104 protein-coding genes (2 of these 104 cut by a window edge) are annotated in these 114,236 nt (G+C 71.8%); 55 read left to right on the top strand and 49 right to left on the bottom strand.

Annotated elements, in window-relative coordinates:
* Positions 1-409 carry the 3' portion of a YihY/virulence factor BrkB family protein gene (locus AMK10_RS16110; protein ID WP_073748472.1) on the top strand. Its footprint begins 716 nt before the window's first position, so 409 of the gene's 1,125 nt are visible here — the last part of the coding sequence; its start codon lies off the left edge, out of view; the stop codon is at positions 407-409.
* A gap of 33 nt (positions 410-442) precedes the next feature.
* Here the strand turns inward: AMK10_RS16110 and AMK10_RS16115 are convergent, their stop codons facing one another.
* The 4 genes from AMK10_RS16115 to AMK10_RS16130 are packed head-to-tail and all read right to left on the bottom strand — an operon-like array spanning position 443 to position 7,120.
* Positions 443-3,976, bottom strand: coding sequence for an SAV_2336 N-terminal domain-related protein (locus AMK10_RS16115; RefSeq protein ID WP_079180720.1), 3,534 nt, complete (start codon positions 3,974-3,976; stop codon positions 443-445).
* Positions 3,966-4,964 carry an AAA family ATPase gene (locus AMK10_RS16120; protein ID WP_073748474.1) on the bottom strand — a complete coding sequence of 333 codons (999 nt, stop codon included), beginning with the start codon at positions 4,962-4,964 and terminating at the stop codon, positions 3,966-3,968. The genes AMK10_RS16115 and AMK10_RS16120 overlap by 11 nt, the downstream gene beginning before the upstream one ends.
* Before the next feature lie 24 nt (positions 4,965-4,988).
* Positions 4,989-6,755 carry a VMAP-C domain-containing protein gene (locus AMK10_RS16125; protein WP_073748475.1) on the bottom strand — a complete coding sequence of 589 codons (1,767 nt, stop codon included), beginning with the start codon at positions 6,753-6,755 and terminating at the stop codon, positions 4,989-4,991.
* Positions 6,755-7,120, bottom strand: coding sequence for a CU044_2847 family protein (locus AMK10_RS16130; RefSeq protein ID WP_073748476.1), 366 nt, complete (start codon positions 7,118-7,120; stop codon positions 6,755-6,757). Before AMK10_RS16130 ends, AMK10_RS16125 begins: the two co-directional genes overlap by 1 nt.
* Positions 7,121-7,324: 204 nt before the next feature.
* Between AMK10_RS16130 and AMK10_RS16135 the strand changes: the two genes are divergently transcribed.
* Positions 7,325-8,005, top strand: a complete 681-nt coding sequence (locus tag AMK10_RS16135) for a DUF5701 family protein (RefSeq protein ID WP_073748477.1) — start codon at positions 7,325-7,327, stop codon at positions 8,003-8,005.
* Between the two features lie 56 nt (positions 8,006-8,061).
* On the top strand, positions 8,062-8,823 hold the full coding sequence (locus AMK10_RS16140; RefSeq protein ID WP_073748478.1) for a helix-turn-helix domain-containing protein: 762 nt from the start codon (positions 8,062-8,064) through the stop codon (positions 8,821-8,823).
* On the opposite strand, the gene AMK10_RS16145 is transcribed toward AMK10_RS16140, so the two are convergent.
* The 4 genes from AMK10_RS16145 to AMK10_RS16160 form a co-directional block, all read right to left on the bottom strand.
* Positions 8,760-9,155, bottom strand: a complete 396-nt coding sequence (locus tag AMK10_RS16145) for a VOC family protein (RefSeq protein WP_073748479.1) — start codon at positions 9,153-9,155, stop codon at positions 8,760-8,762. The genes AMK10_RS16140 and AMK10_RS16145 overlap by 64 nt on opposite strands.
* Before the next feature lie 101 nt (positions 9,156-9,256).
* Entirely contained in the window at positions 9,257-10,783 is a 1,527-nt protein-coding gene (locus AMK10_RS16150) for a 3-hydroxyacyl-CoA dehydrogenase (RefSeq protein ID WP_073748480.1), read from the bottom strand.
* Between the two features lie 82 nt (positions 10,784-10,865).
* On the bottom strand, positions 10,866-11,642 hold the full coding sequence (locus tag AMK10_RS16155; RefSeq protein ID WP_073748481.1) for a CoA-transferase subunit beta: 777 nt from the start codon (positions 11,640-11,642) through the stop codon (positions 10,866-10,868).
* A gap of 26 nt (positions 11,643-11,668) precedes the next feature.
* On the bottom strand, positions 11,669-12,586 hold the full coding sequence (locus tag AMK10_RS16160; RefSeq protein WP_198959742.1) for a CoA transferase subunit A: 918 nt from the start codon (positions 12,584-12,586) through the stop codon (positions 11,669-11,671).
* A 155-nt stretch (positions 12,587-12,741) separates the two neighbouring features.
* On the opposite strand from AMK10_RS16160, the gene AMK10_RS16165 reads away from it, so the two are divergent.
* The 4 genes from AMK10_RS16165 to AMK10_RS16180 all read left to right on the top strand — a co-directional run bounded on the left by AMK10_RS16165 (position 12,742) and on the right by AMK10_RS16180 (position 16,932).
* Complete coding sequence (locus tag AMK10_RS16165) at positions 12,742-13,632, top strand: LysR family transcriptional regulator (RefSeq protein ID WP_073748483.1); 891 nt, start codon at positions 12,742-12,744, stop codon at positions 13,630-13,632.
* Positions 13,633-13,747: 115 nt separating this feature from the next.
* Entirely contained in the window at positions 13,748-14,974 is a 1,227-nt protein-coding gene (locus AMK10_RS16170; protein ID WP_073748484.1) for an acetyl-CoA C-acetyltransferase, read from the top strand.
* Between the two features lie 125 nt (positions 14,975-15,099).
* Entirely contained in the window at positions 15,100-16,443 is a 1,344-nt protein-coding gene (locus tag AMK10_RS16175; RefSeq protein ID WP_073748485.1) for an MFS transporter, read from the top strand.
* Between the two features lie 30 nt (positions 16,444-16,473).
* Positions 16,474-16,932: a MaoC family dehydratase gene (locus AMK10_RS16180; RefSeq protein WP_073748486.1), complete on the top strand. Its 459-nt coding sequence runs from the start codon at positions 16,474-16,476 to the stop codon at positions 16,930-16,932.
* Between the two features lie 72 nt (positions 16,933-17,004).
* Here AMK10_RS16180 and AMK10_RS16185 read toward each other — a convergent pair whose 3' ends face one another.
* From AMK10_RS16185 to AMK10_RS16200, 4 genes are all read right to left on the bottom strand, one after another.
* Positions 17,005-18,465, bottom strand: a complete 1,461-nt coding sequence (locus AMK10_RS16185; protein WP_073748487.1) for a sialate:H+ symport family MFS transporter — start codon at positions 18,463-18,465, stop codon at positions 17,005-17,007.
* Between the two features lie 68 nt (positions 18,466-18,533).
* On the bottom strand, positions 18,534-19,214 hold the full coding sequence (locus AMK10_RS16190) for an N-acetylmannosamine-6-phosphate 2-epimerase (protein ID WP_073748488.1): 681 nt from the start codon (positions 19,212-19,214) through the stop codon (positions 18,534-18,536).
* Positions 19,211-20,188 (bottom strand): ROK family protein, encoded by a 978-nt coding sequence (locus AMK10_RS16195; protein ID WP_073749293.1) that lies wholly within the window; start codon positions 20,186-20,188, stop codon positions 19,211-19,213. The genes AMK10_RS16190 and AMK10_RS16195 overlap by 4 nt, the downstream gene beginning before the upstream one ends.
* Positions 20,189-20,220: 32 nt before the next feature.
* Positions 20,221-21,180 (bottom strand): dihydrodipicolinate synthase family protein, encoded by a 960-nt coding sequence (locus tag AMK10_RS16200; RefSeq protein ID WP_073748489.1) that lies wholly within the window; start codon positions 21,178-21,180, stop codon positions 20,221-20,223.
* A 165-nt stretch (positions 21,181-21,345) separates the two neighbouring features.
* On the opposite strand from AMK10_RS16200, the gene AMK10_RS16205 reads away from it, so the two are divergent.
* A complete protein-coding gene (locus AMK10_RS16205; RefSeq protein WP_073748490.1) occupies positions 21,346-22,047 on the top strand; it encodes a FadR/GntR family transcriptional regulator in 702 nt (233 codons plus the stop codon).
* Here AMK10_RS16205 and AMK10_RS16210 read toward each other — a convergent pair.
* The 4 genes from AMK10_RS16210 to AMK10_RS16225 all read right to left on the bottom strand — a co-directional run bounded on the left by AMK10_RS16210 (position 22,029) and on the right by AMK10_RS16225 (position 26,706).
* The gene (locus AMK10_RS16210) at positions 22,029-23,207 is read right to left on the bottom strand and encodes an FAD-dependent monooxygenase (RefSeq protein WP_073748491.1); all 1,179 of its coding nucleotides are present in this window, start codon (positions 23,205-23,207) and stop codon (positions 22,029-22,031) included. The genes AMK10_RS16205 and AMK10_RS16210 overlap by 19 nt on opposite strands.
* Positions 23,208-23,317: 110 nt before the next feature.
* Positions 23,318-24,766: a sialidase family protein gene (locus tag AMK10_RS16215; protein ID WP_073748492.1), complete on the bottom strand. Its 1,449-nt coding sequence runs from the start codon at positions 24,764-24,766 to the stop codon at positions 23,318-23,320.
* Positions 24,767-24,837: 71 nt separating this feature from the next.
* The gene (locus tag AMK10_RS16220) at positions 24,838-25,815 is read right to left on the bottom strand and encodes an acetylxylan esterase (protein WP_073748493.1); all 978 of its coding nucleotides are present in this window, start codon (positions 25,813-25,815) and stop codon (positions 24,838-24,840) included.
* A 159-nt stretch (positions 25,816-25,974) separates the two neighbouring features.
* Positions 25,975-26,706, bottom strand: coding sequence for a FadR/GntR family transcriptional regulator (locus tag AMK10_RS16225; protein ID WP_073748494.1), 732 nt, complete (start codon positions 26,704-26,706; stop codon positions 25,975-25,977).
* A gap of 170 nt (positions 26,707-26,876) precedes the next feature.
* On the opposite strand from AMK10_RS16225, the gene AMK10_RS16230 reads away from it, so the two are divergent.
* The 5 genes from AMK10_RS16230 to AMK10_RS16250 all read left to right on the top strand — a co-directional run bounded on the left by AMK10_RS16230 (position 26,877) and on the right by AMK10_RS16250 (position 33,447).
* Complete coding sequence (locus AMK10_RS16230; protein WP_073748495.1) at positions 26,877-28,472, top strand: ABC transporter substrate-binding protein; 1,596 nt, start codon at positions 26,877-26,879, stop codon at positions 28,470-28,472.
* A 110-nt stretch (positions 28,473-28,582) separates the two neighbouring features.
* Positions 28,583-29,533, top strand: coding sequence for an ABC transporter permease (locus tag AMK10_RS16235; RefSeq protein WP_073748496.1), 951 nt, complete (start codon positions 28,583-28,585; stop codon positions 29,531-29,533).
* A gap of 1 nt (position 29,534) precedes the next feature.
* Positions 29,535-31,508 (top strand): dipeptide/oligopeptide/nickel ABC transporter permease/ATP-binding protein, encoded by a 1,974-nt coding sequence (locus AMK10_RS16240; RefSeq protein WP_073748497.1) that lies wholly within the window; start codon positions 29,535-29,537, stop codon positions 31,506-31,508.
* Entirely contained in the window at positions 31,505-32,515 is a 1,011-nt protein-coding gene (locus AMK10_RS16245) for an oligopeptide/dipeptide ABC transporter ATP-binding protein (protein WP_073748498.1), read from the top strand. Before AMK10_RS16240 ends, AMK10_RS16245 begins: the two co-directional genes overlap by 4 nt.
* Positions 32,512-33,447 (top strand): dihydrodipicolinate synthase family protein, encoded by a 936-nt coding sequence (locus AMK10_RS16250; protein WP_073748499.1) that lies wholly within the window; start codon positions 32,512-32,514, stop codon positions 33,445-33,447. The genes AMK10_RS16245 and AMK10_RS16250 overlap by 4 nt, the downstream gene beginning before the upstream one ends.
* A gap of 73 nt (positions 33,448-33,520) precedes the next feature.
* Here the strand turns inward: AMK10_RS16250 and AMK10_RS16255 are convergent, their stop codons facing one another.
* Positions 33,521-34,333 (bottom strand): chaplin, encoded by an 813-nt coding sequence (locus tag AMK10_RS16255; RefSeq protein ID WP_079180721.1) that lies wholly within the window; start codon positions 34,331-34,333, stop codon positions 33,521-33,523.
* A gap of 280 nt (positions 34,334-34,613) precedes the next feature.
* On the opposite strand from AMK10_RS16255, the gene AMK10_RS16260 reads away from it, so the two are divergent.
* From AMK10_RS16260 to AMK10_RS16285, 6 genes are all read left to right on the top strand, one after another.
* Positions 34,614-35,018 carry a rodlin gene (locus AMK10_RS16260; protein ID WP_073748501.1) on the top strand — a complete coding sequence of 135 codons (405 nt, stop codon included), beginning with the start codon at positions 34,614-34,616 and terminating at the stop codon, positions 35,016-35,018.
* 264 nt (positions 35,019-35,282) lie between these two features.
* On the top strand, positions 35,283-35,474 hold the full coding sequence (locus tag AMK10_RS16265; RefSeq protein ID WP_274535350.1) for a chaplin: 192 nt from the start codon (positions 35,283-35,285) through the stop codon (positions 35,472-35,474).
* Positions 35,475-35,647: 173 nt separating this feature from the next.
* Positions 35,648-35,947 carry a hypothetical protein gene (locus AMK10_RS16270; RefSeq protein WP_073748503.1) on the top strand — a complete coding sequence of 100 codons (300 nt, stop codon included), beginning with the start codon at positions 35,648-35,650 and terminating at the stop codon, positions 35,945-35,947.
* Between the two features lie 183 nt (positions 35,948-36,130).
* Entirely contained in the window at positions 36,131-36,541 is a 411-nt protein-coding gene (locus AMK10_RS16275; RefSeq protein ID WP_073748504.1) for a rodlin, read from the top strand.
* A 269-nt stretch (positions 36,542-36,810) separates the two neighbouring features.
* Positions 36,811-37,053, top strand: coding sequence for a hypothetical protein (locus AMK10_RS16280; RefSeq protein ID WP_073748505.1), 243 nt, complete (start codon positions 36,811-36,813; stop codon positions 37,051-37,053).
* A 138-nt stretch (positions 37,054-37,191) separates the two neighbouring features.
* Positions 37,192-37,599: a rodlin gene (locus AMK10_RS16285; protein WP_073748506.1), complete on the top strand. Its 408-nt coding sequence runs from the start codon at positions 37,192-37,194 to the stop codon at positions 37,597-37,599.
* A gap of 76 nt (positions 37,600-37,675) precedes the next feature.
* Here AMK10_RS16285 and AMK10_RS16290 read toward each other — a convergent pair whose 3' ends face one another.
* On the bottom strand, positions 37,676-38,173 hold the full coding sequence (locus AMK10_RS16290; protein ID WP_073748507.1) for a DUF5949 family protein: 498 nt from the start codon (positions 38,171-38,173) through the stop codon (positions 37,676-37,678).
* A gap of 316 nt (positions 38,174-38,489) precedes the next feature.
* Between AMK10_RS16290 and rsgA the strand changes: the two genes are divergently transcribed.
* Positions 38,490-39,653 carry a ribosome small subunit-dependent GTPase A gene (rsgA, locus tag AMK10_RS16295; protein ID WP_073748508.1) on the top strand — a complete coding sequence of 388 codons (1,164 nt, stop codon included), beginning with the start codon at positions 38,490-38,492 and terminating at the stop codon, positions 39,651-39,653.
* 55 nt (positions 39,654-39,708) lie between these two features.
* Here rsgA and AMK10_RS16300 read toward each other — a convergent pair whose 3' ends face one another.
* Complete coding sequence (locus AMK10_RS16300; RefSeq protein WP_073748509.1) at positions 39,709-40,191, bottom strand: DUF456 domain-containing protein; 483 nt, start codon at positions 40,189-40,191, stop codon at positions 39,709-39,711.
* A gap of 78 nt (positions 40,192-40,269) precedes the next feature.
* The gene (locus tag AMK10_RS16305; protein WP_073748510.1) at positions 40,270-41,256 is read right to left on the bottom strand and encodes a helix-turn-helix transcriptional regulator; all 987 of its coding nucleotides are present in this window, start codon (positions 41,254-41,256) and stop codon (positions 40,270-40,272) included.
* Between the two features lie 296 nt (positions 41,257-41,552).
* On the opposite strand from AMK10_RS16305, the gene AMK10_RS16310 reads away from it, so the two are divergent.
* Positions 41,553-42,983, top strand: coding sequence for a protein phosphatase 2C domain-containing protein (locus tag AMK10_RS16310; protein WP_073748511.1), 1,431 nt, complete (start codon positions 41,553-41,555; stop codon positions 42,981-42,983).
* Positions 42,984-43,044: 61 nt separating this feature from the next.
* Positions 43,045-44,787, top strand: a complete 1,743-nt coding sequence (locus tag AMK10_RS16315; RefSeq protein WP_073748512.1) for a pyruvate dehydrogenase — start codon at positions 43,045-43,047, stop codon at positions 44,785-44,787.
* Between the two features lie 49 nt (positions 44,788-44,836).
* Here AMK10_RS16315 and AMK10_RS16320 read toward each other — a convergent pair whose 3' ends face one another.
* Complete coding sequence (locus tag AMK10_RS16320; RefSeq protein WP_073748513.1) at positions 44,837-45,226, bottom strand: barstar family protein; 390 nt, start codon at positions 45,224-45,226, stop codon at positions 44,837-44,839.
* A gap of 97 nt (positions 45,227-45,323) precedes the next feature.
* The gene (locus AMK10_RS16325; protein WP_073748514.1) at positions 45,324-45,722 is read right to left on the bottom strand and encodes a ribonuclease domain-containing protein; all 399 of its coding nucleotides are present in this window, start codon (positions 45,720-45,722) and stop codon (positions 45,324-45,326) included.
* 252 nt (positions 45,723-45,974) lie between these two features.
* Between AMK10_RS16325 and AMK10_RS16330 the strand changes: the two genes are divergently transcribed.
* On the top strand, positions 45,975-46,385 hold the full coding sequence (locus tag AMK10_RS16330) for an ATP-binding protein (RefSeq protein WP_073748515.1): 411 nt from the start codon (positions 45,975-45,977) through the stop codon (positions 46,383-46,385).
* Positions 46,386-46,430: 45 nt separating this feature from the next.
* On the opposite strand, the gene AMK10_RS16335 is transcribed toward AMK10_RS16330, so the two are convergent.
* Together AMK10_RS16335 and AMK10_RS16340 are read right to left on the bottom strand one after the other, a co-directional pair.
* A complete protein-coding gene (locus AMK10_RS16335; RefSeq protein WP_073748516.1) occupies positions 46,431-47,516 on the bottom strand; it encodes a DUF2637 domain-containing protein in 1,086 nt (361 codons plus the stop codon).
* A gap of 204 nt (positions 47,517-47,720) precedes the next feature.
* Complete coding sequence (locus AMK10_RS16340; RefSeq protein WP_073748517.1) at positions 47,721-48,569, bottom strand: (2Fe-2S)-binding protein; 849 nt, start codon at positions 48,567-48,569, stop codon at positions 47,721-47,723.
* A 143-nt stretch (positions 48,570-48,712) separates the two neighbouring features.
* Here AMK10_RS16340 and AMK10_RS16345 point away from each other — a divergent pair, with 143 nt between their 5' ends.
* Entirely contained in the window at positions 48,713-49,459 is a 747-nt protein-coding gene (locus tag AMK10_RS16345) for a GntR family transcriptional regulator (RefSeq protein ID WP_073748518.1), read from the top strand.
* 24 nt (positions 49,460-49,483) lie between these two features.
* On the opposite strand, the gene AMK10_RS16350 is transcribed toward AMK10_RS16345, so the two are convergent.
* Together AMK10_RS16350 and AMK10_RS16355 are read right to left on the bottom strand one after the other, a co-directional pair.
* Entirely contained in the window at positions 49,484-50,269 is a 786-nt protein-coding gene (locus AMK10_RS16350) for a hypothetical protein (RefSeq protein ID WP_073748519.1), read from the bottom strand.
* Between the two features lie 192 nt (positions 50,270-50,461).
* Positions 50,462-52,195, bottom strand: a complete 1,734-nt coding sequence (locus tag AMK10_RS16355; protein ID WP_073748520.1) for a PucR family transcriptional regulator — start codon at positions 52,193-52,195, stop codon at positions 50,462-50,464.
* A gap of 294 nt (positions 52,196-52,489) precedes the next feature.
* Between AMK10_RS16355 and AMK10_RS16360 the strand changes: the two genes are divergently transcribed.
* From AMK10_RS16360 to AMK10_RS16385, 6 genes are all read left to right on the top strand, one after another.
* Positions 52,490-53,380, top strand: coding sequence for an FAD binding domain-containing protein (locus tag AMK10_RS16360; RefSeq protein ID WP_073748521.1), 891 nt, complete (start codon positions 52,490-52,492; stop codon positions 53,378-53,380).
* A 2-nt stretch (positions 53,381-53,382) separates the two neighbouring features.
* Entirely contained in the window at positions 53,383-53,979 is a 597-nt protein-coding gene (locus AMK10_RS16365; RefSeq protein ID WP_073748522.1) for a (2Fe-2S)-binding protein, read from the top strand.
* 2 nt (positions 53,980-53,981) lie between these two features.
* Positions 53,982-56,399, top strand: coding sequence for a xanthine dehydrogenase family protein molybdopterin-binding subunit (locus AMK10_RS16370; RefSeq protein WP_073748523.1), 2,418 nt, complete (start codon positions 53,982-53,984; stop codon positions 56,397-56,399).
* 209 nt (positions 56,400-56,608) lie between these two features.
* Entirely contained in the window at positions 56,609-58,066 is a 1,458-nt protein-coding gene (locus AMK10_RS16375) for an NCS2 family permease (protein WP_073748524.1), read from the top strand.
* A gap of 44 nt (positions 58,067-58,110) precedes the next feature.
* Entirely contained in the window at positions 58,111-59,250 is a 1,140-nt protein-coding gene (locus tag AMK10_RS16380; RefSeq protein WP_073748525.1) for an XdhC family protein, read from the top strand.
* Between the two features lie 207 nt (positions 59,251-59,457).
* Positions 59,458-63,111 (top strand): S8 family serine peptidase, encoded by a 3,654-nt coding sequence (locus AMK10_RS16385; RefSeq protein WP_073748526.1) that lies wholly within the window; start codon positions 59,458-59,460, stop codon positions 63,109-63,111.
* A 63-nt stretch (positions 63,112-63,174) separates the two neighbouring features.
* Here AMK10_RS16385 and AMK10_RS16390 read toward each other — a convergent pair whose 3' ends face one another.
* The 6 genes from AMK10_RS16390 to AMK10_RS16410 all read right to left on the bottom strand — a co-directional run bounded on the left by AMK10_RS16390 (position 63,175) and on the right by AMK10_RS16410 (position 68,389).
* Complete coding sequence (locus tag AMK10_RS16390; protein WP_073748527.1) at positions 63,175-64,014, bottom strand: DUF3626 domain-containing protein; 840 nt, start codon at positions 64,012-64,014, stop codon at positions 63,175-63,177.
* Between the two features lie 42 nt (positions 64,015-64,056).
* The gene (locus AMK10_RS37695; RefSeq protein ID WP_198959713.1) at positions 64,057-64,224 is read right to left on the bottom strand and encodes a hypothetical protein; all 168 of its coding nucleotides are present in this window, start codon (positions 64,222-64,224) and stop codon (positions 64,057-64,059) included.
* 227 nt (positions 64,225-64,451) lie between these two features.
* Positions 64,452-65,201, bottom strand: coding sequence for a hypothetical protein (locus tag AMK10_RS16395; protein WP_073749294.1), 750 nt, complete (start codon positions 65,199-65,201; stop codon positions 64,452-64,454).
* A 158-nt stretch (positions 65,202-65,359) separates the two neighbouring features.
* Positions 65,360-66,913 carry a peptidoglycan-binding protein gene (locus AMK10_RS16400; RefSeq protein ID WP_073748528.1) on the bottom strand — a complete coding sequence of 518 codons (1,554 nt, stop codon included), beginning with the start codon at positions 66,911-66,913 and terminating at the stop codon, positions 65,360-65,362.
* Between the two features lie 225 nt (positions 66,914-67,138).
* Entirely contained in the window at positions 67,139-67,870 is a 732-nt protein-coding gene (locus AMK10_RS16405; protein ID WP_073748529.1) for a nitroreductase family protein, read from the bottom strand.
* A gap of 75 nt (positions 67,871-67,945) precedes the next feature.
* Complete coding sequence (locus tag AMK10_RS16410; RefSeq protein ID WP_073748530.1) at positions 67,946-68,389, bottom strand: nitroreductase family deazaflavin-dependent oxidoreductase; 444 nt, start codon at positions 68,387-68,389, stop codon at positions 67,946-67,948.
* A 240-nt stretch (positions 68,390-68,629) separates the two neighbouring features.
* Here AMK10_RS16410 and AMK10_RS16415 point away from each other — a divergent pair, with 240 nt between their 5' ends.
* From AMK10_RS16415 to AMK10_RS16425, 3 genes are read left to right on the top strand one after another with little or no spacing between them, the layout of a single operon-like run.
* Complete coding sequence (locus AMK10_RS16415) at positions 68,630-68,863, top strand: acyl carrier protein (protein ID WP_073748531.1); 234 nt, start codon at positions 68,630-68,632, stop codon at positions 68,861-68,863.
* Positions 68,860-70,134, top strand: coding sequence for a beta-ketoacyl-[acyl-carrier-protein] synthase family protein (locus AMK10_RS16420; RefSeq protein WP_073748532.1), 1,275 nt, complete (start codon positions 68,860-68,862; stop codon positions 70,132-70,134). Before AMK10_RS16415 ends, AMK10_RS16420 begins: the two co-directional genes overlap by 4 nt.
* Before the next feature lie 17 nt (positions 70,135-70,151).
* Positions 70,152-71,090: an alpha/beta fold hydrolase gene (locus AMK10_RS16425; RefSeq protein ID WP_073748533.1), complete on the top strand. Its 939-nt coding sequence runs from the start codon at positions 70,152-70,154 to the stop codon at positions 71,088-71,090.
* Here the strand turns inward: AMK10_RS16425 and AMK10_RS16430 are convergent.
* Positions 70,981-72,972, bottom strand: coding sequence for a glycoside hydrolase family 127 protein (locus AMK10_RS16430; RefSeq protein ID WP_079180723.1), 1,992 nt, complete (start codon positions 72,970-72,972; stop codon positions 70,981-70,983). The genes AMK10_RS16425 and AMK10_RS16430 overlap by 110 nt on opposite strands.
* Positions 72,973-73,068: 96 nt before the next feature.
* Positions 73,069-75,483 (bottom strand): endonuclease/exonuclease/phosphatase family protein, encoded by a 2,415-nt coding sequence (locus tag AMK10_RS16435; protein ID WP_073748534.1) that lies wholly within the window; start codon positions 75,481-75,483, stop codon positions 73,069-73,071.
* A gap of 568 nt (positions 75,484-76,051) precedes the next feature.
* On the opposite strand from AMK10_RS16435, the gene AMK10_RS16440 reads away from it, so the two are divergent.
* The 7 genes from AMK10_RS16440 (at position 76,052) to AMK10_RS16470 (ending at position 83,346) form a co-directional block, all read left to right on the top strand.
* A complete protein-coding gene (locus AMK10_RS16440) occupies positions 76,052-77,305 on the top strand; it encodes an ROK family transcriptional regulator (protein WP_073748535.1) in 1,254 nt (417 codons plus the stop codon).
* A gap of 345 nt (positions 77,306-77,650) precedes the next feature.
* Positions 77,651-78,208: a flavin reductase family protein gene (locus AMK10_RS16445; RefSeq protein WP_073748536.1), complete on the top strand. Its 558-nt coding sequence runs from the start codon at positions 77,651-77,653 to the stop codon at positions 78,206-78,208.
* 13 nt (positions 78,209-78,221) lie between these two features.
* Complete coding sequence (locus AMK10_RS16450) at positions 78,222-79,286, top strand: ABC transporter substrate-binding protein (RefSeq protein WP_073748537.1); 1,065 nt, start codon at positions 78,222-78,224, stop codon at positions 79,284-79,286.
* A complete protein-coding gene (locus AMK10_RS16455) occupies positions 79,283-80,161 on the top strand; it encodes an ABC transporter permease (protein WP_073748538.1) in 879 nt (292 codons plus the stop codon). The genes AMK10_RS16450 and AMK10_RS16455 overlap by 4 nt, the downstream gene beginning before the upstream one ends.
* Entirely contained in the window at positions 80,137-80,883 is a 747-nt protein-coding gene (locus AMK10_RS16460) for an ABC transporter ATP-binding protein (RefSeq protein ID WP_073748539.1), read from the top strand. The genes AMK10_RS16455 and AMK10_RS16460 overlap by 25 nt, the downstream gene beginning before the upstream one ends.
* A 31-nt stretch (positions 80,884-80,914) precedes the next feature.
* Positions 80,915-82,312, top strand: coding sequence for an LLM class flavin-dependent oxidoreductase (locus AMK10_RS16465; protein ID WP_073748540.1), 1,398 nt, complete (start codon positions 80,915-80,917; stop codon positions 82,310-82,312).
* Positions 82,309-83,346 (top strand): aldo/keto reductase, encoded by a 1,038-nt coding sequence (locus AMK10_RS16470; RefSeq protein ID WP_073748541.1) that lies wholly within the window; start codon positions 82,309-82,311, stop codon positions 83,344-83,346. The genes AMK10_RS16465 and AMK10_RS16470 overlap by 4 nt, the downstream gene beginning before the upstream one ends.
* Before the next feature lie 4 nt (positions 83,347-83,350).
* On the opposite strand, the gene AMK10_RS16475 is transcribed toward AMK10_RS16470, so the two are convergent.
* Positions 83,351-83,752 (bottom strand): VOC family protein, encoded by a 402-nt coding sequence (locus tag AMK10_RS16475; protein WP_073748542.1) that lies wholly within the window; start codon positions 83,750-83,752, stop codon positions 83,351-83,353.
* A gap of 108 nt (positions 83,753-83,860) precedes the next feature.
* Between AMK10_RS16475 and AMK10_RS16480 the strand changes: the two genes are divergently transcribed.
* Together AMK10_RS16480 and AMK10_RS16485 are read left to right on the top strand one after the other, a co-directional pair.
* Positions 83,861-85,357, top strand: a complete 1,497-nt coding sequence (locus AMK10_RS16480) for an MFS transporter (RefSeq protein ID WP_073748543.1) — start codon at positions 83,861-83,863, stop codon at positions 85,355-85,357.
* Positions 85,354-86,385, top strand: coding sequence for a glutathione S-transferase family protein (locus AMK10_RS16485; protein ID WP_073748544.1), 1,032 nt, complete (start codon positions 85,354-85,356; stop codon positions 86,383-86,385). Before AMK10_RS16480 ends, AMK10_RS16485 begins: the two co-directional genes overlap by 4 nt.
* Positions 86,386-86,390: 5 nt before the next feature.
* Here AMK10_RS16485 and AMK10_RS16490 read toward each other — a convergent pair whose 3' ends face one another.
* A complete protein-coding gene (locus tag AMK10_RS16490; RefSeq protein WP_073749295.1) occupies positions 86,391-87,260 on the bottom strand; it encodes a DMT family transporter in 870 nt (289 codons plus the stop codon).
* Between the two features lie 106 nt (positions 87,261-87,366).
* On the opposite strand from AMK10_RS16490, the gene AMK10_RS16495 reads away from it, so the two are divergent.
* Entirely contained in the window at positions 87,367-88,485 is a 1,119-nt protein-coding gene (locus AMK10_RS16495; protein ID WP_073748545.1) for a winged helix DNA-binding domain-containing protein, read from the top strand.
* Between the two features lie 6 nt (positions 88,486-88,491).
* On the opposite strand, the gene AMK10_RS16500 is transcribed toward AMK10_RS16495, so the two are convergent.
* Positions 88,492-89,139: a LysE family translocator gene (locus tag AMK10_RS16500; protein WP_073748546.1), complete on the bottom strand. Its 648-nt coding sequence runs from the start codon at positions 89,137-89,139 to the stop codon at positions 88,492-88,494.
* 31 nt (positions 89,140-89,170) lie between these two features.
* The gene (locus tag AMK10_RS16505; RefSeq protein ID WP_073748547.1) at positions 89,171-90,016 is read right to left on the bottom strand and encodes a response regulator transcription factor; all 846 of its coding nucleotides are present in this window, start codon (positions 90,014-90,016) and stop codon (positions 89,171-89,173) included.
* A gap of 114 nt (positions 90,017-90,130) precedes the next feature.
* On the opposite strand from AMK10_RS16505, the gene AMK10_RS16510 reads away from it, so the two are divergent.
* Both AMK10_RS16510 and AMK10_RS16515 read left to right on the top strand, forming a co-directional pair.
* Positions 90,131-91,807: an AMP-binding protein gene (locus tag AMK10_RS16510; RefSeq protein WP_073748548.1), complete on the top strand. Its 1,677-nt coding sequence runs from the start codon at positions 90,131-90,133 to the stop codon at positions 91,805-91,807.
* Complete coding sequence (locus AMK10_RS16515; protein ID WP_073748549.1) at positions 91,804-93,411, top strand: AMP-binding protein; 1,608 nt, start codon at positions 91,804-91,806, stop codon at positions 93,409-93,411. Before AMK10_RS16510 ends, AMK10_RS16515 begins: the two co-directional genes overlap by 4 nt.
* 21 nt (positions 93,412-93,432) lie before the next feature.
* Here the strand turns inward: AMK10_RS16515 and AMK10_RS16520 are convergent, their stop codons facing one another.
* Entirely contained in the window at positions 93,433-93,654 is a 222-nt protein-coding gene (locus tag AMK10_RS16520; RefSeq protein WP_073748550.1) for a hypothetical protein, read from the bottom strand.
* Positions 93,655-93,735: 81 nt separating this feature from the next.
* Complete coding sequence (locus AMK10_RS16525; protein WP_073748551.1) at positions 93,736-94,455, bottom strand: hypothetical protein; 720 nt, start codon at positions 94,453-94,455, stop codon at positions 93,736-93,738.
* 291 nt (positions 94,456-94,746) lie between these two features.
* Here AMK10_RS16525 and gcl point away from each other — a divergent pair, with 291 nt between their 5' ends.
* Entirely contained in the window at positions 94,747-96,531 is a 1,785-nt protein-coding gene (gene gcl / locus AMK10_RS16530; RefSeq protein WP_073748552.1) for a glyoxylate carboligase, read from the top strand.
* A 62-nt stretch (positions 96,532-96,593) separates the two neighbouring features.
* Here gcl and AMK10_RS16535 read toward each other — a convergent pair whose 3' ends face one another.
* Positions 96,594-97,364, bottom strand: a complete 771-nt coding sequence (locus tag AMK10_RS16535) for a hypothetical protein (protein ID WP_143194959.1) — start codon at positions 97,362-97,364, stop codon at positions 96,594-96,596.
* A gap of 225 nt (positions 97,365-97,589) precedes the next feature.
* Here AMK10_RS16535 and AMK10_RS16540 point away from each other — a divergent pair, with 225 nt between their 5' ends.
* Entirely contained in the window at positions 97,590-98,018 is a 429-nt protein-coding gene (locus tag AMK10_RS16540; protein WP_073748554.1) for a DUF6083 domain-containing protein, read from the top strand.
* A 257-nt stretch (positions 98,019-98,275) separates the two neighbouring features.
* On the opposite strand, the gene AMK10_RS16545 is transcribed toward AMK10_RS16540, so the two are convergent.
* The 8 genes from AMK10_RS16545 to AMK10_RS16580 all read right to left on the bottom strand — a co-directional run bounded on the left by AMK10_RS16545 (position 98,276) and on the right by AMK10_RS16580 (position 108,049).
* Positions 98,276-99,733: a catalase gene (locus AMK10_RS16545; protein WP_073748555.1), complete on the bottom strand. Its 1,458-nt coding sequence runs from the start codon at positions 99,731-99,733 to the stop codon at positions 98,276-98,278.
* 182 nt (positions 99,734-99,915) lie between these two features.
* Positions 99,916-100,809, bottom strand: coding sequence for a 2-hydroxy-3-oxopropionate reductase (locus AMK10_RS16550; protein ID WP_073748556.1), 894 nt, complete (start codon positions 100,807-100,809; stop codon positions 99,916-99,918).
* Between the two features lie 43 nt (positions 100,810-100,852).
* Positions 100,853-101,692, bottom strand: a complete 840-nt coding sequence (locus AMK10_RS16555) for a TIM barrel protein (RefSeq protein WP_073748557.1) — start codon at positions 101,690-101,692, stop codon at positions 100,853-100,855.
* A 157-nt stretch (positions 101,693-101,849) separates the two neighbouring features.
* Positions 101,850-103,280 carry a cellulose binding domain-containing protein gene (locus AMK10_RS16560; protein WP_073748558.1) on the bottom strand — a complete coding sequence of 477 codons (1,431 nt, stop codon included), beginning with the start codon at positions 103,278-103,280 and terminating at the stop codon, positions 101,850-101,852.
* Between the two features lie 55 nt (positions 103,281-103,335).
* On the bottom strand, positions 103,336-104,874 hold the full coding sequence (locus AMK10_RS16565; RefSeq protein WP_073748559.1) for a beta-N-acetylhexosaminidase: 1,539 nt from the start codon (positions 104,872-104,874) through the stop codon (positions 103,336-103,338).
* A 65-nt stretch (positions 104,875-104,939) separates the two neighbouring features.
* Positions 104,940-105,779 (bottom strand): carbohydrate ABC transporter permease, encoded by an 840-nt coding sequence (locus tag AMK10_RS16570; protein WP_073748560.1) that lies wholly within the window; start codon positions 105,777-105,779, stop codon positions 104,940-104,942.
* On the bottom strand, positions 105,776-106,771 hold the full coding sequence (locus tag AMK10_RS16575) for a carbohydrate ABC transporter permease (RefSeq protein ID WP_073748561.1): 996 nt from the start codon (positions 106,769-106,771) through the stop codon (positions 105,776-105,778). Before AMK10_RS16575 ends, AMK10_RS16570 begins: the two co-directional genes overlap by 4 nt.
* Before the next feature lie 12 nt (positions 106,772-106,783).
* Positions 106,784-108,049, bottom strand: coding sequence for an extracellular solute-binding protein (locus tag AMK10_RS16580; protein WP_073748562.1), 1,266 nt, complete (start codon positions 108,047-108,049; stop codon positions 106,784-106,786).
* Positions 108,050-108,298: 249 nt separating this feature from the next.
* Between AMK10_RS16580 and AMK10_RS16585 the strand changes: the two genes are divergently transcribed.
* From AMK10_RS16585 to AMK10_RS16620, 8 genes are all read left to right on the top strand, one after another.
* Positions 108,299-109,138: a GntR family transcriptional regulator gene (locus AMK10_RS16585; RefSeq protein ID WP_073748563.1), complete on the top strand. Its 840-nt coding sequence runs from the start codon at positions 108,299-108,301 to the stop codon at positions 109,136-109,138.
* A 90-nt stretch (positions 109,139-109,228) separates the two neighbouring features.
* A complete protein-coding gene (locus AMK10_RS16590) occupies positions 109,229-109,480 on the top strand; it encodes a hypothetical protein (protein WP_073748564.1) in 252 nt (83 codons plus the stop codon).
* Positions 109,477-109,854 carry a helix-turn-helix domain-containing protein gene (locus AMK10_RS16595; RefSeq protein ID WP_073748565.1) on the top strand — a complete coding sequence of 126 codons (378 nt, stop codon included), beginning with the start codon at positions 109,477-109,479 and terminating at the stop codon, positions 109,852-109,854. The genes AMK10_RS16590 and AMK10_RS16595 overlap by 4 nt, the downstream gene beginning before the upstream one ends.
* A 153-nt stretch (positions 109,855-110,007) precedes the next feature.
* Positions 110,008-110,529 (top strand): 2-oxo-4-hydroxy-4-carboxy-5-ureidoimidazoline decarboxylase, encoded by a 522-nt coding sequence (uraD, locus tag AMK10_RS16600; RefSeq protein WP_073748566.1) that lies wholly within the window; start codon positions 110,008-110,010, stop codon positions 110,527-110,529.
* A 5-nt stretch (positions 110,530-110,534) separates the two neighbouring features.
* The gene (gene uraH / locus AMK10_RS16605) at positions 110,535-110,927 is read left to right on the top strand and encodes a hydroxyisourate hydrolase (protein WP_073749296.1); all 393 of its coding nucleotides are present in this window, start codon (positions 110,535-110,537) and stop codon (positions 110,925-110,927) included.
* A 6-nt stretch (positions 110,928-110,933) separates the two neighbouring features.
* Positions 110,934-111,857 carry a factor-independent urate hydroxylase gene (gene pucL / locus AMK10_RS16610; protein WP_073748567.1) on the top strand — a complete coding sequence of 308 codons (924 nt, stop codon included), beginning with the start codon at positions 110,934-110,936 and terminating at the stop codon, positions 111,855-111,857.
* Between the two features lie 64 nt (positions 111,858-111,921).
* Positions 111,922-113,322, top strand: coding sequence for a nucleobase:cation symporter-2 family protein (locus AMK10_RS16615; protein ID WP_073748568.1), 1,401 nt, complete (start codon positions 111,922-111,924; stop codon positions 113,320-113,322).
* Between the two features lie 45 nt (positions 113,323-113,367).
* Positions 113,368-114,236, top strand: partial view of an 8-oxoguanine deaminase gene (locus tag AMK10_RS16620; protein WP_073748569.1) — the 5' portion only. Its footprint extends 529 nt past the window's final position; the window shows 869 of its 1,398 coding nt (coding positions 1-869); the start codon lies at positions 113,368-113,370; its stop codon lies beyond the right edge, outside the window.

The following is a 114,236-nucleotide window of genomic DNA, read 5'->3' on the forward strand; positions in this document are numbered from 1 at the left end:
GCTCGTGGCGCTCGGCATGTGGGTGCTGGGGAGCTTCCTGCTGCGGATCTACCTCACGAGCACCGTCGAAGGCCCCACCATCTACGGCTCCTTGGCCGCCCCCATCGCCGTACTGCTATGGATAGGTATCTCTGCTTTCGCCGTACTCGTCGGTGCCGCCGTGAACGCGGCGATCGACCGCGTCTGGCCCTCGCTGGCCACGGCGGCGGCCCGCGCGGCCAGCGACCGGGTGAAGGCGGCGCAGGCCGCGGAACTGGTGGCCCGTACCCAGGCGGCGAACTGGGACGCCTACGCGGACGACGACGAGGAGGACGTCTCCATGCCCTCCGAATTCCCCGAGCGCTGGTCGCGCTTCCTGCCCCCGGACGACGTGAAGTCCCGCCTGCACGGGAACCGGGACGCGAAGTAGGACCGTTACCGCGCGGGGCGGCCGTCGGTGGGTTCAGTCCCGATCGGTGCCGCGTCCTTCGGGGAACAGCCTGCGCCACCACGGAGAGCGGGCAGCCGCGGGCGGCGTGGCCTCCGCGTCGGGCACGGCAATCGGCACCTGCGCGCCCAGAGGCTCTCGCGTCGCCAGCGTGATCGTGCGGTACCAGCCGGCCGCCCTGCTCCTCCCTTCCCTCGCCGGATCTGCTCCGAACGGTCTGAACCCCCTCTGCTGTCCGGGTGCCAGCTGCCGGTACTGGTCACGTGAGATGCCGACCGAGACCGTGACCACCCCCACGCCCACGGCCGGCGTGGCCATGGGCAGGGTCTCCCGCAGGTGCTTCGCCTCCCGCGGACTGCCTGTGGCGAAGAGCAGGATCTTCGCCAGGACCGGAGCGCCCGACACCGGCAGGAGTGCCGCGAGTCTGTGGGGAAAGGTCTCCGTAGCCCAGGTGACCAGGCCCGCCGTGCCGACGCCCGTCATGTGGAAGAGCTGTCCGGGGACCGCGGTCGCCTCGTCCGTCGGCACGCGGAGCTGCACCCCGACCAGCTGCCTGACCGCTCGGGACGCCTGTTGTTCGTCCGCTTCGGAACCGTCCACGAAGAGATACACGATCACCGGGGTGCTGTAGGAGGCGCTTGCCGACGCCTCGGCGACCCGGCGCGCGGTCGCCAGATCCTGCCGCCATTCCGAGAGCCTGCGCCGCTCCCCGGCCGCCCACGGGCCGGGCAGCCCACCCAGCGGGGTCTCGCCGAAGAGGGCCAGTGCCTCGTCGTACATCTCGACCGCCTCCGCGAAGTCGCCTGCGGCGTAGGCCACCTCGGCCCGCTGCACCAGACTCTCCGCCACGACCAGGTCGAGTTCGGAGCGGTCGATCTCCAGCCAGCAGGAACTGTTCGAGGACTGGATGTCGTGCCCCAGTGCCCTCAGGTGCATGGTGTACTCGTGCCCGGTCGATGCCTCGTCGTGTCCGACCGCCCGGCGCAGCTCGCTGAACGGGACGGGCCTGCCGCGGGCCAGCAGGAGGCAGGCCAGGACGAGGTCGCGCTCGGATGCCTCGGGCCTCGTCCGCCGACGGGGGCCGATCGTGGCCAGTGGTTCCGCCAGTACCCGGTAACGCCACACGAAGTCGGCGCTGTCGAGTCGGGAGAACTCGGCCGCGGCACGTTCGCACGCGTCCGCATCACCGCCGATCAGATCCATGATCAGCTGTTCCAGCACCGGGAATTTCACGGTTCCGATGCGCAGGCGGCCACGGGCCCCTTGGTCCGGAGGTGAGCCGGTCGCCAGCTCGTACAGCACCCTTCCGAGGCCCCGCAGATCGTCCAGCGGCTCACCCGGGCGCGAGCCCGTCGCGGCGGCCCCGTAGGGCCAGCGGAGCCCCGATTCGACCAGCAGCGGGTTGTCGTGCTTGGTCAGCACGACGTTCGACAGTTTCACCGACCCGTGCACCAGTCCGGCCCGGTGCAGACTCCGGAGCCCGTTCAGGAGCGCCTTGCCGAAGGCGACCAGGCGTCCCGGCTCGATACCGTCGGGGTGCTGCTCCGCCAGCCGGTCGAGAGCCGGGCCGTTCACCAGCTCCATGACCACGCCGCACCCGTCCCGGGTCTCGAAGGCGTCGTAGAGGCCGACCAGGTTCGGGCGGGAGATCTGCGCCAGCTCCTGGACGCGGCTGAGGAAGCCACTGGTGCTGGAGATCCTGATGAACTCGGCCACCCCGGGCTCGTACCGGAAGAACTTCAGTGCCACCACTCGCAGGAGCGAGTGGTCCATGGCCTGCCAGACCTCACCGGACCTGCCCGAGCCGATGAACCGTTCGAGTTCGTAGCGGCCCGCCTGGAACAGGTATCCCACCGCGTGCTGCGGATCCGGGCGCTTCCGGGCCCGGGTATCCCGGCGCGTACCGGAGCTCTCCGCCACACCGTCCGCCTGCGCGCCGGAAGGCGCTGCCGAGGGGCCGACCGGTCCGCGCAGCAGCCGCACGCTCTCCGGGCTGACGAGGGCGAACGGAGAGCCGAGGGCGTCGCTCACCGTGCCGTGGTCCGCCGCGACGAGAGCCCGGAACTCGCCGGGCACCGCGCCCGCGCGTGCCTCGATCTGCGCGCTCACCCGGCCGAGCAGCTGGGCCGTGCTCAGGAGCGAGGATCGGGGCAGCGTTCCCAGCAGCACCTCACGGACACCGGGCCGGAACGTGTACGCACCCGAGGGCGGCCCCGGCTCCGCCTTCAGCATGCCGCTCAGCACGACCTCCGCCAGGTGCTGGGGCCGCGGGCGTTCCTCCGTCGCGGCCTGGACCAGTCGCATCACCGGCAGACTCGCCTGTCCCACAGCCAGATGGGCCGCGAGCCGGAAGGCCCCGGGAGATGCGATCGACCGGAAACGCAGCACCAGTTCGTCCGGCGGGACCTCCTCGGGGACGACCGCGTCGGCGGTGTGGGGCACGGCGTGAGCGGAGGGGTGCAGTCGCGCCGCCGCCCCGGGGACAGGGCCGGATCCGGGTGAGGCCACCAGAGAGGCCCAGTGCCCCAGCCAGTCCGGGGACATCTCGAGGCAGGGCAGCAGCAGCGCGTGCGGAGGCGGGCCGCCGGTCTCGTACGGGGTGAAGGAGAGGGCCGCGTTCGGCACGCCGGGCCCCGGCGAGGCGAACTCGCCCGCCACCGCGGAGAGCGCGGTGTGCTGCCACAGGCGTTCGGGCAGCGGCTGGAGAAGGGCGACCGGCAACTCCTGGGCCCACGAGCGCAGCGTGCCGTACCAGCGGCGCCCCGCAGGCCCCGCCCGCCACTGCGGGCCCATCGCGTCGCTGACGACCAGCACGGTGGTGCGAGCCCGTTCCAGGTGCCGGGCCGGTACGGAGCCGGCCCCGGAGAGGGGCAGCACCGTGATCGTTCGGAAGGCCCCGGTCTGGGCGAGGACCGTGCACAACTCCTTGAGCAGCGGACGCCACATGGTCATCGTGGGCCCCGTGTCGAAGACGACACAGAGGTTCAGCCAGCGCTCCGGGCGTGGGCGCATCAACGGGAGCCAGAGCGGAGGGGGCGCTCCCGGAGGCCGTTCCACCAGCGTCGCGGCGGCGATCCGGTGCGCGGTCCCGTGCTCGTCCAGTTCGCTCGCGTAGCTGCTCGGGGTCGTACGCCGCAGGGGCCGCAGGGCTCGTTGCAGTGCCAGCGGATGCGGAAGCAGGGGTGGGGCCGGTGCGAGCAGCGGGGTCTGTGCCATGGGGCTCATGGAGCTCGGCGCCCGGTCGCGTGCGGCAGGACGCGGCGAGGGAAGCCGCATGGGGACCCTGTCGTGTCCGGGGCCGGCCGGTGCGGAAGCGTCGGCAGCGCGGTGAGCCGGCTCGGGGAGCGGTTCGGCCGTCCGCAGGGAGTCACCGGACGGCGCTGCGGGCGGTGTCCGGCCGGCCGGGGCGTTCCCGGCCGACCGGTCCGTGGGCGTCCCCGGCTCCATGTGGCCCGCCAGCCAGAGGAGTTCGGCGAGTTCACGGCCGGTCGGCGCAGTCCCGCCCGCCCGTGCGAGCACGGTCGCCAGACCTTGGAGCTCAGAGCTCATCGCTGTCCAGGAGGTCCGCGTGGCTGCTCAGGTACGGCATCAGGTACTCGGCCAGAACCTCCCTGGAGGAGGCGTCGAGCCCAGCTGCCCGGGTCAGGTACACGGCGTTGAGCAACTGATCGGTGGCCAGTTCCCCGCCGCTGCCCTTGGCCAGAAAGGCGGAGATCAGAGCCCGGGCCTCGTCGTCGAGCTCTCCCAGGTGAGCCCGCACGATGTCTTCCAGGTGGGCGGGCAGAGGCTGTTTCAGTTCGAGCGTCACGCACCGGCGCAGGAACGCGGGCGGGAACTCGCGCTCGCCGTTGCTCGTCAGTACCACCAGAGGGAAGGCACGGCATCGGACCCGCCCGTGCCGCACCGGCGCCCGCTCCTCGGAGTCCGCCGTCATCACATCCGCCTCCGGATGCGTACGGGCCGCCCGGGTCAGTTCCGGGATCTCGAACTGCCCTTCCTCCAGAATGTTCAGCAGGTCGTTGGGAAGGTCCAGATCACTCTTGTCGATCTCGTCGACGAGCAGCACGCGGGGCCGCTCGTACGGCAGCAGAGCAGTCCCCAGCGGGCCCAGGCGCAGGTGGTGCTCCACATCGCTGTCCTCCGGCCCGCGCCCGGCCGCGTACAGACGTGACAACGGATCGTACTGGTACAGCCCGTCCGCCAGCGTCGCCCGGCTCGTGATGTTCCAGCGCAGCACCGGCCCCAGCCGCAGCTCGCGCGCCACGGCATAGGGGAGGCTGGACTTGCCGCTGCCCGGAGGCCCCGTCACGAGCAGGGGACGGCGCAGATAGAGGACCGCGTTGACCAGTTGGACGCTCTTCTCCGTGGGCTGATACGTCTGCGCACGGTGCGTCCGGTCGGGCGAGGACGCATCGTCGTCGGCGGGTACCGGCAGCGCCGGGCCGCCGTCGAAGGCGCGCCACGGCGGAGGCGGAGGCAACCGGTCGATCGCGTCGTGGGGCCGGCTCGTGCCGGTGTAGACGGGCCACAGGGACATGCGGTACTCCAGCTTCTGTACGAGTCAGCCGACAGGGGAGTGGTACAGCGGACGGACCTCGGGAAACCATCGGGGGTCTTCCCACACCAGGGACAGGTCCGCCGCCCAGTGCGGTTCCGCGCCCTCGTGGAGGAACGCCTGTTTACGCAGCTCGAAGACTCGCTGGGGAAGTTCCGACGGCGGCAGCGCGGACAGCTGCTGGGCCAGCGAGTCCAGGAAGCGACCGCCCGAACACCGCCCGGAGCAGTGGGCCCCGTCGGAGCAGCCGGTCCGGGGCCAGAGCACGATGGGGGCAGGGGCGTCCAGAGCTGCCGCGTGCAGGTCCCGGTCCCGCAGGGTCTTCGGCGCCCGCGCGAAGCCCACCGGGCCGTACACGTCCTGCAGCTGCACGGAGAGCCGCTCGGGACGCTGCGCGGTCTCGCACGGAATGCGGTGGATCTCGGAGCGGGACTGCCCGTCCAGCGCTTCCCACATCTTCCTGAGTTTGTACTGGAGCTGTTCGCTGGCGCGCCGATCGTGGTCCATCACCACGACAGGCGACTGGCAGCCGAGAGGAGCCCGGTTGCCCTTGCGGCGTCGCCACTGATCGACGGGCTGGTTGAGCCAGCCGCGCGGGACGGCGAACGCGATGAGTTCCCGCCCCTCTGTGTCGATCTCCCCGAACGCCTCGTCGATCCGTTCCAGCACCCACTCCCGCACGTGTGCTTTCGTCATCCGCTTCTCGCCGACGAGCCGCCGGCTGCCGTCCCGGAAGGCGGACACCTCCACCAGCAGGGCGTTGCGGTCGGCGCCGCTCCGCTTGATCTCGACGAGGATGGGCGACCAGCGCCGCTCCGCCGCCGACCGGACGGGTACGGGCGGGCGGGTCGCGGGAGCGGACGTACCCGCCCGGGTGCGATGCGTCCTGGCCCAGGCCCGGAGTTCTCCGCTGAGCCCGCCGTCCAGATCGGCGACGGCATCGGCGAGGCGTACCGCGAGCTCGGCCAAGGGCTGGGAGTGCGGCCGAGGGGGTGCCTCGCTGAGCAGATACCAGACCGCCTCCCACAGCCCGGCGACCGCCTGTGAGGGCGGCTGGATTCCGAGCCTCCCGACCGCGCTCCGCAGCAGCCGGTCCACAGGGTGCACCAGGGCGGGCGCGGGGACCCGGGCGACCAGCTCACGCAGGAGTCTCTTGTCCTCCGTGGGATAGCCGGGTGTCGGGATCAGATCGGCCAGCCGCGGCCAGTGGCGGGCCAGGACCTGGGCCGGGATCATCCGGCCGTTGCGGGTCACAGGGTCGTGGGCGGACACCATGCCGACGACCCCTCCGGTCGCCTCCAGCACCACCGCGGCTCCGCTGAAACCGTGGGCGGGCTCCTGCCCGTACCCCTTCCAGAACTCCAGCTGACTCCACTCGCCGTTGATCAACTGGCGGGAGGTGACGCGAAGTTCGCTCTGGACGCCCTCGACGCCGTAGCCGGCTGGGAACCCGTAACTGACCAGTCTTCGCGGCTCCGGACCGTGTGGGGAGTCCAGCTCGCCGAACCACGCGGGCGGCAGGCCGACCCGCCGGTCCAGTTCGAGTACGGCGACGTCCCCCGTGTCGTGGGGCCCGCCCGCCCACGAGCCGCGCATGGACACCCGGGCGGGCACCGGGCCGAGCCCGGGTGCGCCGGGGAAGACGACGTCGGCACGTTCCGCGTCGCGCACCACATGGGCGCAGGTCAGCACCGTCCGCTCGGAGACGAGAAAGCCGGATCCCTCCACCGAACCGTCGAGATCGATGCGGGCCTGCCAGGCCGGCGAACCCATCAGACGGCTGCTGCGGCGGTTCCGGGCGGAGGCGGCACGGCCGGGCCCGCATCCGGGGACCAGGACAGTTTCACCGTCAGATGACCTTCGACGGCGCTCTTGGCGATGACCGCGCCCGCCTCGCCCGTGATCTTGACGCCGAACTCCAGTTCCACCGTGTCCGGCCGCAGCGACCCGTCCCGGAAGACCGCGAGGGCCGATTCGGCCGCCGATCTGATGCCCACCAGTGCCTCGTCGAACGAACGGCCCGCGCGGGCAAGGGTGTTGTCACCCCGTGCGACCAGCCTCGCTCCGGGGGCGTGCTGATCGACCTCCACGACCACCGCTGCTCCGCCGTCAGTGGTGAATTCCACCAGTGCTGTCACAACCGAGCCCCCGTCACGCCGACTTCCGCCCTGGGCGACCATTCTGGATCACGGGACCCGCCCGCGACAGCGAAGCGGCCGTATTGGTCCCGGGGCGCGGGCGCGACCGGGACCACCTCCCCGTCCCGGAGTGGGGACGGGAACATTCGGGCGCGGCACCGCGTTGGTCCCGAGTCCGCTCACGACGTCGTTCCTGGGAGCATCGTGCCCGCACCCTCCACCGTCCGTCCCGCCCTCCCGTCACCGCGCGCGCAGGCCGAGCGCCTGATCGAGCTCGGCGTGCACGAGATCGCCGGCCTGTCCGCCGGCGAGCTGCGCGCCTTCGCCGGGTCCGCCGACGCCTCCGCCGATGAGGGAACCCTGCTCGCGGTCCACCCCGGCCGGGCCCCCGCCTCCGACCTCGCGCCGCTGCTCAGCCGCAACGGCAAGCCGGGGTTCGTCGTCACCGACATGTCCGATGTCGACCTGTTCGCCCCGCTCGACACCGTCGCGCTGCCCGACGCCCCGCTCTACCTCGTCACGGGAGTCGACCGCGGGGACGAGATGGCCAACTGGAGCCCGGACGAGGCGCTCCCCGCGCTCACAGGGCGGGACCGCACCCCGTTGCTGCTGACCGAGGGCATCGCCTGGGTGCTGCAGCAGCCCGAGGCCCTGGAGCGCAACCACTGCTTCATGACCATCGGTTCCCGGCTGCGCAAGGCGAACAGCGCTCTGGACGCCCGTACTCCCGCGCTGTGGATCAGCAACGGCACCGGGAGGGACGGCCGTGAGCGGCGCGGCGCTCCCAAGGTCGGCTGGTGCTGGGCCGGCAACCGGCACACCTGGCTCGGATTCGCGTCGGGGACGGGGCGGAGCGTGATCCCGGACGGGGCCGGGGAGGGCTGACCCTCCTGCGGTCCGCGGCGGGCCGACCCGCGTCCTGGACCCCTAGGCTGGAGACCATGGGCGCACGGTACGAGGAGCGGGCGTCGCGCTTCGGTGGCGCGGTTCTCTGGACCTGGAGCGGGGCGCGGGACCCCGCCCGCCCCGTGCTGCCCGACGGCTGCATGGATCTGCTCCGGGTGGACGGCCGGCTGCTGGTCGCGGGCCCCGACACCCACGCGTTCGTCCCCGGCGCGGCGCTCGCGGGCGACTGCGCCGGCATCCGCTTCGCCCCCGGCACCGCCCCCGCCCTCCTCGGCGTGCCCGCGCACGAGCTGCGCGACCGGCGGGTCGCCCTCGACGCCCTCTGGCCCGGCCCCGAGGTCCGCCGGCTCACCGAGCGGATCGGCGCGGCGGGCGACCCGGCCGCCGCGCTGGAGGACATCGCCCTGCGCCGGGCCGCCCGCGCCGAACCTCCGGACCCGCTCGCGGCCGTCGTCGCCGCACAGCTGCGGCAGGGCAGCTCCGTCGCCGCCACCGCCCGCGCCGTGGGGCTCGGGGCACGTCAGCTGCACCGCCGCTCGCTGGCCGCGTTCGGCTACGGGCCGAAGACGCTGGCCAGGGTCCTGAGACTGCAGCGCGCCCTCGCCCTCGTACGCGCGGGAACGCCGTACGCCGAGGCCGCCCGGGTCGCGGGCTGTGCCGACCAGGCGCATCTGGCGCGGGAGATGCGGGACCTGGCCGGTACGACACTGGGCGGCTATCTCACCGCCACGGGTTACGAGGGACGGGGCGCGAACAGCGAGACCGCGGAGCCGTCCGGGTCCAGGACGACCGCGTAACGCTGCCCCCAGACCGCGTCCCAGGGCGGCAGATGGCCCTTGTATCCGGCATCGGTCAGATCCGTGTACACCGCGTCCACCTCCGCCGGGCCGTCGCAGAGGAAGGCGAGCCCGAGGCGCTCGCCGCCCTTCGAGCCCGTCCAGCCGGGATCGAAGGAGCGGACGACGTCCTCGGTGTCCCAGAGCAGGCGCTGCCCGCCCGGCAGGGACACCTCGACATGGGGCGCCGACTCGGCGCCCTCGGGGATGTCGAGCCCGAGCCTGCGGTAGAAGGCGAGCGAGGCGGCCAGATCGGCGGTGGTGACGGAGATCGCGTCGAGTCGTGGAGTCATGGAACGAACGTAGGCCGGGCCCGCGGCCGTGTCTTGTACGAAACGGTCACGGGCCCGGCGGTCACGGGCCCCACGGTCACGGGCCCGGCGGCCGTCGGCGCTCAGGCGCAGTCGGCGGGCGAGGTGCCCGGGTCCGTCAGGGGCAGGCCGAGCTGCGCCCGCTCGGTCAGCCAGCGGGTCGGACGGTGGCGCTGGTCGCCCGTCGTGGCGTGCAGCGCCCGCTGGAGGTCCAGCAGCCGGGCGGCGCCGATCCGGTCGCCCCAGGCCAGCGGGCCCGCCGGGTAGCCGAGGCCGGTCGTCACCGCCAGGTCGATGTCCGCCGGGGTGGCGAGCGAGCGCTCCGCGATCGACGCGGCGACGGAGACCACCGAGGCGAGCAGTCGCTGTGCCACCGAACCCGCGGTGTCCCGCACCACGGACACGGCGTACGGCTCCCGGCCGTCCGCCGCGCGGGCCAGCACCGCGCGGGCGTCCCGCGCGGCGGCGGGATCGGACGCCGGGGTCACGGCGAGGACCCTGCGGCGGCCCGCCGGGGGCAGCGGGTCCACGCCGAAGGTGCGCGAGGCGGGCAGCCCCAGCGCGGCCACCGCGGCGGCGGCCGTGGTGCCCCAGACCGGGACGAGGACCACGGCGCCCTCCGAGGGCTCGGGGCCGCTCTCCACCGTCGCTCCGGCGGCGCTCAGCGCGCTCCGCAGCTCCTCCCCCTCGCCGCCCGCCACGAACACCGGCCGGTCCGCGTCACCCGTCACCGGCGCCTCCGGGGCGGGGGCGGGCGCCTCGGGGCCGTACGCGAACCAGCCCTGGCCGGTCTTGCGGCCGTGCAGGCCCGCCGTCACCCGGTTCGGGGTGAGGAAGGAGGGGCGGAGCCGGTCCTCGTGGCGGAAGCCCTGCCAGATGGAGTCGATCACCGCCGCCGTGACGTCGAGCCCCGTGAGGTCCATCAGCTCGAACGGGCCCATGCGCAGCCCCAGCACGTCCCGGGCGATCCGGTCGATCCCGGCCGGGTCCGCGACCGACTCCTCCAGGAGCGCCAGGGCCTCCGTCACCAGACCCCGGCCGGCGTGGTTGACCAGGAAGCCGGGGGTGTCGGCGACGGTCACCGCGCGGTGGCCGCAGCTCTCGACCAGGGCGGTCAGGAAGGGCGGGATCTCCGGACGCGTCGCGGCGCCCGGCACGACCTCGACGATCTTCATCAGCGGTACGGGGTTGAAGAAGTGCAGCCCCGCCAGCCGGCCCGGGTCCCGCAGCGACGCGGCGATCCGGGTCACCGAGAGCGACGAGGTGTTGGTCGCGAAGACGGTGGAGCCCGGCAGCGCCTGCTCCAGCTTCCCGAACACCTCGGCCTTGGTGTCCAGGTCCTCCCGTACGGCCTCGACGACCAGCTCGACGTCCGGGCCCGCGGCCCACGGGTCGTCCAGCGGGACCAGCCGCTCCAGGGCCGCGGCGGCGTCGCCGGAGGTCGTCCGGCCCTTCTGGACCGCGCGTTCCAGCATGGACCGCACGAAGTCCACGGCCGCTGTCACCGCCTCGGTCCTCACGTCGCAGAGCTCGACGGTGTGCCCGGCGACCGCGGCCCACTGGGCGATGCCTCGGCCCATGGCTCCGGCGCCGACGATCCTGATACGCATGGCGGTTACGTCCTCTCGGCAGGTGCGGTGATCGGCGAAGGAAGCCGTGGTGGGTGCCGGCGGGGGCCGGCGGCCGGTCGTGTCAGCGAAGGTAGACCCTGCCCGGGTCGACATCCTCGCGCAGGAGCCGGAGTTCCGCCGCCGTCGGCGGCGGCACGGTGTCGACGGCGGCGGCGACCTGGAGGTCCCAGCCCGTGGCCTCGCGCACCTGGTCCACCGTCACCCCCGGGTGCACGGCGACGAGCCGGAGCTCCTCCCCGACCCCGGCACGTGCCAGGATGCCCAGCTCGGTGATGACCCGGGTGACCCCCGCGCCCAGCGGACGGATGCCCTCGGCGAGCGCGCGGTCCGGGCCCGGGGTCGTGCAGAAGTCCAGGGTCCCGGTGAAGGAGCGCGGGTTGTGGCGGCGCATCACCACGAAGACCTCACGGGAGTTGGCCATCACCTCGACGGCACCGCCGGAACCGGGAAGCCGCACCGAAGGGCTCTCCCAGTCACCGATGACGGAGGTGTTGAGGTTGCCCCACCGGTCGATCTGCGCGGCGCCCAGGAAGCCCACGTCGATGTGGCCGCCCTGGAGCACGCAGCCGAACAGCGCCGGCATCGAGAGCACCGCCTCCGCGCCCGAGATGAGCACGGCGTCGGCGATGGTCTCCGGCAGGTGCGAGGGGTGCGCCCCGCACACCCCGGACTCGTACACGACCTCGATCTGCGGCGCGACCGTCAGATGGGCCAGCTCGGTGGCGAGCGTGGGCAGCCCGATGCCGGCGAACACCGTGCGGCGCGCGGCCAGTTCGCGTGACGCGACGACGGAGAGCAGCTCGGAGGAGGTGACGGTCTCCGGTGCGGTGGTGGTCATGTCCCGTTCCTTCTCCCTCGGCGCGCTCACAGCCGCCGCCCGTAGTTCACCGGTTCGCTGAGCGCCTCGCCGACCGCGAGACCCGCCCAGAACTCCTCGCCCAGCTTGTCGACGTACTCGGCGTGGTCGGCCGTTCCGTACACCCACTCCGCCAGCCACTCGCGCAGCCGCTCCGGGTCCTTGCTGATGTGGGACCAGGCCCGGTAGAAGGCGTTGTCCCGGTCGTAGTAGCCCTGCGCGAAGGAGGGGTGCGCGCCGCGCGGGCAGACGACGACGGCGTCCACCGCGTGGGAGGGGACGACCGTGCGGTTGGGGTCCGAGCGGACCACCTCGTCGGCGACGACCTCCTCGACGACGACGATCGCCTTGTCCGCCGCGTACACCGCCTCGGCCTGGATGCCGGTCAGCCCCCAGATCTGGGTGTTGCCCCGGCGGTCGGCGCGCTGGGCGTGGATGATCGTCACGTCCGGGTTGACGGGCGGCACGACGTAGATCTGCTCCGGCTCCCCGTCGGGCCCGGGATAGGGCGACGTCACCTTGCGCAGATCGCTGTTGACGCTCGGCAGGTCGCTGCCGCCGTAGCTGCGCAGCGGGTAGAACGGCAGCCGCTGGGACCCGGCGAGATAGCGGCAGACCATCCCGTAGTGGCTGTACTCCTCGAAGGCCAGCGGCGCCGGGTCGGCGCGCTCGATCCTGCGCCGCAGCTCACCGAGCGAACCGGCGGAGGAGTTGCCCACGAAGGACGAGACCAGCCGCGAGACACAGCCCGCGGCGATCATCTGGTCCACCACGATGTCCGCCGTCATCCGTACGACGGTGAGGTCCCTGCGGCCCTGGCGGATGATCTCGTGCCCGGCCGCGGTCGGAACCAGGTGGGTGAACCCTTCGAGGGCGACGGTGGCCCCGTCGTGCACGAAGGCGGCGACGGCCTCCCTCATCGACATGACTTTGCTCGGCCCTTCGGCCGTATCCGTCCGCTCCACGGTGCTCCTCGGCAAGTGCGTGCTGGTCGCCCTCACCGTGTCAGCGGCTATTGATTGCTGTCCAATACCAAATTAAGGTCGGATCAAGACCGTTGGTTAATGAATGGAAGTACCCGATGGAGCTGCGTCATCTGACCGCCTTCACCGCCGTCGCCGAGGAACTGCACTTCGGCCGCGCCGCCAAGCGGCTGCAGATGGCACAGCCCCCGCTCAGCCAGCAGATCCGCCAGCTGGAGAAGGAGCTCGGTGTCCAGCTCTTCGAGCGCAACACCCGCTCGGTGCGGCTGACCAGCGCGGGGGAGTCCTTCCTCGAACCCGTGCGGACGGTGCTCGACGACCTGGACACGGCGGTACGGGCCGCCAAGGCCGCCGGGCGCGGGGAGTACGGCAGGGTCACGATCGGCTTCGCGGGTGCCTCCAGCCACGAGACGCTGCCCCTGCTGACCCGGGCCGTGCGCGCCGCCCACCCCGCGCTCGAACTGGTCATGAAGGGCCAGACGTACGCCAACGTCGCCCTGTCCCGGGTCGCCGACGGCTCGCTCGACCTGGGCTTCGTCCGGCTCCCCGTCACCCAGCCCGGGGTGGCCTACCGGGTGATCGACGAGGAGGAACTCCTCTGCGCACTGCCCTCCGACCACCGGCTCGCCCGCCTGGAGAGCATCCCGATCGGCATCCTCGCCGACGAACCCTTCGTCTCCTTCCCCGCGAACGCCGGCTCCACGGTGCGCGACGCGATGGTCCAGGCCTGCGAGGCCACCGGCTTCAACCCGCGCGTGGTGCAGGAGGCGCCCGACTCGTACACGATCCTGGCCCTCGTCGCCGCCGGTGTCGGTGTCACGCTCACGGTCTCCTCGGTCCGCCACATCCAGCAGAACGGGCTGGTCTACCGCTCCCTCGCGGGCCCGCCCATTCGGCGCCAGGCGGCGCTGGCCTGGCGCACGGACAACCCTTCGGCGGCGCTGCGCGCCGTGCTCGCGGTCGCCGAGGAGGCCCTGCCGACCCCCTGAGGCCGGATTGAGACGCCAGGCGTCTTGAATGTGAGGTAACTCGATATTGGACCGACTCAGCGGTCCAGTGCGAAGGTCGCCCCACACACCCGAACCCGCCGAAAGGTGTTCCGCCGTGCCCGACCAGACCGATGTCGTCATCTGTGAGCCGCTGCGCACACCCATCGGGCGTTTCGGCGGCGCGTTCGCCCAGCAGACGCCCGCCGCGCTCGCCGCACGCGTCATCGCCGAGGTCGTCGCCCGTACGGGAATCGATCCCGACCGGGTGGACGAGGTGATCCTCGGGCACGCCTACCCCTCGTCCGAGGCACCCGCCATCGGCCGCGTCGCCGCCCTGGACGCCGGACTCCCCGACACCGTCACCGGCGTCCAGACCGACCGGCGCTGCGGCTCCGGCCTCCAGGCCGTCCTCGACGCCGCCATGCAGATCCGGTCCGGATTCAGCGACGTCGTCATCGCCGGCGGCGTCGACGTCATGAGCGCCGCGCCGTACTACACGCACGACGGACGCTGGGGCATCAAGGGCCCCGGCCTTCAGCTCCACGACTCGCTGGCCAGGGGGCGGGTCACCGCGGGCGGCATCCACCACCCCGTACCCGGCGGCATGATCGAGACCGCGGAGAACCTCCGCAGGGCCTACGCGATCAGCCGCGCCGACCAGGACGCCCTCGCCCTGCGCTCTCAGGCCCGCACCGCCCGCGCCGTGGAGGAAGGGCGCTACGACGCCGAGATGGTCCCGGTCACCGTGCGCACGCGCAAGGGCGAGACGGTCGTCTCGGCCGACGAGCACCCCCGCCCCGACACCACCGCCGAGCAGCTCGCCGCACTGCGGCCCATCATGGCCAAGACCGACCCCGAGGCCACCGTCACCGCGGGCAACGCGAGCGGCCAGAACGACGCTGCCGCCGCCTGCCTGGTCACCAGCGCGGCCACCGCCGAACGGCTCGGGCTCACCCCGCTCGTCCGTCTCGTCTCCTTCGCCCGCGCGGGTGTCCCCGCCGCGACGATGGGCATCGGCCCCGTCCCGGCCACCCACGCGGCCCTCGGCCGCGCCGGACTCACCCTCGCCGACCTCGACCTGATCGAGATCAACGAGGCCTTCGCCGCCCAGGTCCTGGCCTGCACCCGCGAACTCGGCCTCGGCGAGAAGGACCACGAGCAGCGGATCAACATCAACGGATCCGGTGTCTCGCTCGGCCACCCGGTCGGCGCCACCGGCGCCCGCATCCTCGCCACCCTCAGCCGTGAGATGCACCGCAGCGAGGCGCGCTACGGCCTGGAGACCATGTGCATCGGCGGCGGCCAGGGCCTCGCCGCGGTCTTCGAACGCATCGCCGCCTGACCGGTCCGTCCCCTTTCCGTCCCCCCTTTCCGTCCCCTCTCCACCACGCGACCCAAGGCGTCTCGGGCGACGCCGGGTCCGCCGTGTCCCCATCCGCTTGATCGACGAAGTTCACGGGAGCCACCATGAGTGCGACCACCGCATCCGCACGCGAGCGAACGAAAGCCGCCAACCGCGCAGGTTTCGGAGCCTTCATCGGCTCGACCATCGAGTGGTTCGACTTCTACATCTACGGAACCGCGGCAGCGCTCGTCTTCGACAAGGTGTTCTTCCCGGAACTCGAAGGCCCCATAGGCACCCTGGTCGCCTTCGCCACCTTCTGGGTCGGTTTCCTCGCCCGCCCCCTCGGCGGCATCATCTTCGGCCACTACGGCGACCGCCTCGGCCGCAAGAAGACCCTGGTCATCACCCTGCTGATGATGGGCATCTCGACCACGGCGATCGGCCTGCTGCCCGGCTACGCCTCCATCGGCATCGCCGCCCCGATCCTGCTGGTCTGCATCCGCATGATCCAGGGCATCGGCCTCGGCGGCGAATGGGGCGGCTCCGTCCTGATCGCCTCCGAGCACGCCCCCAAGGGCAAGTCGGTGCTGTACGGGGCGTTCGCCCAGCAGGGCTCGCCCGTCGGCAACACCCTCTCCACGGTGAGCTTCCTCGCCATCAGCCAGCTGCCCGACGAGGCCTTCGTCTCCTGGGGCTGGCGCGTGCCCTTCCTCGCCTCCGCCGCGCTCGTCATGGTCGGCCTGCTCGTCCGCCTGAAGGTCGCCGAGTCCCCGGCCATGGCCAAGATCATCGAGAAGAAGGAAGTCGTCAAGCTCCCGCTGACCGAGGTCCTCCGCAGCCACCCCATGCTGATCGTCCTCGGCATCGGCGCCTGCACCATCGGTCTGTCCGCGACGTACTTCAAGTCGACGTTCGCCCTGTCCTGGGCCACCACCTCGCTCGACTTCGACCGCAGCTCGTTCCTGACGATCATCCTGGTCGCCAACATCACCCAGATCATCGTCCAGCCCTTCGGTGCCGTCATCGCCACGAAGATGAAGAGCTGGTCCCGCGCGGTCCTCGTGATGCTGGTGCCGGAACTGATCCTGATGCCGGTGATGTTCGTCCTCATCAACACCGAGAACTACGGCCTCGCGATGCTCGGTGTCTCCGTCGCCACGATCCCGCACTGCCTCTACTACGCGGCGCTCGCCGGCATGCTCGCCAGCCGCTTCCCGGCCCACCTGCGTTACACCGGCATCTCGCTCTGCTACCAGCTCTGCGGCACCCTGCTCGGCGGCACCACCCCGATCATCGGCCAGTTCCTGCTCAACAGGACCGGCTCCATCACCGCCGTCATCGCCTACGCCGTCTTCCAGGTCGCGCTGACCCTGGGCTGCATGCTCCTCCTGCTGAAGCGCCCCAACCACGACGAGCAGGCCGCCGAGCCCGTTGCCGCGCCCCGCACCGCGCCCGTCACCGCCTGACCGCCCGCCCCCGCAGAACGGAGTACCGCCATGCCGCTGACCGCGCACGGCATCCCGGAGATCCTCGCCCTCGGCGGGCGCGACCTCGGGCGCTCGGAGTGGAAGGAGGTCACCCAGGAGCTCATCGACGCCTACGCGTTCGTCTCCGGTGACCACCAGTGGATCCACACCGACACCGAACGCGCCGCCGCCGGCCCGTACGGGCGCACCATCGCCCACGGCTACATGATCCTGAGCTGGGGCATCCCGATGTTCGGCGAACTGCTCCAGGTGAGCGGCGTGGGCCGCGCGCTCAACTACGGCGTCAACCGGGTCCGTCACCCCGCCCCCGTCCCCGTCGGCAGCCGCGTGCGCCTGCACGCCGCCGTCACCGGGGTGACCGAGGTCGCCCGGGGCGGCGTCCAGATGACACGGGGCTTCACCTTCGAGCTGGAGGGCTCGGAGAAGCCGGCCTGTGTCGCCGAGTCGCTGACGCACTTCTATCCGTAGGACCCCTGCGGTACCCGCGCGAAAAGGCGCCCGCCCGGAACTCCCGGGCGGGCGCCTTCGTGCCGTGCCCCGCTATACGGCGCGGCCGGCCTTCTCCGGCTCAGGGGCCCTGACCGGCTCGGCCAGATGGTCCGCCTGCGCGTCCGGGTCCATCATCCGGTTCAGCCGGGCCGGCACGTCGAAGCCGACGAGCAGCACCACGATCACCGTCCCCGCGAACGTCAGCACCGCGAGCGCCTGCCCCAGGTCCATCCCGGACGCCAGATGCGCACCGAGCACCGGGGCCACCGCACCGCCCAACGCTCCTACGTTGTACGTGAAGCCGAGCGCGGCACCCCGGCTCGCGGTCGGGAAGTGGCCGCCGATGTACCGCGGCAGCAGCCCGGAGATGCCGAAGCTGGTGGCCTGGAGCAGGAACAGCAGACACCCCAGCACCAGCAGGTTGTCCTTCACGGCGAACACCGGGTAGACGAAGGCCAGCGAGGCCAGCAGCGTCAGCGCGTACGCCTTCCTCGCCCCGATCCGGTCGCCCAGGAAGCCCGCGGTCCAGCAGCCGACCATGGTTCCGAAGCCCGCGAAGTAGAGGACGTCGGTGACCTGGTCGGTGGTGTAGCCCAGCTCCGTCTTGAGATACGTGGGGAGCAGGGCCTGGATCGGCCAGGAGTAGAGGAACGCGAAGAACAGCGTCACGATCATCGACACGTACAGGAGCCATCCCCGCCGTCCGCCCAGCTGCACGGCGAACGCCGCGAGGGCGAGACCCGCCACCACCGACAGCACCGGTACGAGGCTCTCGCCGCCCGGGGTGAAGACCAGGAAGAGCGAGAGCGTGGCGGCCACCCCGAGGACGGTGTTGACGACGGCGAGGCGCGGGGTCCTGAACAGCGGCCGGAAGGGGTTGGGCCTGGCGCCCCGGTCCGCGACCTCCGCGGTCCACTCCTCGGCCTCCGGCAGGGCCCGCCGCATCCACAGCGCGACCGCGATGGGGACCAGGCCGAGGTAGAACATCCAGCGCCAGCCGAGCGAGGGAACCACCCAGTTGTAGACCTGGGCGGCGAGCACCGAGCCGACGGAGAAGCCCGATATCAGGAAGCCGCTCGCCCGGCTGCGGACACGCGCCGGCCAGCTCTCCATGACGTACGTGGCGCTCGCGCTGTACTCACCGGCCATGCCCATGCCGATGGCCAGCCGGGCGGCGAAGAGGCTGTGGTAGTTCCAGGCGAAGCCGCAGGCGAAGGTGCCCAGCGAGTAGAGCAGGATGCTCAGCACCATCGAGATCTTGCGGCCGTACCGGTCGCCGATGGCTCCCAGGACGGCGCCGCCCAGCCAGCGGGTGATGAAGGCGCCGGAGATCAGGCTGGCGGCCTGGACCGTGCTCAGCCCGAAGTCGTCGCTGATCTCGGTGAGCACCAGCGTGATCAGGACGAAGTCGAAACCGTCGAGGACATAGCCGATCCAGGCGGCGAAGAAGGACTTCCACTGGGTACCGCTCACCTCGCGGTACCAGGGGAGCGTGGAGGGGGATTTCTGCACGGTGCGCTCCTGGTGCGGGGACGGTGTCCGGGTCTCCGGGCGGCCGTCCCCCGTGGTGAGGGGATTGCTCAGGGCCGGGCGAGGCCGGCGACGAAGCGGGAGGTCAGGGCGGTGGGAGCGGTGATGGCCGTACCGACCACGACGCTGTGGGCGCCGCGGGCGAGTGCCTCGGCAGCCTCCTCGGGGGTATTGATACGTCCTTCGGCCACGACCGGTACAGAGACCGCGGCCGAGAGAGATGTCACAAGGTCCAGATCGGGGCCGGTCCGCTCCGGCGTCCCCGGCACGTAACCGGACAGGGTCGTCGAGACGAAGTCCGCCCCCTGCCCGGCGGCGGTGATCCCCTCGGCGAGCGTGGAGACGTCGGCCATGACCAGGGCGCCCGCCGCGTGCACGGCGGTGACCAGCTCGGTGAAGGTCGAGCCGTCCGGGCGCGGCCGGTCGGTGGCGTCCGCGGCCACGACCGTCGCTCCGGCCTCGACGATCGCCAGGGCGTGCCGGACCGTGGGGGTGATGTAGACGCCGGTGTCGCCGTCCTTCCAGAGGCCGATGACCGGGAGGTCCACGGCGGCGGCGATCGCGGCGACCACCTCCGGCTCGTTGGCCCGGATCGCGGCTGCGCCTCCGGCGACGGCGGAGAGGGCGAGGCGTACGAGGGTGGAGGTCTCCCGCATCGGGTCGCCGGGGGGCGCCTGGCAGGAGACGATCAGCCGGCCCCGGAGGTCGCCGGCCAGATCCTGTGAGGTCATCGGAGTGCTCCCGGGTGGTGGAGGGGAAGGGTGGCGGTCAGAGCGGCGGCGCCCAGCACGGCGGCGTCGTGACCGAGGAGAGGGGGCTCGGGGACGAGCCCGCGCAGCGGTGGCATCAGTTCGGCGGCGAAGGCGGCCGCGAGCGCGTCGCCGTACAGCGCGCCGATCCGGGGGACCCCGCCGCCGACGACGACCCGGTCGGGGCCGAGCGCGTTGGCGAGACCGCCGAGGACCCGGCCGGCGGCCGTGGCCCCCGTGGTGACGGCGTGCACGGCGGCCTGTTCGCCCCGGGCGGCACGGGCGGCGACGGTTTCGAGCCGGTTCACCGGGGTGCCGGTGAGCCGCCCGTAGTACGCGGCGATGCCCGGACCCGAGGCGATGACCTCCAGATGTCCGGTGGCGCCGCAGGTGCAGGGCAGCCCCGCCGCCTCCGCGCTGGGCAGATGGCCGAGGTGGCCGGCGATGCCCGCCGCGCCGTGCAGCATCCGCCCGTCGACGGCGAGGGCACCGCCCACCCCGGTCCCGATCGCGGCGAACAGCAGCGAGCCGCGGCCGTCCGCCAGCGCGGCGAGCTCCGGCCCCGCGGTGGCGCGCACGTCGTTGTCGCAGGCCACGGGGAGACCGGTGCGGTCCGCGAGGCCCGCGGCCAGCGCGGTGCCCGCCCAGCCGCTGATCGAGTCGGTGGCACTGGTGACCGTGCCGCTGCGGGGGTCGACGACTCCTGCCGCCGCGATGCCGAGCGCCGTGGCCCGGCGGCCGGGGTCAACCTCGGCCGCCGCCGCGGCGAGCGCGTCGAGCACCGCCGCCGCACCGTCCCTGGCCGGGGTGGGCCGGGTGTGCCTGGCCAGCACCCGGCCGTCGGCGGCGCAGAGGGCCGCCGCGATCTTCGTGCCGCCGAGGTCGAGGCCGATCACCGTGGGCCCGGCCGCCGCCGCGCCGGCCGTGCCGGTGTCCGCCGGGCCCGTGTCCGGCATGCCGGTGGCACCGGCGCTCATCGGACCGGTCTTCATCGGACCGGCGGCAGGCCGGCGCCGCGCAGCCGATCGGCGACGAGGGCGACGGACTCGGCGGAGAGCGGGAGCTGCGGGAACGCGGTGGCCCCGTTGTCGATGACACCGAGCAGCTGGAGCGCCGCCTTGAAGGACCCGAGCGCCGAGGAGCTGCGGCCCATGTCCTGCTCCGGGCCGACGTCCACCATGGCGAACAGCTCGACGAGCCGCTCCTGCTCGCGGGCGGCGAGCGCCCAGTCACCGGCGCGCGCGGCCTCGTACAGCCGGACGTAGCCGACCGGGTCGACGTTGCCGATACCGGGCACCACACCGTCGGCACCGGCCAGCAGGGCCGCGTCCACGGTGAGTTCGGAACCGGTCAGCACGCTGAAGTGCGGCACGGGGCCCTCGGCCCGGCCCTCGCGCCCGCCGAGCTCCACGATCAGCCTGCGCAGCCCGCCCTCGTCGCCGCTGCTGTCCTTCAGGCCGGCGAGGGTGCCGTCCTCGGCGAGCTCGCGCACCAGCGCGGCGGAGAGCTTGGAGTGCACGGCCACCGGGATGTCGTAGGCGAACAGCGGCAGGTCCACGGCGGCGCGCAGCCGCCGGAAGTGCGCGGCGATCTCCTTCGGGTGCGTACGCGTGTAGAAGGGGGCGGTCGCGACGAGGGCGTCCGCGCCGAGCTTCTCGGCGGTCCGGGCGTGCTCGGTGACCCGGGCCGTCGTCGTGTCGATGACTCCGGCCAGGACCGGGACGCGCCCGGCGGCCGCGGCGACCACGGTCTCCAGCGCGGTGGCGCGCTGGGCGTCGGTCAGATAGGCGACCTCGCTGGTCGAACCGAGGGCGAAGAGCCCGTGCACGCCGCCGTCGACGAGGTGGCCGACGAGCCGGGTCAGGGAGGCCGTGTCGACCTGGCCACGGTCGTCGAGCGGGGTGCAGACCGGCGGTACGACGCCGTGCAGCGGTGCGGTCAGAGGCATGGTGAAGAGCTCCAGCTCGGTCGGTACGCGGTCCGTGTCGCCGGAATAGGAGGCGGGACCGGGACGTGGGACGTAAGATGTCCTATGTCTTGGCTCACCTTAAACAGATGCCCCGGCGGCCGGTCAAGAGGTGCCGGCGGCCGACGACCCCCCAGGAGGACCGTTGTGGCCCGCCCCACCATGGCTCAGGACATCGAGCGAAGGATCAAGGAACTGATCCTCGAACGCAGGCTCGGGCCGGGCGATCCGCTGCCCACCGAGACCGAGCTGATGGAGCTGTTCTCGGCCGGCCGGGTCTCGGTGCGCGAGGCGCTCAAGGCGCTCCAGGCCATGAACGTCGTCGAGATCCGGCGGGGTTACGGGACCTTCGTCGGCTCGCTGTCGCTGTCGCCCTTCGCCGAGGGGCTCGCCTTCAGGGCGGCCGTCCGGCACCGGCAGGGAGAGCCGGGTCTGCTGGAGCTGATGAAGGTGCGCGAGGCGCTGGAGACCGGGCTCGTCGGAGCCGTCACCGCCGGAGTCCCCGCGGAGGACCTCGCCGTGATGAGGGCCCTCGTCGCGACGATGGAGGCCGAGGCCGCCGGCGGCGGCCGGGTCGCCCGGGCCACCGACCGGGCCTTCCACCTCGCGCTCTACGCCTCGCTCGACAACCACCTCCTCAGCGAGGTGCTGGACGCGTTCTGGGCGGCCATGGACCGGGTGCGCGAGGACATGGACGACGGCCACCAGGACCCGGCCGTCACCTGCGCCCAGCACCACGAGATCGTCGAGGCGGTCGCGGCGGCCGACGGCGCACGCGCGGTGCGCGCGATGCGCACCCACTTCGACGGCATCCGGGGCCGGCTCGACCCTCAGTCCGTGTCCGCGTAGAGGTAGCTGCTGGCGCCCGCGAGGGTGGCACGGCACCAGGCGTCCACCGACCCCTGGTCCATCGACGCCCAGTCCGGGGTCCGCTCCACCTGCGCGCGGCCGAGCCTGCGCCCCAGCTCGACCAGGCGGGCACCCTCCGGGGTCCGCTCACGGGCGTAGCGCCGCAGCGCGTCGGCGGGTGTGGGCGAGGTCCGCAGCGACTCCTCCAGGCAGAGCGCGTCCTGCAGCGCCTTGACCGCCCCGCTCGCCGTGTGCGGACGGGTGACCCCCGCCGCGTCGCCCGCGAGCAGGAACGGCGGATCCGCGGCGAGGGGCGCGTGCAGATCGGCGACGGGGTGGTACGTCATCGCGGTGTGCTCGCCGCGGGCCACGATGTCCGCCCACTCCCGGGGGAAGTGCTCGTCGGCCAGCTGCCGTACGTGTCCGGCCTCGTCCGGAGCCCCTTCGGGCGGGGGCGCGTAGATCGCGTAGGCCAGCAGGCGCTCGTCCGGTGCGGCGTCCCCGCCGCGCGGGATCAGATAGAAGATGCCGTGCCCGCCGGGGAAGCCGATCGTCACCCAGGAGGTGCGCAACAGCTGGAGAGCGCCGAGGTGTTCCGCCGACGCGCCCACCGGAAGCGTGCCGCGCCAGACCGCGTATCCGGCGGGGGAGGCCCGCAGGTCCGGGGCCAGGACGGGGCGGGTGAGGGAGCCGTGGCCGTCGGCACCCACGACGATGTCGTAGGTGTCCTCGCCCTGTGCCGTACGCACGAAGGCGGCGCCTGAAGCAGCCCGTCCGACGGCGGTGACGGGAAGCCCGCGGTGATGGCGTGCGCCGGCGGAGGCCGTGCGCAACGCCTGCCACAACAGACCCCAGTTGCAGGGGGTGACCGGACTGGGCTGTCGCGCGAGCTCGCGTGCCGATCCGTCCGGCGCCCTGGTCAGCCAGACGCGCGTGGCCACGGGGGCGGTCGGCATGGCGGCGTCCAGATACCCCGCGCCGACCAGGTGCAGGTGCAGCGGGGGAGGGATGACGATCCCGAGCCCCCGGCCCCGGAGTTCGCCGTCGCTGCGCTCGTACACGGTGACGTCCGCCCCCGCCCTGATGCCCGCGACCGCCGCGGCGCACCCGGCGATGCTGCCGCCGACCACGCCCATCCGCAGGCCCGTTGCCGCCGCCATGCCGCCGCCCTCCGTCCGCCGGCCCGGGAATCCCGGGGAGGTGTCGTTCACCCATCGTCGCAGCCGGCCGGGTGCGGACGGGTGAACAACACCACCGTCGGGACAGGGCGTTACGGGGTGACGGTCACCGTCCGGCTGCCCGAGGCCTGCTTGCCGTCGGCCTTGTAGGTCGCGGTGAGCTTGACGTCCCCGGAGGCGCCCGCCGGGATTGTGACCGGGACCTTGATGTTGGCGCCCTCACCCGGCCTCGTCGCCGGGAACGCCACCTGCTTCGTCGTCCAGCCACCGGGCACCGTCAGGTCCAGCGTTCCCGCACTCCGGGTCACGTCCATCCGGTTGACGACCCGGACCGTGACCTCGGTGGTGGTCCCCGCCTTCAGCGTGGCCGGCGGAGTGATGGTGATGTCCGCACAGGTGCCGCCGAGCCACTTCAGGTCGAAGGAGGAGTACGTGATGGCGTCGACGCCCCCGCGCTCGTACAGCAGCCCGAGGCGGCCGTCGGGCAGCCGCGTCAGCGTCGAGTACGCGGCGCTCCCGGCGTTGACGACCTTCCGGATCGGCCAGGTCTTCCCGTTGTCGCAGGACATCTTCACGGTGAGGTTGGTCCGCGAGGATGTGCTCTCGGTGTTGCTGAACAGCAGCCATGAGGACTGCGGGTCGGAGGCGGCGGCGTCCGGGGCGTAGCGGATGACCGAGCCGTTGTTCGCCGGGTCGGGCAGGTTGGTGTCCTGCGTGAACGGCGTGTAGTTGACGCCGCCGTCCGTGGAGTAGGCGATCGTGCGGTAGGGCGCGGAACGGTTGTTGAGCATGATGCGGCCGTCGTTCAGCTCGACGGTCTTGTTCTCGTCGCCGCCCGGTCCGACCGGGTTGCCCATCTTCCAGGTGGCCCCGTGGTCGTCGCTGTAGGCGCTGACCGCGTAGTTGGCCCCGTTGTTGCGGATGGCGTACTGCTGGATCAGCCGCCCCTTGTACGTGCCGTTGCGCAGCTGGATGCCCTGGCCCGAGGCGGCGAACATCCCGGCCCAGGCGGGGTTCTTGATCTGGCCGGTGATCCTGCGGTGGGTCCAGGTCAGCCCGTCGTCGTCGGAGTAGCTGTAGTCGGCCTGGAGGACGTCCGGGTCGCTCTCGTCGTTGCCGGTGGCCGAGCCGAAGAAGCCCTGGTTCACGGAGGCCGCGTAGAAGACGAAGATGCGGCCGGTGGTGGTGTCCGTGAGCAGGCTCGGGTCGCCGAAGCCCTTGGGGGCGGCTTCCTTGCGGACGACCTGCTGCGCCTGCCAGGTCGCCCCGCCGTCGGTGCTGCGCCGCAGGACGATCCCGAGGTTGCCGGGCAGGTCGCCGAGCGTGGGACGGGAGTCGTAGGCGGCGAGCAGGGTGCCCTTGACGGAGGTGGTCAGCGCGGGGATGCGGTAGTACGGGGACCCGACGCCCGCCGTCGCTATGTCCTGCGAGGTCAGTTCACCGGCGGCGGCCGTGACGGTGGGGGCGCCCTGGGCGGTGCCGGCTGCTGTGGCCACCATGACGGCGGCGGACAGCAGGGCGAGGGTGACTCTGCGCTGCATGAGCGGTCTCTCTTCTCGTGAGGGGGAGAGCTGCGGAGATGGAGCGGAGCGCGGCGCGGTCGGCCGACGCGTCAGGGGGTGAACAGCTCGCGCACCCAGGCCAGTTGCTCCGCCCGGTGGTACGCGGTGCCGCCTTCGTGCCCGTTGAACTCGTAGACGCGCAGCTCCTTGGGGCCGGCGTAACGGTTGTAGGCGGTGAAGCAGGTGGAGGGAGGGCAGATCTCGTCCCTCATCGCGATGGAGAACAGCGCGGGCGCGGTCGCCCGGGTGGCGTGGTGGGCCGCGTCGAAGTAGGACAGGGTGCGGAACACCCCTTCGGCGCGGTCGCGGTGGAGGCTGAGGTAGGCGGCGATCTCGGTGTACGGCGGCAGTCCGGCGATCCGCGCGCCCCGGGCGATGTTGCACAGGAACGGCACGTCGGGCATCACCCCGGCCAGTCCCGGCACGAGCCCGGCCACGGCGAGCGCGATGCCGCCGCCCTGGCTCACCCCGGTCACCACGACTCGGGCGGGATCGACCTCGGGGTGCTCGCGCATCGCCTCGACGCAGCGCACCGCGTCGGTGAACACCCGCCGGTAGTAGTACGTCTCGGGGCTCTCGATGCCCCGCGTCAGGAAGCCCGGCACCACCCCGGCCGCTCCCGGATCGGTGTCCGCCGTGACGCCGCCCGCCGCCGACCACCCCTGGCCCCGGGTGTCCATGACCAGGTGCGCGTATCCGGCGCAGGCCCACATCAGCTCCTCGTGGGCGAGGCCCCTGCCGCGCCCGTAGCCGAGGAACTCCACGACACAGCCGAGCGGTTCGGTGGCGCCCGCCGGCATGTGCAGCCAGCCGCGCACCGGGCGTCCGCCGTATCCCGGAACGCTCACGTCGTACGTACGGATGTGGGGCAGCCCGCAGTCGATCTCCTTGTACCGGGGCTTGTCCGCGGCGCCGTCGTGCGGGGCTTCGCCCAGGGTGCCGGACCAGAAGGCGTCGAACCCGCCGGGGAGCGGGAGATCGGGCCGGTAGGCGAGGCATTCGTCGAGCGGGAGATCGGCCGACGGCATGGCTGTGCCCTCCAGGGGTACGGGACGTTACTGGACAGCAGACGTCAGATGTCCTGCTGGCAGAGTGGACCCTAGGGAGCCCCGCGGCCGGACGTCAAGGGCGTGCCGGAGGCCGCGGCCCCCGCCCCGGGGGCGGGGCGGGAGGCGGGGCCTGTGCGGTCAGGCCCGGCCCGCCCCGCGCGACCTGGCCTCGGCGATCCGTCGCCGGACGGGGGCGTAGTGCTCGTCGAGCGCCTTCAGGAACGCGGTGACGTCGCCGGCCCTGGCGGCGTCCACGATGCTCTGGTGGGCGGCGACCGTGGCCGTCTCGTCGGCGTGCGTGAACCCGTCGAGGTGCGGCGCGACGATCGTGTAGACGTCCCAGAAGGCCATCGAGAGCTGGCCGATCAGGTCGTTGCCCAGCGGTGCCACGAGCAGGGCGTGGAACGCGCGGTCCGCGGCGACGAAGCCGTGCCCCTCGCCCGCGCCGGTGGTGCGCATGGTCGCGACGAGGCGCTCCAGGCCGTCGAGCTGCTCCGCGCCGAGCGAGGAGATGATCCGCTCGGCCATGCCCCGCTCGAAGAGCTCGCGCACGTCGACGAGATCGGCCATCACCTGGAAGTCGTCGTCGGGGGAGAGCAGCCCCCGGAAGGTCAGGCTCTCCACCAGCGCGGACAGGCTCAGCCGGCCGACGTACGTCCCGTGGCCGTGGCGTACCTCGACGATGTCGAGGGCGGCGAGGATCTTGACGGCCTCCCGGACGCTGGAACGGCTGGCCCCGAGCGCCTCGCACAGGGCGGGCTCCGTCGGGAGCGGGTCCCCGGGGCGCAGCCGCTCGTCGAGGATGTAGCGCTTGATGCCCTCGACCACTTCCTGCCGCAGCAGGGTGCGACCGGGTCGTGTGCCGGACATAGGTGAACTCCCCACCTCTTGACCCCTCTCGATTGTCAAGCTACGTTCCCACGCTATCAAGGCATCAGACATCTGACGTCTGATGCTCGATCGGTTCAGTGGCATCACGACAGCCCTCGAAAACGGTCGTTTTCCACTCATTCCCAGCCCTACATGTCCTTGGAGGACCCGTGCCCGAGCTGAGGCCAGCCGGCGTCGAGCGCCGCACCTTCCTGCGTTACACCAGCGCCATCGGCGCGGCCGCAGCCATCACGGCGGGCCTCTCCGCTTGTGGCGGACCCTCCTCGACCGCCGACGGCGCGACGGGCAAGGGTGACGGCGGCGGCACCATCGAGGCCGGTCTGTCGTACCCGCTGTCGACCGGCTTCGACCCGATGATCACCTCCGGTGCCACGCCCTACGCGGCCAACATGCACATCTTCGAGGGCCTGGTCGATCTCGACCCCGCCACCCTCGTGGCGCGTCCCGCACTCGCCACCGAGATGCCGAAGAAGATCAACGCCACCACCTACCGGGCGACCCTCCGCGAGGGCGCCACCTTCCACGACGGTTCGCCCGTCACCGCCGAGGACGTCGTCTTCAGCTTCGAACGCATCCTGGATCCGAAGAACTCCTCGCTGATGGCCCAGTTCGTGCCGTTCATCGACACGATCACCGCCGTCGACGCGAGGACGGTCGAGTTCAAGCTCAAGTACGCCTTCGCCCTCTTCCCCTCCCGCATCGCCGTCGCCCGCATCGTGCCGAAGAAGACCGTCGAGGCCGACGTCAAGGGATTCGACGCGAAGCCCGTCGGCTCCGGGCCCTACGCCTTCGTCGAGGCCACGCGCGAGGACAAGATCGTCTTCAAGAAGTACGCGGACTACAACGGCCCCCACCCGGCCAAGGCCGAGAAGATGATCTGGCGCCTGATGTCGGACCAGTCGGCCCGGGTCAGCGCCATGGAGTCCGGCCGGGTCCAGGCCATCGAGGACGTCCCGTACATCGACGTCAAGCGGCTGTCGGCCACGACGAGGACCGAGTCCGTGCAGTCCTTCGGGCTCCTCTTCCTGATGTTCGACACCACCGACAAGCGGTTCGCCGACAAGCGGGTCCGCCAGGCCCTGCACTACGCGCTGGACACCGAGAAGATCATCTCCACCGCGATGGTCGGCAACGCCGCCGCCGCGACCGGATACGTCCCCTCGACCCACCCCGACTACCACAAGGCCGCCACCGTCTACACCCACGACGTGGCCAAGGCCAAGAAGCTGCTGTCCGAAGCGGGCGTGGGCAAGCTCAAGTTCACCGTCCTGACCACCGACACCGGATGGGTCAAGGACATCGCCCCGCTGCTCAAGGAGAGCTGGGCCGCCGCGGGCATCGAGGCCACCCTGAACATCGCCCAGTCCCCGGCCCAGTGGGCCAAGGTCGACGCCGGCGACTTCGAGGTCATGGTCGCGCCCGGAGACCCCTCGGTCTTCGGCAACGACGTGGACCTCCTGATGCGGTGGTTCTACTACGGCTTCTGGCCGGAGAAGCGCTACGGCTGGTCGGGCACCGCCGAGTACAAGCAGGTCAAGCAGCTCCTCGACAAGGCCGCGCAGGCCGCCGACGAGGGGGCACGCAAGCAGCTCTGGGGGCAGATCACCGACATCGTCGCCGAAGAGGCCGCGCTCTACCCGATCCTCCACCGCAAGCTGCCCACCGCCTGGAACGAGAAGGCGCTGCCCGGCTTCGAGCCCCTGCCCACCACCGGCCTGTCCTTCGTGGACGTCGGCCGCGCCTGACGACCACCCCCGTGCGGGGCCACCCGCTCCGAGGGGCCCCGCACACCGGTCCGGGCCGCCCTCCCCGGCGGCCCGGACCCGCCGTCCGCCCGATCGCAAGGAACCCGACGATGGTTGCTTTTCTCCGGCTCGCGCTGCGCCGCGTCGCGATGATGCCGGTGATGATCCTCGGCATCGCGCTGCTCGTCTTCGTGGTGCTGCAGTTCTCGCCGGTCGACCCGGCCTTCAACGCGCTCGGGGAGAGCGCCACACCCGAGGCCCGCGCGGCCTTCGCCGAGGCCAACGGACTCAACGACCCGCTGCCCGTCCGCTACGTCGACTTCCTCGGCCAACTCCTCCACTTCGACCTCGGCATGACCGTCCCGCCCAGCCAGCCCGTGATCGACCGGATCACCGCCGCCTTCCCGCTCACCCTCCAGCTGACCTTCCTGGGGCTGCTCCTCGCGGTCGTCCTCGCCGTCGTCGGCGGAGTCCTGGGCGCCGTGTACCGCGACCGCTGGCCCGACCAGCTCTTCCGCATCCTGTCCATGGCCGGGGTCGCCATCCCGTCCTTCTGGCTCGGCGTGCTGCTCATCCAGCAGTTCGCACTGAACACCCGGATCTTCCCGACCGGCGGATACACCAACCCCGCCGACTCGTTCGGCGGCTGGCTCACCACCATGGTCCTGCCGGCCGTCTCTCTCGCGGTGCCCGTCGCCGCCTCGCTCGCCCGGCTCGTCCGCACCTCCATGGTCGCGGAGCTCGACCGCGACTACGTCCGCACCGCACAGGGCAACGGCCTCCCGGTCCTCCTGGTGATCCGCTCGGTCCTGCGCAACGCGCTCGTCACCCCGCTCACCGTGCTCGGGGTCAAGGTCGGCTACCTGCTCAGCGGAGCCGTCGTCATCGAAGCGATCTTCGACCTGCCCGGCATGGGCAAGCTCATCCTCGAAGGTGTCACCGGCGGCGACGTCGCCCTGGTCCAGGGCACCGTACTGACCATCGCCATCGCCTTCCTGGTGGTCAACGTCATCGTCGACCTGCTCTATCTGCTGGTCAACCCGCGCATCAGGACGGTGTGACATGTTCGCCACGGGCCGTCTGGCCACCAAACTCTCCCGACCGGGCATCGCCTTCCGCGCCCTCCCGGTCACCTCCCGCGCCGCCCTCGGCGTCCTCGTCGTCGTCGTGCTCGGCGCCGTACTCGCCCCTCTGCTCACCCAGGACCCCCTGACCACGGGCACCCCCGTCCAGGCCCCGGGCGCCGAGCACTGGTTCGGCACCGACCGCGCGGGACGCGACGTCTTCGCCCGGGTGGTGCACGGCTCGCGCTACTCGCTGGTCATCGGCCTCGGCGCGACCGCCGTCGCCCTGATCGCCGGGTCCGTGCTCGGCGCGCTCGCCGCCACCTCGCGCAAGCTCGGCGACGAGTCGGTGATGCGCACCCTCGACATCGTCATGTCCTTCCCGCCGATCGCGCTCGCGGCCGTGCTCGTCGCCGTCTTCGGCACCAGCATCCCGGTGATCATCTTCACCATCGCCTTCGTCTACACCCCCTCCCTCGCCCGCGTCGTGCGCGCCAACGTCCTCGCCCAGTACGGGGAGGACTACGTCGCCGCCGAGAAGGTCATCGGTGCCGGGCGCGGCTACATCGTGCTCCGCCACGTCGCCGTCAACTGCATGGCCCCGGTCATGGTCTTCGCGACGGTCATGGTCGCCGAGGCCATCATCTTCGAGGCCAGCCTCTCCTTCATCGGAGCCGGCGTGCAGGACCCCGACCCCAGCTGGGGCAGCGTCCTCGCCTACGGGCGGCAGATCCTCCTCGCGGGCGGCTGGTGGGCCACCTTCTTCCCCGGCCTCGCCCTGCTGGTCACCGTCCTCGCGCTGAACATCCTCTCCGAGGGCCTCACCGACGCCTCCGCCGCGCCCGCAAGCGCCCGCGCCGCCGCCGGGCCCGCGTCCACCACGGCGCCGGACCCGGTCGAGGCCGCCTCCACCGTGGACATCGACGCCGCCCTCACCAGGCTCGCCCGGCACATCGAATCCACCGGGCCCACGCTCACCCCCGTACCGCAGGACGCCGGAGAACTCCTCGTCGTACGCGACCTGGCCATCCGCTTCCCCGACCGCTACGGCGACATACCCGTCGTCGACAGGCTGAACTTCACCGTCCACGAGGGCGAGACGCTCGGTCTGGTCGGCGAGTCCGGGTGCGGCAAGTCCATCACCAGCCTCGCCGTCATGGGACTCCTCGCCCGCAACGCCGAGGTCAGCGGCGAGATCCTCTACCAGGGCCGGGACCTGCTGAAGCTCCCGCCCAAGGAACGCCGCGCTCTGATGGGCCCCGAGATCGCGATGGTCTACCAGGACGCGCTCTCCTCCCTCAACCCGTCCGTGCTCGTCGGCACCCAGCTCAAGCAGCTGACCTCGCGCGGCGGGACGAAGACACCGGCCGAACTCCTCGAACTCGTCGGCCTCTCACCGGAACGCACCCTGCGCAGCTACCCGCACGAGCTCTCCGGCGGCCAGCGCCAGCGCGTCCTGATCGCCATGGCCCTCTCCCGCAGCCCCCGCCTCCTGATCGCCGACGAACCGACCACGGCCCTCGACGTCACCGTCCAGGCCCAGGTCGTCGAACTGCTCATCAGGCTGCGCGACGAACTCGGCTTCGCCATGGTCCTGGTCTCCCACGACCTCGCGCTCGTCGGCGACCTCTCCCACCGGGTCGCCGTGATGTACGCGGGCCGGCTGGCCGAGGTCGGCGACACCCGCTCCGTCCTCACGGACCCCGCCCACCACTACAGCAGGGGCCTGCTCGGGTCCGTCGTCTCCCTCGAGGCGGGAGCCGACCGGCTCCACCAGATCCGCGGAGTCGTTCCGGCACCCCAGGGGTTCGGCGCGGGATGCCGCTTCGCGGGGCGCTGCGCGGCAGCGAGCGACCTCTGCCGCGACACGGCGCCGGCACTCACCGGGCGCGGTACCACGCAGGACCACGGCTTCGCCTGCCACCACCCGGCCGGGGCCACCGCACAGCAGCTGGAAGGGAGCATCCTGTGATCAGGCTCGACAACGTCCACGTACGCCACAAGGCACGCAGTGGGGGACACTTCGGCCGCGACGCCGTCCACGCGCTCACCGGCGCCACGCTGGAGGTCGAACGCGGCGAGATCGTGGGCCTGGTGGGGGAGTCCGGCTGCGGCAAGTCCACCCTCGCCCGGGTGCTGACCGGACTGCAGAAGCCCACCGAGGGCGAGGTCCGCTTCCACGGCCGGGACCTCTGGAAGATGTCCGCGGCCGAGCGGCGCAACGACTTCGGATCGGCCGTGGGCGTGGTCTTCCAGGACCCGTCCACCGCCCTCAACCCCCGCCTCCCGGTCCGTCAGATCCTGCGCGACCCGCTGGACGTGCACCGGCGCGGCACCAGGGAGGCCCGCGAGGCACGCGTCGAGGAACTCCTCGATCTGGTCGGCCTGCCCGGCCACACCCTCGCCGCGCTGCCCGGACAGCTCTCCGGCGGCCAGCGACAGCGCGTCGCCATCGCCCGCGCCCTGGCCCTCGAACCCGAGCTGATCGTCGCCGACGAACCGACCTCGGCGCTCGACGTCTCCGTACGCGCCCAGGTCCTCAACCTCCTCGTCGACCTGCGCGAACGCCTGGGACTCGGCATGGTGTTCATCTCGCACGACATCCAGACCGTGCGCTACCTCGCCGACCGCATCGCCGTCCTCTACCTCGGCCGCGTCGTCGAGGAGGGCCGTGCCGCCGAGGTGGCCGGGGCCCCGAGGCACCCCTACACCGAGGCACTGCTCTCCGCCACGCCCAGCCTGCTGGAGACGACCGACCGCATCGTGCTCACCGGGCCGGTGCCGTCCGCCACCAACCCGCCGCCCGGCTGCCCGTTCACCACCCGCTGCTGGAAGGCCGACGACGCGTGCGCCACGGCCTTCCCCGCCGAGAGCTCCGGCCCCGGCGGCCACCGCTGGCACTGCGTCCATCCCCAGCCCGCCATGTCTTTCCCGTCCGGGGACCCGACCACCGCACCATCCGCGAGGAGCACCGCATGACCACCTCCACCCTCTCCTGCTCCGGAGTGATCCCGCCCGTCGTCACCCCGCTCACCGAGGACGGCGAACTGGACGCTGCCTCCCTGGAGCGGGTCGTCGGCCACCTCATCGACGGGGGAGTGAGCGGACTCTTCGCCCTCGGCAGCTCGGGCGAGACCGCCTACCTCACGCCGTCGCGGCAGGACGAGGTCATCAAGGTGATCACCTCGACGGCCGCCGGGCAGGTCCCGGTCCTCGTCGGGGCCATCGAGACCACCACCGACAGGGCCGTCGAAAGGGCCCGCGCCGCGACCGGACTCGGCGCGGACGCGGTCGTCGCCACCGCGCCGTTCTACACCCGCACCCACGCCTCGGAGATCGACCGGCACTTCCGGGACATCGCCGCCGCCGTGGACCTGCCACTCCTGGCGTACGACGTGCCGGTGTGCGTCCACAGCAAGCTGGACCCGGAGCTGCTGCTCCCGCTCGCCGCGGACGGTGTGCTGGCCGGGGTGAAGGACTCCAGCGGCGACGACGGATCGTTCCGCAGGCTCGCCATCGCGGCGCGGGCTCTCCCCGGCTTCTCGGTCCTGACCGGCCATGAACTGGTGGTCGACGCGATGATGCTGAGCGGGGCCGACGGTTCGGTCCCCGGCCTGGGCAATGTGGACCCGCACGGCTATGTGCGCCTGCACGAGGCAGCCGTACGCGGGGACTGGGCCGCAGCCTCGGCCGAACAGGACCGCCTGGTGGCGCTGTTCGACATCGTCTCGGCCGCACGCCCCGGCACCGCCTCGGCGACGGCCGCGGGGCTGGGCGCCTTCAAGACGGCCCTGATGCTGCGCGGCGTCATCGCGACCAACGTGATGAGCCCGCCCATGCGCAGGCTCGACGCCGCCGAGACCGCCGAGATCGCCGCATGCCTGGACCGGGCGGGCCTGTCCCGCGTCTGATACCGCCGTCCGGCACACGGAAGGGCCGTCCCGCGGCATCCACGCCGCGGGACGGCCTTTTGTCCGTACGGAACTAGTTGCGCGAACCGCGGGTGCGGCGCATCAGCACCGCGCCACCCAGCAGCAGCCCCGCGCTCGCGCCGGCGGCCAGACCCATGCCACCGGCACCCGTCTCGGCCAGCTGCGTGCCGGGCGTGTTCGGACCGGGGTTGCCGGCCGGCGGCTCGTCCACGGGAGGCTTCGAGGTCGGCGGGGTCACCGTCGGCGGCTCCTCGGTGGGGGGCTCCTCGGTCGGGGGTGTGACCGTCGGCGGCTCCTCGGTCGGGGGCTCCACCGGCGGCTCCACCGGCGGCTCCACGGGCGGCTCCACCGGCGGGTGGCCGTGGTCGTAACCACTGTCGTTGACACAGGAGTTGCCGAACGCCGGGTTCAGCGCACCGACGACGTCGATGCTGTTGCCGCAGGCGTTCACGGGGACGTCGACCGGCACCTGGGCGAGGTTGCCGGAGAGGACACCGGGGGAGCCGACGGCCGCGCCGTCCGCGTGGGCGCCGGAGCCGTTGTGGCCGTGCCCGCCACCGTGGGCGCCGCCGTTCTCGTCGCCGTACCCGCCACCGTGGCCCTCGCCGTGGCCTTCGTGCGAGCTGACGTTCGCGCAGGAGTTCCCGAAGGCCGGGTTCAGGAGGGCGATCACATTGACGGTGTTGCCGCAGAGGTTGACCGGGACGTGCACCGGTACCTGCACCGCGTTGCCCGAGCCGACGCCCGGCGAGTTCGCGGCGACACCGTCGGCCGAGGAATCGGCGTGCGCGTAGCCGCCGGCGGCGGACAGGATGCCCGACGCCGCTGCCATGACGATCATGCTTTTATTCAGAACCTGTCGCATTACATGCCCTTCTCCGGGAATTCGCGCTGGGCGGGGCCCCTGATGGAACTCATTCCACCGACGCGGACGAATCCGTAACGAGCCGGGGTGTGCGCGGGAAACTTGAAGGTTCGTGGAAATTATGTAACCACCCGAAAGGGTCACGCACGCGTGTTCGTGTGTCGCCGGCCGCCTGTTCCGGCATTCGGGTGAACGCGCGCCGAGGGGGGCAACCAAACGGCCGTAGCCGAGTTGATCAGTGCGCTCCGCCGCGGGGCAATCGGTACGAGAAGGGTTCATCGTGATCAAGAAGGTTCTGGCCACCGGCGCCGTCGCCGCCTCCATCCTCGGTCTCTCGGCGACGAGCGCCATGGCGATCGGTGACGACACCGGCACCACGTCGATCAACGGCAACGGCGCCGAGTCGGAGTTCGGCAACAGCTCGACCAAGGGTGACCAGAGCCCGCAGCTCAGCCTGGTCCAGGGCTCGCTGAACAAGCCCTGCATCGCCCTGCCCGTCAAGGCCAACGCCGGTGCGCTCGTCGGCCTCCTCGCCGCCGTCGCGGTCCAGGACGTCAACGTCCTGTCCAACCCGCAGAACCAGCAGTGCACCGACAACTCCGTCCAGGCCAAGGGTGACGAGCCGCTGTCGCACATCCTGTCGGACATCCCGGTCCTCTCGGGCAACGGCGCCGGCAACAGCTGACCCTGGCTGCCAGGACCGGTCCGGGCCGCCGACACTCCTCCATCGCGCGGCCCGGGCCTGCACCATTCGGGCGGATTTCAGAGAAACCCGTCCCATAGCGTTTCGTCATCGCTCGTCAATCGTTACGGATTACAGCTCGGGAGTCACGGGCGAATTCACTGAATCGCTCGTGCGGCACGAAAGACGTGTCCGCTCAGGACTCCGCTGCAGAAAGGGACCAAAGTGAAGTACACCAAGGCCGCCGCCGTCGCCGCCGGAACCCTCATGGCGCTGGGTGCCGCCGCCCCGGCCATGGCCGACTCCGGCGCCGAGGCCGTTGCCGCCCACTCCCCGGGTGTCCTGTCCGGCAATGTCGTTCAGGTTCCGGTCCACATCCCGGTGAACGTCTGCGGCAACACCATCAACGTCATCGGTCTGCTGAACCCGGCGTTCGGCAACGTCTGCATCAACGACTGACGTTCTTCCTGTCGAGCCGACGGTTCGTCATGAGAGGGCCCTGGAGCGCACGTCCTGCTCCAGGGCCTTTTCGCTGCTTCCGTGCAGATCCCGTGTGCGCAGTTTCCCTCTGTGCCGCTTGATCGTTGTCCCGTACAAAGGCGGCGGACGCCGCCGAGGAAGGGAATTGAGAAGTGAAGTACGCGAAAGCCTTCGCCGTCGTGGCGGGTTCCGTCGCCGCCCTCGGAGCGACCGCTCCCGCCCACGCCGCCACTCCCACCGCTCCGAGCATCAGCCTCACCGGCGGGATGAACGAGCTGACCTCCACCGTGCCGCAGGTCCCCGACCGGGTGGTGAACCCCGTGGTGGACGCGGTGGGCCAGACCGCCGGCGCGGTGCGGGAGGACGGCACGGTCAGCAGGTCGGCGGACGCGGTGGCCGAGGTGGCCGACTCGGCGGCCCCGCTCCTGGGCGGGCTCCCGCTGGGCGGCTGATCCGCTGCGGAGCACCGGTTCCACATCGGGGGCGCTCATTTCCCCGGGCATTCGTTGCCGTACCGCTCGATACCGCCGGAACGGTAAATCGTTCGAGTGAAACGGCGCAACCGAAACCCGTGCGCGGAGTTGATCAGAATGCTCCGGACAGGCGGGCAACAGAAAAACCAGAAGGGCACGTTCATGATGAAGAAGATTCTGGCGTCGGCGGCAGTCGCCGCCTCCGTCGCCGGTGTTTCCGCCGCCGCGGCTCCCTCGGCCATGGCGGTCGGCAACGACCACGGCACGACCACGAGCAACGGCAACGGCGCCGAACAGTACTACGGCAACAGCAGCACGCACGGCGACATGAGCCCGCAGATCGGTCTCATCCAGGGCTCGTTCAACAAGCCCTGCATCGCGCTGCCCGCGAAGGCCAACGTCGGCTCGCTCCTCGGGCTCGTCCCGATCTCGGTCCAGGACATCAACGTCCTGTCCTCCCCGCAGAACCAGCAGTGCACCGAGAACTCCACCCAGGCCAAGGGTGACGAGGCACTGTCGCACATCCTGAACGACATCCCGATCCTCTCGGCCAACGGCGCGGGCAACAACTGACAGCGCGCGAATCCGGCATCCCTGGGCCCATCCCCGGCCAGGGCGCACCGTTTCCCGCCTCGTCGTAGTCCGTGAGGACATGTGGGGCCAGTCCGTCCATGAGGCGACCGACCGTCGGTCGGGAGCCCGGACGAACTGGCCCCACAGCTCTGTCCGCGTCCGGTACGCCCCCCCACGGCCAACCGGTCGGGTAGCCCGATAGTGCGGAAATTGGGCCGGTTGCCCCATCCGTGGCCGACGCGGTCCGCGCGGCCGGGTAGGGGCCCCTCATGGACCCGTACGACAGTCACCACCCGTCCGGCAGCGACCGGCTGCCGGAGAGTTCCACGCCCATCTACGACCGGCTGCTCGCCGAATGGCGCGAGGCCGCCCGGCGCGAGGCCGTGCGTCACCCGGGGGAGACCGCGCTCGGGCCCGCGGGCGCCGCTGCCGTACCCCGCCGCGCGGGTGCCTTCGTCCCGGCGGCTCGTACGGCGGTCGGCGAGGACGGCGCGAGCGGCGCCGGCGGATAACGCCAGGCGGGGGCGCGGGGCACGGTGTTCCGGCGTCGAATTCGGATTCAACCCGTTCGAGTGGTGTAGCGGAACCGAACCCTCCGTTTGGGGTTATCAGTACGTTCCACAACGGGACGCTCCGAAAGGTGAAGCGTGATGAAGAAGATGATGGCCGGCGCCGCAGTTGCCGTGTCCCTGATCGGTCTGTCCGCCGCTGCGGCCCCCACGGCCATGGCGATCGGCAACGACCGCGGCACGACGACGAGCAATGGCAACGGCGCCGAGTCGGAGTTCGGCAACAGCTCGACCAAGGGTGACCAGAGCCCGCAGCTCAGCCTGGTCCAGGGTTCGCTGAACAAGCCCTGCATCGCCCTGCCGGTCAAGGCCAACGTCGGTTCGCTGATCGGTGCCATTCCGATCGCGGTCCAGGACATCAACGTCCTGTCCAACCCGCAGAACCAGCAGTGCGCGGACAACTCCACCCAGGCCAAGGGTGACGAGCCGCTGTCGCACATCCTGAACGACATCCCGGTTCTCTCGGGCAACGGCGTCGGCAACAACTGACGTCGCGAGGCACCGCGGACACGACGATGCCCACCACTCCACGGGGGGTGGTGGGCATCGCCATGGGTCCGGGTGATCAGCCCAGGCTGCGCACGGGCAGGAGGCAGTGGGCCGAGGTCCTGATGACCTCCGGGTCGCCCACGAAGGCGCGCAGCTGCTCCTCGCCGACCGGCTGCCCGGGTACGGCGGCGGGCCACGGCCGGGTGGCGAACATCCCGTGCACCGTGCCCGCGTCGCGCGCCGCGGCCAGCCACTCCGGGGGAACGGTGTACTGCGCCTTGAAGTGAGGCAGGGTCAGCACGACCTGCCCGGCCTGGACGAGCAGCTTCACCGGGAAGTTCGGCATCGATGTCGCGTCCAGTGTCTCGCCGCCCACCTGCAGCCCGCTGCGCTCCAGGGCCGTGTGCATGGCCTGCTCCCCTGCCTCCGGTCCGTCGGGGCCGTCGCCCAGGGAGTAGGCGAGCAGGAAGGCGGTCTCGGGCTCTCCGGGGTTGGAGCCACTCCAGGCGATCAGGATCTGGGTGCCCAACTGGGCTTGCGAGTAAGGGAGGGTGGCGGAATTGGGTGAGGTCATGTCCGGCACCCTAACGGCCTGAGACCGGTCGATGTGCACGCGTATCACCTGATCGTGGAGTATTTCTCTCAACTCAGGTCAAACCACCTGGTCGTGCGCTCGCCCTCGAAAACCTGTTGACGCAGCGGGGAGCACCCCGGCTACTGTGTGCGCAGTTCGAGGAATCAGGAGGTGAGGACATTGATGACTGTCGTTGCGAGGGGCGCTGCCCCCACGAAGCACATCACTCCCACCCCCGTGGCCACCGGCTGACCTCGACCTTCTCTCTCCGCGCCTGAACGCGCCTTGCCGGGGCCGCCCTTGTGAAGGGTCTCCCTTGTCTTTCCCCGTTCTTCCGCTTTCTCCTTCTTCCACCTCGTCGCACCCCCTGACCCCGTACGGCTGGGACGACGACTGGGCCGCCGACTTCGCGCCGTACGCCGAGCAGGGGCTCCTGCCGGGCCGTGTGGTGCGGGTGGACCGCGGGCAGTGCGACGTGGTCACCCCGCGCGGCACCCTCAGGGCGGACACCGCGTTCGTCGTGCCCCGCGACCCGATGCGGATCGTCTGCACCGGCGACTGGGTTGCCGTCGACCCCGACGGCGACCCTCAGTTCGTCCGTACGCTCCTGCCGCGGCGCACCGCCTTCGTCCGCTCGACCTCGTCGCAGCGCTCCGAGGGCCAGGTCCTCGCCACCAACATCGACCACATCGTCATCTGTGTATCGCTCGCCGTGGAGCTGGACCTCGGACGGCTGGAACGGTTCCTCGCGCTGGCCATGTCGAGCACCGCGGGGGCCGCTCTGCTCGGCGACGGGACACAGGCCGAGCGGTACGAGGCGCACACCGTCGTGCTGCTCACCAAGGCCGACCTCGTCCCGGACCCCGTCACGCTGTCCCATCTCGTCGAGGACATCGAGCGCGTCGCCCCCGGGGTGCAGGTGCTGCCCGTCAGCTCCGCCACCGGGGAGGGCGTCGACGTGTTCGGCGCGATCATCGGCGGCGGTACGAGTGTGCTGCTCGGGACCTCGGGGGCCGGGAAGTCGACCCTCGCCAACACGCTCCTCGGCCAGGACGTGATGGACGTGCGGGCCGCGCGTGACGTGGACGGCAAGGGCCGGCACACCACCACCACCCGCAACCTCCTCGTGCTGCCGGGCGGTGGCGTGCTCATCGACACCCCCGGGCTGCGCGGGGTCGGCCTCTTCGACGCGGAGGCCGGCGTCGGCCAGGTCTTCTCCGAGATCGAGGACCTGGCACAGCGGTGCCGCTTCCACGACTGCGCCCACGAGTCCGAGCCCGGATGTGCAGTGCTCGGCGCGATCGAGGACGGGTCGCTGGCCGAACGGCGCCTGGACAGCTACCGCAAGCTGCTCAGGGAGAACCACCGCATCGCGGCCAAGACCGATGCGCGGCTGCGCTCCGAGACCCTGCGCGAGTGGAAGCGCAGGGGCGCGGAGGGCAAGGCGGCCATGGAGCTGAAGCGGGGCCGCACCCGGTAGGGGACGAAGCGGCAGGGGAGTGCCGGGGCGGCAGCCGCCCCGGCACTCCCGCGTCTCAGCCCCAGATGACCGCTCCCAGCCAGGCCCCCACCACCAGCAGACAGCAGAACAGCTCCAGGAGCACCGAGTACCCCGTCGCCCGCATCACGGACTTGAGCGAGGCCAGGCCCGCGGCCCGGCTGCCGAGACGCAGGCGCTCGGCGCCGTAGACCGCGCCCACGTACCCCAGGATCCCGCCCACCACCGGGACCACGAAGAACCCGGCGATGGCCGCGAGCCCGCCCGCCATCAGCGTCTTGCGCGGCGCCCCCGACTCATGGGGGCGCCGCGCGGGCATCAGGGCCTTGAGCGCCTGGTTCAGCAGCAGCAGGCACGTCGAGCCGATCAGCACGGCCCAGGCGACCGGCGTCGGGTCCGTCAGCGCCCACCAGAGCACCGCCGCCCAGACGATCGCCTGCCCGGGGACACCCGGCACCAGCACTCCCACCAGGCCGAGCAGCATCAGAGCCCCGACGGCGACGAGCTGCCACACACTCATTCGACCAGCGTGCCGGAGTCCGCCGGGTCCCGCCCGTCAGCGCGGGTCCCAAAAGGCCCGGAGCGGCGGCCGGCGGAGTCAGCGTGGGGCGCGGGCCACCCATCCGCGTTCGTACGCGTGCCAGCCCAGCTGCAGCCGGGTGGTCACCCCGGTGAGCTCCATGAGTCCCTTCACCCGCCGCTGCACGGTCCGCAGGCCCAGATCCAGCTGCTTCGCCACGCTCGCGTCCGTCAGACCGGCCAGCAGCAGCGAGAGGATCTCCAGATCGGTCGGATCGGCCCCCGGGCCGTTCTCTTCCCTGATCCCGTCCCCGCCGAGCCGCAGCGGCATCGCGTCCCGCCACACCGCCTCGAAGAGACCCATCAGGGACTCCAGCAGCCCACTGGCGTGGATCACCAGGGCCGCGGGTTCGGCCCCGCGGCCGGTCAGCGGCACCATGGCGAGCGACGCGTCGGCGACCACCAGCTTCGTCGGCACCCTGTCCACCACCCGGCACTGCTCGTCGCGGCTCAGCGCCGCCGACAGCTCCACGATGCCGGACGGCAGCGACAGCACGTCCCGCTCGACGACCACGCGGTACGAGACACCCCGCATCGCCGCCCGCTCCTCGGACTCGTTCTCCAGTCCGCTGACCGCGATCGGCTTCCCCGTGACCAGCGCGCAGACCTCCGTGGTGGCGCCCAGTTGCAGCTGGTGGAACCGGTGGGAGACCGCGCTCGCCCCGGTCACCACCTCCACCAGGTCGTGCACCGCGGGTTCGGCCGCCTCGGCCCGGTACTCCTCGGCGAGCAGCGCGGACGCCAGCTCCGCCTGTTCCAGCTCGTGGCGCTGCTGGGTGAGCAGCGCGCCCAGCGCGACCCCGGGCGGCGCGGCGACCCAGCGGTCCGCCCGTGACGAGGACTGGGCCACGAGCCCCTGCTGTTCCAGCCTGCGCAGCGCGCGTTCCGTGTCCGCCTCCGGCTGGGCCAGCCGTCTCGCGAGATCGGAGAGTTCCGCGGCTCCCGCCGCGACCAGCGCCCTGTAGGCCGCCTCCTGTCTCTCGTCGAGACCTATCGCTGACAGCATCCTCGGCCCTCCCGGATCGGTGCTCGCGCGTTCCCGCGCCCGTCGGGCGGGGTGCGACGTGGCGGGAACCGGCCACGGCGTAAACCCGCCGAGGTCATCATGCCCCGTAGCACCGGTCCCTCTGACAGTCTGGCGGCACCGCAGTACCACCCGCCCCGCAGGCGGTGGGCTGATCTCACAGACCGGCCCGCCGGGCGACCTTCCCGTGGGGGGTGGGGACGCTCGGCGGGTCCTACTTCCGGGCCACTTTCGGGATGACCCGGTTTCGTACGCCCCGAGCGGTCGAAAATATGGGCATGAGCCAGCAGGGGGAGAGGCCCGCCGCCCACGAGGACGAGTGGTGGCGCCGGCTGTACGACGAGACCGCGCCGGACACCGGCCCGAGCGGCGCGGCCGACAGTCTCGACGACCGTTTCGACTCGGCGTCGGTCGCCGTGGGCGAGGCTGAGGAGCACGGTGACCACCCGGTCACGGTGGTCCCCCTGCCCGACCCGCGCCTGCCGGAGACGCCGCCCGCCGCGTCCCGGCCTCCGGGCCGCGCGCCGGAGCCGCCCGCGCCGGATCTGAAGGGCGCCCCGCCGGAGCGGAACGCGCCAGGCCCGACGCCGCCCGGGCCTTCGCGCACCCCGCGCACCGTCTCGTTCGGGCGTGCGCCCTGGGAGGCGCCCGACGGGCCGCCTCCCAGGCCCCAGACCTTCGCCGTACGGCCCCCGGCGCCGCCCCCGCCCCCCGAGGCGCCGGCCGAACCGCCCGTGGCCGCCCCGGCGGCGCCCGCGCGTCCCGTGGTCGGGCACATCGGGGACCGGCCGCCGACCTACGACGCGGAGCCCGCCGCCCTGCCCGCCTCGGGGCCCGACGACCTCGACGCGCTCGTCCCCGACACCGTCCTCGACGGCGCCCGCTACGGGACCTACACCCTGCGGGCCGCCTCCGTGCGCGGGGACTCCGCGCGCTTTCGCGGCGAGCCCCGCCGCGACGCCCTGCTCACCGCGCGCTTCGGCGCCGGGGACGGGGCCCTGGTCCTGGTCGCCGTGGCCGGAGGAGCCCGGGGTGAGGAACAGGCCCACCTCGCCGCGGCCGACGCCTGTCGCTGGATCGGCGGATCGGTCGCCCGCAGCCACGCCCGGCTCTCCGACGACATACGGGCGGGACGCAGAGGCGACCTGAAATCGGGTCTGCACCGCCTCACCGACCGTACGTACGGCAAGCTGCGTGCCCGCGCCGCCGAGCTGGGTCTCGAACCCTCGGCCTACAGCGCGGGCCTGCGCTGCCTGCTGCTGTCCGCAGACCCGGAGTGCCGCACCCGGGTCTTCTTCGGCATCGGCCCCGGCGGTCTGTTCCGGCTGCGCGACGGCGCCTGGCAGGACCTCGACCCGGAGCTCCCGGCGACGGGCGGCGGGGCGAGCGAAGCGACCCCCGGCGGGGACCGGCTGACGATGGATCTGCAGATCGCGACGCCCCCGTCCCCGTACGCCGAGGACCCGCCGCAACCGCCCCCCGAGCCCTTCCGCTTCCGCGCCTCCGTCGCCAGGCGGGGGGACACGCTGCTGCTCTGCGGGAACGGCCTGGCCGAACCGATGCGCGGCGAGCCGGCGCTCGCGGAAGAACTGGCGCGGCGCTGGACGGGCGGCAGCCCGCCGGGACTGCCCGCCTATCTGGCCGACACCCAGCTCCGGACCAAGGGGTACGCCGACGACCGCACCAGCGCGGCGGTCTGGGAGGCGTAACGGCGCGGGCCATGGGTTGATGGAGTGCGGGGACAGCCGGAGGCAGAGAGGGCGCGCACCCATGGCCAAGCAGAACGTGTCGGAACAGTTCGTCGACATCCTCGTGCGGGCGGGGGTCAAGCGGCTGTACGGCGTCGTCGGCGACAGCCTGAACCCCGTGGTGGACGCGGTCCGGCGCAACTCCGCCGTCGAGTGGATCCAGGTCAGGCACGAGGAGACGGCCGCGTTCGCGGCGGGCGCCGAGGCACAGATCACCGGCAGCCTCGCCGCCTGCGCCGGGTCCTGCGGCCCCGGCAATCTCCACCTCATCAACGGCCTGTACGACGCTCACCGCTCGATGGCCCCGGTCCTCGCCCTCGCCTCGCACATCCCGTCGAGCGAGATCGGCCTCGGCTACTTCCAGGAGACCCATCCCGAGCTCCTCTTCCAGGAGTGCAGCCACTACAACGAGATGATCTCCAATCCGCAGCAGATGCCGCGTCTGCTCCAGACGGCGATCCAGCACGCGATCGGCCGGGGCGGCGTCAGCGTCGTCTCGATGCCCGGTGACATCGCCTCGCAGCCGGCCCCGGAGAAGTCGATCGAGCACGCGCTGGTCACCTCGCGGCCCTCGGTGAAGCCCGGCGACGAGGAGATCGAGAAGCTCCGCCGGATGATCGACGAGGCCAAACGGGTGACGCTCTTCTGCGGGAGCGGAACGGCCGGCGCCCACGCCGAGGTGATGGAGCTGGCCGAGCGGGTCAAGGCGCCGGTCGGCCACGCCCTGCGCGGCAAGGAGTGGATCCAGTACGACAACCCGTACGACGTCGGCATGAGCGGGCTGCTCGGCTACGGCGCCGCCTACGAGGCGACCAACGAGTGCGATCTGCTGATCCTGCTGGGCACCGACTTCCCGTACAACGCGTTCCTCCCCACCGATGTCCGGATCGTCCAGGTCGATGTACGCCCCGAGCACCTGGGCCGCCGGTCCAAGCTCGACCTGGCGGTCTGGGGCGACGTACGCGAGACGCTGCGTGCCCTGACCCCGCGCGTGAAGGCCAAGACCGACCGCAAGTTCCTCGACCGGATGCTCAAGAAGCACGCCGACGCCCTGGAGGGCGTGGTCAAGGCCTACACCCGCAAGGTCGAGAAGCACGTCCCGATCCACCCGGAGTACGTCGCCTCGGTCCTGGACGAACTGGCCGACAAGGACGCGGTGTTCACGGTGGACACCGGCATGTGCAATGTGTGGGCGGCCCGCTATCTCACGCCCAACGGCCGCCGCCGGGTGATCGGTTCGTTCAGCCACGGCTCGATGGCCAACGCGCTGCCGCAGGCGATCGGCGCCCAGTTCACCGACCGGAACCGCCAGGTCGTGTCGATGTCCGGAGACGGCGGATTCACCATGCTGATGGGCGACTTCCTCACGCTCGTCCAGTACAACCTGCCGGTGAAGGTCGTCCTCTTCAACAACTCCTCGCTCGGCATGGTCGAGCTGGAGATGCTGGTCGCCGGGCTGCCGTCGTTCGGCACGACCAACAAGAACCCGGACTTCGCCGCGATCGCCCGGGCCTCCGGGGCCTTCGGCGTGCGGGTGGAGAAGCCCAAGCAGCTGGAGGGCGCGCTCAAGGACGCCTTCCGGCACAAGGGGCCCGCGCTCGTCGATGTGGTCACCGACCCGAACGCCCTCTCCATCCCGCCGAAGATCAGCGCCGACATGGTCACCGGCTTCGCGCTCTCCGCCAGCAAGATCGTCCTGGACGGCGGGGTCGGCAGGATGCTCCAGATGGCCCGCTCCAACCTCAGGAACGTGCCGCGTCCCTGAGGGAGGCCGCCCCGGGCCTCGCTGCCCCCGGGCCTGTGCGCCCGGGAGTTCAGCCCAGGCGCAGGGTTCCGGGTGCCGTCCGTTCCGTGATGATCCCGACCAGCTGGTCGAAGAGCGTCGGTCCGCGCCCCGCCCGGGCCTCGGCCAGTTCCCGTTCGAGGCGGCCCCGGTTGGTGGGGTGCGCGCGGGGGAGCAGCCGTTCCAGCCGGCGGGCGGTCTCTTCGTGGCCCAGGGCGCGGGCGGAGCGGGCGTGGTCGCGCCACTCGATGACGAACGAGCCGTCGTCCGGGGTGCCGAAACCGCCGCTCAGGCAGTCCGCGAAGGCGTCGAGACCGCGGCCGAAGTAGCCGCCGGGGCCGTTCACCGCCTCGCCGATCGCGTCCCAGAAGCTCTCCAGGCCGGTGATGCCCGAGCCGTCGATCACATAGGTCACGGTCATGCGTGGAGCGTACAAGCGCGCTCTTCCCGGTCGCCGGTCCGAGGGCCCGCGCCGCAGGTGGGGGACTACGGCGCGGACCGGACCGGGGGAGTGCGGATCAGCAGTCGTGGTCGACCAGGTCGAAGGACTCGTAGTGGTCCGCGGTGTAGTAGTCCTCCTCGACCGCCTCACCGGTCACGATCCGGCGGGCGCCGCGGTCCGAGGAGCCGGGCGTGATGACCGTGTACTCGTGGTAGTAGCCGGTGCTCCGGCTCGGGAGCAGAGCCTCCCGGTTCTGGAAGACGGTGCCGTCCTGGTCGTACGGGAACGGCCCGCCCGCCTCGATGAGGTCGAGCGTGTCATGGGCCTGGGACGGCAGCGCGGAGTAGCAGACGCTGCCGACGGCGGCGGTCGAGGGGAGGCCGGCCGCCGAGGCGGTGACCGGGCCGCCGACGAAGAGTACGGACAGGAGGGCGGCGATGCCGCCGAGCGTGGTGATCCGTGGGGGGATTCGCATGACCCCTATGATGACGCGCGTAGATCCCTATCCGTCAACGCCAACTCATGTGAATTTTTCGGAAGTTAACGGTGAGTAGGAAGACGTAACGACCCTGTCGTCCGGCCGGTGTTGTGCGGCCGTCCGTTCATATGTTGACGCCTGGAGAAGCGTGACGGCTCCCCGGTGGGGCATGCATTCCGTGTGAGCGTTCGAGACCTGACGGAACGGACCGGGATCGAAGGAGATTGATTCACCGTGCGCACGGGGGACATGACGATGCGGCAGGAGAGACCGCCGGTGCGACTGCACCGCAGACTCGGGCACACCGACCTGTCGGGGGTGGGGAACATACGCAGCGACCTGCGGGAGTTCCTGCGCTACCGGGGGCGCCCGGAGGAGACCGAGATCGCGGAGCTCCTCCTCAGCGAACTGGTGACGAACGCCCTCATCCACACGAGGAACGGCGCCGTGGTCACCGTGACCTCCGGACCCACGCGCCTGCGGGTGGAGGTGCGTGACTTCGTGGTGGGGCAGGAGCCCGCGCCGTACGTACCGAACGCCGACGACGGTACGCACGGCAGGGGACTGCTCCTCGTCCAGAGCCTGGCGGACTCCTGGGGAGTCACGACTCAGGCGCTGGGCAAGGTGGTCTGGTTCGAGCTGCACGGCGGGAAGCCCTGAGGCTCGGAGCCCCAGGACCGGACCCGGGGCTCCGAGCCCGCAGGCTCAGCCGAACTGCTGCTCCAGATCCTTCAGTTTCTGCTCCAGCGAATCCAGCCGGGGCAGGGCCTGGGTGTCGTCCTCGGCGGTGAGGTCGACGGTCGCGGGGTCACCGCTCGTGGTCTGTCCCGAAGTGCTCCTGGAGTTCGAGCCGTTCACGGCTTGCAGGGATGGCCGAGGGCGAAGTGGCAGTTGTCCCGGCTCTGTTATGGCAGGCTCCGCGACGGCCGGAGGGCCGCCGCCCGATGCCGGGGCGATGGCCTGGACGTCCACCTGGCGATCGGTGCGGCCACCGCGCGTCCAGACGCGGTTCTGCCGGTTCAGGGCCTTGATGCGGGCCCGGTCCAGCTTGGCCTGGTCCTTCCGGCGGTGCCGGTCCTGCTCCTTCTCGCGGCGGTCCTCGCGTACCTCGTCCACCGCCTCGTCCAGGGTGCGTACGCCCTCCAGGAGCATCAGCGACCAGGCACCGAAGGTCTCCCTGGGGGCACGCAGCCACCGGACGATGCGGATCTGCGGCAGCGGGCGGGGCACCAGGCCCTGCTCGCGCAGTGCCGCACGGCGGGTCTGCTTCAGCGCACGGTCGAACAGCACGGCCGCCGAGAGCGACATTCCCGCGAAGAAGTGCGGGGCGCCCGCGTGGTCCATGCCGCGCGGCGCGTGCACCCAGTTGAACCAGGCGGCCGCGCCGGCGAACGTCCACACCAGCAGCCGGGAGCCCAGCGCGGCGTCGCCGTGGCTGGCCTCGCGCACCGCGAGCACCGAACAGAACATGGCGGCCCCGTCGAGGCCGAACGGCACGAGGTACTCCCAGCCTCCGGAGAGGCTGAGGTTTTGCCGGCCGAAGCCGACGAGCCCGTGGAAGGAGAGTGCGGCGGCAACCGCGGCGCAGCAGAACAGCAGGACGTACGAGGCGGTGGCGTAGAGCGCCTCCTTGCGCCTGCGGCGCTCCTCGCTGCGTTCCCAGCTGTCGTCGGCCGCGGCCTTCTCAGCGGCGCGCCTGCCGCGCGCGACCACCGTCACCGCCGCCATGACTCCCACGAGCAGCACGGCGCCCGGAAGCAGCCAGTCAAGCGATATGTCGGTCAGTCTCATGCGCGGTCCCTTGCGTCACGTAGGGCGTTTCGGGCGCCATCGTGACGGAAATACCGGGCCGCTCAGCGGGTTTCCGGGCAAGTGAACGCCATTGGGGTGACGGGGCTCATCGATGGGCGGAATCTTCTCGAACGCCCATGGGGTGAAACCGAGTTGCGTTCGAATTCCGGTCGCCCGGCCGGGTGGTGTGAGCCGCCGAGGGGATCAGGCGGCGGCGGCCAGCTTCCGGACCCGGTCCGCGTCGCACGTGCGCGGGCAGGTCACACAGGTGTCCTCGGGGCGCAGCGTGTAGAACATGCAGCAGCTGGCCCGGTCGCGCGTCGGCAGCGATTCGCCGTCGGGGCCGGTCAGTTCGCGGAAGCCCGCGGTGCCGACGTACGGCTTGGTGGTGCCCGGGAGCAGGAGTTCGAGCTCCCTCATCGCCCGGTTCTCCTCGCCGAGCAGATGCGCGATGTACCAGAGGCCCTCGACGATCTCGTCGGTCGCCATGCCCCACAGGGCGCGCTTCCCGCGCCGCATGCGCGGCCGGAAGCCGTCCAGCACCGGGCCGATGTGCTGTGCCACGGCGTCGAGGACCTCGGCCCGCAGCGCGGCCTCGTCGGGGACGACGCGGGCTCCCGGCAGCGTGGCCGCCGGGTCGTCGGGCAGGCAGGCGAACTCGCTCACACGGAGGGTCAGACGGCCCAGGCCCCGGTGGAAGGCGACGTCCGCCACGGGGACCCTCGGCACCCGGCGGTGCGTGAACCACGGCAGGGTCACCAGGAGGCAGGCGGGCCACGCGTAACGGTGGAGCCCGAAGCTCGCCACCACGTCCGGGCGGGCCCGCGTGCCGTAGTCCCGCAGCACCTGCGCCTCGTCCCAGGCCAGGAAGTCGTCCAGCTCCGCGCCGCCCGCGGCGAGCTCCGCCGCGCCGACCCACCCGGCGCCCGAGGGCGCGGCGACGTCATCGGCGAGCACCTCGGCGCGCAGGCCGGGGAAGACCTCGGCCAGACGCGCGTACGCCGCCGTCAGCGGGGACGGGGCGGTGGCGGCGAGCAGGGCGGGCACGGTCATACGGGGACCACCGAATCACGATCTTCTACAGGTAAGCCTTACCTTACCCGAAGTGATCGGTGTTTGAACTGAGGCCCGCTCCGCCTATCGTGCACAAGGGGCCCGGCGCACGCGAGTCGGCCCGCCAGTGCGAGGAGGTTCCGGTGGAGCAGGGCAGAGCGCGTGGAACCGCGCGGCCGTACGCGTCCGCGGGCACCCCGTCCGACATCCGCGTGCCCGAACAGGCGCGCGGCGAGCACACCCACTGCGAGCCGCCCGCGCCGCGGGTGGTCCAGCGGCACTCCGTACGCGGCCAGATCCTCGACGCCCTGCGCGCCGCGCTCGTAAGCGGCGAGCTGGCCCCGGGGCAGGTCTACTCCGCCCCGGCGCTCGGCGCCCGCTTCGGGGTGTCCGCGACGCCGGTGCGCGAGGCGATGCAGCAGCTGGCCGCCGAGGGTGCCGTCGAGACCGTGCCGAACCGGGGCTTCCGGATCAGCGAGCGGGCCCCCCGGGACCTGGCGGAGCTCGCCGAGGTGCGGGCCCTGCTCGAGATCCCCGTCGTACTGCGGCTCGCCAGGACCGTACCGGCGACCGGCTGGTGCGCGCTGCGCCCGCTGGCCGACGCCACCGTCGCGGCCGCGGCGGTCGGGGACCGGGCGGGCTACGCGGAGAGCGACCGCGCCTTCCACAGGGCCGTCCTCGCGCTCTCCGGCAACCAGCAGCTCGTGGCGGTCGCCGACGATCTGCACCGCCGCTCCCAGTGGCCGCCGGCCGGCGCTCCGGGGGGCCGCGGGGCGGACCTGCTCGCCGACGCCTCGCAGCACACCGCCCTGCTGGACGCGCTGATCGCCCGGGACCTCCCGGTGGTCCAGGCCCTCGTGCGCGAGCACTTCAGCGGCGCGGAGGCCTGAGCGCTCCCCGCGCCCCCGCGCCGGTCAGTTCGCCTCGGCCGTCTCCGGGTCCGGCGGCTCCAGCCGGGGAGCGAGCCAGGTCGGTACGCCGCCGAGCAGCCGGAACAGCCGTCCCGCCTCCGCGCGCAGCCGGGCCGCCGCCTCGGGTTCCGCCTCGGCGTCCGCGAGCGAGATGAGCGCCGGCGCCGTACCGACGAGATAGCCCAGCTCCTCCCTTATCCGCAGCGACTCGGCGAAGCCGTGCCGGGCCTCGGCGAGCTCGCCCTCACGCAGGGCGAGCGAGGCGAGATGGCGCCAGGTGAACGAGAGCAGCAGTTCGTCACCCCGGGCGGTGGCCCCGGCGTGCGCCCTGCGGTAGGCGGCGCGGGCGGACTGCGGGGAATCGGCGATGTTCTGGGCGATCAGCCCCCGGCGGAAGTCCAGCAGCGGGCGGCCGGGAGCCGAGGGGGAGAGCAGGGCCGCGGCCCTGCTGAGGGCCACGCTCGCCTCGTCCGCCCGGTCGCGCGCCCCGAGCAGGGTGGAGGCGTACGCGAGATAGCCGCGCTCGCACGCGGCGGCCCCGCGCTCGGAGTCGTCATGGGCGAGCGCCTCGGCCGCGCGCAGCGCGTCCTCGGCGTCGGTCCAGCCGGCGCCGGTGTACAGACACCGCTCCGTCAGCAGCGAGGTCCGCTGGAGGGCGGCGGCGTGGTCGGTGGCCGCGTGCGGTTCGAGCAGTGCGGCGGCGTCCGTCCAGCAGGCGCGTGAGCGCAGCCGCCATACCGCGGTCTGGAGCGGAGGATCGTCATCTTCTGTCGTTCCGGAACCAGACATGGCGGTATGCGCCACGTTGCCCTCCCCGAGCGCGCCATCGAGCTGTGGAGGCCGATCTGCGAGTGACGGTCGGCCTGGGTCTGCGCGCATCTCAGCACGGAATGGCACGCCGGGCCAAGGGGTCGGATCGATGTCAGGTGAAAGATTTCACAATCGCCCGCAACCCGGAGGCGGCGCGGGAGTCCCGGGAAATCAGCTCATGCGCAGGGCCAGGAAGAAGTCGAGCTTGTCCTCCAGCCGCGAAAGGTCACGTCCCGTCAACTGCTCGATACGTCCGACGCGGTAGCGCAGTGTGTTGACGTGCAGGTGCAGCCGGGCCGCGCAGCGGGTCCAGGAGCCGTCGCAGTCCAGGAACGCCTCCAGCGTCTCGATCAGCTCCGCGCGGTGCCGCCGGTCGTAGTCCCGCAGCGGATCGAGGAGCCGGGCGGTGAAGGCGCGCCGCACGTCGTCCGGGACGAAGGGCAGCAGCAGGACGTGCGAGGCGAGCTCGTGGTGCCCGGCGGCGCAGACCGCTCCCGGCCGGGCGGCGGCCACCCGCCGGGCGTGCCGCGCCTCCTCCAGCGCGCCCCGGAGCCCTTCGGCGGAATGTACGGCGGCGCTGACACCCAGTGTCAGGCGGCCGTCGTCGGCGAGGCCCGCGGAGAGCGGCGCGCGGACGCTGTCGAGCAGGGCGTCGGCGTGCAGCGCGGCGTCCTGCGGTTCCCCCGCACCGGCGTCCTCCCCCGCTCCGGCGCGCTCCGGCGCGTCCGCGTCGGCGGAGTCCGCCGGGGGGAGCGCGCTCAGCGGTACGAGGGCGACCGCCTCGTCGCCCGTGTGCGCCACGGCGATACGGTCGGCCGATTCCGGGCCCGTCACCGCGGGGTCGACCAGGATCTCCTCCAGCAGCGCCTGCGCGGCCCGGCCGCCCGGGGTGCCCGCGTCCTCACCGGTCCACTCGACCCGGGCCACCACGACCTGCCAGTGCGGGGCCGTGCCCAGGCCGGGCAGCAGGACCGGGGCGGCCACCCTCAGCCTCGCCGAGATCTCGGCCGGGGCCGCGCCCGTCTGGACCAGCTCCAGCACCTCCTGGGCGAGCCTGCGGCGCACGGCACGGGCCGCGTCCCGGCGGTCCCGCTCGACCGCGATCAGCTGGGTGACGCCCTGGAGCAGGTCCAGCCGGGCGGCGGGCCAGTCGCCCGCGTCCGCCGCCACGGCCAGCAGCCAGTCCGAGAGCAGGGACTCGCGCGCGTCGCGGTCCGGGGCGGGCACGGCGGCCCGGCCGGTGTGGCGCACCGGGAACAGCGAATAGGCCGTGCCGTCCACCTCCGCCCGGTGCGGGCCGGGCCTGCCGGAGCGGCTCGCCGTGAGGTGCTGCCCGGCCAGCTCCGCGCCGACCCCAGGAGGCAGGGGCTCGCCCGCCCCGGCGATCTGCCGGCCCGTGGGCGACAGGACCCAGGCCCGCAGGTCCAGGTCGGACGTCAGCAGGTCGAGGACCACCTCGGGACCGCCGCCCGCCGGGCCCGAGGTCATCAGCCTGCGGTGGCGGTCGACGACGGCGGCGAGGTCGCCCGCCCGCTCGCCGGACACCTGGCGCACCACGTGCTCGGTGATCGTCGCGAACGCCACGGTCTCGTCGACCGCGAAGAGCGGGAGCCGGTGCCGCAGGCACGCCTCGATCATGTCGTCGGGGACGGCCCCGAGCTCCGCCTCGCCCGCGGCCAGCCCGGCGACCCCGGCGTTCGCCAGGATCCGGACGAAGGGTTCCGAGTCCGACGCGTCCCGGCGCCAGGCCAGCCCCGTGAGGACCAGCTCCCCGCCGGAGAGGTACCGGCTGGGATCGCGCAGGTCGGTCGTCATCACGCCCCGGACCGGCCGGTCCAGCTCGTCCTCGCCGCCGAGCAGCCGCAGCCCCAGGGCCTCGGTGTCCAGCAGTGCGCGCAGCCGCATCGTCGATTGCCGCCGATCTCTTCGTTGGTGCGGGGGCGGCGGAGGTCACCTGTGAATTGCGGTGAGGTTACCGCTGTCCGCCATTCGTTCGAATCTACAAGACAGGGATGGGGACCAGCCAATTCCTTCATGGTTTCGGTGACTGCACCGAGTGGAGCAAGGCTTGTGTACTGGGCCACACACCGCGTGAACAACACAGGAACGGCCCCCCCGCCGAAGGGCGGGCAGGCCGACGGGCCGGCCGTCCCCAGCCCCAGCCGAACGACCCGACCGAGAAGAAGAAGAGAGCCACTCATGGACTTCCTTCGCCCCGCCAGCTGGGAGGAGGCGCTCGCCGTCAAGGCCGAGCACCCGACGGCTGTGCCCATCGCGGGTGGCACCGACGTGATGGTCGAGATCAACTTCGACCACCGGCGGCCCGAGTACCTCATGGATCTGAACCGCATCGGTGAGCTGTCCGAGTGGCAGGTGGGCCAGGACTCCGTCCGCCTCGGCGCCTCCGTACCGTACAGCGCGATCATGGAGCACCTGCGGGCCGAGCTGCCCGGCCTCGCGCTCGCCTCGCACACCGTGGCCTCGCCGCAGATCCGCAACCGCGGAGGCGTCGGCGGCAACCTGGGCACCGCCTCACCGGCGGGGGACGCCCACCCCGCGCTGCTCGCCGCGGGAGCCGAGGTCGAGGCCGCGTCCGTCCGGGGGACGCGGATGATCCCCATCGACGCGTTCTACACCGGCGTCAAGCGCAACGCCCTCGCCCCCGACGAGCTGATCAGGGCCGTACACATCAAGAAGGCCGACGGCCCCCAGCAGTACTCCAAGGTCGGCACCCGCAACGCGATGGTCATCGCCGTCTGCGCCTTCGGTCTCGCGCTCCACCCCGAGACCCGCACCGTGCGCACCGGCATCGGCTCCGCCGCCCCGACCCCGGTCAGGGCGAAGGAGGCCGAGGACTTCCTGAACGCGGCACTGGAGGAGGGCGGGTTCTGGGAGAGCGGCAAGATCATCACCCCCTCCGTCGCCAAGCAGTTCGCCCAGCTCGCCGCGGGCGCCTGCAACCCCATCGACGACGTACGGGGCACCGCCGCCTACCGCAGGCACGCCGTCGGCATCATGGCCCGCCGCACGCTGGGCTGGACCTGGGAGCAGTACCGCGGAGCGGGCCGCACCCTCGAAGGAGCTGCTTAACCATGCGAGTGAATTTCACGGTCAACGGCCGCCGGCAGGAGGCCGACGACGTCTGGGAGGGCGAGTCCCTCCTCTACGTCCTGCGCGAGCGCATGGGCCTGCCCGGCTCCAAGAACGCCTGTGAACAGGGCGAATGCGGGTCCTGCACGGTCCGGCTCGACGGCGTGCCCGTCTGTTCCTGTCTCGTCGCGGCAGGCCAGGCGGAGGGCCGCGAGGTCGTCACCGTCGAGGGCCTCGCCGACTACGCGAAGCACCGCGAGGACGCCCACCCCGGCACCGGCTGCGCATCCGGCGCCTGCGGCACCTCGCTGGACGCCGCCCGGCGCTGGCAGGCCCGGCCCACCGACGGGCGCAGTGCCGAGGCCGAGGAACTCTCCCCGGTCCAGCAGGCGTTCATCGACGCGGGAGCCGTGCAGTGCGGCTTCTGCACCCCCGGCCTGCTGGTCGCGGCCGACGAGCTGCTGGAGACGAACCCCTCCCCGTCCGACCAGGACATCCGCGAGGCGCTCTCCGGCAACCTCTGCCGCTGCACCGGTTACGAGAAGATCCTCGACGCGGTCCGCCTCGCGGCCGCCCGCCAGGAAGAGGCGGTGCGATAGCCATGGCGCCCGACCCACGAGCCACGTCAGTACCGGCCGGCACCCCCACCAAGATCACCCAGGGCTCCACGTCCCCGGGCGGCATCGGCGAGTCCACCCTGCGCCCCGACGGCACCCTCAAGGTCACCGGCGAGTTCGCGTACTCCTCGGACATGTGGCACGAGGACATGCTGTGGGGCCACACGCTGCGCTCCACCGTCGCGCACGCCGAGATCCGGTCGATCGACATCGGCGAGGCACTCGCCACCCCCGGTGTGTACGCCGTCCTGACCTACGACGACCTGCCCGCCGAGATGAAGAACTACGGCCTGGAGATCCAGGACACGCCCGTCCTGGCCCACGGCAAGGTCCGCCACCACGGGGAGCCGGTGGCCCTCGTCGCCGCCGACCACCCCGAGACCGCGCGCCGCGCCGCCGCCAAGATCAGGATCGACTACGCCGAGCTGCCCCTCATCACCGACGAGGCGTCCGCGACCGCCCCCGGAGCGGTCCTGGTCCACGAGGGCCGCACCGACCACCACATCGGACACGTCCCGCACCCGAACATCGTCCACCGCCAGCCCATCATCCGCGGGGACGCCGACGCGGCGGCGGCGCGGGCCGACGTCGTCGTCACCGGCGACTACGTCTTCGGGATGCAGGACCAGGCCTTCCTCGGCCCCGAGTCCGGCCTCGCCGTGCCGTCCGAGGACGGCGGCGTCGAGCTGTACGTCGCCACGCAGTGGCTGCACTCCGACCTCCGCCAGATCGCCCCCGTCCTAGGCCTCCCCGAGGACAAGGTCCGCATGACCCTCTCCGGGGTCGGCGGCGCCTTCGGCGGACGCGAGGACCTGTCGATGCAGATCCACGCCTGCCTGCTCGCTCTGCGCACGGGCAAGCCCGTCAAGATGGTCTACAACCGCTTCGAGTCCTTCTTCGGGCACGTCCACCGGCACCCCGCGAAGCTCCACTACGAGCACGGCGCCACCAAGGACGGCAGGCTCACCCACATGAAGTGCCGGATCGTGCTGGACGGCGGCGCCTACGCCTCCGCCTCCCCGGCCGTCGTCGGCAACGCCTCCTCGCTCGCGGTCGGACCGTACGCCGTCGAGGACGTGGACATCGAGGCCATCGCGCTCTACTCCAACAACCCGCCCTGCGGCGCCATGCGCGGCTTCGGCGCCGTCCAGGCGTGCTTCGCCTACGAGGCGCAGATGGACAAGCTCGCAGCCGCCCTCGACATGGACCCGGTCGAGCTCCGGCAGCTGAACGCGATGGAGCAGGGCACCCTGCTCCCCACCGGACAGCCCGTCGACTCCCCGGCCCCCGTCGCCGAACTGCTGCGCCGCGTCAAGGCCCGCCCGATGCCCCCCGAGCAGCAGTGGCTGTCGGCCGACGCCGGAGGCAGCTCCGTCGATGTACGCGCGCTGCCCGGCGGACTGTCCAACACCACTCACGGAGAGGGCGTCGTACGCGGTGTCGGCTACGCCGTCGGTCTGAAGAACGTCGGCTTCTCCGAGGGCTTCGACGACTACTCCACCGCCCGGGTGCGGATGGAGGTCATCAACGGCGAGCCGGTCGCCACCGTGCACACCGCGATGGCCGAGGTCGGGCAGGGCGGTGTCACCGTGCACGCCCAGATCGCCCGTACCGAACTCGGCGTCAGCCAGGTGACCATCCACCCGGCGGACACACAGGTCGGCTCCGCCGGATCGACCTCGGCGTCCCGCCAGACGTATGTCACGGGCGGCGCGGTGAAGAACTCCTGCGAGGCCGTCCGGGAGAAGGTCCTGGAGATGGGCCGCCGCAAGTTCGGTACGTACCACCCCGCCTGGGCCACCGCCGAACTGCTCCTGGAGGGCGGCAAGGTCGTCACCGACGCCGGGGAGGTGCTCGCCCCGCTGGCCGAGGTGCTGGAGGACGAGGCCGTCGACATCGAGCTGGAGTGGCGCCACCGGCCCACCGAGGCCTTCGACCTGCGCACCGGACAGGGCAACGGCCACGTCCAGTACTCCTTCGCCGCGCACCGCGCGGTCGTGGAGGTCGACACCGAACTCGGCCTGGTCAAGGTCATCGAGCTCGCCTGCGCCCAGGACGTCGGCAAAGCACTCAACCCGCTGTCGGTCGAGGGCCAGATCCAGGGCGGCACCACCCAGGGGCTGGGGGTGGCCGTCATGGAGGAGATCATCGTCGACCCGAAGACGGCGAAGGTGCGCAACCCGTCCTTCACCGACTACCTGATCCCCACCATCCTCGACACGCCGACCATCCCGGTCGACGTGCTCGAACTCGCCGACGACCACGCCCCGTACGGGCTGCGCGGCATCGGCGAGGCCCCGACCCTGTCGTCTACCCCGGCCGTCCTCGCGGCGATCCGGAACGCGACGGGACTGGAACTCAACAGGACGCCGGTGCGCCCCGAGCACATCACCGGCACCTGACGGTTCCCCACACACCTCCGGGCGGTGCGCGCCTGCCGCGAACGTCACAGTCCCCGCACCGCGCACCGTCCGGAGCAGCAACCGCACCACCTGCACGAAGAGTTCGCCTCGGGCCGTCCCCCGGGTCGTGCCGCCACGCAGTCATCCCAAATCCCGCAATCTCCAGAGCTCCACGCGGGTGCCCCTGTGAACCTTGGGAGTCAGGCAACATGACCCAGCAGTCCGTGGAACCCAGGACCGGCGCGGAGGACGCGGGCTCCGGCTCGCGCGTCCCCGCCGGACGGTCCTGGCTCGACCGCTACTTCCACATATCCGAACGAGGATCGACCGTCGCCCGCGAGGTGCGCGGCGGTGTCACGACCTTCATGGCCATGGCGTACATCCTCCTGCTCAACCCGCTCATCCTCGGCGGCAAGGACGCCGACGGCCAACTGCTCGGCCAGCCGGGTCTGATCACCGCCACCGCGCTCGCCGCGGCGGCCACCACCCTGCTGATGGGCTTCATCGGCAAGGTCCCCCTCGCCCTCGCCGCCGGGCTCAGCGTCTCCGGGGTGCTCGCCTCGCAGGTCGCGCCGGCCATGACCTGGCCGCAGGCCATGGGCATGTGTGTGGTCTACGGCGTGGTGATCTGCCTGCTGGTCGTCACCGGCCTCCGCGAGCTGATCATGAACGCGATCCCGCTCGCGCTGAAACACGGCATCACCATCGGCATCGGCCTCTTCATCGCGCTCATCGGCCTCTTCAAGGCCGGTTTCGTCCACAAGGGGGAGGCGACCCCGCTCTCCCTCGGCCCCGCCGGTGAACTCGCCGGCTGGCCCGTCCTCGTCTTCGCCGTGACCCTGCTGCTGATCTTCATGCTCCAGGCGCGGAACGTGCCCGGCGCGATCCTCATCGGCATCGTCGTCGGCACCCTCGCGGCGATCACCGTCAACGCTGTGGGCGACATCGACCCGAAGGCGTGGAGCAGCGGTCCGCCCGAGCTGAGCGGCAGCGCCGTCTCCGCACCGGACTTCTCGCTCTTCGGGAACGTCGAGTTCGGCGGCTGGGGCGATGTCGGCGTGATGACGGTCGGCATGATCGTCTTCACTCTGGTCCTGGCCGGGTTCTTCGACGCGATGGCCACCATCATCGGCGTCGGCACCGAGGCGAAGCTCGCCGACGACAAGGGCCGGATGCCGGGCCTGTCCAAGGCGCTGTTCATCGACGGCGCGGGCGGCGCGATCGGCGGTGTCGCCGGAGGCTCCGGGCAGACGGTGTTCGTCGAGTCCGCCACCGGCGTGGGGGAGGGTGCCCGCACGGGGCTCGCCTCCGTTGTCACCGGGCTCTTCTTCGCCGCCTGCCTCTTCTTCACCCCGCTCACGGCGATCGTGCCCGCCGAGGTGGCCTCCGCCGCCCTGGTCGTCATCGGCGCCATGATGATGCAGAACGCCCGGCACGTGGACTGGGCCGACCGCTCGGTCGCCGTACCGGTCTTCCTCACCGTGGTCCTGATGCCGTTCACTTACACCATCACCACCGGTGTCGCCGCGGGCGTCATCTCGTACTCGGCCATCAAGCTCGCCCAGGGCAGGGCTCGCGAGGTCGGCGTCTTCATGTGGGTCCTGACGCTGGTCTTCGTCGTCTACTTCGCCCTGCACCCCATCGAGAGCTGGCTGGGCGTCAGCTGACGCCCGCCGCGCCCCCCCGCACCTCAGTCAGAAGGAGACACGCCATGCTGGACATCGCCGAAGAGCTCCACCGGTGGGTCGGGCAGGGACGCGCGTTCGCCGTGGCCACCGTGGTGGCCGTCGGCGGCAGCGCGCCCCGGCAGCCAGGTGCCGCCCTCGCCGTCGACAGCGAGGGAACGGCCGTCGGATCGGTCTCCGGCGGATGCGTGGAGGGCGCGGTGTACGAGCTGTGCCGGCAGGCCGTCGAGGACGGCACCACCGTCCGCGAGCGCTTCGGCTACAGCGACGACGACGCCTTCGCCGTCGGCCTGACCTGCGGAGGCGTCATCGACATCCTGGTGACACCGGTGCGCGCGGACGACCCCGCGCGCCCGGTGTACGCCGCCGCTCTCGCCGCCGCGGCGAAGGGCCGCGCGGCGGCCGTCGCCCGTGTCACCGAGGGGCCCGGCGCGATGCTCGGCCGGCCCCTGCTCGTCCACGCCGACGGGACGTACGAGGGCGGGCTCGGCGGGCATCCCGAACTGGACCGCACGGCCGCCGCCGAGGCCCGCGCGATGCTCGACGCGGGCCGCACGGGCGAGCTCGTGATCGGCGCCGAGGGCTCCCGCTGCGGCAGCCCGCTCACCCTGCTCGTCGAGTCGAGCGTCCCGCCGCCACGGATGATCGTCTTCGGGGCCATCGACTTCGCCGCCGCCCTGGTGCGGGCCGGACGCTTCCTCGGCTACCGCGTGACCGTCTGCGACGCCCGGCCCGTCTTCGCCACGGCGGCGCGGTTCCCGGACGCCGACGAGATAGTCGTCGACTGGCCGCACCGCTATCTCGCCACCACCGATGTGGACGCGCGCACGGTGCTCTGCGTCCTCACGCACGACGCCAAGTTCGATGTCCCGCTGCTGGAACTGGCGTTGCGCCTGCCCGTCGCCTATGTCGGCGCGATGGGCTCGCGCCGCACCCATCTGGAGCGCAACGAGCGGCTGCGCGAGGCCGGTGTCACCGAGCGCCAACTGGCCGCCCTGCACTCGCCGATCGGGCTGGACCTCGGCGCCCGTACCCCCGAGGAGACCGCTCTCTCGATCGCCGCCGAGATCGTCGCCGACCTGCGTGGAGGCACCGGACTGCCGCTGAAGGGCGCCCACACCCCGATCCACCACGAGAGCGTTTCGCCGCTCGTCCCCGTGGCCTGAACAGGACCATCGACGACTGATCACGCCGGGCGGGTTGCCGCCACGGCGGTTTCACGCCAGGGGTGAAGCCGTCCGCAGCCCCGGATTTACCGGTAGATCAGCTGCATGACATTTTCCCTCTCCTCCGTTTCCGGCCGGGCGAGACCCGCTCGCGCGGGACGCAGGGCTCTGCTCATAGCGACCTCCGTCGCCCTCGTGAGCGGCGTCATGCTTCCTGTCGCCGGTGCCGCCACCGCCGCTCCGAAGCCCGCGACCGCCGAGGACCGCCACGGGTCCGAGTCCCGCGACTACGACATCACCCTGGTCACCGGCGACGTCGTCCACTACACGGACGGCACGGGCGCCCAGGACGTCGTCACCGTCGACCGCCCCGAGGGCGCCGAGGGCGGCGTGCATGTGCAGCAGGCCGGGGAGGACGTCTACGTCATCCCCGACGAGGCGAGCTCCCTCATCGCCGCGGGGAAGCTGGACCGCCGGCTCTTCAACGTCTCGGCACTCGCCGCCATGGGCTACGACGACGCGCGCGCCGGCGGCATCCCGCTGATCGCCACCTACCCGGCGAGCACGGCGCGTTCACTGCCGGCCGCCCCGCGCGGCAGCAAGACGGTCCGCCGCCTGGAGTCGGTCAACGGCGCCGCGCTCAAGGCGGACAAGGACGACGCCCGCGCCTTCTGGAGCGACATCTCCCGTACGGAGAAGAGCCGTTCGCTGGACAACGGCATCGCCAAGCTCTGGCTCGACGGCAAGGTCGAGGCCGCGCTGAAGGACTCCGTGCCGCAGGTCAACGCCCCCCAGGCGTGGGCGGAGGGCTTCGACGGCAAGGGCACCACGGTCGCCGTCCTGGACACCGGCATCGACGCGACGCACCCGGACGTCAAGGACCGCGTCAAGGAGTCCCGGAGCTTCGTGCCCGGCGAGGAGGTCGACGACAAGAACGGCCACGGCACGCACGTCGCCTCCACCATCGCGGGCTCCGGCGCGGCCTCGGAAGGTGCCAACAAGGGTGTCGCCCCCGGCGCCGACCTGATCGTCGGCAAGGTCCTCGGCGACGGAGGGTCCGGCGCGGACTCCGGCATCATCGAGGCCATGGAGTGGGCCAAGGCCGAAGGCGCCGACGTCGTCTCCATGAGCCTCGGCTCCAGCATCCCGGACGACGGCAACGACCCGATGTCGCAGGCCGTCGACGCGCTCTCCGCCGACGGCGGCCCACTCTTCGTGATCGCCGCGGGCAACTCCTACGGCGCGGGCACCATCGGCTCGCCCGGCTCCGCCGCCGACGCGCTCACCATCGCAGCCGTCGACAAGCAGGACGGCCGCGCGGCCTTCTCCTCCATGGGCCCGCTCGTGCGCTCCCACGGCCTGAAGCCCGACCTCTCCGCCCCCGGTGTCGACATCAACGCCGCCGCCTCGCAGTCCGTGCCCGGCATCGAGGGCATGTACCAGTCGATGTCCGGTACGTCGATGGCGACCCCGCACGTCGCCGGCGCGGCGGCCATCCTCAAGCAGCGCCACCCCGAGTGGTCCGGCCAGCGCATCAAGGACGCGCTGATGAGCTCCTCGAAGCTGCTGCCCGGCTACACGCCGTACGAGCAGGGCACCGGCCGTCTCGACGTCAAGGCCGCCATCGACACGGCCATCGAGGCCACCGGCTCCGTCGAGGTCGCCTCGTACGCCTGGCCGCACAGCGACACGGACCCGGTCACCGAGCGGACCATCACCTACCGCAACACCGGTGCCGCGGACGTGACGCTGGACCTGGCGACCGACACGGACGCCGCCGCCTACACGCTGTCCACGTCGAAGCTGACCGTCCCGGCCGGCTCCACCGCCGAGGCGGTCCTCTCGATCGACCCGTCGAAGGTGCCGGTCGACACGGAGTTCTCCGGCCAGGTCCTCGCGACCGACGCGGCCGGCACGACCGTGGCCCACACCGGCTTCGCCGTCAACAAGGAGCAGGAGCTCTACGACCTGACGCTCCAGCTGCGCGACCGCTCGGGCGAACCGGCGGACGGCACCGTGGTGTTCGCCGCGCTCGGCGACACCGAACTGCGTCCCGTCAACGTGTCGGGCGACACCACCCTGCGACTGCCGCCCGGCAACTACACCGCCTGGTCGGTCCTCGACGTCGAGGGGGACCGGGCCGACTCCCAGGGCCTCGCCTTCCTGATGGCTCCCGAGACCGTCCTGGACAAGCCCACGACGGTCACCCTGGACGCGTCCGAGGCCCGCAAGGTGAGCGTGCGGACGCCCAAGGAGACCGAGCAGCGGCAGCTGCGCGTCGACATGGCGCGCACCGCCCCGAGCGGAGTCGTCCAGCGCGAGGCGTTCACCCTCCCGGTCGCCTACGACCAGCTGTGGGTCAGCCCCACGAAGAAGGTGAAGGAGGGCGACTTCAGCTATCTGACCCGCTGGCGCCAGGGCGAGAAGATGATCGACGTCTCGGCCGGCGGCCATGACGTCCCGGTCACCGCGCAGATCGGCTCCGTGGTCGCGGAGGACAGCGACCGGAAGCTGAAGGCCGTCTTCGCCGGGAACGGCGCGGCCTCCGACTACGAGGGCCTGGACGCCAGGGGCAAGGCGGTCGTGGTCGACCGCAGCGACGCGGTCGCCCCCGCCGACCGGCTGGCCAACGCGCTCGCCGCGGGCGCCTCCGCGCTCTTCGTCGTCAACGACGGCCGGGGCGTGCTGATGGAGTCCTCCTACGTGCCGTACGGCGAGGAGACCACCATCCCGGTCGCCTCCGTGCAGCGGCTCGCGGGCAGGGATCTGATCGAGGCCGCCCGCAAGGGCGCCAGGATCGACGTGGACCAACGGAAGTTCGCGAGCTACGTCTACGACCTCGTCGACCGCCACGACGGGGCGGTCCCGGACCGCTCGCTGGCCTTCGCGCCCTCGGCCCGGCAGCTGGCCACGGTGGAGAACACCTACTACGGCCACAAGGACGTGCTCGGCGGCGGCTACCGCTACGACATCCCGGACTACGGCTTCGGCATCGGCTTCGAGGAGTACGAGAAGTTCCCGGGCACCCGCACCGAGTGGGTCACCCCGCTGCCCGGCGCCTCCTTCTGGTACGAGAACCACTCGGTGCTCAACGCCGAGGCGACCGACACCGCGCACGAGATGCGCAGCGCGGAGCTGGACTACACGGCGGGCCGGACCTACCGCGCCGACTGGTTCGCCCCGGTCACGGGACCGCGCCTCGGTACGGGCTACTGGGGTCCGTTCCGCACCGCGTACAACGACGTCCAGTTCAACATCACGCCGTGGACGGACTCGGGCGAGGGCCACTCGGGCTCGATGCCCGCGGACGAGTACGACACGACGTCCTACGCCTTCTACCAGGGCGACACCCTGATCAAGAAGGGCGCGGGCCGGGCGGGTTACGCCTGGGACCTGCCGGCCGAGCAGAAGCCGTACCGCCTGGTCATCGACTCGGTGCGGGACGAGGCGACGTGGAAGACCTCGACGCGGACCCACTCCGAGTGGAACTTCGTCTCGGGCGCGCTGCCGGAGGGCACGGAGCGGGCCGACATCCCGCTCCTCCAGCTCGGCTACGACGTGTCCACCGACCTGGCGGGCGACGTCAGGGCCGGCAAGCCGGTCGAGCTCGGCATCGAGTCGGGCACGCAGGACTGGCTGGACGGCGCAGTGAAGGCCACCGAGGCCTCCCTGTCGGTCAGCTACGACGAGGGCAGGACCTGGAGCGCGGCGAAGCTGCGCAAGAGTGCTTCGGGGGAGTGGACCGCGACGCTGCGGACACCCGCCAGGGGCGCGACCTCGGTCTCGCTGAAGGCCCATGTGGAGGGCCCCGGCGGACTGGCCCTCGACCAGGAGATCATCAAGGCCTTCGGCCTGAAGTGACCTGCTGAACGGCCCGGCAGAGGTGGTCCCGCATCCCGCGTGAGGTGCGGGACCACCTCCTTCTCACATGCTCCTGCCGAAGCGCGCCACACAGTGCCAGACCCGCTTGAGGTCCTGCGGATCGTGGCGCCCGGCGGCGACGGCCTCCCCGATGATCCGGGCGTCCAGGACCCCGTCGACCGCGATCCCGGTCCCCAACTCGACGTACTCCGGGCCCCGGTACTCCGGATGCCTCCGCAACTCGTCCGTGCCGAGACGGAATCCAGCGTGCCATTCGAGGGGGCAGGGCAGCGCGCGGGCGGCCTTCTCCACGTCCGTGCCCCGGAAGCAGGGGTCGAGGACCAGGGCCTCCACATGGTCCTGGAGCCGGACGGGACCGTGCACATGCGCCTCGACGTAGTCGTCCAGCACGTCCCTGGCGTCGGCCTCGGCGAGCGCGACGAGCCTTCCCCCGGCTCCCGCCACACCGAAGTCGGACGGCTCGAGGAAGCTGTCGGGGTAGCAGAAGGTCGACCGCGGCAAGGCCTCGGCGGTCAGCCTGAGATGGGCGGAACCGAACCGGGGCGCGGCACCGAAGGGGGCCCGGCGGAAGTCCAGCGCCCCGTAGACGGGCCGTTCGTGGGCGCTCGCACCGTCGTAGGCGCCGCCGAAGATGCGGCTCTCCCAGCGCCACCGGTCGCCACCGGGACGGGCGGTGAGGCCGCCGTTGCCGGTGCCGGTGACGAACTGGGAGACGTACACCCCGTCCTCGGCCAGCCCCTCCAGGACCGTACGGCCGCCGCCGACGCGGTCCGGGTGGAAGTTCAGCGTCACGCGCAGGGACGGGTCCAGCGGCGGCCCCGTCGACAGCGCGGCCACATGGCTCAGCGCGCGGGTCCGGGCGGGCGGGAGGTCGGCACTCATCGGCCCAGTGTGCCGGAGCGCCGACCGGGTGAGCAGCCCGTTTCACCGCCGTCGGCGGGCCGCCTTCTCCTGCGCCTTGCGCCGCGCGACCGTGTACACCGACCAGTCGCCCCGGTGCCGGTCGCACCGCGAGGCGTCCTTCATCGCCAGCCGTTGGCAGCGCGTGCCCTTCAGGGTGGGTGCTCCGCACCTCGACTGCGTACGAGCCATGTCCGACCGCCCTCCGAGTCCCGCCGGCCCGGTGCCGGCACGGCCAAGGTTGGCCCGTGGGCGCGGCCCGGCGGAAGGCGCACCGGCGCCCGCCCGATGCGCTCCGGAGCGTACGGGCGGCCGGCACGGCGTCAGGCCGTCGCGTTTCCCGGGCCCGGCGGCAGCGGTGAGGTGATGTCTCCGGGTGCGGCGCTCCGCGACCGGAGCGGCTCGGTGCGCGGCCGGCCTCAGGCCGTGCCGTCGGCCGTCCGCAGCAGGCGGAGGAACGCCTTCAGCCCGGCGATGATCTCCTGATTGTCCGTCAGGCGATTCACGGTGGACTCGAACTCACGCGCGAGCGCGGCGACCTTCCGGTCGGTCTCGTCCGCGCGGCCGTGCGCCGAGACGTTCAACGCGTCCGTGGTGCGCCGTAGTTCGCCCAGCGCGCGGTACTGCTCCTCCGCCTTCTCCTCCAGGGCGCGTGTGCCCGCGTGCAGCCGGGCCACCTCCTCGCGGAGCTCGGTCACGTCGTCGCGCGGGAAGGTCACGTCCTTCAGCAGGGTGCCCAGCCGTCGCCGCAGCTGTCCGAAGTAGGCTCCGGCGGGCCGGAAGACCGTACTGAGCAGGAAGAAGCCCGCGAACCAGTAGCCCGTCACCGCGCCCGTCGCCGCCGTGACCGCCACGGCCAGGGCGGCGGTCAGCGCGTGCCCGCCCACCGCCACCCGGAGCATCAGCCGTGCGATCCGCGCCGCCTCGGCGTCCCGCTCCTTCGGCACCTCCAGGCCCTTGGAACGGCTCACGCCGATCTCGGCCAGCACCGTGTGCGCCCGGAAGTAGAGATTCCAGGGAACCGTCAGCAGGAGGAGCAGCCACAGCAGACTCAGCACCCCCGCCGCCGCGCCCAGCAGCAGCGAGGCCGGGGCTCCCGACGTGTACGCCAGCGCCACCGCTCCGGCCACCACCACCGCCGCGAGCAGCGCGCCCATGAATCGCCCCATGCCGTCCCCCTCCACCGGCGCCCCGAAGGCGCCCCGCCCCGTGTCCCCGCCGTGTCCGGCCCGCTCGTCCGTCATCGTCCCGGCGGTAGGGGGCCGGGGCATGAGTACGGGTACTCAGCGGCCGGCGGCGGGGCACGGGGCCCGGGTGGAGGCGGGGGTCAGCGCCCGGACTGGAGCGCCCCCCAGGTGTTCGGGCCCACGCCGCCGTCGGCCGTCAGACCCCGGCTGGTCTGGTAGTCGCGCACGGCCGTGTCGGTCGCCGTGCCGAACGCCCCGTCGACGGCCAGGGTCTTGCCCAGCGCGGCGGTCAGCGCGCGCTGCAGCCGCTTCACGGCCTCGCCCGAGCTGCCCTTGGCGAGCGCCGGCGTGGTGCCGGCCGAGAGCAGCGCGGTCCAGGTCCTCGGCCCGACCGTGCCGTCGGCGGTGAGGCCGCGGGCCGTCTGGAACGCCTGCACGGCGCTCTTCGTGGTGGCGCCGAAGATCCCGTCCGCGGTTCCCGCCTCGTAGCCCTGCTGGTTGAGAAGCGTCTGCACGGCCTTGACCTGGCTGCCGGTCGAGCCGGACGTCTGGGTCGTGTACGAGGTGAAGGTCAGCCCGTCGGCCCCGCTGCCGGAGCCGCCGATCAGCTGCATGTAGTAGGTCCAGTTCCAGTTGGCGCCCGGGTCGGTGTGGTCGTTCCCGGGGGCCTCGCTGTGCCCGATGATGTGGGCCCGGTCCTTGGCGATGCCGTACCGGTCGCACAGGTACTTCGTCAGCGCCGCCGAGGAGCGGTACATCGTGTCGGTGAACCACGACGGGTCGTCGACGAAGCCCTCGTGCTCGATCCCGAGCGAGGAGGCGTTGGCGCTCTTGGCGTGGTACGCGGTGTCCTTGTCGCGCACCATCTGGGTGATCTGGCCGTCCGACGAGCGCACCACGTAGTGGGAGCTGACCTTCGACGTGGCGTTCTGGAACCAGCTGATCGTCCCGGCGTACGAGCCCTGCGTGACGTGGACGACCACCTTGTCGACCGTGGCCGTGCGCCCGGTCGCGTAGTTGGCGGTGTTGGCGGCGACCCAGAGCGCCGGGGGGTAGTCGGGGCTCTGGGCGGTGACGTCGGCCTTCGCCAGGCCGCCCTTCTCGGGGGAGACCGGCCGGGAGGTGACCGAGACGCGTTCGCCGCCCGCGACGGTCGCGCGCAGCCCTTCGGCGAGGAAGGTGTAGACGGTGTCCGCGTACAGGGCGGCGACGGAGCCCTGCGCGCCGCTGTAGCGGGCGACCGCCGGATACCAGGAGTCGATGTCCGCCCGCTCGGCCGCGTCCAGGCCCAGCGCGTCGGCGTGGCTGCGCAGCACGGCCGCGCCGCCCAGGATGTTGGTGCCGGTGTCCCGGCGCAGATCGGCGGTCGATTCACCCGTCAGGGCGGAGGCCTTCTCCAGCGACCGGTTGACGGGGTTGCTGACGAGGTGCATCACGCCGTAGCCGTTGTCCTGGCTGGGGCGGCCCCCGTGTCCGTCCAGGTGGGTCTCGCCGTAGCCGACGGCGGCGAGCAGATCGCGCGGGACGCCGAACTCCTCGGCCGCCGCGTCGAACGCCTGGTTCATGGAGCCCGCTCCGGCGGGAGCCGCGGGGGCCGCGGTCGCCGGGTGGCCGGTGGTGACGAGCGCGGTGACGGTGACGGAGGCCAGTACGGCTGCGCGGCCTCTGGTGTGGCCGGCGGGGCGTCGGGGCATGCCTGCTCCAGGTCTGTGGGGGAGAGGGAGGCCGAGGACCGGGGTGAGGGGACGACGGCCGCTGAGCCCGCACAGGCTATCTAGCTGATTCATGCATGACAATGACGCCCCGCCGTGCCCAATTTCCCTTCACTCCAATGGAGTTGGGTCACCAGTGGGGCGTGCGCCGGCGCCGTCACCCCCCTGGCCGAGGGGGACGGCGTGGCGTGGTGTGCGCGCTCCCGGCTACCAGCGGTCGCGGTGCACGACGTCGGCGACCGGGCGGCGCCGCACGGGGCCGAAGTTGCCCGCGGGCCATCCGACGGGAATGGCCGCGAAGGTGTGCGTGTCCTCGGGGATGCCGAGGGCCTTCTTCCACTCCTGTTCCAGCATCAGGTGCCAGATGGTGACGTTGGCCGCGAGGCCCAGCGCCCGCGCCGCGAGCAGGATGTTCTGGACGCCCGGGTAGACGCAGGAGCCCTCCGCGAGCGCCTGGAAGCGCGTCTGGGTGGCCGCCATCCGTTCGAGGCCCGCCGGGCCGAGCGACTCGGCGTAGACGGCGAGGCCCTCCTCGTCGAACTCGGGCTCGGGGAACTTGTAGCAGGGGATGATCAGTACCGGGGTGTCGGCGAAGTGGTCGCGCTGGTACTCGATCGCCGCCACCATCCGCGCGTACGCCGCCTCCGGCATCCCCTTCGGCGCGTGCTTGCCGGTCGTCGCGAGATAGGCGTCCACACACCGCTTCCAGAGCGGCGCCAGCTCGGCCATCACCGCGCGGTCGGTGACGACCACGTACTCGTAGCACTGCATGTTGCCGCCGCTGGGCCCCCAGACCGCGGCCTGTATGAGCTGGTCGATGGTCCCGTCCGGGACCGGGTCCGTCCTGAGGCGGCGCATGGCGCGCATGGTGGCCATGGTCGGGAAGAGGGCGGGCCCGTCAGGCGCGGGCGCGTCGGCGTACACCGTTTCGAAGGTCATGATCGCGGAGTTTACGGCTCAAGGGCCGCTACGGGGAGTCCCGTTGGCACCCCGGACCGGTCCGGTCGGCGCAGGTCAGCGCCGCCGCAGCCGTACGACCGGAATGTCGCGGCCGGTCTTCGCGCGATACTCGGCGTACCGGGGGAAGACCTCCACGAGATGCGGCCAGACGCGCTCCTTCTCCTCGGGGGAGAGCGTCTCGGCCAGGGCCGGGAAGCGTTCGGTGCGGACGCGTACCTCCACCTCGGGCCCGGCCAGCAGGTTCAGGTACCAGAGCGGGTGGCTGTCCGAGCCGCCGTTCGATCCGACGATCAGATAGTCCTCTCCGTCCCGCCCGTACATCAGCACCGTGCGGCGCCGGGCGCCGCTGCGCCGTCCGACGTAGTCCAGGAGCAGGCAGTCCACGCCGAGCTGCGTGGTCCCCTTCGTCCCGCCGGACGACTCGTACAACTCGGCTTGTCTGGCCACCCAGTTGGACGGGCTGAGCCGTACCGCCCCGTCGTTCCGCTCCGCCGTCATGGCCTGCCTTCCGTCGCCGTGCCCCCGTGTCCGTACGTCCGTGCCCATCCTGTCACCCCCGGCTCCGGCGCGCCGGAATCGCACACCTGGCCGTTCGCCCTCCTCACGGGGGAACGGGGGGCTGAAAACCGGCCGCGAAGGCGTATAAAGGGTCCCTCCCGAGCAGCCGGCGTCCCCGATGGCCATCTCACCCCCCACGCGGCCGGCGTCACCGCGTACCGAGAGCGGAGGAGCGTCCCCATGAGCACCTCGGAAGAGATCAGCGCCTTGCTCGTCACCAGGTTCGGAACCGATCCGGGGGCCATCCGGCCCGAAGTGCCGCTCCGTCACCTGCGCCTGGACTCGCTCGCCCTGGAGGAGCTCCGGCTCCTCATCGAGGACCGGATGGACATCGATCTGGAGGACGTCGTGCTGTCCTCGCGGGACACCGTCGGTGCCCTGGTCGCGGCCGTGAGCAGCAAGGCCGGCGCGTGACGGCCCGGGGACCGCTCGCCCGCCGGTCCACCCGTCCGGGCGCCGAGCCCTTCAGCGCCGCGGTCACCGGCGTCGGCCTGGTCACCGCCGCAGGAGTGGGCATCGAGGATGCCTGGAGCGGGGTCTGCGACACCGCGGCCGTGCCCTCGGTCGGGCCGCTGCCCGAACTCGACGGGCTGCCCTGCGACTTCATGTACACCGTCGCCGGCCTCGACACCAAGGCCCTCCTGGGCGTCGCCGCGCAGCGCCTGATGGACCGCTTCTCGCAGCTCGCCGTGATCGCCGCCCGCGAGGCGGTCGCCGACGCCGGGCTCGACCCCTCGGTCTGGGACAGTGGCCGGGTCGGCGTCGTCATCGGCTCCGCCCACGGCGGCCTGCCGTTCTACGACGAGCAGCACACCACCCTCACCGAGCGCGGCGCGCGGCGCGTCTCCCCGAAGCTCGCCCCGCTGACCGTCGTCAACGGCGCGGCCAGCAGCGTCGCCATGGACCTGGGTGTGCACGGCCCCAGCCAGGCCGTCTCCACGGCCTGTTCCTCGGGCACCGTCGCCATCGGCACCGCCCACCAGATGCTCCGCACCGGGGCCTGCGACATCGTCGTCGCGGGAGGCGCCGAGTCGGTGCGCTCGCGGCTCCTGATCGCCAGCGCCTGCCAGATGCGGGCGGTCTCCACCCGCCGCGACGACCCGCAGGCCGCCTGCCGCCCCTTCGACACGCACCGCGACGGCTTCGTCGTCGGCGAGGGCGCGGGCCTTCTCGTGATGGAACGCCCCGAGCACGCCCGCGCCCGCGGCGCCGTCGTCCGCGCCCGGGTGGCCGGCTACGGAGCCTCCAGCGACGCCCACTCCGCCGTCGCCCCCGACCCGGACGGCCTCGGGATCGAGCGGGCGCTGCGCACCGCCCTGGCCGACGCGGACATCGACGCCTGCGACGTCGGACATGTCAACGCCCACGGCACCTCGACCGTCGCCAACGACCTCATCGAGGCGGTCATGCTCCGCCGCGTCCTGGGTGAACACCTCCTCGTCACCTCGACGAAGGCCAGGACCGGGCACACCCTGGGAGCGGCGGGCGGCATCGAGACCGCGCTGACCGTGCTCGCGCTCCAGCGCCGGCTGATCCCTCCGACCGCCAACCTCGACGCACCGGACCCCGAGATCCCCGTCGAGGTGGTGAGCAAGGAGGCCCGGCACGCCGCCTTCGACTGTGCCGTCAAGACATCGCTGGGCTTCGGCGGCCACAACGCGGCCCTCGTGCTCACCAGGGCCTGAGGGAAGCGAGGAGCACCATGCCCGAGGAGATCATCCGAACCCTGACCGTGGACGGACTGCGCTACGGCTACCGGGTGCTGCCCCGCGACCCGGCCGCCGGCGGGGCCCCGGCCACCGAACCGGTGCTCATCATCGGCGGGGCGCTGCAAGGGATGTTCGGCTGGCCGCAGATGGACGACCATCTGGGCCCGCTGGCCGACGTGGTGACCGCGGACCTGCCCGGCATGGGCACGGCCGACCCCCTGCCGCCCGGCCCCGGAGCCCCGGTCCTGCGCGCCGCGGTCAGCGGGATCATCGACGATCTGGGTGTTTCCCGGATCAACCTCTTCGGCTTCTCCTACGGCGCGGCCGTCGCCTTCGACTGCGCGCGCCACGATCCGGACCGCATCGCCCGGCTCGTCCTCGGCGGCGTCCCCACCCACATCGGGGCGGAGCAGCGGGACTACTGGCACCGGGCGACGCGACGGCTGGCCGACGGGGACGCCGAGGGCTTCGCGAGCCTGGCCGCCGACGGTCTGATGTGCCTGGACCCGGAGCGGCACGTGCACCGCAGGGAGCTCGCCCGGCGCTATGTGCGGCGCTCGTTCCTGCACGCGCTCACCCACTCGGCGCACGCCCTCGACTCGCTCCGGCGGGCACTCGGGGACCGGCCGGACTTCTCCGGCGGGCTGTCCGGCGTGCCGGCGCTGGTCTTCGCGGGCGAGCACGACACGGTGACCTCGCCGGAGCGGCAGCGGGAGTTCGCGGCGACGATCGAGGGCAGCCGCTTCCTCACGCTCCCGGAGTCCGACCACTGGGTCGTGCTGGAGCGCTCCGAGGAGGTGGCCGCCCTCGTGACGCGCTTCCTCACGGGGCGGCCGGTCGACGCGGTCGGTCCGGTCGATGCGGTCGCGGCCCCGTTCCCGCACCAGACGCGGGTACCGGCGGCAGGTCCAGCGGAATCCACACCCGCATAGCCCCTGCGCCACGGTTGGCCCACACCGCGTACGGCACGGCGATGAGATCCCCGGCCGTCACCACCGTGACCCCGCCGAGCAGTCCGGGGCGGTGCTCCGCTGCGAGAGCGGTGCTCGCGTCGAGGAGCACCTCGTCCAGCCGGCGGGGCTGGTCCGCCGACTCCAGGCAGTAGACCAGCGGCCCGAACTCGACGGCGGCGCAGCCGCGTACGGCGTCGACGCGCGGGTCGGGGTGGGTCAGCCGGGGCCGCACCGCCAGATCGAGGACCACCCGCTCGCCGGTGCGCCACTCCCGGCGCACCCGCAGCCAGCCCGCCGCGCCGGTGCCCTGCTCGTCCGTCGCCGCCCCACGCGTGCCCGCCTGGCCGGTGCCTGCCCGGCCCGTGTCCGCCCCGCCGGTGCACGCCTCCGCCGTGACCGGTTCGCCGTCGAGCGTGGCGCCGGAACACCAGGCGGGGATGCGGAGCGACAGCGTCCAGGTGCCGCTCTCCTCCGCCGTCACGGCGATCCGCCCGTCCCACGGATAGCCGGTCTCCACGGACACCGGCCCGTACCTCCCGGTGGCGTACTGGTGCAGCTGTACGCCGTCGTCGTCGGTGGTGGCGACGTAGTACGGCAGCGAGGCCAGCAGGCGCATCGCGTTCGGCGGGCAGCACGCGCACCGGAACCACGGGGTGCGGCGGGCCGACTGGTCGTCGCGGTGCCCCTCGTACTCCTCGCGCACCTGGAGCGGGTTGACGTACAGCCAGCTGTCGCCGTCCAGTCCGCAGCCCGCGGCGAAGCCGTTGAACAGGGTGCGCTCGATCAGGTCCGAGTAGCGGGCCTCGCCGGTCAGCAGGGCCAGGCGCCAGCTCCACTGCACGGAGGCGATGGCGGCGCAGGTCTCGTTGTAGGCCCGGTCCGGCGGCAGCTCGTGGGGATCGCCGAACGACTCCAGCTCGTGCCGGGAGCCGAGGCCGCCGGTGAGATACGTCTTCGACTCCGTCATGGCCTCCCAGAGCCGCACCGCCGTCTCCCGCAGCCCGTCGTCACCCGTCTCGGCGGCCAGGTCGGTGACACCGGCCAGCAGATACAGCTGACGCACCGCGTGCCCGGTGACGGTCCGCGCCTCACGCACGGGGACGTGGTCCTGCCAGTACCCCGCTCCGGGAAAGCTCTTCGCACCGTCGCCCAGGAGGCCGTGGCCGCGCCGTTCCACGAAGTACGAGGCGAGGTCCAGCCAGCGCCGCTCCCGCGTCTCGCGGTACAGCTCCACCAGCGCGGTCTCGATCTCCGGATGGCCGCACACACCGTCGACCGGACGGCCGGGCCCGAACACCGTGTCGATGTGTTCCGCGAAGCGCCGCGCGATGTCCAGGAGCCCGGTGCGGCCGGTGGCGCGGTGGTGGGCCACGGCGGCCTGGACGAGATGCCCGGCGCAGTAGAGCTCGTGCCCCCAGTCGAGCTCCTGCCAGCGGCGCTCGGGGTGCGCCACCTGGTAGTACGTCTGGAGATAGCCGTCGGCGTCCTGCGCTGCGGCCAGCAGCGAGGTCAACGCCTCGACATCCGCGGTGAGTTCCTCGTCCGCCGGGTTCTCCGCCAGTTGCCAGGACGCCGCTTCGAGCCACTTGTGGACGTCGGAGTCCTGGAACGGGAAGTCACCGGCGAACTCACCGGTCCCGTCGGCCGCCGCCCGCAGATTGGCCAGGTTCCCGGCGTCCTCCAGCAGCCGGGGACCCTGCGGAATGCTGATGTCGGCGTTCGTACGGCGCCGTGCCGCCCAGAAGCCGCCGGTGATCCGGGCACGGGCGACCGGGCGCAGCGCGGTCCGGGCGTCGGCGGACGGGCGCACGGGCCCGGTGGACACGGAGAGCTCGTCGGGGGGAGCGGTCTCGGCAGTCATGCGCGGCACGGTAGCGATACGGCCCGTCGAACAGCCGGTGGCCCGGGTGGCGGCAGGACGGTGCCGCCACCCGGGAGGGGAGGCCGGGAGGGGAGGTCAGTGCCCCGGTCCTCGTCCCTTCACGTCGACCCGCACGATCTGCGGGTCGTGGTCGCTCGCCTGGTCGGCGAACTCCGCGTTGATGTGCACCACGTCGTAGTCGAAGCGGCGCACGGCGGGGCTGGTCAGGATGTGGTCCAGCGTCTGCGAGTTGCCGTCGTACACATAGCTGTACTGCTCGCCCACGGGCAGCGTCGTGATCAGCGGCTTGAGCACCTTGCCGTCGGTCAGCGCGGCCATGGTGGGGGAGAACGCGAAGTCGTTGAGGTCGCCGAGCGTGATGACCTGCGCGGACCTGTCCGCCTTGAGCAGTGAGGTGACGAAGGTGTTGACCTCCGTCGCCTGCCGCACGCGCTGCGTCTCGGAGCTGCGCACCGGCTCCTGGAAGCGGCCGTGCAGGGACTGGTCGCCGCCCTTGGACGCGAAGTGGTTGGCGATGACGAAGACCGACTCACCACGGAAGCGGAACTCGCCGACCAGCGGCTTGCGGCTGCTGTCCCAGGCCGTGCTCGTGGGGTTGATGCGACCGGGCGAGACGGAGAGGGTGGCACCCTTCTTCGTCTTCACGGCCTGCACCGCGGTGGTCGCGTCGCCGCCGGGACGGTCCACGAAGTCGACCCGCTCGGGGTTGAAGAGGAAGACGTTGCGGATGTTGCCGCCGGGCTCGCCGCCGTCCTTGCCGTCGGCGGGCGCCACGTAGCGCCACGCGTAGCGGGGGCCGCCCGCGGCGACGATGGCGTCCGTGAAGCGCTTCAGCGTGGCCTCGGAGCCCACGGTGCCGTCGTTCACCGCACCGTTGTCGTCCTGGATCTCCTCCAGGGACACGACGTCGGGGGACGCGAGGCCGACCGCCACGCCCTCCGCGAGGGTGTCGAACTTGGCCTGCTCGTCGGCCGCGTCCAGGTTCTCCACGTTGTACGTGGCGACGGCGAGCTCCTTGCGCTTCTGCTTGCGCGTCACCTCGCGCTTCAGACCGTTGTCCTTCAGCGTGCCCAGCTCGGTGGCCTGGACGTTGTAGCCGCCGAAGGACGCGTAGTCGACGACGCCCGTGGTCGTGCCGGACAGTTCGTCGCCCACGTTCGCGTCCGGCACGGGCTGCGCCGCGTTCAGCGACATCACCTTGAGGCGGCCGGTGTTCTGGTCCTCGTAGGAGGCGTACAGCGTGCCGCCGCGCCGGGTCGGGTTCTCCCGCGGCTTCACCGTCACCCAGACCTCGTCGTAGGCGGTGGTCGCACCCGTCACACGGGTGTCGGCCATCGTGACGCGGGCACCCTCCAGGGACTCGTACAGGTCCAGGGCGTACGCCGACGGGTCGAGCGTCAGCGGGTCGATCGACCCGCCGCCGGCCGACGGCACATAGGCGTCCGGCACCGACGAGGCGTCGAGGACGACCGCCTCGGGCAGGGCGTTGCCCGAGGAGAGGACCGTGGTCAGCGGGGCGGTCAGCTGGGTGACCGACTGGGTTCCGGTGGCCGGGTAGTACTCGGCCACCTTGCCGCTGACCAGCACCGAGTCGCCGAGGGCGACGGTGGGTGCCGCGGAGCCGGTGTAGACGAACAGGCCCTCGCTCGTGCGGGAGTCGGCGTCCGGCGTGGTGTCCTGGATCCAGAAGCCGCGCGAACCCGTGGTCCGCACGCCCGTGACGACGCCCGGGACCCCGGTCACCTGCTGGCCGGCGAGCGGGGAGACACGCGTGGTGCCCTGGATGTCGTGCACCCGCACCGTGCCCGGCTCGGTCGGGCCGCCGGGCTCGCCGGGACCGGACCCGCCGGACGTCTCGCCCGCCGCGTTGACCGGGGTCGGGGTGCCGGAGGCCAGGTCGGCGGCGTTGTCGTCGGTGTCCGCGAGCGACGTACTGCGGGCCACGGAGGCGGTCGCCGAGGCGCCCGTGACCGGGCCGCTGCCCTCGCGTACCACGGCGGAGCCGTAACCGACGAGGTCGACTATCCGGGTGTCCGCGGCGCAGTCCGCCGCGGTCTTGCAGGTCAGCGCGGTGGTGCCGGAGACCAGTGCGACGGTGCCGCTCGTCGCGGACATCGCCACCGTGCCCGTCGCGTCGGCGGTCGGGAGCGCCACCGTGCCGCCGGTGCCGGCCGCCTGCGCGACGAGGTAGCGCCCGCCGGGCGCGACGGCGCCGGTGAGAGCCGAGACCTGCCACAGCGAACCGGCGGAGGGAGTGCCCGGCAGGTACTGGACGCTGAAGCCGGACAGGTCGAAGGAGCTCTGGCCGGCGTTGGCCAGCTCGATGTAGTCACGGGTGAGCGTCGCACCGGAGTTGCCCCCGCCGCCGTACACCTCGGAGATGACGGCCGACGACGACGGGGCCGCGAAGGCGGCGGGGAGCGCGGTGACCGACAGGGTGACGGCGACGGCGGCGGCCAGCAGGGCGGAGCCGGGTCTGGCGATGTGCACGGGAACTGCCCCCAAGTGTGTAGTGAGGGGGCAAAAACTATGCGCGTAGACCTGCCGTGGCAAGAGACCGGAGGTTAATTCCAGGCGTCATTGTCGCGCTCATCACCCGGGTCCCGGCGGACAGTTCGGCACCGGACGGGAATCCTCGGCCGGACCGCGCCGGGCCTCGGAGCGGCGAGGGCGCTGACCTGCGACGGCCCGTGGAGGCGTGAACCGCGGCCGGAGGAACGCCCGTCGTCGGAGGGCGGCCCGGCGGGCGGAACGGGAGTCCACCATGCGGTCAGACGTTTGACCGGCTTACGGCGTTCCGGATACGTTGCGTGACATGCAGCGATCCGCACACCTGACGACGCGAGGTCATGTCGACCTGAAGCGTGTGTGCTCCGCGGCGTGTCACCGGCACTGAGCATCCGGAGTCCGCGCCCCCTTCCCGGCTTCGCGCAGGACGCCCCGTCACGGCTCAGCGGGACCACGGCAGGCACCGACCGCCGCCCGGTTCCGTCAGGAGGCCCCCGCGCAGGGGTTCTCACCTCCACGCCCGCTGCCATCGAGGACTCGGACGACCCCTGTGACAAGTCTGCCTGCGCCCATCCGCCGCTCCCGGCCCCTGCGCCGCTCCGAGATCCCCCCGCCCGGACACGCCCGCCGCGCCTCCGGCACGGGCTCCGTGCTGGGCGCGATCCTCGACCACGGGCCGGTCGCCCGCTCCACCGTGGCCCGGCTCACCGGCCTCTCGCCCGCCTCGGTGACCGGACACGTGGGGCATCTGCTCTCGCGCGGTCTGGTCCGGGAGAGCGCCGAGGCGACCGGGCCGCGCGGGCTCGGACGCCCGCATGTGCCCGTCGACATCGACACCAGCCGCTTCCTCGTGGCCGGCGCGCACATCGCGGTCGCCCACTCGACGGTCTCCCTCATGGACCTGCGCGGCCGGATCGTGGCCGAGGACCGCAGACCGCACGCCGGCACCGACCCGCGCCACATCCTCGGTGACCTCGCCGCCCGGCTGCCGCTGCTGACGGACGCTCACGCGGCCGGACGGCAGGTGCTGGCCCTGGGCGTCGCCACCGGACACCGCGTCGACCCGGCGGCCGGAGTCGTCGTGGAGCACCCGCACCTCGGCTGGCGCGCCGTTCCCGTACGCGAGATCCTGGCCGCCGCCACCGGGCTCCCGGTCCATGTGGACAGCCACTCCCGGGCGCTGGCCCGGGCCGAGCAGATGTTCGGCGAGGCGTCGACCCGGCGCAGCACGGTCCTGCTCTTCGTCGGCGCGGTCGTCGACGGGGCCTACGCCACCTCCGGCGAACTGCACAGGGGCCCGCGCTCCGGTGCGGGCAGCGTGGCCCATCTCCCCCTGGGATCGGGCGGATCGGGCGACGCCGAGCCCTGTAGGTGCGGGCGCACCGGGTGCCTCCAGTCCGAGGTTTCCGAACGGGCCATGATCCGCCGCGCCGCCGAACAGAGCCTGTACGTCGGCACGTTCCAGGAACTGCTGGACCACGCCATGGCCGGCGAACCTCGGGCGGTGGCGCTGTTCCGCCGCCGCGCACGGCTGGTGGGCAGGGCCGCGGCGCTGCTCCTGGACATGTTCGACCCGGAGTGTCTGGTGGTGGTCGAGCCCGGGGCGGGCAGGCTGCCGGAGTGCCTCGCCGATCTCCGTGAGGAGGTGGGGATGCGTTCCTGGGTCTGCGACGACCCGGAGCGGGCCGTGGTGCCCAGCAGCTTCACCGGATCGGTGCTGGCCACGGCGGGCGGAGCGGTGGCCCTCGGGGCCCTGTACACCGATCCGCTGGGGCCGTGGCCCGCGCTGCCCGCGGTGTCCTGACCTCCGCCGATTCCCGCTTTAATTCAGAACGTTGCATTGTTGACCGGCCGCACGCCGCACGGGAAGATGAATTCATGACCAGCCGACAGCGGAATTCAGGGAAGGCGCCCACGCCGGCGCGATCCTGCCGCGCGGCCGCGCCGTCGAGCGAAATCGCCCGGCGCTCCTGTTGTCGTCCCTGTCCGGGTCGCCGATAACCCCCAGCTGATTCACCGGGCGGTCCGCATCCGTGCGTGATTCATCCGTCCCGCCCGTATTCCCGTACTCCCGTGTGCCCTCGCGCCCCGTGCATGCCTTCCCGCGATTCCGCACGTCCGCTTTCCGCCTTTCGACCGGGGAGAGACATTGACCGTCACCGTGTCCTCGTACGCCGCCGTCCGACCGCCCGAGCCCTCAACGACCGCTCCCGTCCCCGGTATCGCACCGGACCGCTTCAAGCAGGCCTTCCGCAGATACCCGGCGGGTGTCGTCGTCGTCACCGCGGACGCCGGACGCGGCCCGGTGGGATTCACCGCCACCTCGCTCAGCTCCCTCTCCCTCGCCCCGCCGCTGGTCTCCTTCGGCATCGGTACGTCCACCTCGTCCTGGCCCCACATCGAGCGGGCCTCCACGGCCGTCGTCAACTTCCTCGGCGTCGAACAGCAGCGGGTGGCCACCACCTTCGCCACCAGCGGTGTCGACCGCTTCGCCGCTCCGACCCGCTGGAGCAGGCTCGCCGGCGGGGAACCCGTGCTCGACGGGGTGGCCGGCTGGCTCCGGCTCACCGTCCAGAGCATCGTCCCGGCCGGCGACCACCGCATCGTCATCGCCCGCGTCGAGGAGTCCTGGCTCGACGAGGGGCGCAGCCCCCTGCTCTTCCACGACGGCAGTTACCACTCCATCCGCCCCGCGCCCGACCAGTGATCAGGAATTCACCATGACACGCCACGACAACAGGCGGGCCCTGGCCCGGAGGTCTTTCCTCGCTCTCGCGGGCGGCACCGTACTGAGCCTTGCCGCATGCTCGCCGCAGGTGAAATCCGTCGCCGGCGCGGAACCCGCGGGCGCCCTTCCGTCCGGAGCTCCGGCGGCCGGGACCGAGCTGAAGATCGCCGCTCGTTCCGCGCAGCTCCAGCTGAAGCCCGCAGGGCTTTCCGAGGAACTCGACTTCACCGTCACCGAATGGCCGAACCTTTCCGCGGGGCCCGATATCATTCAAGGTTTCCGCGCGAAGTCGATCGACCTGGCCACCAATGCCGGAATTCCGCCGATCCAGGCGCACGCCATCGGCGTCCAGGCCAAAATCGTCGCCGTCCAGACACGCCGCCACCCGCTCTACACCTTCGCCACGGCCCCCGGCTCCTCCATCAGGAAGGCCGAGGACTTCCGGGGGAAGAAGATCGGTTTCTCCCAGGGCCAGGCACAGGGCGTCGTCGTCCTGCGCGCGCTCAAGGAGGCGGGACTGAAGAACTCCGACGTCGAGCTGGTCGCCCTGCCCAGCACGCAGTTCCTCACCGCCCTGCAGTCCGCGCAGGTCGATGTGGCGCCGCTGGGCGAGCCGACGCTCACCAAGTACCTCGACCAGTACGGCAAGGACGGCGCCCGGGGCGTGAAGACGGAGGTCGTCGACCTGCTGACGGTGCTCTGGGCGCCGAACGAGGTCCTCGACGACCCGGAGAAGGCCAAGGCGGTACGCGGCTTCATCCCGCTGTGGGCGCGCGGCCAGGTGTGGGCCTGGGAGAACCAGGACGAGTGGATCGACACGTACTACGTGAAGGACCAGGGCGTGTCGAAGGAGGACGGGCGCCGCATCGTCGACTCGCAGCACAAGCCGCAGTTCCCGGCCAGCTGGGACGAGGCCCTCGCCTGGGAGCAGGAGACCGCCGACCTGCTGGCCGAGGGCGGCTTCGTACCGAAGCAGAAGGCCTCCGAACTGTTCGACCGCCGATTCGAGAAGCTGGCGGCCGAGGCCGTGGCCGCCGAGTACCGGGAGGGGTCATGACCGACCTGCTGGCGAAGGCGCGGACCACCCGCACCGAGACACGGGAGCAGGCCGGATCGCCGGCCGCCGGAGCGCCCCCGGCCGTCTCCAGGGGCACCCGGCGCAGGCTCGGCCCCGGCCGCGCGCTGCCGTTCGGGCGGCTGATCGGCCCGGTCCTGCTCGTGCTCGCGTGGTGGGCGGCCTCCGCGTCCGGCTACCTCGACCCGAGAATCCTGTCCTCGCCCGGCACGGTCCTCGCCACCGCGGGAGACCTCGTCAGCACCGGCCGCCTCCAGGACAACGTCCTGATCTCGCTCCAGCGCGCGGGACTCGGCCTGTTCTTCGGCGTCACGGCCGGTGTGATCCTGGCCGTCGCCGCGGGTCTGAGCCGCAGCGGGGAATACCTCCTCGACGGGCCGCTCCAGATCAAGCGGGCCATCCCCTCCCTCGCCATGCTCCCGCTGCTGATCCTCTGGCTCGGCATCGGCGAGCAGATGAAGGTCACCGTCATCGCGCTCGGCGTCGCGGTGAACATGTACATCAACACCTACGCCTCGCTGACCGGCATCGACAGCAGGTACGTCGAACTCGCCGAAGGCCTCGACCTGAGCCGCGCGACGTTCATCCGCAAGGTCGTCGTCCCCGGCTCGCTGCCCGGCTTCTTCGTCGGACTCCGGCTCGGTGTCACCTCGTCCTGGCTCGGCCTGATCGTCGTCGAGCAGATCAACGCCACCAGCGGCATCGGCTACATGATGTTCCAGGCCCAGCAGTACGCCCAGTCCGACGTGATCATCGTGGGCCTGGTGGCCTACGGACTCTTCGGCTTCGCCTCGGACGCGGCGGTACGCGCAGTCGAAAGGAAGGTCCTGTCATGGCGACGCACCCTGGCGGGCTGACGGAAGCCCCGCCCGCGATCCGCACCTCCCGGCTCGTCCGGAGGTTCGGCGACCGCGACGTACTCAAAGGGCTCGACCTGACCGTGGCGCAGGGGGAGTTCACCGCTCTCCTCGGGCGCAGCGGATCCGGCAAGTCCACCCTGCTCCGGGCGGTCGCCCGCCTCGACCACACCGTCGAGGGATCGGGCGAACTCTCCGTGCCCGACCGGGTGTCGCTCTCCTTCCAGGACTCCCGGCTGCTGCCCTGGCTGCGGGTCCTCGACAACGTCGTCCTCGGACTGCGAGGCCCCGGGGCACGCGAGCGGGGCCTGACCGCGCTCGCCGAGGTCGGCCTGGAGGGCCGCGACCGCTCCTGGCCCCACGAGCTGTCCGGCGGTGAGCAGCAGCGCGCCGCCCTGGCCCGGGCCCTCGTACGCGACCCCGAACTCCTCCTGGCCGACGAGCCGTTCGGCGCGCTGGACGCGCTGACCCGGATCAAGATGCACGACCTGCTGCGGGAGCTGTACGAACGCCACCGCCCCGCGGTGCTCCTGGTCACCCATGACGTCGACGAGGCAGTGGAACTCGCCGACCGGGTCCTGGTCCTGGAGGACGGTGCCATCTCCGTCGACCTCAGGATCGATCTGCCCTCCCCGCGCTCGCGGCGCGAGCCGCGCTTCCAGGAGTACCGCGACACCCTGCTCGCCGCCCTCGGCGTGGCACAGCCCCAGCTCACGCACTGATCTTCCGAGATCCTCCGAGGAGAAGACACCCATGCCGCGCAAGCAGCTCCATCTGAACGCCTTCCTGATGTCCACCGGCCACCACGAGGCGTCCTGGCGGCTCCCCGAGAGCCACGCCGAGGCCAACTCCGACCTGGAGCACTACAAGAACCTGGCCCGCATCGCCGAACGAGGGCTCCTGGACTCGCTGTTCCTCGCCGACGGGCCCGTCCTCATGGGCGACCCGGGCAGGCGCCCCGCCGCCAAGCTGGAACCCACCGTGCTGCTCACCGCGCTCGCCGGGGTCACCCGGCACATCGGCCTGATCGCCACCGCCTCCACCAGCTACAACGAGCCGTACAACCTGGCCCGCCGCTTCGCCTCCCTGGACCACGTCTCCGGCGGCCGGGCCGGCTGGAACATCGTCACCACCGCGGGCGCCGACGCGGCCCGCAACTTCGGCCTGGACGACACACCCCTGCACCGCGACCGCTACCGGCGCGCCGCGGAGTTCGTCGAGGTGTCCACGAAGCTCTGGGACAGCTGGGCGGACGACGCGGTCGTGGCCGACAAGGAGACCGGGGTCCACGCGCTGGCCGACCGGGTCCGCGGCATCGGCCACACCGGCGAGTTCTTCCGGGTCGACGGCCCGCTGAACGTCGAACGTCCGCCGCAGGGCTACCCGTTGCTCGTCCAGGCCGGCTCCAGCGAGGACGGCAAGGACTTCGCCGCCCGCTACGCCGAGGCGGTGTTCACCGCCCAGCAGACCCTGGAGGAGGGCATCGCCTTCTACAAGGACGTCAAACAGCGCGCCGAGAACCTGGGCCGCAACCCCGACGGCATCAAGATCCTGCCCGGCATCGTCCCCGTCATCGGCGACACCGAGGCCGAGGCCCTCGCTCTGGACGCGGAACTCGACCGGCTCATCGTCCCCGAGTACGCCAAGCGCCAGCTCGCCAGGACGCTGAAGCTGGACCCCTCCGAGCTGCACCTCGACCAGGAGCTTCCCGCCGACCTGCCCGACGAGGACGAGATCGAGGGGGCCAAGAGCCGCTACACCCTGGTCGTCGAGCTCGCCAGACGCGAGAAGCTGACGGTGCGCCGGCTCATCGGCAGGCTCGGCGGAGGGCGCGGACACCGCACCTTCGCCGGGACGGCCGAGCAGGTCGCCGACACCATCGAGCACTGGTACGAGAGCGGGGCGGCCGACGGCTTCAACATCATGCCCGCCGTGCTCCCCTCCGGACTGGAGGTCTTCGTCGACCGGGTCGTCCCGATCCTCCAGGAGCGCGGCCTGTTCCGCACCGGATACACCGGGGCCACCCTGCGCGAGCACTACGGGCTGCCGCGGCCGGCCAACCGGCTGTTCGACACCGTCGACACCCGCGCGGGCCACACCGGCATCGGCCTCGCCACCAGCGACGCACTCGTCAGGGAGAACGCAGGATGACGGAGTACCGCACCCTCGGGCGCACCGGCGTGAAGGTCAGCCCGCTGGCCCTCGGCACCATGATGTTCGGCCCCCGCGGCAACCCCGACCACGAGGACGGCGTGCGGATCATCCACCACGCGCTGGACTCGGGCATCAACTTCGTCGACACCGCCGACGTCTACTCGGCGGGCGAGTCGGAGACCATCGTCGGCAAGGCCCTCGCCGGGGGACGCCGCGACCATGTCGTGCTGGCCACCAAGTTCCACGGCAGCCTCGGCGACGACCCCAACGAGCGGGGCAACAGCCGGCGCTGGATCGTCCGGGAGGTCGAGAACAGCCTCACCAGGCTCGGCACCGACTGGATCGACCTCTACCAGGTGCACCGCCCCGAGCCGGACACCGACTTCGACGAGACCCTCGGTGCCCTCTCCGACCTCGTCCACCAGGGCAAGATCCGCTACATCGGCACTTCCACCTTCGAGCCGTCCGCGATCGTCGAGGGCCAGTGGCTCGCCGAGCGCAGGGGCCGCGAACGCGTGGTCACCGAGCAGCCCCCGTACTCCCTGCTGGCGCGCGGCATCGAGCGCGAGGTCCTGCCGGTCGCGCAGCGCCACGGACTCGGCGTGCTGTCCTGGAGCCCGCTGGCCGGCGGCTGGCTCTCCGGCCGCTACCGCACCGGCGCCGAGCAGCCCGCCTCCAGCCGCACTGCCCGCCAGGCCGCCCGCTTCGACATCGCCGCACCCGAGAACGCCGCCAAGCTGGCCGCCGCCGACGCCCTGGCCGGGCTCGCCGATGAGGCCGGACTCACCCTCGTACAGCTGGCCCTGGCCTTCGTGCTCGAACACCCGGCCGTCACATCGGCGATCATCGGACCGCGCACCTTCGAACAGCTGGACGGTCAGCTGGGCGCGGACAAGGTACGGCTGAGCCAGGACGTCCTCGACCGGATCGACGAGATCGTCCCGCCCGGCACGAACCTCTCGGCGCGCGACACGGGCTACACCCCGCCCGCGCTCACCGACCCCGCACTGCGCCGCCGTTCCGCGGGGTGAGCCCCTACGGCGTCTCCTGGCGGGCCGGGTACACGGCCAGCGAGAAGGAGTGGCCCGACGGGTCGGTGTAGACACGGACGTCACGCGGACCGCTGTTGCTGTCCCCCGTGTCCACGGGCCGGGCGCCGAGGCCTATCGCCTCGAGCTCGGCCTCGTCCATGTCCCCCGGGTCCACCAGGATGCGCAGATGCGCCTGGTAGGAGTCCTCGGGGCGGGGCCAGCTCGGCGGCGCGTAACCGTGGTCGCGTCGCACGGCCAGGTGCACACCGGCGTTGCCGACGACCTCGACGAAGTCGGGATCGCTCCCGATCCGCGTCTGTGCGCCGAGCAGGTTCGCGTAGAAGTCCGCCAGTTCCAGCGGTTCGGCGCAGTCCAGGACCAGAACGCTCGTTTTCCCGACAGTCATGTTCCGCCGGTACCCCCGATGGGCACCGGCACGCCTGGCCGCAGGACGCTCCGGCCGCACGGCGCGCCCGGAGCGGGGTCGGGGCGGACGCGAACTAGGGTGCGGGGCATGTCAGAGAGCACGGAACACCGGGACACGGGCAAGCCCGGAACCGGTCCCTCCGACCCCCGTCGCTGGCGTGCCCTCGCGGTCTGCCTGGTGGCGGGCTTCATGACCCTGCTGGACGTGTCCATCGTCAATGTGGCGCTGCCGTCCATCAAGGAGGGCCTCGACACCCCGGAGTCCGACCTCCAGTGGGTGCTGTCCGGCTACGCACTCGCCTTCGGGCTCGTCCTGATCCCCGGCGGACGGCTCGGCGACGCCCGGGGCAGGCGCGCGGTGTTCATGGCGGGGCTGACCCTCTTCACCCTCGCCTCGGCCGCCTGCGGGGCCGCGCAGTCCAGCCTCTGGCTGGTCATCGCCCGGCTGCTCCAGGGAGCGGCGGGCGGGCTGCTCTCGCCGCAGATCTCCGCGCTGATCCAGCAGATGTTCTCCGGACGCGAGAGGGGCCGCGCCTTCGGCATGTTCGGCACGGTGGTCGGCATCTCCACCGCCGTGGGACCGCTGCTCGGCGGCCTGCTGATCCAGGGGGCCGGGGAGCAGGAGGGCTGGCGCTGGGTGTTCTACGTCAACCTCCCGATCGGGGCGCTCTGCCTCGTGCTGGCCCACAGACTGCTCCCCGACACCCCGTCGGCGGGCCGGGTGCGCCCGCGCGACCTGGACCCCTTCGGCGTCCTGCTCCTCGGGGCGGGGGTGCTGGCCCTGCTGCTGCCCTTCGTCCAGGCCCAGCAGTGGCAGGGCGACGGCAAGTGGCTGCTCGTGCCGGTGGCCCTGGTGCTGCTGGGCGCGTTCGTCGCCTGGGACTCCCGCTGCGCGGCCCGCGGTGTCCAGCCGGTGCTGAATCTGGCGCTCTTCCGGCTACGGGCCTTCTGGCTCGGCTGTCTGATGATCCTGCTGTACTTCGCGGGCTTCACCTCGATCTTCTTCATCACCACGCTCTATCTGCAGTCCGGGCTGGACTACAGCGCCCTGGAGGCGGGGCTCGCGATCACCCCGTTCGCGCTGGGCGCCGGAGCGTCGGCCAGCATCGGCGGGCGGCTGGTCGGCCGCTTCGGGCGGCCCCTCATCGTCGTGGGCCTGACCATGGTGGCCGTCGGGCTCGGGCTGACCGCGCTCGCCGCCCACCTGGTGCCGGGCAGGGGCGCCGGGCTCGCGATGGCCGCGCCGCTGCTGCTGGCGGGGCTGGGCAGCGGACTGGTCATCGCGCCCAACCAGACCCTCACCCTCTCCGAGGTGCCGGTCCACAACGCGGGCAGCGCGGGCGGCACCCTCCAGACCAGCCAGCGCGTCGGCTCGGCCATCGGGATCGCCGCCGTCGGCTCCGTCTTCTTCGCCAAGCTGGGCTCCGGCGACTGGGCGGCGGCCCTGGACCACGGGCTCGTCGTCTCGATCGCGTTCGTCCTCGCGGCTCTGATCGTGGCGCTGGCCGATGTCGGGGCGGGCCGACGGGGAAGAAGACGTCTCGAGACCTCCCGATCCACCGAGGAAACGAGGAGCACCCGATGAACGACACCGAGGACCGGGGGCCGAACGGGAACACCTCGTACGGCCACAAGCCCTTCAAGCGCTCCCGCAGCCACTTCGCCGACCGCATCACCGCCGACGGCCGTGACGGCTGGCCCGTCGAGGCGGGGCGCTACCGGCTGGTCGTCAGCCGCGCCTGCCCCTGGGCGAGCCGCGCCCTGGTGTCACGGAGACTGCTCGGGCTGGAGAGCGCCCTCTCGCTGGCGGTCGCCGATCCGATCCAGGACGACCGCAGCTGGCGGTTCACCCTCGACCAAGGCGGCAAGGACCCGGTGCTCGGCATCGGTTTCCTGAGCGAGGCGTACGACGCCCGGGAGCACGGCTACCCGGGCGGGGTCAGCGTGCCCGCCATCGTCGACGTACCGACGCGTGCCCTGGTCACCAACGACTACCAGCGGATCACCCTGGACCTGGCCACCGAGTGGACCGAACTGCACCGCCCCGGCGCCCCGGACCTCTACCCCGAGCGACTGCGCGACGAGATCGACGAGGTGATGGACGGCATCTACCGGGACGTCAACAACGGCGTCTACCGCGCCGGATTCGCCTCGGAACAGGGCGAGTACGAGGCGGCCTACGTCGACGTGTTCCGCCGCCTGGACCTGGTCTCCGAACGCCTCGCCCGGCAGCGCTACCTCGTCGGGGACACGATCACCGAGGCGGACATCCGGCTGTTCACCACGCTGGTGCGCTTCGACGCCGTCTACCACGGGCACTTCAAGTGCAACCGCTCGAAGCTCGCCGAGGACCCGGTCCTGTGGGCGTACGTCCGCGACCTCTACCAGACCCCCGGCTTCGGCGACACCGTCGACTTCGACCACATCAAGCGGCACTACCACCAGGTGCACACCGGCATCAATCCGACCGGCATCGTGCCCCTCGGCCCCGACCTGTCCGGCTGGCGGACCCCGCACCACCGCGAGCAGCTGGGCGGCAGGCCCTTCGGCGACGGCACCCCGCCCGGACCGGTGCCGCCGGGCGAGGAGGTCCCCGCCGGCGGGCGGCCCTGACCGGCTCACTCCACCCGGGGCGGCGGGCCCGCGTTCGCCGCCGCCAGAGGGGAACGCGCCAGCACCACGCAGCCCACGGCGATCAGCGCGAGCCCGGCCAGCTGCGGCAGCAGCCACCACCCCGTCCGCAGCACCTCGCCGAACAGCGTCACCCCGTACAGCACGCTGATCAGGGCGTCCCCGAGCGTCAGCATCGGCTGTACGGCGACGAGGCTGCCGGCCTGGAGCGCGTTCTGGAGGAGGAACAGCGCGCCGACACCGGCCGCCGCCGTGGCGTACAGCTGCCACGCCGTCAGCAGGCCCACCGCGCCGTCGCTGTCCAGCCGTGCCATCGCGTCCTTCATCAGCGCGGCGGTCAGCGCGTAACCGCAGGCCGCGGCCAGCCCCAGCAGCGCCGCCCGGGTGTCGCCGCGGATGCCGAGGGCCGCCGTGATCAGCACGGCCTCGAAGATCCCGGTCGCGATCAGCGCCGGGACCCAGGCCGCGCCCTGCACCTCGTCGCTGCCGCCGACCGGTGCCGCCGCGGCCATCGCGAGGGCCAGGCCCACCGTCACGGCGGCCACCCCCGCCCAGACCGGGCGCGGAATCCGGACCCGCATGACGTACCCGGCGACGATCAGGGTCGCGGGCAGCTCGATCACGAAGATCGGCTGGACCACCGCGATGGGGCCGGTGGCCAGCGCCACCGCCTGGCAGACGGCGGCGACGATCACGAGCCCGATACCGGCGAGCCACACCTTCTGACGCAGCAGATGCCCGACCAGCGACAGACGCATCGCCTCGCTGTCGGGGACGTCGAGGGCGGCGCGGCGCTGCAGGACGGAGGCTGAGCCGTTGCTGAGCGCGGTCAGGACGGCGAACAGGACGCTGATCACCCGCCCCATCATGAGGGCCGACGCCCCCCGGTCCGCGGCTCCGCGGGCCGTGCGAGTGTCGCTCTTCAACCGGCCGGGGCGGGCCCGCCCGCGTAATCTGCGGAGCATGGCCGACAGGAACGCTCCCGTGCTCTCCACCCGCGCGCTCAACAGGGCGACGATGGAACGGCAGTTGCTGCTCCGCCGCGCCGCCGTGACGGCGAAGGAGGCCATCGGCGGGCTGGTCGGCCTCCAGGCCCAGAACACCAGGCCGCCCTACTTCCAGCTCCACGCACGGCTGGCGGACTTCGACCCGGCCGAGCTCTCGGCGCTCATGGAGTCCCGCGAGGTGGTCAGGATCGTCACCCTGCGCTCCACCATCCACACCCACACCGCCGAGGACGCCCTGACCCTGCGCCCCCTGGTCCAGCCGGCCCGCGACCGGGAGCTGAACATGTTCCGGACCGGGCTCGAGGGCGTGGACCTGGACCGCCTCACGGTGCTCGCCAGGGAGCTCGTCGAGGAACGGCCGCGCACCCTGAAGGAACTGCGGCAGGAGCTGCGCCCCCACTGGCCCGACGCCGACCCGCAGTCGCTCGGCGTCGCCGCCCGGTGCCGCCTGCCCCTGGTCCAGGTCACCCCGCGCGGACTCTGGGGGCGCAGCGGGCAGGTCGCCCTGACGACCGCCGAACACTGGCTGGGCAGCCCGCCGCTGCCCGCCGCCACGCCCGACGCGACCGTGCTGCGCTATCTCGCCGCCTTCGGGCCCGCGTCGGTCAAGGACATGCAGATGTGGGCCGGACTCACCCGTATGCGCGAGGTCTTCGAACGGCTGCGGCCGAGCCTGGTCACCTTCCGCGACGACAGCGGCGCCGAGCTCTTCGACCTGCCGGACGCCCCCCACCCCGACCCGGACACCCCGGCCCCGCCGCGCTTCCTGCCCGAGTTCGACAACGTGCTGCTCGGCCACGCCGACCGGACCAGGGTGATCCCGCCCGAGTACAAGGGGCGCAACGGTGTGGGCAACCAGTCCTACGGGACCGTCCTGGCCGACGGCTTCCTGGCCGCGATCTGGCGCCTCGACGAGACCGCCGACGAGGCGGTCGTCACCGTGCAGGCCCTGGGGCGGCTCGGCCGGGCCGCCCGCGACGAGATCGCCCAGGAGGCCGTGGAGATGCTGGGCGTCATGTGTCCCAGGCCCGCCTACGACGTCCGGTTCGCCGCGTTCGTCGACTTCGGCGGCTGAGGAACCTCAGTCCGCCCGGCCCGTGGCCGCCACCGTCACACCCAGGCCGACCATCGCGAACCCGCCCGCGCCGCCGATCATCGACAGCCGCCGGTCCGAGCGTGCGAACCAGTCCCGGGCCGCCGAGGCACCCAGCCCCCACAGGGTGTCCGTGACCGTCCCGATCGCGATCGGCACCAGCCCCAGAAGCAGCATCTGGACGGCGAGGTGCCCGGCCGAGTGATCGACGAACTGGGGCAGGACGGCGGCGAAGAACACGATCCCCTTGGGGTTGGTGACACCGACGAACACACCGTCGGCGACCGTCCGCAGATCACCTCGCGCCGGCTGCCCGGCGCCCTGGGCCATCGTGCTCATGCTCAGTTCCTTGCGGTGCCGGAACGCCTGGACGCCCAGATGCACGAGATACGCGGCACCCGCCAGCTTCACCACCATGAAGAACAGCGCGGACCGTTCCACCAGCGAACCGATTCCCAGCGCGACCGCCAGCACCAGCACATAGGAGCCGGCGACATTGCCGAGCACCGTGGCCAGAGCCGTACGGCGGCCGTGCGCCAGCGCCCGGCCGATCACGAACAGCACGCTCGGCCCCGGAATCACGATCACCAGCAGGGACATCAGCGCGAAGGCAAGATACTGATCGATGGACACCACGCCGTCGAACCCCCCGTTCGTCGAGAGCCGTTCAGGGAAGCAGCCCCGCCCGGCGAGCCGCCACCACGGCCTCCAGCCGGGTGTGCGCCCCCAGTTTCCGCATCGCGGACCGCAGATAGCTTTTCACGGTCTCCGGCCTCAGACCCAGCCGTTCGGCCGCCGTGGCGTTCGTCGCTCCCGACGCGACGCAGGCGATCACATCCAGCTCGCGCGGCGCCAGCCGCACCCGGACCGCCGGTGATCCGCGGTCCGCCCCCGAGGCCGACGCCAGCCGGCCGCACACCGCGAGGAGCTCGTCGCGCAGCTCCTGGTCAACGATCTTCGGGGCGAGCGCCCGCAGCTCCCGGTGCGCCTCACGGACGTCCTCCCAGGTGGAGGAGCCCGCCCCCGGGTCGGTGAGCCGCTCCCTGGTGGCGGCGAGGAGCTGCTGCACCTCGTCCCGTACGGCGAGGGCCTGCTCCACGTCACGGGCCGCCGAGGCCGCCGCGTCGAAGGTGCGGTCCCCGAGCGTGAGCGGCGCACGCAGCGCCCCGTACAGCACCCCGCGCACCGTACGGCGTACGACGACGGGCACCGCGAGGACCGAGCGCAGGCCCTCGGCCGCTACCGCCGTGTCGTACTCGTGGCTGATGTGGCGGGCGGAGCGGTAGTCCGTGACCGCGCACGGCCGCGACAAGGCGATCGTCTTGCCGCCGAGCCCGCTGCCCGCCGAGATCATGAGCCCGCGCAGCGCGATGGTCTGCGCTCCGCTCAGCTCCGAGATCCGGGCGTGGCGCGCGTCCCGGAGGAGGCCGCCGAAGACCACCGGCAGCCCGCTGGTCCGGCGCAGCCGCAGCAGAGCCGCCCGCAGCTCCGTCTCCTCGCCTGCTTCCGCCATGCCGATGACACACCGCCCTGTCCGGCCTCGCGACCTCACCCCCGTCCGGGGGTGGTGAGATCCGGGTCACTGTTCACATGATGTTAAAGGACGGGTCCGCAACGAGGAGGGCACATGCCGGCAACCAGTGCGACGGAGACGTTCCGGGCGGCCCGGGACTTTCTGATCGAGCACCGCGAGGACTACGCGGCGGCCTACGAGGGCTTCAGCTGGCCCCGGCCGGAACGGTTCAACTGGGCGCTCGACTGGTTCGACGCCATCGCCGAGAACAACGACCGCACCGCCCTGCACATCGTGGAGGAGGACGGCGGGCGCACCGAGATCTCCTTCGCCCGAATGGCTGCCCGGTCCAACCAGGCGGCGAACTGGCTGCGGGACCAGGGAGTGGCCGCGGGCGACCGGATCCTCGTGATGCTCGGCAACCAGGCCGAGCTGTGGGAGACCGCCCTCGCCGCGATGAAGCTGCGCGCCGTCGTCATCCCCGCCACCCCGCTGCTGGGCCCGGTCGACCTGCGCGACCGGGTCGAGCGCGGCAGGGTGCGCCACGTCCTCGTACGGTCGGCGGACGCAGCCAAGTTCGACGAGGTGCCCGGCGACTACACCCGTGTCGCCGTCGGCGGCGACGTGGACGGCTGGCTCTCCTACGCCGGGGCCGACAAGGCATCCGACACGTTCACCCCGGACGGCGACACCGACGCCGGTGAACCGCTGATGCTCTACTTCACCTCCGGCACCACCGCGAGCCCGAAGCTGGTCGAGCACACCCATCTCTCGTACCCCGTCGGCCACTTGTCCACGATGTACTGGATCGGCCTCAAGCCCGGCGACGTCCATCTGAACATCTCCTCGCCCGGCTGGGCCAAGCACGCCTGGTCCAACCTCTTCGCGCCGTGGAGCGCCGAGGCCACCGTCTTCATCTTCAACTACACGCGCTTCGACGCCGGCCGGCTGATGGCGGAGATGGACCGCTCGGCCGTCACCAGCTTCTGCGCCCCGCCCACGGTCTGGCGGATGCTCATCCAGGCCGACCTCACCCAGCTGGGTACGCCGCCGCGCGAGGTCGTCGCGGCCGGTGAACCGCTCAACCCCGAGGTCATCGAGAGCGTCCGGCGCGCCTGGGGCGTCACCATCCGGGACGGCTTCGGCCAGACGGAGACCTCTGTCCAGGTGGCCAACTCACCGGGCCAGCTCCTCAAGGCCGGCTCGATGGGCCGGCCCAGCCCGGGATTCAAGGTCGAGCTGCTGGACCCGGTCTCCGGTGAACCGGGCGCGTCGGAGGGCGAGATCGCCCTCGACCTGTCCGCCCGCCCCGTCGGCCTGATGACGGGCTACCGCGGCGACCCGGAGCGCACGGCCGAGGCGATGGCGGGCGGCTACTACCGCACCGGCGACATCGGCTCGCGCGACGAGGACGGCTACATCACCTATGTGGGCCGGGCGGACGACGTGTTCAAGGCCTCGGACTACAAGATCTCGCCGTTCGAGCTGGAGAGCGCCCTGCTGGAGCACGAAGCGGTCGCCGAGGCCGCGGTCGTGCCCGCCCCCGACCCGGTGCGCCTCGCCGTCCCGAAGGCGTACGTCGTGCTCGCGGCGGGCTGGGAGCCCGGCCCCGACACCGCCAAGGTGCTGTTCGAGCACTCCCGGTCGGTCCTCGCCCCGTACAAGCGCATCCGCAGGCTGGAGTTCGCCGACCTGCCGAAGACCGTCTCGGGGAAGATCCGCAGGATCGAACTGCGCGAGCACACCGCGCGGGGCGCCGGCACCGAGTTCGACGAGGGGGACCTGCGATGAGCGGCCTCTCCTACGCGCACGGCACCGGCGACACCCCTCTGCTCGGCGACACCATCGGGCGCAATCTGGACCGCGCGGTCGAGGCGTTCGGAGAGCGGGAGGCGCTGGTCGATGTGGCGTCCGGGCGCCGCTGGACGTACGCCCGCTTCGGCGCCGACGTCGACGAGCTCGCCCGGGGGCTGATGGCGTCCGGGGTGGCCAAGGGCGACCGGGTCGGGATCTGGGCGGTCAACTGCCCGGAATGGGTCCTCGTCCAGTACGCCACGGCCCGGATCGGTGCCGTCATGGTCAACATCAACCCCGCCTACCGCGCGCACGAGCTGCAGTACGTGCTGGGCCAGGCCGGGATCTCCGTACTGATCGCGTCCCTCGCCCATCGCACCAGCGACTACCGGGCGCTGGTGGACCAGGTCCGCGCCGAGTGCCCGGCGCTGCGGTCCGTCCACTACATCGGCGACCCGTCCTGGGACGAGCTGACCGCAGCCTCGGGGGCGGTGACGCGTGAGCAGGTGGCGGCGCGCGAGGCGGAGCTGTCCTGCGACGACCCGATCAACATCCAGTACACCTCCGGCACCACCGGCTTCCCCAAGGGGGCCGTGCTCTCCCACCACAACATCCTCAACAACGGCTACTCCGTGGGGGAGATGGTCGCCTACACCGAGCAGGACCGGGTCTGCCTGCCCGTGCCGTTCTACCACTGCTTCGGCATGGTCATGGGAAACCTCGCCATCACCTCGCACGGTGCCTGCGTCGTCATCCCGGCCCCGGCCTTCGAGCCCGCCGCCGTGCTGGCCGCCGTCCAGCAGGAGCGCTGCACCTCGCTCTACGGCGTGCCCACCATGTTCATCGCGGAGCTCGGCCTGCCCGGCTTCGCCTCGTACGACCTCTCCTCGCTGCGGACCGGGATCATGGCCGGATCGCCGTGTCCCGTCGAGGTGATGAAGCGGGTCGTCGCCGAGATGCACATGGAGGAGGTGTCCATCTGCTACGGGATGACGGAGACCTCACCGGTGTCCACCCAGACCCGCATGGACGACGACCTTGAGCGCCGCACCGGGACCGTCGGGCGCGTGATGCCGCACCTCGAGGTGAAGGTCGTCGACCCGGTGACCGGAGTGACCCTGCCGCGCGGCGAGCCGGGTGAACTGTGCACCCGGGGCTACAGCGTGATGCTCGGTTACTGGGAGCAGCCCGAGCGGACGGCCGAAGCCATCGACGCGGGACGCTGGATGCACACCGGTGATCTCGCGGTGATGCGGGAGGACGGATACGTCCAGATCGTCGGCCGGATCAAGGACGTGATCATCCGCGGGGGCGAGAACGTCTATCCGCGTGAGATCGAGGAGTTCCTCTACAGCCACCCGAAGATCGCGGACGTCCAGGTGGTCGGGGTGCCGGACGCGAGGTACGGCGAGGAGATCCTGGCCTGTGTCATTCCCCGTGACCCGGCCGACCCTCCGACGCTGGAGGAGCTGAAGGCCTACTGCCACGAGCAGCTGGCGCACTTCAAGATTCCGCGCGGATTGCGGATTCTGGACGCCTTCCCGATGACCGTCAGCGGGAAGGTACGCAAGGTCGAACTCCGGGAGGGGTACGGCGCGTAGACCGGGCCGGGCGGTGGTCGGTCAGGCGGCTTCGGTGACGCCGGAGCCCACGCCCTGGGTGGCCGCCGCCCACTCGATGAGCAGGACCTCGTACGCCGCGGCCTCCACCGGGGTCCAGTCCTGTCCGGCCCGCTCGTCGACGAGTGCGCGGATCGCCTCGTTCGCCTCGACGGCGGACGGGTGGGCGGGCTGGGTCAGGAATACGTGGGTGGAGTGGGTGGGATGCCGAGGAGTTAAGACCATGCCTTCACTCTACGTCCTCATACTGACAACGCCTCGAACATATGCGTCCGGCAGGGCACAGGTGACCGAAATCATGCGGTGTCAGGGGCCGGCGCTGATCAATTCGTCGGCCGGGCCGTTCACCGGCTGGGGTGTACCGGTGAGGTCGAGGACGAACAGCGGGATGGCGAGGCCGTCCGCGCGCGAGCGGGCCTCGTCCGTGTAGCCGGCCAGCGAGAAGAGCACGCCGGACACCGAGGAGTTGAGCGCGTTGAGCCAGAGGCACTCGACGTCGCGCAGGGCCGTGGGCCGGGTCGTGGCGTCGACCTGTGCGATGAGGCCGGCGGCGCGGAGGTCGATCCGGGAGCTCGGCCGCACCTCGGGCTGGATGACGTCGCGGTAGCCCAGCCACCGCAGATACAGCGCGGCGGTGCTCACCGCGTCGCGCGCCGTGCGTATCACCAGGGGCCGGAACGACGGCCTCGGATGGGCGGCGGTCCGCGGCAGCGGTATGTGCGAGGGAGTGGCCGGACCGGCGTCGGGCCGCGTGATCCCGTGCGTGGCCACCGGGCGCACGGGAATCCGCAGCACCGCACCGCAGGGGCAGCAGAGTTCGGGGTGCGGCCACTGGTCGCGCCGCCCGCAGGAGTGGCAGCGCACGCTCACCCAGTCGTCGTTCCAGGTGCGGTGCGTGATGGGCACCGCCGGGGCGCCGCGCATCAGCGGCGGGGCGGTCGGGGAGCCGCACGGGCAGGGATACACCGGAGTGATGTACGCGTGTTCCCGGCGGCAGACCGGGCAGCGCACGGGTACGGACTCCACGTACGGCCCCTTCCTCCCGCCGCTCCCCGCGGCGACTGCGTTCCGTACCCCATCGTCCACCAAGAGCGATGCCCGGGGGAGGAACTCGGCGTACTTCGCGGCCCAATCTTCGCCCGCGCCCTTCCGTGGCCGTCCCGCGTTCGTGCCCGTCGCCCCGCGCTCCCTTGACGGCCGTCCGGGGTCGCCCTAAATTGATTCCGTATAGCAGAACAAAATTTCCGCAATACGGAAAAGGTGCTCTCAGGTGGCGCGACAGAGCCCGAATCCACCACGTCCGAGCAGGAGCACTCAATGCCTCGTATGACCGCTGCCCGAGCGGCAGTTGAGATCCTCAAGCGCGAAGGCGTCAGTAACGCGTTCGGTGTGCCGGGTGCGGCGATCAACCCGTTCTACGCGGCTCTCAAGGCCTCCGGCGGGGTCCACCACACCCTCGCCCGCCATGTCGAGGGTGCCTCCCACATGGCCGAGGGCTACACCCGTGCCGCGGCCGGGAACATCGGCGTCTGCATCGGTACGTCGGGGCCCGCGGGCACCGACATGATCACCGGCCTCTACTCCGCCATCGCCGACTCGATCCCGATCCTCTGCATCACCGGCCAGGCCCCGACGGCCGTCCTGCACAAGGAGGACTTCCAGGCCGTCGACATCGCGTCGATCGCGGCCCCGGTGACCAAGGCCGCGACCACCGTCCTGGAGGCCGCGCAGGTCCCCGGCGTCTTCCAGCAGGCCTTCCACCTGATGCGCACGGGCCGGCCGGGACCGGTCCTCATCGACCTGCCGATCGACGTGCAGCTCACCGAGATCGAGTTCGACCCCGAGCTCTACGAGCCGCTGCCCGTCCACAAGCCCGCCGCGAGCCGCAAGCAGATCGAGCGAGCCGTCGAGATGCTCAACGCCTCCGAGCGCCCGCTGCTCGTCGCGGGCGGCGGCGTCATCAACGCCGACGCGTCGGAACTCCTGGTGGAGTTCGCCGAGCTGACCGGCGTCCCGGTCGTCCCCACCCTGATGGGCTGGGGCATCCTCCCGGACGACCACGAGCTCAACGCGGGCATGGTCGGCCTCCAGACCTCGCACCGCTACGGCAACGCGAACTTCCTGGAGTCCGACTTCGTCCTCGGCATCGGCAACCGCTGGGCCAACCGCCACACCGGCAAGCTGGACGTCTACACGAAGGGCCGCACCTTCGTCCACGTCGACATCGAGCCCACCCAGCTCGGCAAGATCTTCGCCCCTGACCTCGGCATCGCCTCGGACGCGAAGGCGGCCCTGGAGCTCTTCGTCGAGGTGGCGCGCGAGCTGAGGACGGCAGGGAAGCTGAAGGACCGCGCGCGGTGGGCGGCGTCCACCCAGGAGCGCAGGGCGACCCTCCAGCGCCGGACGCACTTCGACAACGTGCCGCTGAAGCCGCAGCGGGTGTACGAGGAGATGAACCGGGCGTTCGGCCCCGAGACCCGGTACGTCACCACCATCGGCCTCTCCCAGATCGCGGGCGCGCAGATGCTGCACGTCTACCGGCCCCGCCACTGGATCAACTGCGGCCAGGCCGGGCCGCTCGGCTGGACGATCCCGGCCGCGCTGGGCGTCGCCACGGCCGACCCGGACGGCTCGGTCGTCGCCCTCTCCGGCGACTACGACTTCCAGTTCATGCTGGAGGAGCTCGCGGTGGGCGCGCAGCACCGCATCCCGTACGTCCACGTGCTGGTGAACAACTCCTACCTGGGGCTCATCCGGCAGGCGCAGCGCAACTTCGACATCGACTTCCAGGTCAACCTGGAGTTCGAGAACCTCAACTCCCCGGAACTGGGCGTCTACGGCGTCGACCACGTCAAGGTCGTCGAGGGCCTGGGCTGCAAGGCGATCCGGGTCACCGAGCCCGACCAGCTGCTGCCCGCCTTCGAGGAGGCCAAGAAGCTCGCGGCGGAGCACCGGGTGCCGGTGGTGGTCGAGGCGATCCTGGAGCGCGTCACCAACATCTCGATGAGCGGCTCGGACATCGCGTCCGTCAACGAGTTCGAGGACGTGGCGACCGAGCCCGGTCACGCGCCGACGGCGATCCGGCCGCTGACGGTGTCCTGACCCCGGACGGCCGCGGCCCCCGCCCCCTCCGACAGGGGGCGGGGGCCGCCGCCGTACGCCCGTCAGCCGGTCCGCGCCGGGTCCTCGCCCTTCGGCACCTTGTAGTACTCGGCGTTCCCGAGGTCCAGCCGGAACACCATCCCGTGCCGCGCGCGCACCTGTGCCACCGTCGTCGACGCGGGCTCGCGCAGGCACCGAGTCACGGGCGGATCGTCGTCCACGCACGCCTCCGGCTCCTCGACCCGAGTCCTCACGGAGCTGCGTACGGTGTCCCAGGACAAGGTCTGCGACGTGTCGGAGATCTGGGCCGGCTCAGGGGTGTCCGGGCCCGTCGGGTTCGGGCCGCGGTCCCGGTAGTAGTCGACGAGGCGCCGGTGGTAGTCGCTGTGGCCGAAGGGAACCGAGGCGGCCGGGGCGCCGGCCTGGGCGGCGTGGTCGCCCGCCGTGAAGACCGCGTCCAGGACCTCGGCGGTCCGGGCGGGGTCCGCTCCGAACCAGGCGGTGACGTGCAGGTGACAGCGGATGCTGTACTGGTCGTCGCCGGTCTGGAAGAACCACTCCTTCGCCGAACCGCCGACGCACCGGTCGTCCACCGCGACCAGGCCGAGGGTGAGCGGGGTCTTGCCGTCGTAGGCACGGACGACGGCCCGGAGGTGGTCCTCGATCTCCTGGCGCGCCTCCCGGGCGGGTGCGCCGTCCGCGAGTTCACGCACCTCCTCGGGACTCGTGGCCCGGTCGGAGGAGGAACAGGCGGACAAGGAGAGGGCCAGCAGGAGGGTCGCGGCGACGGATCGCCCTCCGGAGGCGCGGACCGCTGAACCCGGTAATCTCATACGGTCATTGTGGGTACGGGGACAGTGGCCGCCATCCGCTTCCGTACTCATGTGCGGCAGTTCCGAGGCGTCGGCCGCAGGCACACATCGGCCATGCGGCGCGGGCCGCGTGCGCCTGAGCACGCCTCATGGGGCGTGCCGCGAACCACGGGCACGCTCCATCCCCGCCCGGCGCAGCCGGATCGCGTTCTACCAGAACGCGGACCACGCCCGGATCATTGGTCCATGGGGGACTCCGAGACCACCTCGTCCTGCCCGGACCCGCCCGACGACGACTTCCAGGCGCTCCTCGAAGGCGCCACCGCGCCCAGGCCGCCGGCTCCGCCCGAGTGCCCCTTCTGCGATCTCCGGCAGGACCGGTACGCCACCTCGTACGCCGGGCACTGGATCCTCCTCGAACCCCGCATCCTCGTCCCGGCCCACACCGTTCCGCCCCGGCGGCGGTGGGTCATCACCTCGACCGGGACCGCCATGAACCTCTGGGACGCCGAGCCGCTGCCCGGCACCAGGTGCCGCATCCCGCACCGCATCGCCTGCCCCCGGCTGGTGCCCGAGGACCACTGGCCGTGGGTGACGGCTCTGCGGCAGCACAACGGGGTACGCGCGCAACGCCTGTTCGACCTGCCGGAGGAAGGGCTCCCCGACACGGGCTGACCGGTGCCGGGCATGCGTGCGGGGGGTGCGGCGCACGCATGCCCGGCGTACACCGCACCCCCCGCACCTGCTTCCTGTTCACAGCGACCGCGACGGCGGGCCGCGGGCCGCGGGCGGTCCGCTCCTTCAGGTCTGGAGCGGGCCGCCCGGCCCTTCGCCACCGCACTGGCGTCGTCCGCCGCCGCGGTCCCGTCCTGCCGGTGCCGCGCGCTCCCCTCATCCGGGTCCGCGCGGCCCCGGCAGGGCCTGGGAGAGGCTCAGTCCTCGCGCAGGGCGCGGACGGCCTCCTCCACGCGCTTGCCGTAGTCGGCGTCCGCGGCGTGGAAGTGGGCGAGGTTCTTCTCGATCACGTCGTCACGGGTGACCTGCGAGAGGCCGCCCGCGATGTTGGCGATCAGACGGTCCTTCTCGTCGGCCGACATCAGCCGGTAGAGCTCGCCCGCCTGGAAGAAGTCGTCGTCCTTCGTGTGGGCCGGAGCCTCGTGCGTACCCGTCCAGCCGTGCACCTGGAGCGGCGCGGCCAGTGCCTGGCCCGTCTGGGCGGGGCCCGCGTACGAGTTGGGCTCGTAGTTCTTGTCCTGGCGCGAGCCGTGGCGTGTCGCGTGCAGCCCGTCGCGCCCGTAGTTGTCGGCGGTGGCCGCCCTCGGCACGTTGACCGGGAGCTGGGTGTGGTTGATGCCCAGCCGGTAGCGCTGAGCGTCGGCGTAGGCGAACAGCCGGCCCTGGAGCATCTTGTCCGGGGACGGGCCGATGCCGGGCACGAAGTTGTTCGGCGAGAACGCCGCCTGCTCGACCTCGGCGAAGACGTTGTCCGGGTTGCGGTCCAGCACCAGGCGGCCGACCCGCTGGAGCGGGTAGTCGCTGTGCGGCCACACCTTCGTCACGTCGAAGGGGTTGAAGCGGTACTCCGCCGCCTCGGCGGCCGGCATGATCTGCACGTGGAGCGTCCAGGACGGGTTGACTCCGCGCTCGATGGCCTGGAGCAGGTCCGTCTGGTGGGAGTTGGCGTCCTTGCCGACCTGTTCGGCGGCCTGCCCGGCGGACAGGGAGCGCACGCCCTGGTTCGTCTTGAAGTGGTACTTGACGAAGAAGGCCTCGCCCGCGGCGTTCGTCCACTGGTACGTGTGCGAGCCGTAGCCGTTCATGTGGCGGTACGAGGCGGGGATGCCGCGGTCGCCCATCAGCCAGGTGATCTGGTGCGTCGACTCGGGGGAGTGCGCCCAGAAGTCCCAGACGTTGTCCGGCTCCTGGCGGCCCGTGAAGGGGTCCCGCTTCTGCGAGTGGATGAAGTCGGGGAACTTCACCGGGTCCTTGATGAAGAAGACCGGGGTGTTGTTGCCCACGAGGTCGTAATTGCCCTCGTTCGTATAGAACTTGAGGGCGAAGCCGCGGGGGTCGCGCACCGCGTCCGCGCCGCCCAGCGAGTCGGCGACCGTGGAGAAGCGGATGAACGTCTCGGTGCGGCGGCCCACCTCGGAGAGGAAGTCGGCGCGGGTGAAGCCGGTGACGTCGTCCGTCACCTCGAAGTAGCCGTACGCCCCGGAGCCGCGGGCGTGGACGACGCGCTCCGGGATGCGCTCACGGTTGAAGCGGGCGAGCTTCTCCAGCAGGTGCTGGTCCTGGAGGAGGATCGGCCCGCCGGCGCCGGCCGTGGCGGAGTTCTGGTTGTCGGCGACCGGGGCGCCTGACTCGGTCGTGAGCACACGCTGGGACATGGAGGCCTTCCGTACGGGGCTGCTGACGGCCTCAGGAGCGTAGATTCGCCGGGATCGACACGTCAACAGTTTGTTGAAATTGGAGGAGTGGGTTCCGGGACGCGGCGGCGCCTGGGCGCGACAGGACAGGTGTCAGCGCCGCCGCGACCCGGAGTTCGGGGGGCCCTGGAGGGCCGGGGGTGTCAGACCTGCGAGCCGGAGAGCCGCTCGACGGAGCGCAGCAGCGCGGAGTGGTCGAGGCCGCCGTCGCCCTGCGCGCGCAGGGACGCGACCAGCTGGGCCACGACCCCGCCGACCGGCAGCGCGGCGCCGACGTTGCGGGCGGCGTCCGTGACGATGCCCATGTCCTTGTGGTGCAGGTCGATCCGGAAGCCCGGAGCGAAGTCCCGCTTGAGGAAGTTGTCCTTCTTGCGGGTCAGGACCGTGGAGCCGGCGAGCCCGCCGTTCAGCACGTCGAGCGCGGCGGCGAGGTCGACACCGGACTTCTCCAGGAAGACGACGGCCTCGGCGCAGGCCTGGATGTTGACCGCGACGATCAGCTGGTTGGCCGCCTTCACTGTCTGGCCGGAGCCGTGCGGCCCGCACAGCACGATGGTCTTGCCGAGCGCGTCCAGCAGCGGCTTCGCGGCGTCGAAGTCGCCCTGCTCGCCGCCGACCATGATGGACAGGACGGCCTCGATCGCACCGGCCTCACCGCCGGACACGGGGGCGTCCAGGACGCGTATGCCCTTGTCCTTCGCGCTCGAGGCGAGGTCCACGGAGGTCTGCGGGGTGATCGAGGACATGTCGATCAGCAGGGCGCCCTTCCGGGCGTTCTCCAGGATGCCGTCGGGGCCGTAGGCGATGGCCTCGACCTGCGGGGACGCCGGGACCATCGTGATGACGACGTCGGCGTCGCGCACCGCCTCCGCGATCGAGGCGGCACCCCGGCCGCCCGCCGCGACGAGCCGGTCGATCTTGTCCTGCTCCAGGGTGTAGCCCGTCACCTGGTAACCGGCCTCGACGAGGTTCTCGGACATGGGGGAACCCATGATGCCGAGCCCGATCCAGGCGACCTTGGGGAGGTTGCTGCTCATGAGGGTGCCTTCCGGTAAGCGTGTGTACGTGGGGCGGGGGCCCTCAGCGGGCCGGCCGGTGCTCGGCGGGGAGCCAGTCGAACGCCTCGGCGCTCGGCCGGTCGCCCGGCTTGTACTCCAGGCCGACCCGGCCGTCGTAACCGGCCTCGGCCAGCTCGTCGAGGAGCCGCTCCAGCGGGAGCGAGCCGGTGCCGGGCGCGCCGCGGCCCGGGTTGTCGGCGATCTGGACGTGGCCGGTCTTCGCGGCGTACGCCTTGATCACCTGGCTGAGGTCCTCGCCGTTCATCGACAGGTGGTAGAGGTCCAGCAGGAACGTGGCGTTGCCCAGTCCCGTCGCCTCGTTGACGCGGTCGACGACCTCTACGCCCGCCGGTGCGCTGACCAGCGGATAGTGCGGCGACTCCGTGTCGTTGAGGGTCTCGATCAGGAGGGTCGCGCCGATCCGGTGGGCGGCGCGGGCGGCCAGGACGAGGTTCTCCAGGGCGAGTTCGTCCTGGACGGCCGGGTCGACGCCCTCGACGCGGTTGCCGTACAGCGCGTTGAGCGCCGTGCAGCCGACCGAGGCCGCGAAGTCCGCGGCCACGTCGATGTTGGCGCGGAAGCGGTCGGACTCCTCGCCGGGCAGCGAGAGTGCCCCGCGGTCCGGGCCCGGGAGCCGGCCCGCGTAGAAGTTCAGCCCCACCAGCTGGGTGCCCGCGTCGTCGAGCGCCTTCTTCAGGGCGTCGAGCTCGGCCTGCGCGGGGGTGGGGGTCTCGATCCAGGGCCACCAGAGCTCGACCGCGGTGAAGCCCGCGGCGGCTGCCGCCGCCGGGCGCTCCAGGAGCGGGAGTTCGGTGAAGAGGATGGAGAGGTTCACATCGAAGCGCTGGTCCGAGTAACCCATCGTGCGCTCCTTCCGTATCGCGGAAGTTAGTTTCTGCTTAACGGAAGATTGCCTGGCGGGTGGCGAGGCTGTCAAGAGGCGAGCCGAATCCCGGGCACACGGAAGCGGGGTGGAGGCCGGCCCGCCCTCCACCCCGCTTCCGCTCACCCGTGCCTGGTCAGACGGCCGGCACCGTGTCCTTGAACCTCGTGCCCGCCGCCCGGTACCCGCTCACCAGAGCCGACACCTGGGCGGGCGAGAGGACCTGGTCCTTCACGTGCAGCACGTAGTCCACCTGCTGGTCGTACGAGCGGGGCGTGGTGCTGGTCTGGCCCGCCAGGTCGATCAGCCACTGGTTGAAGTTGATCGACATGGGCCGCTCCGGGAGGTAGGCCGCGCCGTGCGTGCCGAACGGCTGCCCGTCCACGTAGTACGTGATGGCGTCGCCGTCGATCGTCACCACCAGGTCGTGCCACCCGGCGTAGCTCACGCGGGCCTCGCTGTGCTGGTTGACGGCCTCCCAGGGGTCGGGCCGGTAGGTCTCCCAGGACGTCGTGTAGAGGATGTTGGACGGCTCGCCCCAGCCGCCGTTGGGCAGGTACTCGAAGTCGTACTCCGCGTAGTCGTCCGCCATCGGCGCCTTCAGGTCGTTGATCGTGAAGAACGTCTGGACGAGGTGGTCGCCGTCCGGCCCCGACCTCGGGGCGTCACTGAACTTCACCCGCGCCGCGTAGGTGCCGTTGCGGAACTTCATGGACTTCGTGAGGATCTCGGTCTGCACCGTCGAGGCGCCGGTGCCCGCGGTCGACGTCTCCAGGTTCATCACCGAGTTGCCGCTCTGGCTCGCGAAGGTGACGTTCTCGGGCGCCCACACGGCCCCCGGGACACCCGGGCCGCCGGAGTTCGAGCGCACGCTCCAGCCGTTCGCCGCGATCCTCGGGTCCGTGTGGCCCGAGTAGTCGAAGTCGTCGAACAGCGTGGCCCCGTCGGCCGGCGGGTCGGTGGGAGGATCGGTCGGATCGGTCGGTCCCTCGCCTCCCGGCGCCTCGCCCCAGGCGGTGACCCCGCCCAACCGTGCGGTGACCCGGGACCAGTCGGCGTAGGTGCTCCGCTCCGCGCCGAACGAGTAGTCGTCGCTCTGCCTCAGCGACTGCCAGTCCGCACGGTGGAAGCGCAGCTGCATGTCACCGGTGTCCGCACCCGGGGCGAGGCTGCCCGCGCCCGCGGTGAAGGCGATCTCCAGGTAGCGGTCGGCGGTGGCCGTCGGGTTCGGCAGGGTCCCGAACGTCCCGGTGATGTTCGCGCAGCCCTTCACGGCCCAGGAGCAGGCGAAACGGTACGCGGCCGAGGCGGAGTCGGCCTTGAAGTAGTACCGCACCTTGACGTCCGAGAGCGGCACGCTCGTGCTGCCCGAGTTGCGGACCTTCAGCCATGGTTCGCTCTGGTCGGCCGTGGCCCCGGACGCGCTCGTGCGGTACTGGACCACGAGCCCGCCCGCCGCCGCGGCACCGGCGGTCGCGGGCAGGGCGGCGAGGGCCGTACAGCCCAGGGCCAGGGTCACGGCGGCGGCCGACGCCGCGCGGATGCGGCTCCTGCGGAATGTCCTCATGGCGGTGTTCCTCTCCGGAACGGTGGGGGATGAGTTGCCGAGGGTCGCGCTGTACCTAGAGCGCGGTCGCGAGGGACCGCGCGGTGAGAGGCCGGTACCGGACGCCGAGGGCGTCCAGCCGGGCGGTGTGGTGGCGCAGTCGCTCGACGAAGCCGGTCCAGTCGCTGCGCCCGCCGGACCAGGCACGGTCCGCCAGCGCACAGAGCCGGGGATAGGCCAGATACTCGATCTGCTCCGGCGTCGTCACGTACTCGGTCCACAACTGGGCCTGGGTGCCCAGGACACGGGAGGCCTCCTCGGGCCCCGAGCCCCGGGGCACCGGATCGCCGGCGTGGACCGCGTGCAGGGGGACGAGGACGCCCTGCTGGCCGGACGGCTCGTCCGGGTCCGTGGACTGGGCGTAGTCCAGGTACGTCGCACGGTGGTGCGTGGTCACGACCTGGTGGCCGCGCCGGGCCGCCGTGAGCGCGTGCGCGGGGTCGCGCCACGTCATCACCGTGAATTCGGGGGGAAGTCCACCGCCGGTCTCGGCCCAGCCGGCCGGCCTGCGGCCCCGCTCCACGAGGAACGAGCCGATCCTGGCCATGAACCAGCCGTGCAGAGCACCGGGTCCGGGGAGCCCCTCGGCCGCCGCGCGCTCCAGGGCGGCCGGGCTGTTCTCCCACTCGGCGGTGGGGCACTCGTCGCCGCCGATGTGGACGTACGGGGAGGGGAAGACCTCCATGACCTCCTCCAGCACGGTCCGGCAGAAGTCGAAGACCTCCTCGTGGACGCCGAGCACGGTGTCGCAGACACCCCACCTGGTCCACACGTCGAGCGGGCGCTCCGGCCGGTTCCCGAGCGAGGGGTAGGCCGCGAGGGCGGCGCGCACATGCCCCGGCATCTCGATCTCCGGCATGACGGTCACCCCCCTCTCCCGCGCGTAACGGACCAGCTCGCGCAGCTCCGCCTTGGTGTACGCGCCCGAGTGCGGCACGCCGTCGGACAGTGACTGCGCCCGGTGCCCGCCCACCGAGGTCAGCCGGGGGAAGGCGTCGACCGGCATGCGCCAGCCCTGGTCGTCCGTGAGGTGCAGATGCAGGACGTTGAGCTTGTGCAGCGCCATCAGGTCCACATAACGGCGCAGGTAGGAGACGGGCTGGAAGTGCCGGGCGACGTCCAGCATCGCGCCGCGCCAGGGGTGTTCGGGCACGTCGCTGATCTCGACGCACGGCAGCTCCCAGGGCCCCTCGCCCACGCCGCCCGACAGCGCCCCGGGCGGCAGCAGCTGCCTGATCGTCTGGACGCCCCGGAGCAGACCGTCCGGCCGGGCGGCCCGCAGCAGCAGGGCGTCCGGCCCGACGGTGAGGCCGTACCCCTCGTCGCCCAGCCCGCCGAGCTGCGGGTCGAGCGCCAGGACGACGCGGCCCTCGGGCGACGGGGGGAGGGGGAGCCCGGTCGTCGGGCCGAGGAGCGTCCGCAGCAGCCCGGCCGCCGCCTCCGCGCCCGGAAGGGCCCGTACGGAGGTGCCCTGGCCGAGGGTGAAGCGGCCCGGGCGCGGCGAGAGCTTGCGGGGCCGGGGGACGAGGGAGAGCTCGGGGCGTGATGCGGGCACGGGGGCCTCCGGGTTCGGTGGGTCGGGCGGTTCGCGCGGACGGTTTCGCGGGGCGCCCGGCGGGCTCAGCCCTTGACCGCGCCGGCCGCGAAGCCGGAGGTCACATGGCGCTGGAGCAGCAGGAAGATCACGAGCGCGGGCAGGGCGAAGAGCGTCGAGGCGGCCATGGTGGCGCCCCAGTCCGTGCCGAAGGTGTTCTGGAACGAGGAGAGCCAGACGGGCAGGGTGCGGTTGTCCTGCTGCTTGATGATCAGGAAGTTGGCGTAGGCGAACTCGTTCCACGCGGTGATGAATCCGAACAGCGACGTCGCCATCAGGCCGGGGGCGAGCAGCGGCAGCGCCACCCGTGTGAACGCACCGGTGCGGGTGCAGCCGTCCACCTGGGCGGCCTCCTCCAGTTCGGGCGGGATCGTGGCCAGGAACCCCCGCAGGACCACGATCGTGAACGGCAGTGTGATCATGAAGTAGACGAGGGTCAGGGTGGGCAGCCGGTCCAGCATGTCCGTGTCGCGCGAGATGATGTAGACCGGGATGATCAGCGATTCCCAGGGCGCCATCTGCGCCACGAACACCAGCAGCATGAACTGCCGCCGGCCCTTCCACCGCAGGCGTGCCACGGCGTACGAGGACCCGAGCGCCACGACGAGGGAGAGCAGCACCGCGCCCAGCGTGACCAGGACGCTGTTGCGCCAGAACAGCTCGAAGCCGTCCGCCTGCACGGCCTTGCGGAAGTGGTCGAGCGTCCAGGTGTAGGGCACCAGCCGGGGCTCGGAGGACTGGATGTCCCGGGAGGGCTTGAAGGCGGTCGAGACCATCCAGTAGACCGGGAACAGACAGACCGTCACGGTCACGAGGGCGGCGGCGTTCAGCGGGACACGCCGGACACGGGTGCGAAGCGGAGTCATCGGAGGTCGTCCTCCTGGCGGAACATCTGGCGGAAGTAGGCGACCAGCACCCCGGACATCAGGACCACGGTGATCATCGACGCGGCGGAGCCCAGGTCGTAGCGCTGGCCGGAGAGCGCCGTCTGGACGGCGTACACGGGCAGGATGGTGGTGGCGTCGCCGGGGCCGCCGCGGGTCATCACCCAGATCTGGACGAACGCCTTGAAGGTCCAGATCACCTCCAGGGAGAGGACCAGCATGAAGATCGGCCGCAGCATCGGGAACGTCAGCGAGCGGAAGATGCGGGGCCCGGAGGCCCCGTCGAGCCGCGCCGACTCGTACAGCTCGGCGGGGACGGTGGTCAGGGCGGAGTACAGGGTGACCGCGGCGAACGGCACGGACTGCCAGACGATGAGCAGGACCAGGATCGTGAAGGACGCCGTGCCGTTCGCGAACCACGGGTAGCGGTCGAAGGACCCGAATCCGAGGCCGGTGAGCGTCTGGTTGACGATGCCGAACTCCGAGTGGAACAGCCACTGGAAGACCGTCGTGGCCGCGACGACCGGCATCGCCCAGGCCAGCACCAGGGAGCAGAGCACGACGGTCCGCCCCACGCGTCCGAGCCGCTCCGTCATCAGGGCCACGAGGGTCGAGACGACCATGATCAGCACGACGTTGACGGCCATGAAGACGAAGGTGCGGCCGGTGACCTCCCAGAAGCGCTGGTCGGACAGGAGCGTCCGGTAGTTCCGCAGGCCCACGAACTCGGCGTCCCCGCGGATCAGCTGGCGGAGCCGGAAGTCCTGGAGGGAGATCACCACGGCCCGCACCAGCGGGTAGACCAGCAGATAGAGCATCCCGCCGATCGCGGGGGCGATCAGGGCGTACGGCCAGAGCCCCTGCGGGGACCGTCCCGGCCGCCGCCCCGGTGGTGCCTTCCGGGGAAGGGTGACGCGTGGAGCGGGCCGTTCGCGTACAGCCGGCACGGCGGGCCTCCTCTCGGTGAAGGGCATCGGACGGGCGGGTCAGGAGCCGGCGTTCATGGCCCGGGTGATGTCGGCGGAGGCCTTGGCCGCCTCCTCGGCGGCGTCACCGCCGGTGAGGACGGCCGTCATGTAGTCCTTGACGGGGTTCTCGGCCTCCACGGCCGCCCAGCCCGGGGTGTTCGGCGTCGCGTGCCCGTTGGCCGCGCCGACCGCCATCGCCGAGGCGCCGGGGTCGCCCGCCACCGCCGAGGCGAGGGTGGTCCGGTTGGGCACGTAGCTCATGGCCACCGCGAGCTTCTTCTGCCAGGCGTCGCCCGTCAGTTCCTTGATGAAGGTCACCGCCGCGTCCGGATGCCCGGCCGCCGCGGGCACGACCAGATCGGAACCACCGGTGAACACCGCACCCGGAGTGCCCGCCGTCTTCCCCGGGATCGGGAAGAATCCCAGCTTCCCCTTCAGCCCGGGGTTGTTCTCGACGACCACGTTCGCACCGCCCGGGGTGGAGATGACCTGGGCCACCTGCCCCTGCGCCATCACCTCGGCCTGCGGCGGATCGTCCTCGTCGGAGTCCTTGGGGCCCTTCCCGAGCGCCTGGAGCTGCGCGTAGAAGGCCATGCCCCGCTGCGCCTCGGGTGTGTCGAGCGCACCCTTCCACCGCCCGCCGGACTCGGTGGCGAGGTCCCCGCCCTCGTCCCAGACGAAGCCCGCCAGCGCGTACCAGAGCTGACCCGGCAGGTAGATGCCCTGGGTGCCGCCCTTGTTCAGCTTCGTGGTGGCGGCGATCCACTCCTCGCGCGTGGTGAGCTTCGCGGGGTCGACGCCGGCCTTCTCGAAGAGGTCCTTGCGGTAGATCACCACCCGGTTGGCGGCGTAGTACGGGATGCCGTACTGCTTGCCGTCGTACGAACCCGGCTCGGCCAGGCCCTTCAGCCAGTCGTCGCCGTTCAGTTCGTCCTTCTTGTCGCTGAGGTCCAGCAGTCCGCCGCTCTCCGCGAACTGTGCCACCTGGGTGTTGCCCGCCTCGATCACGTCCGGGGCGTCGTTGCTGGCCAGGGCGGCGGTGATCTTCTGGCCGATGCCGTCCCACTCCTGGATCTGAATCTTCACGTCGATGTCCGGGTGCGCGGCCTCGAAACCCTCGGTGAACTCCTTCTGGAACGCGGCGGAGACGCTGTCCCGCATCAGCCAGACATCGACCGTCGTCACGCCCCCGGCCCCTTCGGCGTCGTCGGCGCCGGAGCTGCAGGCAGTGAGAGCGGCGGCCGTCACGAGCGCGGACACACCGGCAAGCAAGCGGTACTTCACGGTTCACCTCAACGGGAGCAGAGACCTGACCACCTGACCAGTGAAGCCCACTGGACAGCTCACCTCTTGGTGGTGGATGAAGGTGGCATAGACCAATGAGACCGTCAAGCCCCTTTGTATAAAGGGATATTGGCCGATCCGGTTTCGCCGTCCCCCTGTTCATGCCGGGCGAGGTGGCTAGACTCTCCCTGACCAGTGGACATCGATTGCTCAACTGGTAAAGGGAGCGGAACGCGCGGAGGGAAAAGCATGAAAGCCGATGTGCCGGGGACGGTGCTCAAGCGGGAGCGGGCGCGTGACGCGGTCCTCGAGCTGATCGAGAGCCGGAGCCCCGGGGACGCCATCCCGTCCGAACGGGCCCTGTGCGCCCTGCTCGGCGTGTCCCGGCCCACCCTGCGCGCCGCCGTCGACGAACTGGTGGCGGCCGGGCTGCTCGTACGGGAGCACGGGCGCGGGATGTTCGTGGCGCCGGAGAAGATCACCCAGGAGCTGGTCTCCGCCGACCTCTCCCTGAGCCTGCCGCAGGCCGCCGGGGCGTGGTCGAGCAGGCTGCTGGAGTTCACGACCCTCCCGGCCGGCGCCCGGGTGGGCCGCAGGCTGCGGATGTCGCCCGCCGAGGACATCGTGTACGTCGCGCGGCTGCGCCTGGTCGACGGTGCGCCCATGGCCATCGAGCACCTGCACATCAGGGCCGCCCTGGTCCCGGGCCTGTCGGCCGAGGAGCTGGAGGACGGCGATCTCTACGAGCATCTGCGCCACACCCACGGGGTCCACGTGCGCGAGGCGGTCCAGGCGATCGAGCCCACCGTCGTCACACGCGCGGAGGCCCAGCTCCTGGAGGTTCCCGAGCTGTCCCCCGCGCTGCTCTTCGAGCGCCTGACCTCGGACACCGCCGGGGTGCCCGTGGAGTACGTCCACTCGCTCTACCGGGGGGACCGCTACCGGATCGTCTCCCGGCTGGCACTCGGCCCCGCCGCCACCGCCCCGCTGGTCAGGGACGGGCACCACCCGGGGATCCCGCCCGGGGACTTCGCGCACGGGGACCCGATCGCGTCGTCCACCCGGGGGGACATCCAGGCCGGAGGCTGAGGCGCGGGCCGCGGCGCCCGGAGGCCCGTGCCATAGGGTCGGGGCGAGCCGTGCGAGCCGACGGGCCCGGCGGGACATGAGGGAGGCAACGTGCGCTTGAGGGTGGAATTCACCACCGAGCCCTTCGATCTCGACGAGGCACCCGCCCACGCGGTGGTGGCCCGCGAGGTCATCCAGACCGCCGATCTGGACGCCGTGGACGTGGGCCCCTTCGGGAACACGGCCGAAGGGGGCGCGGACCAGGTCCTCACCGCCGTGGACTCCCTGCTGCGCAAGGCCCTGGCCTCCGGCGCCACCCGGGTGTCCCTCCAGCTCAACGTCATCGGGGAGGACACCCCGTGACCGAACCCGCCGATCACCCCCTGGTCGCGGCCGTGAAGCCGCTCGTCGACGCCATGGGGGCCGAGCTGCTGAGCCCCGAGCAGGCCGCGGCCGACGACGTCGTGCTCGCCTGGGAGGGCACGGACGTCATGGCCGTGCGGCTCCCGCAGCTCTCCGAGTCGCTCGACCACATCCTGGCCGCCATGGAGCGGCGGCACGGAATGCCGCTGTCCGACCTGGACCGCAAGGCCAAGCAGGGCGTGGTGCGGTCCCTGGAGGCACGCGGGGCCTTCGCCGTGCGGCACGGGGTGGAGACCGTGGCCGGCGCCCTCGGGGTCAGCCGCTTCACCGTGTACAACTACCTGAACAGGGACAATTCCGCCAAGGGGGAATAGCCCCGCGCAAGTGGTTCAATGCCGTCGTCCGGGGGACCGGTCGGCGGCATTCTCTGTTCGTGGAATTTCAACAAACTGTTGACGTCGTGTTGTGAAGGGCGTTAGCTATCCGCAGCCCGACAACGCACAGCGAAAACAGCCACGGAGGCTCCCGTGACTTCGAGCTCCACACCGGGCCTCGCCCGGTTCAACACCCTGGCGGCCGACGAGGCCGCAGCCGCGCTGCACGAGGTGTGTGCCAGTGCGAAGTGGGGAAGCCTCGTTCTCGCCCACCGGCCGTACGCCGGCACGGAAGCCCTCCTCTCGGCGAGTGACGCCGCCGTGGCGGAGCTCTCCGCGCAGGACCTGGCCGAAGCGATGGCCGGCCACCCGCCGATCGGCCGCCCCAAGCCCGGGGACCCGGCCTCCGCCCGTGAGCAGCGGGGGATGGCCGGTGCGTCCGAGGAGCTCAGGGCCGAGATGCTCGAACTCAACCTGGCCTACCAGGAGCGGTTCGGACACGTCTTCCTGATCTGCGCCACCGGAGCCACCGGTGAGCAGATGCGCGACGCGGTGAAGTCCCGGACCGGGAACTCGCCCGAGCAGGAGCGCGAGATCGTGCGCACCGAACTGGGCAAGATCAACCGGATCCGGCTGACCCGGCTCGTACAGGACTCTCCAGAGCAAGGAGCGTGACGGTCTTGAGCACCGACACCACCGCATCGGTGTCCACCCACATCCTGGACACCAGCATCGGCCGCCCCGCGGCAGCCGTCACCGTCTCCCTCGCCGCACGCAGTGGTGCGGACGCGGACTACGTGACGCTCGGCGGTTCCGCGACCGACGCGGACGGGCGCTGCAAGGACCTGCCGGCCCTGCCGGAAGGCACCACCCATGTACGGCTCGCATTCGACACCGAGTCGTACTTCACCAGCAAGAAGCAAGCCGAGGCGCAGCAGGACGCCCCCCGCGTAAGGGACAGCGGCGCGTTCTTCCCGGAGGTGGCGATCGCGTTCGCCGTCACCCCGGGCGAGCACTATCACGTACCGCTGCTGCTCAACCCGTTCGGCTACTCCGTTTACCGAGGGAGCTAGCAGACAATGCCCACGATTCTCGGCCAGAACCAGTACGGCAAAGCAGAGAACCGCGTCGTCAGGATCACGCGGGACGGCGACACCCACCACATAAAGGACCTCAACGTCTCGGTCGCCCTCTCCGGCGACATGGACGACGTCCACTACTCCGGCTCCAACGCCAACGTCCTGCCGACCGACACCACCAAGAACACGGTGTACGCCTTCGCCAAGGAACACGGCATAGAGTCCGCCGAGCAGTTCGGCATCCACCTGGCCCGGCACTTCGTGACCTCGCAGGAGCCGATCGAGGTGGCCCGCATCAGGATCGAGGAGTACGCCTGGGAGCGCATCGCGACCTCCGACGGCAACTCCCGGTTCATCGGCGCCGACGAGGTCAAGCACTCCTTCGTCCGCAAGGGCCAGGAGACGCGCACCACCCAGATCACCTACGACGGCGAGAAGTGGGAGGTCGTCTCCGGTCTCAAGGACCTCACGGTGATGAACTCCACCAACTCCGAGTTCTGGGGCTACGTCAAGGACAAGTACACGACGCTCAAGGAGGCGTACGACCGCATCCTGGCGACCGACGTCTCCGCCCGGTGGCGTTACAACTGGACCGACGACGAGCAGCGCATGCCGAACTGGGAGAAGTCCTACGAGCAGGCGCGCAAGCACATGCTCGAAGCCTTCGCCGAGACGTACTCGCTCTCGCTCCAGCAGACCCTGTACCAGATGGGTTCGCGCATCATCAACAGCCGGAGCGAGATCGACGAGATCCGCTTCTCGCTGCCCAACAACCACCACTTCCTCGTGGACTTGGAGCCCTTCGGCCTCAAGAACGACAACGAGGTCTACTTCGCGGCCGACCGCCCGTACGGCCTCATCGAGGCGACCGTGCTGCGCGACGGCGTCGAGCCGAAGATCCCGGTCGACATGACCAACCTCTGACGCGGTGCTGAACCGGCCCCCGTCCCCAGCGGGACGGGGGCCGGTCATCCCGGAGGGAAATTCCATGGCACAGCCTGCAACGGGGCCGGCGAAAGGCCCATGTACAACCCCACCGGCCGCTGCCCGCAAGGCAGTTCACCCGGTGGACGAAAAGCTTCCGTCCTCGCGGCTCGTCCCCGCCGCACTCCAGCACATCGCCGCCATGTACGCGGGCGTCGTCACCCCTCCGCTCATCATCGGACAGGCCGTCGGACTCGACACGGCCGGCATGACCCGTCTGATCGCCGCGAGCCTCCTGATCGCCGGACTCGCCACCCTCCTCCAGACCCTCGGCGCCGGGCGCTTCGCGGGGAACCGGCTGCCGTTCGTCAACGCCGCGTCCTCCGCGGGTATCGCCCCGATGCTCGCCATCGCCGAGAACACCGCGCCCGGCCACCAACTCCCCGCCATCTACGGCGCGGTGATCGTCGCAGGTGTCTTCTGCCTCGCCGTGGGGCCCTTCTTCGGACGGCTGCTCCGCTTCTTCCCTCCGCTCGTCACCGGCGTCGTCATCACCCTCATCGGCGTCACCCTGATGCCCGTACCGGTCGGCTGGGCGCAGGGAGGCGACGCGACCGCCGACGACTTCGGCGCCATGAAGTACCTGGCGCTCGCCGCCTTCACCCTCGTCGTCATCCTGCTGATCCAGCGCTTCGGACGCGGCTTCGTCAAACAGACGGCCCTGCTCGCGGGCATGTTCGCCGGCACCCTGGCCGCCGTCCCCTTCGGGCTCGCCGACTTCTCCGCGCTCGGCTCCGCCCCCGTCGCCGCCCTGCCCACGCCCTTCTCCTTCGGCGCGCCCGAGTTCCAGCCCGCCGCGATCCTCTCCCTCTGCATCGTGATGCTCGTGCTGATGACGGAGTCCTCGGCCGGCATGCTGGCGCTCGGCGAGATCTGCGAGCGGCGCACCGACGGCACCACCATCACCAGGGGACTGCGCACCGACGGCATCGCCACCCTGCTCGGACCGGTCTTCGGCGGATTCCCGACCAGCGCCTTCGCCCAGAACGTCGGCGTCGTGACGCTGACCAGGGTGCGCAGCCGCTACGTCGTCGCCGCCGCGGGCGGAGCCCTGCTCGTCCTGGGCGCCTTCCCCGTGCTCGGGGCCGTCGTCTCGCTCGTGCCGATGCCCGTGCTCGGCGGCGCCGGGATCGTCCTGTTCGGCTCGATCGCGGTGAGCGGCATCCGGACCCTGTCCGAGGCCGGACTCGACGACAGCTCCAACATCATCCTCGTGGCGGTGGCCCTCGGCGCGGGCATCATCCCCCTCGCGGCCCCCGGCTTCTACGCCGGATTCCCGTCCTGGGCACAGACCGTGCTCGGCTCCGGGATCAGTGCGGGAGCGCTCGTCGCGGTCCTGCTCAACCTGTTCTTCCATCATCTCGGCACCCACAGCCGCACCGCTGTGGCACTCAAATCCTCCTAGGGTCCTGCCGTGCCCACATCGCCCGAGACAGAAGAGGGAAGCACCATGGCAGCTTCGGCGGATCCCAGGACCACCCAGCGCATCGTCATCGAGAACTGCTCGATCGCCACCGTCGACGCCCACGACACCGAGTACGCCTCGGGCCACGTCGTCGTGGCGGGCAACCGCATCGAGTCCGTCGGCGCCGGCAAGGCGCCGGAGAACCTCGAAGGCGTCGTCCGGCGCATCGACGGCACCGGCCACCTCGTCACGCCCGGCCTCGTCAACACCCACCACCACTTCTACCAGTGGATCACCCGGGGCCTCGCGACCGACCACAACCTCTTCGACTGGCTGGTCGCGCTCTACCCGACCTGGGCACGCATCGACGAGCCGATGGCCCGGACCGCCGCGCAGGGCTCCCTCGCGATGATGGCCCGCGGCGGGGTCACCACCGCGATGGACCACCACTACGTCTTCCCGCGCGGCTCCGGCGACCTGTCCGGCGCGATCACCGGGGCCGCCCGTGACATGGGCGTACGCTTCACCCTCGCCCGGGGCTCCATGGACCGCAGCGAGAAGGACGGCGGACTGCCCCCGGACTTCGCGGTGGAGACGCTCGACGGAGCGCTCGCCGCGACCGAGGCGACCATCGACGAACACCACGACGCCTCGTTCGACGCGATGACCCGGATCGCCGTCGCACCCTGCTCGCCCTTCTCCGTGTCGACCGAACTCCTCAAGCAGGGAGCGGAGCTGGCCCGCCGTCGCGGCGTACGGCTGCACACGCACGGCTCGGAGACCGTCGAGGAGGAGCAGTTCTGCAAGGAGCTGTTCGGGATGGGCCCGACCGACTACTTCGAGTCGACGGGCTGGCTCGGCGACGACGTGTGGATGGCCCACTGCGTCCACATGAACGACTCCGACATCGCCGC

The sequence above is a fragment of the Streptomyces sp. CB02058 genome, from assembly GCF_001905505.1.
Taxonomy (GTDB): Bacteria; Actinomycetota; Actinomycetes; order Streptomycetales; family Streptomycetaceae; genus Streptomyces.

Coding starts and splice junctions, on each gene's coding strand:
- AMK10_RS16160 (WP_198959742.1), bottom strand. CDS start 12,586: ATGTCGATGAGGGAGGCCGTCGCCGCCTTCGTGCACGACGGGGCCACC.
- AMK10_RS16250 (WP_073748499.1), top strand. CDS start 32,512: ATGACCACCTCCACCCTCTCCTGCTCCGGAGTGATCCCGCCCGTCGTC.
- AMK10_RS16200 (WP_073748489.1), bottom strand. CDS start 21,180: ATGCCTCTGACCGCACCGCTGCACGGCGTCGTACCGCCGGTCTGCACC.
- AMK10_RS16320 (WP_073748513.1), bottom strand. CDS start 45,226: ATGACCGTGACCTATGTGATCGACGGCTCGGGCATCACCGGCCTGGAG.
- AMK10_RS16365 (WP_073748522.1), top strand. CDS start 53,383: ATGCGAGTGAATTTCACGGTCAACGGCCGCCGGCAGGAGGCCGACGAC.
- AMK10_RS16120 (WP_073748474.1), bottom strand. CDS start 4,964: ATGTCCCTGTGGCCCGTCTACACCGGCACGAGCCGGCCCCACGACGCG.
- AMK10_RS16190 (WP_073748488.1), bottom strand. CDS start 19,214: ATGACCTCACAGGATCTGGCCGGCGACCTCCGGGGCCGGCTGATCGTC.
- AMK10_RS16290 (WP_073748507.1), bottom strand. CDS start 38,173: ATGACCTCACCCAATTCCGCCACCCTCCCTTACTCGCAAGCCCAGTTG.
- AMK10_RS16360 (WP_073748521.1), top strand. CDS start 52,490: ATGGACTTCCTTCGCCCCGCCAGCTGGGAGGAGGCGCTCGCCGTCAAG.
- AMK10_RS16165 (WP_073748483.1), top strand. CDS start 12,742: ATGGAGCTGCGTCATCTGACCGCCTTCACCGCCGTCGCCGAGGAACTG.
- AMK10_RS16520 (WP_073748550.1), bottom strand. CDS start 93,654: ATGGTCTTAACTCCTCGGCATCCCACCCACTCCACCCACGTATTCCTG.
- AMK10_RS16255 (WP_079180721.1), bottom strand. CDS start 34,333: ATGCGACAGGTTCTGAATAAAAGCATGATCGTCATGGCAGCGGCGTCG.
- AMK10_RS16450 (WP_073748537.1), top strand. CDS start 78,222: ATGACACGCCACGACAACAGGCGGGCCCTGGCCCGGAGGTCTTTCCTC.
- AMK10_RS16370 (WP_073748523.1), top strand. CDS start 53,982: ATGGCGCCCGACCCACGAGCCACGTCAGTACCGGCCGGCACCCCCACC.
- AMK10_RS16535 (WP_143194959.1), bottom strand. CDS start 97,364: ATGAGATTACCGGGTTCAGCGGTCCGCGCCTCCGGAGGGCGATCCGTC.
- AMK10_RS16515 (WP_073748549.1), top strand. CDS start 91,804: ATGAGCGGCCTCTCCTACGCGCACGGCACCGGCGACACCCCTCTGCTC.
- AMK10_RS16350 (WP_073748519.1), bottom strand. CDS start 50,269: ATGTCTGGTTCCGGAACGACAGAAGATGACGATCCTCCGCTCCAGACC.
- AMK10_RS16115 (WP_079180720.1), bottom strand. CDS start 3,976: ATGAGCTCTGAGCTCCAAGGTCTGGCGACCGTGCTCGCACGGGCGGGC.
- AMK10_RS37695 (WP_198959713.1), bottom strand. CDS start 64,224: ATGGCTCGTACGCAGTCGAGGTGCGGAGCACCCACCCTGAAGGGCACG.
- AMK10_RS16305 (WP_073748510.1), bottom strand. CDS start 41,256: ATGCTGTCAGCGATAGGTCTCGACGAGAGACAGGAGGCGGCCTACAGG.
- AMK10_RS16465 (WP_073748540.1), top strand. CDS start 80,915: ATGCCGCGCAAGCAGCTCCATCTGAACGCCTTCCTGATGTCCACCGGC.
- AMK10_RS16570 (WP_073748560.1), bottom strand. CDS start 105,779: ATGACTCCGCTTCGCACCCGTGTCCGGCGTGTCCCGCTGAACGCCGCC.
- pucL (WP_073748567.1), top strand. CDS start 110,934: ATGCCCACGATTCTCGGCCAGAACCAGTACGGCAAAGCAGAGAACCGC.
- AMK10_RS16550 (WP_073748556.1), bottom strand. CDS start 100,809: ATGAGCAGCAACCTCCCCAAGGTCGCCTGGATCGGGCTCGGCATCATG.
- AMK10_RS16280 (WP_073748505.1), top strand. CDS start 36,811: ATGGACCCGTACGACAGTCACCACCCGTCCGGCAGCGACCGGCTGCCG.
- gcl (WP_073748552.1), top strand. CDS start 94,747: ATGCCTCGTATGACCGCTGCCCGAGCGGCAGTTGAGATCCTCAAGCGC.
- AMK10_RS16150 (WP_073748480.1), bottom strand. CDS start 10,783: ATGCGTATCAGGATCGTCGGCGCCGGAGCCATGGGCCGAGGCATCGCC.
- AMK10_RS16405 (WP_073748529.1), bottom strand. CDS start 67,870: ATGACCTTCGAAACGGTGTACGCCGACGCGCCCGCGCCTGACGGGCCC.
- AMK10_RS16340 (WP_073748517.1), bottom strand. CDS start 48,569: ATGACCGTGCCCGCCCTGCTCGCCGCCACCGCCCCGTCCCCGCTGACG.
- AMK10_RS16330 (WP_073748515.1), top strand. CDS start 45,975: ATGACGATGCGGCAGGAGAGACCGCCGGTGCGACTGCACCGCAGACTC.
- AMK10_RS16335 (WP_073748516.1), bottom strand. CDS start 47,516: ATGAGACTGACCGACATATCGCTTGACTGGCTGCTTCCGGGCGCCGTG.
- AMK10_RS16375 (WP_073748524.1), top strand. CDS start 56,609: ATGACCCAGCAGTCCGTGGAACCCAGGACCGGCGCGGAGGACGCGGGC.
- AMK10_RS16475 (WP_073748542.1), bottom strand. CDS start 83,752: ATGACTGTCGGGAAAACGAGCGTTCTGGTCCTGGACTGCGCCGAACCG.
- AMK10_RS16380 (WP_073748525.1), top strand. CDS start 58,111: ATGCTGGACATCGCCGAAGAGCTCCACCGGTGGGTCGGGCAGGGACGC.
- AMK10_RS16210 (WP_073748491.1), bottom strand. CDS start 23,207: ATGGCGGCGGCAACGGGCCTGCGGATGGGCGTGGTCGGCGGCAGCATC.
- AMK10_RS16505 (WP_073748547.1), bottom strand. CDS start 90,016: ATGGCGGAAGCAGGCGAGGAGACGGAGCTGCGGGCGGCTCTGCTGCGG.
- AMK10_RS16240 (WP_073748497.1), top strand. CDS start 29,535: ATGTTCGCCACGGGCCGTCTGGCCACCAAACTCTCCCGACCGGGCATC.
- AMK10_RS16390 (WP_073748527.1), bottom strand. CDS start 64,014: ATGAGTGCCGACCTCCCGCCCGCCCGGACCCGCGCGCTGAGCCATGTG.
- AMK10_RS16480 (WP_073748543.1), top strand. CDS start 83,861: ATGTCAGAGAGCACGGAACACCGGGACACGGGCAAGCCCGGAACCGGT.
- AMK10_RS16615 (WP_073748568.1), top strand. CDS start 111,922: ATGGCACAGCCTGCAACGGGGCCGGCGAAAGGCCCATGTACAACCCCA.
- AMK10_RS16265 (WP_274535350.1), top strand. CDS start 35,283: ATGGCGCTGGGTGCCGCCGCCCCGGCCATGGCCGACTCCGGCGCCGAG.
- AMK10_RS16575 (WP_073748561.1), bottom strand. CDS start 106,771: ATGCCCTTCACCGAGAGGAGGCCCGCCGTGCCGGCTGTACGCGAACGG.
- AMK10_RS16385 (WP_073748526.1), top strand. CDS start 59,458: ATGCTTCCTGTCGCCGGTGCCGCCACCGCCGCTCCGAAGCCCGCGACC.
- AMK10_RS16455 (WP_073748538.1), top strand. CDS start 79,283: ATGACCGACCTGCTGGCGAAGGCGCGGACCACCCGCACCGAGACACGG.
- AMK10_RS16410 (WP_073748530.1), bottom strand. CDS start 68,389: ATGACGGCGGAGCGGAACGACGGGGCGGTACGGCTCAGCCCGTCCAAC.
- AMK10_RS16235 (WP_073748496.1), top strand. CDS start 28,583: ATGGTTGCTTTTCTCCGGCTCGCGCTGCGCCGCGTCGCGATGATGCCG.
- AMK10_RS16325 (WP_073748514.1), bottom strand. CDS start 45,722: ATGCGAATCCCCCCACGGATCACCACGCTCGGCGGCATCGCCGCCCTC.
- AMK10_RS16460 (WP_073748539.1), top strand. CDS start 80,137: ATGGCGACGCACCCTGGCGGGCTGACGGAAGCCCCGCCCGCGATCCGC.
- AMK10_RS16180 (WP_073748486.1), top strand. CDS start 16,474: ATGCCGCTGACCGCGCACGGCATCCCGGAGATCCTCGCCCTCGGCGGG.
- AMK10_RS16355 (WP_073748520.1), bottom strand. CDS start 52,195: ATGCGGCTGCGCGCACTGCTGGACACCGAGGCCCTGGGGCTGCGGCTG.
- AMK10_RS16540 (WP_073748554.1), top strand. CDS start 97,590: ATGGGGGACTCCGAGACCACCTCGTCCTGCCCGGACCCGCCCGACGAC.
- AMK10_RS16195 (WP_073749293.1), bottom strand. CDS start 20,188: ATGCCGGACACGGGCCCGGCGGACACCGGCACGGCCGGCGCGGCGGCG.
- AMK10_RS16300 (WP_073748509.1), bottom strand. CDS start 40,191: ATGAGTGTGTGGCAGCTCGTCGCCGTCGGGGCTCTGATGCTGCTCGGC.
- AMK10_RS16285 (WP_073748506.1), top strand. CDS start 37,192: ATGAAGAAGATGATGGCCGGCGCCGCAGTTGCCGTGTCCCTGATCGGT.
- AMK10_RS16425 (WP_073748533.1), top strand. CDS start 70,152: ATGCCCGAGGAGATCATCCGAACCCTGACCGTGGACGGACTGCGCTAC.
- AMK10_RS16155 (WP_073748481.1), bottom strand. CDS start 11,642: ATGACCACCACCGCACCGGAGACCGTCACCTCCTCCGAGCTGCTCTCC.
- AMK10_RS16395 (WP_073749294.1), bottom strand. CDS start 65,201: ATGGGGCGATTCATGGGCGCGCTGCTCGCGGCGGTGGTGGTGGCCGGA.
- AMK10_RS16140 (WP_073748478.1), top strand. CDS start 8,062: ATGGGCGCACGGTACGAGGAGCGGGCGTCGCGCTTCGGTGGCGCGGTT.
- AMK10_RS16225 (WP_073748494.1), bottom strand. CDS start 26,706: ATGTCCGGCACACGACCCGGTCGCACCCTGCTGCGGCAGGAAGTGGTC.
- AMK10_RS16485 (WP_073748544.1), top strand. CDS start 85,354: ATGAACGACACCGAGGACCGGGGGCCGAACGGGAACACCTCGTACGGC.
- AMK10_RS16310 (WP_073748511.1), top strand. CDS start 41,553: ATGAGCCAGCAGGGGGAGAGGCCCGCCGCCCACGAGGACGAGTGGTGG.
- AMK10_RS16400 (WP_073748528.1), bottom strand. CDS start 66,913: ATGCCCCGACGCCCCGCCGGCCACACCAGAGGCCGCGCAGCCGTACTG.
- AMK10_RS16125 (WP_073748475.1), bottom strand. CDS start 6,755: ATGGGTTCGCCGGCCTGGCAGGCCCGCATCGATCTCGACGGTTCGGTG.
- AMK10_RS16545 (WP_073748555.1), bottom strand. CDS start 99,733: ATGTCCCAGCGTGTGCTCACGACCGAGTCAGGCGCCCCGGTCGCCGAC.
- AMK10_RS16555 (WP_073748557.1), bottom strand. CDS start 101,692: ATGGGTTACTCGGACCAGCGCTTCGATGTGAACCTCTCCATCCTCTTC.
- AMK10_RS16275 (WP_073748504.1), top strand. CDS start 36,131: ATGATGAAGAAGATTCTGGCGTCGGCGGCAGTCGCCGCCTCCGTCGCC.
- AMK10_RS16585 (WP_073748563.1), top strand. CDS start 108,299: ATGAAAGCCGATGTGCCGGGGACGGTGCTCAAGCGGGAGCGGGCGCGT.
- AMK10_RS16415 (WP_073748531.1), top strand. CDS start 68,630: ATGAGCACCTCGGAAGAGATCAGCGCCTTGCTCGTCACCAGGTTCGGA.
- AMK10_RS16175 (WP_073748485.1), top strand. CDS start 15,100: ATGAGTGCGACCACCGCATCCGCACGCGAGCGAACGAAAGCCGCCAAC.
- AMK10_RS16470 (WP_073748541.1), top strand. CDS start 82,309: ATGACGGAGTACCGCACCCTCGGGCGCACCGGCGTGAAGGTCAGCCCG.
- AMK10_RS16495 (WP_073748545.1), top strand. CDS start 87,367: ATGGCCGACAGGAACGCTCCCGTGCTCTCCACCCGCGCGCTCAACAGG.
- AMK10_RS16560 (WP_073748558.1), bottom strand. CDS start 103,280: ATGAGGACATTCCGCAGGAGCCGCATCCGCGCGGCGTCGGCCGCCGCC.
- AMK10_RS16145 (WP_073748479.1), bottom strand. CDS start 9,155: ATGACTCCACGACTCGACGCGATCTCCGTCACCACCGCCGATCTGGCC.
- AMK10_RS16215 (WP_073748492.1), bottom strand. CDS start 24,766: ATGCAGCGCAGAGTCACCCTCGCCCTGCTGTCCGCCGCCGTCATGGTG.
- AMK10_RS16430 (WP_079180723.1), bottom strand. CDS start 72,972: ATGACTGCCGAGACCGCTCCCCCCGACGAGCTCTCCGTGTCCACCGGG.
- AMK10_RS16510 (WP_073748548.1), top strand. CDS start 90,131: ATGCCGGCAACCAGTGCGACGGAGACGTTCCGGGCGGCCCGGGACTTT.
- AMK10_RS16220 (WP_073748493.1), bottom strand. CDS start 25,815: ATGCCGTCGGCCGATCTCCCGCTCGACGAATGCCTCGCCTACCGGCCC.
- AMK10_RS16315 (WP_073748512.1), top strand. CDS start 43,045: ATGGCCAAGCAGAACGTGTCGGAACAGTTCGTCGACATCCTCGTGCGG.